Source organism: Streptomyces sp. NBC_00490 (assembly GCF_036013645.1).
In the GTDB taxonomy this organism is placed as follows: Bacteria; Actinomycetota; Actinomycetes; order Streptomycetales; family Streptomycetaceae; genus Streptomyces; species Streptomyces canus_F.
Genome location: NZ_CP107869.1, coordinates 5,913,811 through 6,026,821 on the forward strand (window position 1 = coordinate 5,913,811; position 113,011 = coordinate 6,026,821).

General features: G+C 69.6%; 109 protein-coding genes, 2 pseudogenes and 1 riboswitch (2 of these 112 running past the window's edge). Of the genes and pseudogenes, 60 read left to right on the forward strand and 51 right to left on the reverse strand.

The window, feature by feature from the left end; translation table 11 throughout:
- Positions 1–862: the 3' portion of a 3-oxosteroid 1-dehydrogenase gene (gene kstD / locus OG381_RS26945; RefSeq protein ID WP_327718653.1), read on the forward strand. 893 nt of this gene lie to the left of the window's left edge; the window shows 862 of its 1,755 coding nt (coding positions 894–1,755); its start codon lies beyond the left edge, outside the window; it ends in the stop codon at positions 860–862.
- On the opposite strand, the gene OG381_RS26950 is transcribed toward kstD, so the two are convergent.
- The 4 genes from OG381_RS26950 to OG381_RS26965 form a co-directional block, all read right to left on the reverse strand.
- Positions 859–1,503 carry a class I SAM-dependent methyltransferase gene (locus OG381_RS26950; protein ID WP_327718654.1) on the reverse strand — a complete coding sequence of 215 codons (645 nt, stop codon included), beginning with the start codon at positions 1,501–1,503 and terminating at the stop codon, positions 859–861. The two genes, kstD and OG381_RS26950, sit on opposite strands and share 4 nt — an antisense overlap.
- Before the next feature lie 67 nt (positions 1,504–1,570).
- Positions 1,571–1,789, reverse strand: a complete 219-nt coding sequence (locus OG381_RS26955; RefSeq protein ID WP_327718655.1) for a hypothetical protein — start codon at positions 1,787–1,789, stop codon at positions 1,571–1,573.
- A 22-nt stretch (positions 1,790–1,811) separates the two neighbouring features.
- On the reverse strand, positions 1,812–2,126 hold the full coding sequence (locus OG381_RS26960) for an AzlD domain-containing protein (RefSeq protein ID WP_327718656.1): 315 nt from the start codon (positions 2,124–2,126) through the stop codon (positions 1,812–1,814).
- The gene (locus OG381_RS26965) at positions 2,123–2,812 is read right to left on the reverse strand and encodes an AzlC family ABC transporter permease (RefSeq protein ID WP_327718657.1); all 690 of its coding nucleotides are present in this window, start codon (positions 2,810–2,812) and stop codon (positions 2,123–2,125) included. The genes OG381_RS26960 and OG381_RS26965 overlap by 4 nt, the downstream gene beginning before the upstream one ends.
- 68 nt (positions 2,813–2,880) lie before the next feature.
- Here OG381_RS26965 and OG381_RS26970 point away from each other — a divergent pair, with 68 nt between their 5' ends.
- Positions 2,881–3,450: a helix-turn-helix domain-containing protein gene (locus OG381_RS26970; RefSeq protein WP_307027369.1), complete on the forward strand. Its 570-nt coding sequence runs from the start codon at positions 2,881–2,883 to the stop codon at positions 3,448–3,450.
- Between the two features lie 81 nt (positions 3,451–3,531).
- Here the strand turns inward: OG381_RS26970 and OG381_RS26975 are convergent, their stop codons facing one another.
- Entirely contained in the window at positions 3,532–3,735 is a 204-nt protein-coding gene (locus OG381_RS26975) for a cold-shock protein (RefSeq protein ID WP_003992177.1), read from the reverse strand.
- 285 nt (positions 3,736–4,020) lie between these two features.
- Between OG381_RS26975 and OG381_RS26980 the strand changes: the two genes are divergently transcribed.
- From OG381_RS26980 to OG381_RS26990, 3 genes and pseudogenes are all read left to right on the forward strand, one after another.
- Complete coding sequence (locus tag OG381_RS26980; protein WP_327718658.1) at positions 4,021–4,869, forward strand: menaquinone biosynthetic enzyme MqnA/MqnD family protein; 849 nt, start codon at positions 4,021–4,023, stop codon at positions 4,867–4,869.
- An 84-nt stretch (positions 4,870–4,953) separates the two neighbouring features.
- A complete protein-coding gene (locus OG381_RS26985) occupies positions 4,954–5,382 on the forward strand; it encodes a hypothetical protein (RefSeq protein ID WP_046261393.1) in 429 nt (142 codons plus the stop codon).
- A 71-nt stretch (positions 5,383–5,453) separates the two neighbouring features.
- A pseudogene (locus tag OG381_RS26990) lies at positions 5,454–5,875 on the forward strand (protein kinase domain-containing protein); the annotation flags it as partial.
- Positions 5,876–6,040: 165 nt separating this feature from the next.
- Here the strand turns inward: OG381_RS26990 and OG381_RS26995 are convergent.
- Complete coding sequence (locus OG381_RS26995; RefSeq protein WP_327718659.1) at positions 6,041–10,648, reverse strand: FtsK/SpoIIIE domain-containing protein; 4,608 nt, start codon at positions 10,646–10,648, stop codon at positions 6,041–6,043.
- A gap of 307 nt (positions 10,649–10,955) precedes the next feature.
- Here OG381_RS26995 and OG381_RS27000 point away from each other — a divergent pair, with 307 nt between their 5' ends.
- From OG381_RS27000 to OG381_RS27025, 6 genes are all read left to right on the forward strand, one after another.
- Positions 10,956–11,255: a WXG100 family type VII secretion target gene (locus OG381_RS27000; protein ID WP_095046767.1), complete on the forward strand. Its 300-nt coding sequence runs from the start codon at positions 10,956–10,958 to the stop codon at positions 11,253–11,255.
- A 127-nt stretch (positions 11,256–11,382) separates the two neighbouring features.
- Positions 11,383–11,697, forward strand: a complete 315-nt coding sequence (locus tag OG381_RS27005; protein ID WP_046261397.1) for a hypothetical protein — start codon at positions 11,383–11,385, stop codon at positions 11,695–11,697.
- 72 nt (positions 11,698–11,769) lie between these two features.
- Positions 11,770–13,095, forward strand: coding sequence for a hypothetical protein (locus tag OG381_RS27010; protein WP_327718661.1), 1,326 nt, complete (start codon positions 11,770–11,772; stop codon positions 13,093–13,095).
- A gap of 45 nt (positions 13,096–13,140) precedes the next feature.
- Entirely contained in the window at positions 13,141–13,791 is a 651-nt protein-coding gene (locus tag OG381_RS27015; RefSeq protein ID WP_327718662.1) for a hypothetical protein, read from the forward strand.
- Positions 13,788–14,399, forward strand: a complete 612-nt coding sequence (locus tag OG381_RS27020; protein ID WP_327718664.1) for a hypothetical protein — start codon at positions 13,788–13,790, stop codon at positions 14,397–14,399. Before OG381_RS27015 ends, OG381_RS27020 begins: the two co-directional genes overlap by 4 nt.
- Before the next feature lie 6 nt (positions 14,400–14,405).
- Positions 14,406–14,963 (forward strand): hypothetical protein, encoded by a 558-nt coding sequence (locus tag OG381_RS27025; RefSeq protein ID WP_327718666.1) that lies wholly within the window; start codon positions 14,406–14,408, stop codon positions 14,961–14,963.
- A 22-nt stretch (positions 14,964–14,985) separates the two neighbouring features.
- Here OG381_RS27025 and OG381_RS27030 read toward each other — a convergent pair whose 3' ends face one another.
- The 9 genes from OG381_RS27030 to OG381_RS27070 all read right to left on the reverse strand — a co-directional run bounded on the left by OG381_RS27030 (position 14,986) and on the right by OG381_RS27070 (position 21,238).
- The gene (locus OG381_RS27030; protein ID WP_327718667.1) at positions 14,986–15,564 is read right to left on the reverse strand and encodes a hypothetical protein; all 579 of its coding nucleotides are present in this window, start codon (positions 15,562–15,564) and stop codon (positions 14,986–14,988) included.
- Positions 15,565–15,583: 19 nt separating this feature from the next.
- Positions 15,584–16,243 carry a hypothetical protein gene (locus OG381_RS27035; RefSeq protein ID WP_327718668.1) on the reverse strand — a complete coding sequence of 220 codons (660 nt, stop codon included), beginning with the start codon at positions 16,241–16,243 and terminating at the stop codon, positions 15,584–15,586.
- Positions 16,244–16,274: 31 nt separating this feature from the next.
- Positions 16,275–16,940, reverse strand: a complete 666-nt coding sequence (locus OG381_RS27040; RefSeq protein ID WP_327718669.1) for a hypothetical protein — start codon at positions 16,938–16,940, stop codon at positions 16,275–16,277.
- A gap of 24 nt (positions 16,941–16,964) precedes the next feature.
- Entirely contained in the window at positions 16,965–18,323 is a 1,359-nt protein-coding gene (locus OG381_RS27045; RefSeq protein ID WP_327718670.1) for a hypothetical protein, read from the reverse strand.
- Positions 18,320–18,637, reverse strand: coding sequence for a hypothetical protein (locus OG381_RS27050; protein WP_327718671.1), 318 nt, complete (start codon positions 18,635–18,637; stop codon positions 18,320–18,322). The genes OG381_RS27045 and OG381_RS27050 overlap by 4 nt, the downstream gene beginning before the upstream one ends.
- 58 nt (positions 18,638–18,695) lie before the next feature.
- Positions 18,696–19,757, reverse strand: a complete 1,062-nt coding sequence (locus tag OG381_RS27055) for a hypothetical protein (RefSeq protein WP_327718672.1) — start codon at positions 19,755–19,757, stop codon at positions 18,696–18,698.
- 14 nt (positions 19,758–19,771) lie between these two features.
- Positions 19,772–20,449, reverse strand: a complete 678-nt coding sequence (locus OG381_RS27060; protein WP_327718673.1) for a hypothetical protein — start codon at positions 20,447–20,449, stop codon at positions 19,772–19,774.
- Between the two features lie 223 nt (positions 20,450–20,672).
- The gene (locus OG381_RS27065) at positions 20,673–21,014 is read right to left on the reverse strand and encodes a hypothetical protein (protein ID WP_327718674.1); all 342 of its coding nucleotides are present in this window, start codon (positions 21,012–21,014) and stop codon (positions 20,673–20,675) included.
- Positions 21,011–21,238, reverse strand: coding sequence for a hypothetical protein (locus OG381_RS27070; protein ID WP_327718675.1), 228 nt, complete (start codon positions 21,236–21,238; stop codon positions 21,011–21,013). The genes OG381_RS27065 and OG381_RS27070 overlap by 4 nt, the downstream gene beginning before the upstream one ends.
- Positions 21,239–21,401: 163 nt before the next feature.
- On the opposite strand from OG381_RS27070, the gene OG381_RS27075 reads away from it, so the two are divergent.
- Positions 21,402–21,695 carry a GntR family transcriptional regulator gene (locus tag OG381_RS27075; RefSeq protein WP_327718677.1) on the forward strand — a complete coding sequence of 98 codons (294 nt, stop codon included), beginning with the start codon at positions 21,402–21,404 and terminating at the stop codon, positions 21,693–21,695.
- The gene (locus tag OG381_RS27080) at positions 21,695–22,222 is read left to right on the forward strand and encodes a hypothetical protein (RefSeq protein ID WP_327718678.1); all 528 of its coding nucleotides are present in this window, start codon (positions 21,695–21,697) and stop codon (positions 22,220–22,222) included. Before OG381_RS27075 ends, OG381_RS27080 begins: the two co-directional genes overlap by 1 nt.
- 47 nt (positions 22,223–22,269) lie before the next feature.
- Here OG381_RS27080 and OG381_RS27085 read toward each other — a convergent pair whose 3' ends face one another.
- The 3 genes from OG381_RS27085 to OG381_RS27095 form a co-directional block, all read right to left on the reverse strand.
- Positions 22,270–23,079, reverse strand: a complete 810-nt coding sequence (locus OG381_RS27085) for a hypothetical protein (protein ID WP_327718679.1) — start codon at positions 23,077–23,079, stop codon at positions 22,270–22,272.
- Positions 23,080–23,293: 214 nt separating this feature from the next.
- A complete protein-coding gene (locus tag OG381_RS27090; protein WP_327718680.1) occupies positions 23,294–23,791 on the reverse strand; it encodes a hypothetical protein in 498 nt (165 codons plus the stop codon).
- 307 nt (positions 23,792–24,098) lie between these two features.
- Positions 24,099–26,480 carry a lamin tail domain-containing protein gene (locus OG381_RS27095; RefSeq protein WP_327722565.1) on the reverse strand — a complete coding sequence of 794 codons (2,382 nt, stop codon included), beginning with the start codon at positions 26,478–26,480 and terminating at the stop codon, positions 24,099–24,101.
- 316 nt (positions 26,481–26,796) lie between these two features.
- On the opposite strand from OG381_RS27095, the gene OG381_RS27100 reads away from it, so the two are divergent.
- A complete protein-coding gene (locus OG381_RS27100) occupies positions 26,797–27,348 on the forward strand; it encodes a hypothetical protein (protein ID WP_327718681.1) in 552 nt (183 codons plus the stop codon).
- Between the two features lie 218 nt (positions 27,349–27,566).
- Here OG381_RS27100 and OG381_RS27105 read toward each other — a convergent pair whose 3' ends face one another.
- The 6 genes from OG381_RS27105 to OG381_RS27130 form a co-directional block, all read right to left on the reverse strand.
- A complete protein-coding gene (locus OG381_RS27105) occupies positions 27,567–29,669 on the reverse strand; it encodes a hypothetical protein (RefSeq protein ID WP_327718682.1) in 2,103 nt (700 codons plus the stop codon).
- A 59-nt stretch (positions 29,670–29,728) separates the two neighbouring features.
- Complete coding sequence (locus tag OG381_RS27110) at positions 29,729–30,445, reverse strand: hypothetical protein (RefSeq protein ID WP_327718683.1); 717 nt, start codon at positions 30,443–30,445, stop codon at positions 29,729–29,731.
- Positions 30,446–30,592: 147 nt separating this feature from the next.
- The gene (locus tag OG381_RS27115; RefSeq protein WP_327722566.1) at positions 30,593–31,069 is read right to left on the reverse strand and encodes an SMI1/KNR4 family protein; all 477 of its coding nucleotides are present in this window, start codon (positions 31,067–31,069) and stop codon (positions 30,593–30,595) included.
- Between the two features lie 35 nt (positions 31,070–31,104).
- Positions 31,105–31,329, reverse strand: coding sequence for a hypothetical protein (locus tag OG381_RS27120; RefSeq protein ID WP_327718684.1), 225 nt, complete (start codon positions 31,327–31,329; stop codon positions 31,105–31,107).
- A gap of 118 nt (positions 31,330–31,447) precedes the next feature.
- On the reverse strand, positions 31,448–32,179 hold the full coding sequence (locus tag OG381_RS27125) for a hypothetical protein (protein WP_327718685.1): 732 nt from the start codon (positions 32,177–32,179) through the stop codon (positions 31,448–31,450).
- A gap of 78 nt (positions 32,180–32,257) precedes the next feature.
- Entirely contained in the window at positions 32,258–33,148 is an 891-nt protein-coding gene (locus OG381_RS27130) for a hypothetical protein (protein WP_327718686.1), read from the reverse strand.
- 410 nt (positions 33,149–33,558) lie between these two features.
- On the opposite strand from OG381_RS27130, the gene OG381_RS27135 reads away from it, so the two are divergent.
- The 9 genes from OG381_RS27135 (at position 33,559) to OG381_RS27175 (ending at position 40,113) form a co-directional block, all read left to right on the forward strand.
- Positions 33,559–34,278: a hypothetical protein gene (locus tag OG381_RS27135; RefSeq protein ID WP_327718687.1), complete on the forward strand. Its 720-nt coding sequence runs from the start codon at positions 33,559–33,561 to the stop codon at positions 34,276–34,278.
- 17 nt (positions 34,279–34,295) lie between these two features.
- Entirely contained in the window at positions 34,296–35,165 is an 870-nt protein-coding gene (locus OG381_RS27140; RefSeq protein ID WP_266823508.1) for a hypothetical protein, read from the forward strand.
- Complete coding sequence (locus OG381_RS27145) at positions 35,162–36,469, forward strand: CpaF family protein (protein WP_327718688.1); 1,308 nt, start codon at positions 35,162–35,164, stop codon at positions 36,467–36,469. The genes OG381_RS27140 and OG381_RS27145 overlap by 4 nt, the downstream gene beginning before the upstream one ends.
- A gap of 110 nt (positions 36,470–36,579) precedes the next feature.
- Positions 36,580–37,530 (forward strand): type II secretion system F family protein, encoded by a 951-nt coding sequence (locus OG381_RS27150; RefSeq protein ID WP_327722567.1) that lies wholly within the window; start codon positions 36,580–36,582, stop codon positions 37,528–37,530.
- Complete coding sequence (locus tag OG381_RS27155; protein WP_327718689.1) at positions 37,527–38,450, forward strand: type II secretion system F family protein; 924 nt, start codon at positions 37,527–37,529, stop codon at positions 38,448–38,450. Before OG381_RS27150 ends, OG381_RS27155 begins: the two co-directional genes overlap by 4 nt.
- Positions 38,451–38,492: 42 nt before the next feature.
- On the forward strand, positions 38,493–38,744 hold the full coding sequence (locus tag OG381_RS27160) for a hypothetical protein (RefSeq protein WP_046263660.1): 252 nt from the start codon (positions 38,493–38,495) through the stop codon (positions 38,742–38,744).
- 41 nt (positions 38,745–38,785) lie between these two features.
- Positions 38,786–39,220 carry a TadE family protein gene (locus OG381_RS27165; RefSeq protein WP_307027303.1) on the forward strand — a complete coding sequence of 145 codons (435 nt, stop codon included), beginning with the start codon at positions 38,786–38,788 and terminating at the stop codon, positions 39,218–39,220.
- Positions 39,221–39,640 carry a TadE/TadG family type IV pilus assembly protein gene (locus OG381_RS27170; RefSeq protein ID WP_327718690.1) on the forward strand — a complete coding sequence of 140 codons (420 nt, stop codon included), beginning with the start codon at positions 39,221–39,223 and terminating at the stop codon, positions 39,638–39,640.
- On the forward strand, positions 39,637–40,113 hold the full coding sequence (locus OG381_RS27175) for a TadE/TadG family type IV pilus assembly protein (protein WP_307027299.1): 477 nt from the start codon (positions 39,637–39,639) through the stop codon (positions 40,111–40,113). The genes OG381_RS27170 and OG381_RS27175 overlap by 4 nt, the downstream gene beginning before the upstream one ends.
- A gap of 179 nt (positions 40,114–40,292) precedes the next feature.
- Here OG381_RS27175 and OG381_RS27180 read toward each other — a convergent pair whose 3' ends face one another.
- Together OG381_RS27180 and OG381_RS27185 are read right to left on the reverse strand one after the other, a co-directional pair.
- Complete coding sequence (locus tag OG381_RS27180; protein ID WP_327718691.1) at positions 40,293–40,499, reverse strand: hypothetical protein; 207 nt, start codon at positions 40,497–40,499, stop codon at positions 40,293–40,295.
- A gap of 14 nt (positions 40,500–40,513) precedes the next feature.
- Positions 40,514–40,927 (reverse strand): SsgA family sporulation/cell division regulator, encoded by a 414-nt coding sequence (locus OG381_RS27185; protein WP_327718692.1) that lies wholly within the window; start codon positions 40,925–40,927, stop codon positions 40,514–40,516.
- Between the two features lie 186 nt (positions 40,928–41,113).
- Between OG381_RS27185 and OG381_RS27190 the strand changes: the two genes are divergently transcribed.
- A complete protein-coding gene (locus OG381_RS27190) occupies positions 41,114–42,955 on the forward strand; it encodes a sigma factor (RefSeq protein ID WP_327718693.1) in 1,842 nt (613 codons plus the stop codon).
- Between the two features lie 48 nt (positions 42,956–43,003).
- On the opposite strand, the gene OG381_RS27195 is transcribed toward OG381_RS27190, so the two are convergent.
- Positions 43,004–43,336 (reverse strand): hypothetical protein, encoded by a 333-nt coding sequence (locus OG381_RS27195; protein ID WP_327718694.1) that lies wholly within the window; start codon positions 43,334–43,336, stop codon positions 43,004–43,006.
- A gap of 95 nt (positions 43,337–43,431) precedes the next feature.
- On the opposite strand from OG381_RS27195, the gene OG381_RS27200 reads away from it, so the two are divergent.
- From OG381_RS27200 to OG381_RS27220, 5 genes are all read left to right on the forward strand, one after another.
- Positions 43,432–44,079: a hypothetical protein gene (locus OG381_RS27200; protein ID WP_327718696.1), complete on the forward strand. Its 648-nt coding sequence runs from the start codon at positions 43,432–43,434 to the stop codon at positions 44,077–44,079.
- A 163-nt stretch (positions 44,080–44,242) separates the two neighbouring features.
- Positions 44,243–44,590: a contact-dependent growth inhibition system immunity protein gene (locus OG381_RS27205; RefSeq protein WP_327718697.1), complete on the forward strand. Its 348-nt coding sequence runs from the start codon at positions 44,243–44,245 to the stop codon at positions 44,588–44,590.
- Positions 44,591–44,612: 22 nt separating this feature from the next.
- Positions 44,613–45,095 (forward strand): hypothetical protein, encoded by a 483-nt coding sequence (locus OG381_RS27210; protein ID WP_327718698.1) that lies wholly within the window; start codon positions 44,613–44,615, stop codon positions 45,093–45,095.
- Between the two features lie 84 nt (positions 45,096–45,179).
- A complete protein-coding gene (locus tag OG381_RS27215) occupies positions 45,180–49,751 on the forward strand; it encodes an RHS repeat-associated core domain-containing protein (protein ID WP_443061938.1) in 4,572 nt (1,523 codons plus the stop codon).
- A gap of 7 nt (positions 49,752–49,758) precedes the next feature.
- Entirely contained in the window at positions 49,759–50,301 is a 543-nt protein-coding gene (locus OG381_RS27220; RefSeq protein ID WP_327718700.1) for a barstar family protein, read from the forward strand.
- Positions 50,302–50,434: 133 nt separating this feature from the next.
- Here OG381_RS27220 and OG381_RS27225 read toward each other — a convergent pair whose 3' ends face one another.
- Both OG381_RS27225 and OG381_RS27230 read right to left on the reverse strand, forming a co-directional pair.
- The gene (locus OG381_RS27225; RefSeq protein ID WP_327718701.1) at positions 50,435–51,466 is read right to left on the reverse strand and encodes a hypothetical protein; all 1,032 of its coding nucleotides are present in this window, start codon (positions 51,464–51,466) and stop codon (positions 50,435–50,437) included.
- A gap of 35 nt (positions 51,467–51,501) precedes the next feature.
- Complete coding sequence (locus OG381_RS27230) at positions 51,502–52,158, reverse strand: hypothetical protein (protein ID WP_327718702.1); 657 nt, start codon at positions 52,156–52,158, stop codon at positions 51,502–51,504.
- A 317-nt stretch (positions 52,159–52,475) separates the two neighbouring features.
- Here OG381_RS27230 and OG381_RS27235 point away from each other — a divergent pair, with 317 nt between their 5' ends.
- From OG381_RS27235 to OG381_RS27250, 4 genes are all read left to right on the forward strand, one after another.
- On the forward strand, positions 52,476–55,481 hold the full coding sequence (locus tag OG381_RS27235; RefSeq protein ID WP_327718703.1) for a BTAD domain-containing putative transcriptional regulator: 3,006 nt from the start codon (positions 52,476–52,478) through the stop codon (positions 55,479–55,481).
- Positions 55,478–56,209, forward strand: coding sequence for a prepilin peptidase (locus OG381_RS27240; RefSeq protein ID WP_327718704.1), 732 nt, complete (start codon positions 55,478–55,480; stop codon positions 56,207–56,209). The genes OG381_RS27235 and OG381_RS27240 overlap by 4 nt, the downstream gene beginning before the upstream one ends.
- A 91-nt stretch (positions 56,210–56,300) precedes the next feature.
- On the forward strand, positions 56,301–57,500 hold the full coding sequence (gene mqnC, locus OG381_RS27245) for a cyclic dehypoxanthinyl futalosine synthase (RefSeq protein ID WP_327718706.1): 1,200 nt from the start codon (positions 56,301–56,303) through the stop codon (positions 57,498–57,500).
- Positions 57,501–57,506: 6 nt separating this feature from the next.
- Entirely contained in the window at positions 57,507–57,956 is a 450-nt protein-coding gene (locus tag OG381_RS27250) for an imidazolonepropionase-like domain-containing protein (protein ID WP_327718708.1), read from the forward strand.
- Positions 57,957–57,980: 24 nt separating this feature from the next.
- On the opposite strand, the gene OG381_RS27255 is transcribed toward OG381_RS27250, so the two are convergent.
- Positions 57,981–58,985 (reverse strand): chitinase, encoded by a 1,005-nt coding sequence (locus tag OG381_RS27255; RefSeq protein ID WP_327718709.1) that lies wholly within the window; start codon positions 58,983–58,985, stop codon positions 57,981–57,983.
- Between the two features lie 307 nt (positions 58,986–59,292).
- Between OG381_RS27255 and OG381_RS27260 the strand changes: the two genes are divergently transcribed.
- The 4 genes from OG381_RS27260 to OG381_RS27275 are packed head-to-tail and all read left to right on the forward strand — an operon-like array spanning position 59,293 to position 64,048.
- Positions 59,293–59,694 (forward strand): hypothetical protein, encoded by a 402-nt coding sequence (locus tag OG381_RS27260; protein WP_327718710.1) that lies wholly within the window; start codon positions 59,293–59,295, stop codon positions 59,692–59,694.
- 19 nt (positions 59,695–59,713) lie between these two features.
- A complete protein-coding gene (locus tag OG381_RS27265) occupies positions 59,714–61,984 on the forward strand; it encodes a bifunctional polysaccharide deacetylase/glycosyltransferase family 2 protein (RefSeq protein ID WP_327718711.1) in 2,271 nt (756 codons plus the stop codon).
- Positions 61,984–63,306: an acyltransferase family protein gene (locus tag OG381_RS27270; RefSeq protein ID WP_327718712.1), complete on the forward strand. Its 1,323-nt coding sequence runs from the start codon at positions 61,984–61,986 to the stop codon at positions 63,304–63,306. Before OG381_RS27265 ends, OG381_RS27270 begins: the two co-directional genes overlap by 1 nt.
- Before the next feature lie 46 nt (positions 63,307–63,352).
- The gene (locus tag OG381_RS27275; RefSeq protein WP_327718713.1) at positions 63,353–64,048 is read left to right on the forward strand and encodes a demethylmenaquinone methyltransferase; all 696 of its coding nucleotides are present in this window, start codon (positions 63,353–63,355) and stop codon (positions 64,046–64,048) included.
- Positions 64,049–64,052: 4 nt separating this feature from the next.
- Here the strand turns inward: OG381_RS27275 and OG381_RS27280 are convergent, their stop codons facing one another.
- Both OG381_RS27280 and OG381_RS49670 read right to left on the reverse strand, forming a co-directional pair.
- Entirely contained in the window at positions 64,053–64,367 is a 315-nt protein-coding gene (locus OG381_RS27280) for a PASTA domain-containing protein (protein ID WP_327718714.1), read from the reverse strand.
- Between the two features lie 120 nt (positions 64,368–64,487).
- Complete coding sequence (locus OG381_RS49670; protein WP_443061939.1) at positions 64,488–64,754, reverse strand: GNAT family N-acetyltransferase; 267 nt, start codon at positions 64,752–64,754, stop codon at positions 64,488–64,490.
- Between the two features lie 368 nt (positions 64,755–65,122).
- Between OG381_RS49670 and OG381_RS27290 the strand changes: the two genes are divergently transcribed.
- Positions 65,123–66,421, forward strand: coding sequence for a geranylgeranyl reductase family protein (locus OG381_RS27290; RefSeq protein ID WP_327718716.1), 1,299 nt, complete (start codon positions 65,123–65,125; stop codon positions 66,419–66,421).
- Between the two features lie 367 nt (positions 66,422–66,788).
- Here the strand turns inward: OG381_RS27290 and OG381_RS27295 are convergent, their stop codons facing one another.
- Positions 66,789–67,610 (reverse strand): C40 family peptidase, encoded by an 822-nt coding sequence (locus OG381_RS27295; RefSeq protein ID WP_327718717.1) that lies wholly within the window; start codon positions 67,608–67,610, stop codon positions 66,789–66,791.
- 714 nt (positions 67,611–68,324) lie between these two features.
- Here OG381_RS27295 and OG381_RS27300 point away from each other — a divergent pair.
- Genes OG381_RS27300 through nuoN form a run of 14 tightly spaced genes read left to right on the forward strand, consistent with a single transcriptional unit; the run spans position 68,325 to position 84,315 of the window.
- Positions 68,325–68,684, forward strand: a complete 360-nt coding sequence (locus OG381_RS27300) for an NADH-quinone oxidoreductase subunit A (RefSeq protein ID WP_046261007.1) — start codon at positions 68,325–68,327, stop codon at positions 68,682–68,684.
- Positions 68,685–68,698: 14 nt separating this feature from the next.
- Positions 68,699–69,253 (forward strand): NuoB/complex I 20 kDa subunit family protein, encoded by a 555-nt coding sequence (locus tag OG381_RS27305; RefSeq protein WP_266823447.1) that lies wholly within the window; start codon positions 68,699–68,701, stop codon positions 69,251–69,253.
- Positions 69,250–69,996: an NADH-quinone oxidoreductase subunit C gene (locus tag OG381_RS27310; RefSeq protein WP_327718719.1), complete on the forward strand. Its 747-nt coding sequence runs from the start codon at positions 69,250–69,252 to the stop codon at positions 69,994–69,996. The genes OG381_RS27305 and OG381_RS27310 overlap by 4 nt, the downstream gene beginning before the upstream one ends.
- Positions 69,993–71,315 (forward strand): NADH-quinone oxidoreductase subunit D, encoded by a 1,323-nt coding sequence (locus tag OG381_RS27315; protein WP_327718720.1) that lies wholly within the window; start codon positions 69,993–69,995, stop codon positions 71,313–71,315. Before OG381_RS27310 ends, OG381_RS27315 begins: the two co-directional genes overlap by 4 nt.
- Complete coding sequence (gene nuoE, locus OG381_RS27320) at positions 71,312–72,184, forward strand: NADH-quinone oxidoreductase subunit NuoE (protein ID WP_327718722.1); 873 nt, start codon at positions 71,312–71,314, stop codon at positions 72,182–72,184. Before OG381_RS27315 ends, nuoE begins: the two co-directional genes overlap by 4 nt.
- Positions 72,184–73,533: an NADH-quinone oxidoreductase subunit NuoF gene (nuoF, locus tag OG381_RS27325; RefSeq protein WP_327718724.1), complete on the forward strand. Its 1,350-nt coding sequence runs from the start codon at positions 72,184–72,186 to the stop codon at positions 73,531–73,533. Before nuoE ends, nuoF begins: the two co-directional genes overlap by 1 nt.
- A complete protein-coding gene (locus OG381_RS27330) occupies positions 73,530–76,034 on the forward strand; it encodes an NADH-quinone oxidoreductase subunit G (protein ID WP_327718725.1) in 2,505 nt (834 codons plus the stop codon). The genes nuoF and OG381_RS27330 overlap by 4 nt, the downstream gene beginning before the upstream one ends.
- Complete coding sequence (gene nuoH, locus OG381_RS27335) at positions 76,031–77,383, forward strand: NADH-quinone oxidoreductase subunit NuoH (RefSeq protein WP_327718726.1); 1,353 nt, start codon at positions 76,031–76,033, stop codon at positions 77,381–77,383. The genes OG381_RS27330 and nuoH overlap by 4 nt, the downstream gene beginning before the upstream one ends.
- The gene (gene nuoI / locus OG381_RS27340; RefSeq protein ID WP_327718728.1) at positions 77,376–77,978 is read left to right on the forward strand and encodes an NADH-quinone oxidoreductase subunit NuoI; all 603 of its coding nucleotides are present in this window, start codon (positions 77,376–77,378) and stop codon (positions 77,976–77,978) included. The genes nuoH and nuoI overlap by 8 nt, the downstream gene beginning before the upstream one ends.
- Positions 77,975–78,817, forward strand: a complete 843-nt coding sequence (locus OG381_RS27345; protein WP_327718729.1) for an NADH-quinone oxidoreductase subunit J — start codon at positions 77,975–77,977, stop codon at positions 78,815–78,817. Before nuoI ends, OG381_RS27345 begins: the two co-directional genes overlap by 4 nt.
- Positions 78,814–79,113, forward strand: a complete 300-nt coding sequence (nuoK, locus tag OG381_RS27350) for an NADH-quinone oxidoreductase subunit NuoK (RefSeq protein ID WP_003974374.1) — start codon at positions 78,814–78,816, stop codon at positions 79,111–79,113. Before OG381_RS27345 ends, nuoK begins: the two co-directional genes overlap by 4 nt.
- A 14-nt stretch (positions 79,114–79,127) precedes the next feature.
- Positions 79,128–81,092: an NADH-quinone oxidoreductase subunit L gene (gene nuoL, locus OG381_RS27355; protein ID WP_327718730.1), complete on the forward strand. Its 1,965-nt coding sequence runs from the start codon at positions 79,128–79,130 to the stop codon at positions 81,090–81,092.
- Between the two features lie 5 nt (positions 81,093–81,097).
- A complete protein-coding gene (locus OG381_RS27360) occupies positions 81,098–82,669 on the forward strand; it encodes an NADH-quinone oxidoreductase subunit M (RefSeq protein ID WP_327718731.1) in 1,572 nt (523 codons plus the stop codon).
- Positions 82,666–84,315: an NADH-quinone oxidoreductase subunit NuoN gene (nuoN, locus tag OG381_RS27365; RefSeq protein ID WP_327718732.1), complete on the forward strand. Its 1,650-nt coding sequence runs from the start codon at positions 82,666–82,668 to the stop codon at positions 84,313–84,315. The genes OG381_RS27360 and nuoN overlap by 4 nt, the downstream gene beginning before the upstream one ends.
- A 76-nt stretch (positions 84,316–84,391) precedes the next feature.
- Here nuoN and OG381_RS27370 read toward each other — a convergent pair whose 3' ends face one another.
- Entirely contained in the window at positions 84,392–84,964 is a 573-nt protein-coding gene (locus tag OG381_RS27370) for a hypothetical protein (RefSeq protein ID WP_327718733.1), read from the reverse strand.
- 243 nt (positions 84,965–85,207) lie between these two features.
- Here OG381_RS27370 and recQ point away from each other — a divergent pair, with 243 nt between their 5' ends.
- Entirely contained in the window at positions 85,208–87,211 is a 2,004-nt protein-coding gene (gene recQ, locus OG381_RS27375) for a DNA helicase RecQ (protein WP_327718734.1), read from the forward strand.
- 68 nt (positions 87,212–87,279) lie between these two features.
- On the opposite strand, the gene OG381_RS27380 is transcribed toward recQ, so the two are convergent.
- From OG381_RS27380 to OG381_RS27425, 10 genes are all read right to left on the reverse strand, one after another.
- The gene (locus OG381_RS27380) at positions 87,280–90,111 is read right to left on the reverse strand and encodes a fumarate reductase/succinate dehydrogenase flavoprotein subunit (protein ID WP_327718735.1); all 2,832 of its coding nucleotides are present in this window, start codon (positions 90,109–90,111) and stop codon (positions 87,280–87,282) included.
- A gap of 11 nt (positions 90,112–90,122) precedes the next feature.
- Positions 90,123–91,049, reverse strand: a complete 927-nt coding sequence (locus OG381_RS27385) for an ABC transporter ATP-binding protein (RefSeq protein ID WP_443062046.1) — start codon at positions 91,047–91,049, stop codon at positions 90,123–90,125.
- 292 nt (positions 91,050–91,341) lie between these two features.
- Entirely contained in the window at positions 91,342–92,325 is a 984-nt protein-coding gene (locus OG381_RS27390; protein WP_327718736.1) for an ABC transporter permease, read from the reverse strand.
- Positions 92,322–93,665, reverse strand: a complete 1,344-nt coding sequence (locus tag OG381_RS27395; protein ID WP_327718737.1) for an ABC transporter substrate-binding protein — start codon at positions 93,663–93,665, stop codon at positions 92,322–92,324. The genes OG381_RS27390 and OG381_RS27395 overlap by 4 nt, the downstream gene beginning before the upstream one ends.
- 16 nt (positions 93,666–93,681) lie before the next feature.
- The gene (locus tag OG381_RS27400; RefSeq protein ID WP_016437651.1) at positions 93,682–93,909 is read right to left on the reverse strand and encodes a 4Fe-4S dicluster domain-containing protein; all 228 of its coding nucleotides are present in this window, start codon (positions 93,907–93,909) and stop codon (positions 93,682–93,684) included.
- A gap of 88 nt (positions 93,910–93,997) precedes the next feature.
- Complete coding sequence (locus tag OG381_RS27405) at positions 93,998–94,786, reverse strand: GntR family transcriptional regulator (protein WP_327718738.1); 789 nt, start codon at positions 94,784–94,786, stop codon at positions 93,998–94,000.
- Between the two features lie 121 nt (positions 94,787–94,907).
- A complete protein-coding gene (locus OG381_RS27410) occupies positions 94,908–95,849 on the reverse strand; it encodes a M56 family metallopeptidase (protein WP_327718740.1) in 942 nt (313 codons plus the stop codon).
- A gap of 157 nt (positions 95,850–96,006) precedes the next feature.
- Positions 96,007–97,224 carry a fumarylacetoacetase gene (gene fahA / locus OG381_RS27415; RefSeq protein WP_327718741.1) on the reverse strand — a complete coding sequence of 406 codons (1,218 nt, stop codon included), beginning with the start codon at positions 97,222–97,224 and terminating at the stop codon, positions 96,007–96,009.
- Positions 97,225–97,392: 168 nt separating this feature from the next.
- Positions 97,393–98,013, reverse strand: coding sequence for a hypothetical protein (locus OG381_RS27420; RefSeq protein ID WP_327718742.1), 621 nt, complete (start codon positions 98,011–98,013; stop codon positions 97,393–97,395).
- A 71-nt stretch (positions 98,014–98,084) separates the two neighbouring features.
- Entirely contained in the window at positions 98,085–99,233 is a 1,149-nt protein-coding gene (locus OG381_RS27425; protein ID WP_327718743.1) for a glycoside hydrolase family 53 protein, read from the reverse strand.
- Between the two features lie 341 nt (positions 99,234–99,574).
- On the opposite strand from OG381_RS27425, the gene OG381_RS27430 reads away from it, so the two are divergent.
- Entirely contained in the window at positions 99,575–100,387 is an 813-nt protein-coding gene (locus OG381_RS27430; protein ID WP_327718744.1) for an HAD family hydrolase, read from the forward strand.
- A 12-nt stretch (positions 100,388–100,399) separates the two neighbouring features.
- Here the strand turns inward: OG381_RS27430 and OG381_RS27435 are convergent, their stop codons facing one another.
- Positions 100,400–100,882 carry a transglycosylase SLT domain-containing protein gene (locus tag OG381_RS27435; protein ID WP_327718745.1) on the reverse strand — a complete coding sequence of 161 codons (483 nt, stop codon included), beginning with the start codon at positions 100,880–100,882 and terminating at the stop codon, positions 100,400–100,402.
- A 4-nt stretch (positions 100,883–100,886) separates the two neighbouring features.
- Positions 100,887–101,042: riboswitch (cyclic di-AMP (ydaO/yuaA leader) on the reverse strand.
- A 323-nt stretch (positions 101,043–101,365) separates the two neighbouring features.
- Positions 101,366–101,628, reverse strand: a pseudogene (locus tag OG381_RS27440) (CocE/NonD family hydrolase C-terminal non-catalytic domain-containing protein); the annotation flags it as partial.
- Positions 101,629–101,992: 364 nt separating this feature from the next.
- On the opposite strand from OG381_RS27440, the gene OG381_RS27445 reads away from it, so the two are divergent.
- The 5 genes from OG381_RS27445 to OG381_RS27465 all read left to right on the forward strand — a co-directional run bounded on the left by OG381_RS27445 (position 101,993) and on the right by OG381_RS27465 (position 107,506).
- Positions 101,993–103,003, forward strand: coding sequence for a polyprenyl synthetase family protein (locus tag OG381_RS27445; RefSeq protein WP_327718746.1), 1,011 nt, complete (start codon positions 101,993–101,995; stop codon positions 103,001–103,003).
- Positions 103,004–103,135: 132 nt separating this feature from the next.
- The gene (locus OG381_RS27450; protein WP_327718747.1) at positions 103,136–104,137 is read left to right on the forward strand and encodes a CHRD domain-containing protein; all 1,002 of its coding nucleotides are present in this window, start codon (positions 103,136–103,138) and stop codon (positions 104,135–104,137) included.
- Positions 104,138–104,385: 248 nt separating this feature from the next.
- Positions 104,386–105,627: a LolA family protein gene (locus OG381_RS27455; protein WP_327718749.1), complete on the forward strand. Its 1,242-nt coding sequence runs from the start codon at positions 104,386–104,388 to the stop codon at positions 105,625–105,627.
- A gap of 33 nt (positions 105,628–105,660) precedes the next feature.
- Positions 105,661–106,653 carry an ABC transporter ATP-binding protein gene (locus OG381_RS27460; protein ID WP_307027192.1) on the forward strand — a complete coding sequence of 331 codons (993 nt, stop codon included), beginning with the start codon at positions 105,661–105,663 and terminating at the stop codon, positions 106,651–106,653.
- The gene (locus tag OG381_RS27465; protein WP_327718750.1) at positions 106,640–107,506 is read left to right on the forward strand and encodes an ABC transporter permease; all 867 of its coding nucleotides are present in this window, start codon (positions 106,640–106,642) and stop codon (positions 107,504–107,506) included. Before OG381_RS27460 ends, OG381_RS27465 begins: the two co-directional genes overlap by 14 nt.
- 7 nt (positions 107,507–107,513) lie before the next feature.
- Here the strand turns inward: OG381_RS27465 and OG381_RS27470 are convergent, their stop codons facing one another.
- Complete coding sequence (locus tag OG381_RS27470; protein WP_327718751.1) at positions 107,514–108,098, reverse strand: flavodoxin family protein; 585 nt, start codon at positions 108,096–108,098, stop codon at positions 107,514–107,516.
- Positions 108,099–108,179: 81 nt separating this feature from the next.
- Positions 108,180–108,677, reverse strand: a complete 498-nt coding sequence (locus OG381_RS27475; RefSeq protein ID WP_327718752.1) for a DUF6668 family protein — start codon at positions 108,675–108,677, stop codon at positions 108,180–108,182.
- 1,520 nt (positions 108,678–110,197) lie between these two features.
- Between OG381_RS27475 and OG381_RS27480 the strand changes: the two genes are divergently transcribed.
- On the forward strand, positions 110,198–111,160 hold the full coding sequence (locus OG381_RS27480; protein ID WP_327718753.1) for a hypothetical protein: 963 nt from the start codon (positions 110,198–110,200) through the stop codon (positions 111,158–111,160).
- Here OG381_RS27480 and OG381_RS27485 read toward each other — a convergent pair.
- From OG381_RS27485 to OG381_RS27495, 3 genes are all read right to left on the reverse strand, one after another.
- Positions 111,157–112,107, reverse strand: a complete 951-nt coding sequence (locus tag OG381_RS27485; protein ID WP_327718754.1) for a M28 family metallopeptidase — start codon at positions 112,105–112,107, stop codon at positions 111,157–111,159. The two genes, OG381_RS27480 and OG381_RS27485, sit on opposite strands and share 4 nt — an antisense overlap.
- A gap of 170 nt (positions 112,108–112,277) precedes the next feature.
- Positions 112,278–112,730 (reverse strand): VOC family protein, encoded by a 453-nt coding sequence (locus tag OG381_RS27490; protein ID WP_307027183.1) that lies wholly within the window; start codon positions 112,728–112,730, stop codon positions 112,278–112,280.
- 39 nt (positions 112,731–112,769) lie between these two features.
- Positions 112,770–113,011 carry the 3' portion of a winged helix-turn-helix transcriptional regulator gene (locus tag OG381_RS27495; protein ID WP_327718755.1) on the reverse strand. Its footprint extends 202 nt past the window's final position, so 242 of the gene's 444 nt are visible here — the last part of the coding sequence; its start codon lies beyond the right edge, outside the window; the stop codon is at positions 112,770–112,772.

Sequence of the window (113,011 nt, forward strand, 5' to 3'; positions counted from 1 at the left end):
CGTCGGTTCCGGCGGTTTCGAGCACAACCTCGCCATGCGCACCCAGTACCAGCAGCAGCCCATCGGCGTCGACTGGACCGTCGGAGCCAAGGAGAACACCGGGGACGGCATACGGGCGGGGCAGCGCGTCGGCGCGGGCGTCGCCCTCATGGACGACGCCTGGTGGGGGCCCGCCATCCCGCTCCCGGGCCAACCGTACTTCTGTCTCGCCGAACGCACCCTCCCGGGCACGCTCCTCGTCAACGCCGCCGGCCGTCGCTTCGTCAACGAGGCCGGTCCCTACAGCGACGTCGTCCACACCATGTACGAGCGCAACCCCACCGACCCCGACATCCCGGCCTGGCTGATCGCCGACCAGAACTACCGCAACCGGTACCTCTTCAAGGACGTCGCGCCGACCTTCGTCCTGCCCGACGACTGGTACAGCTCGGGCGCCGCCAAGAAGGCCTGGAGTCTCGATGCCCTCGCCACCGCCATCGGCGTCCCGCCGGCCGCGCTGCGCACGACCGTCGACCGCTTCAACTCCCTTGCCCGGCAAGGCACGGACACCGACTTCCACCGCGGCGACAGCGCCTACGACCACTACTACACCGACCCCTCCGTCCTCCCCAACTCCTGCCTCGCCCCCCTCTGGCTGCCTCCCTACTACGCCTTCCGCATCGTCCCCGGCGACCTCGGCACGAAGGGCGGTCTGCGCACGGACGCCCGGGCGCGGGTGCTGAGGGAGGACGGCTCGGTCATCCCCGGCCTGTACGCCGCCGGGAACGCCAGCGCGGCGGTCATGGGCCGCAGTTACGCCGGCGCCGGCTCGACGATCGGCCCGGCGATGACCTTCGGCTACATCGCGGCCAGGGATCTCTAGGCGGGTCTGCGGGCGATCAGGAACGCCTGCTGCGTGGACTCCCACTCGTGGCCGGGCTCGCGCACCGTCCTCGAGACCATCGCGAACCCGGCCGCCTCCAGCAGGTCCACGATCGCCTCCGGCCGCCGCCGCTGGAAGTCGAGGATCACGTCATGGCCGAAGGGCCGGTCGTGCCGCTTCGGCTCGTCGCCGACCTGGAAGGCGAGGAGCAGATGGCCGCCCGGGGCCAGGACCCGCCAGAACTCGGCGAAGAGGGCGGGAAGTTTTTCCACAGGGGTGTGGATGGACGAGTACCAGGACACGACCCCCGCGAGCGACCCGTCGGCCGCGTCCAGGTCCAGCATCGACCCCTGCTCGAACCGCAGCCCCGGGTTCTCCCGCCGGGCGATCGCCACCATCGACGCCGACAGGTCGAGCCCGTGGACCGACAGCCCGAGGGAGTCCAGGTACGCGGTCACCCGCCCCGGCCCGCACCCGAGGTCGGCCACCGCGGCGCCCTTGCCCACGAGCTCGGCGAAGGCGTTGATCAGCCCCCGCTCGATCGGCGTCACCGTCAACTCGCCGCGGAAGCGCTCGGCGTAGTCCTCGGCGACGGTGTCGTAGAACGCCCGGGTACTGGTCAGGAAATCGGAGTCGGTCATGCTCCGGGACCCTAGCCACCCCCACTGACAACGGCCTCCCGGCGGAGGCTTGTTGCCCGGCGGACGCCTACTCGCCCTGCCGTCGCGTCAGCCCCATGCCGACTCCCGCCCCCACGGCCGTACCCAGCCCGATCCCCAGGGCCAGCCCGAGTCCGAGGTCGTCGAAGACGTCCATCCCCAGCAGCAGGCCGACAGCCGTGCCGAGCGACAGCCCGACAGATACACAGAGCGCCCAGCGGCTGTCGGCCGTGGATCCGCCGCCCTCTTCGTGTTCATGCTTCCGCACTGATCGTCCCCCTGAAGATCCGTTACGCCATTCCGAACGCTCGCAACACCGCCGCGGTTCCCGCCGCCCCCAGCACCACCACCACGAACGGTGCCCTGCGCCACGCCAGCACACCCCCGACCAGCACCCCGATCGGCCGCGCCCATCCGGCGAAGCCGCCGCCCTCGGTCAGCGCGCCCGTCGCGAGCAGGGCGGTCAGCAGCACGACGGCACCGGCGGAGAGCAGCTCCTGCACGCGTGCGGGCAGCTCCACGCGTCCGTGCAGGGCGGGGCCGACCAGCCGGAAGGCGTACGTCCCGACCGCCAGCGCCAGGATCATGGCGACCGTCGCGCTCATGCCGACCGCCTCCGGCCGAAGACCAACAGTCCCGCCAGGGCCAGCAGCACGGGGACGCCCGCCGGGGCGACGGGAGCCAGGGCCAGCGCCACGCAGGCGCCGAGCACCGCGGATCGTCGTACGGCCGCGTCCCTGCGCAGCGCGGGCAGCACCAGGGCGACGAGGACGGCGGGGAAGGCCGCGTCCAGGCCGTAGCGGGCCGTGTCGCCGAGGGCGTCGCCGGCGAGGGCGCCGGCCAGGACACCGATGTTCCACACGGCGAACAGGCCGAGCCCCGAGACCCAGAACGCCGTACGGCGTCGTACCGGATCGCTCTGGGCGAGGGCGAAGGCGACCGTCTCGTCGGTGACGAGGTGCGCCCCGACGAGCCGGGCCAGCCGGCCCTCGCCGAGGGTGTCGGCCACGGCGAGGCTGAAGGCCGCCGTGCGGGTGTTCAGGAGCAGACCGGTCGCCGCCGCGGCGAGCGGGCCGCCACCGGCGAGCAGCACACCGACCGCGCTGAACTGGGCGGAGCCCGCGTAGACGACGAGGGACATCACCACCGGCACCCACACCGGCAACCCGCCGGCGACGGCGATCGCGCCGAAGGAGACGCCGACGACGCCGCTGGCGAGCCAGACGAGGGAGGCGTCCCGGACCAGATCCGGGGCGAAGGGGAAGCGCGGTGTTCGCTCTGCCGTACGCATGTTCTCTACAGTGGACAGGAGAGGCCTCGTTCGTCAAGGCGAACGTTCGTACCGATGGAGCGAACAGCATGTCCGACAGCCAGCCGCCCGCCCGACTGCCCCTGGAGTGGATCGCCGCCTCGCTGCGGCGGGAACGCGCCCGCGTCGGGCTCTCGCTGTCCGAGCTCGCCAAACGGGCCGGGATCGCGAAGTCGACCTTGTCGCAGCTGGAGGGGGGCGGCGGGAACCCGAGCGTGGAGACGCTGTGGGCGCTGGCGGTGGCGCTGGGGGTCCCGTTCAGTGCCCTGGTGGAGCCGCCGGCGCCGTCGGTGCAGGTCATCCGGGCGGGGCAGGGACCGTCGGTGGCGTCCGAGCAGGCGAACTACGTCGGCGCGCTGCTCTCCTCCAGTCCGCCCGGAGCGCGGCGGGACATCTACCGGATCACCGCGGAGCCCGGCGCGGCCCGTGACTCGGAGCCGCACATCCCCGGTTCGGTCGAACACCTGATCGTGAGCACCGGTCGGGTCAAGGCGGGGCCGAAGGGCGAGGAGGTCGAGCTGGAGCCCGGGGACTACATGGCGTATCGCGGGGATGTGGCGCACTCCTATGAGGCGCTGCTGCCCGGGACGACGTTCGTGCTGGTCATGCAGCACATGTAGGAAAAGGCAGGAGCCCCGTTACCTTGCGGCACGGGGCTCCTTGGGTACTGCACTCAGGTCCGGATCAGAGACTCAGGAGTCTCAGACGGGGGTGACGTTCTCCGCCTGCGGGCCCTTCGGGCCCTGGGTCACGTCGAAGGAGACCTGCTGGTTCTCCTCCAGCGAACGGAAACCGCTCGCGTTGATGGCGGAGTAGTGGACGAAGACGTCCGGGCCGCCGCCCTCCTGGGCGATAAAGCCAAAGCCCTTTTCGGCGTTGAACCACTTCACGGTTCCGGTAGCCATAAGCCCTCCTTGGGCCCAAAGGGTTGCCCTGCTCCAGAACCTGCAAGTGTGAAACGGTGCTGCACAACTGCATACTTCTGAATACGACTAGAGCCCGCGGTCACATGCTCCGCAGGCTCTGTACTGCAAGGGAAACCAAACTGCAACTTGCGGCGAGCCTAGCATGTGACCAGCCGAAAGCAACAGAGGCCAAGATCACGTCACCCGGACGTTTGATCTCGCTCGTGTCGGGTTGACGGTGGGGGTGCCCATCGTACGGCAGCCAACAGGGTCTAGCCTCACGATGTGGACAATTCACGCACCCGGCCGCGCGTCGGCCACATCCAGTTCCTGAACTGCCTGCCCCTGTACTGGGGGCTCGCGAGAACGGGCACACTCCTCGATTTCGAGCTGACGAAGGACACCCCGGAGAAGCTCAGCGAGAAGCTGGTGCGAGGCGATCTCGACATCGGTCCCATCACCCTCGTCGAGTTCCTGCGCAACGCCGACGACCTCGTCGCCTTCCCCGACATCGCCGTCGGCTGCGACGGCCCGGTGATGTCCTGTGTGATCGTCTCGAAGGTCCCGCTGGACGAGTTGGACGGCGCGAGGGTGGCCCTCGGGTCCACCTCCCGTACGTCGGTCCGCCTCGCCCAGCTCCTCCTGGCCGACCGCTACGGCGTACGCCCCGACTACTACACCTGCCCGCCCGACCTCAGCCTGATGATGCAGGAGGCCGAGGCGGCGGTCCTGATCGGCGACGCCGCACTGCGGGCGAACCTGCTCGACGGCCCGAAGTACGGCCTCGAGGTGCATGACCTCGGCGCGCTCTGGAAGCAGTGGACCGGCCTGCCGTTCGTCTTCGCGGTCTGGGCGGCCCGCAAGGACTACCTGGAACGCGAACCGGCGATCACCCGCAAGGTCCACCAGGCCTTCCTCGCCTCCCGGAACCTGTCGCTCGACGAGGTCGGCAAGGTCGCCGAACAGGCGGCACGCTGGGAGGAGTTCGACGAGCAGGTCCTGGAGCGGTACTTCACCACCCTCGACTTCCGCTTCGGGGGACCGCAGCTGGAGGCGGTCGCGGAGTTCGCGCGGCGGGTGGGACCGACGACGGGTTTCGCCGCGGACGTGAAGGTGGAACTGCTCCAGCCGTAGATCGTCGGCGGTGGCCAAAAACCGTGCGTCGAACGCCAGTTGGGATACAGTCCCCGCTGACCGATCTACCACGGGGAGGAACACGTGCGCCGTCACATCGTCGCGCTCCTGGCCGCCACCGCCACCGCCGCCGCACTCGGCGTCGCAGGGGCGCCCTCGGCTTCGGCCGCCGCACTGGTGAAGAGCTGCTCCACATCGGACGGCGGAGCCAGCGGTGGCATGCAGTGGGACTGGAACAGCAAGAAGAGCATGGATGTCGCGCTGATCCTGGCCGACACCGAGGCGGACAGCAACTGGGTCCGCATCCGCCTCGACATCACCACCGGCGAGGGCAACCGCTACACCTACAAGTGGCGCGAACTCCGCGACGGCAACGGCTCCAACAAGACCTGGACGACCACCGCCACGCACGACGACGGCATCGTCAGTGCGCGTGTCCAGGTCGAGGACGTGCACGGGACGAGCCCGCAGTCGACGTGTTACAGCGGCAAGGCGTACAACTCGTACTACTAGGGCACGGATTGCGTGAGGACGGGCCTCGGCGTGATGCCGGGGCCCGTCCGCTTTCCACTGCCCTCGGGCGTTTGGAGACATTGCAGCCGGACGACCCGCGGGGGCTGGGGAGTTACCGCAGGCTGCGGCGGCTCGGGGCCGGTGGCATGGGGCGGGTCCACCTCGCCCGTACGCCCGGTGGCCGGACCGTCGCCGTGAAGGACGTCCGCCCGGATCTGGCGGCGGACGCCGACTTCCGGAGCCGGTTCCGTCATGGGTCGAGATAGCGAAGGCCGTCTCCGGCCGCTACACCGCTCCCGTCGTGGACGCCGACCCCGAGGCGCGACTGCCGTGGCTGGCGACGTCGTACGTGCTCGGCCCGGACCTCACGGACGTGGTCGCCGCGCACGGAGCGCTGCCCGAGCGGACCGTGCGCGCGCTGGCCGCGGGGCTCGCCGCGGCCCTTCAGGAGATCCACGCGGCGGGTCTGATCCACCGCGACCTCAAGCCTTCTGGGGCGAGCCGTGGCAGGTAGCCCTCGCCGGCAACCGACTGCTGGTGTCGAACGGACCGGAGTTCTACGCGCTGGCGGCAGTCTGAGAAACCGAAAGGGCCGCGGGACGGGGATGCATCCCGAGGTCCTTTCGCGTTTCCGGTTTCCGGTCCGCTACATCTACCTCTACATCGGCGTCGTGACGGTCAGGTGCTCCCCGGTGCCCAGGTGCAGCATGCCCTTGCCCGGGGTGATCTGGCCGCCGACCATGCTCCGGTTCGTGCGGATGCCGATCAGCTCGCCCGCCGAACTGTCCTGCGGGGACAGCAGGATGCCGCGGCGGGCCTTCTTCATGTCGACCTGCCAGCCGGAGAAGCCGTCACAGATCTCCTCCTCGTCACCGGCGATGACGACGGCGAGGCCCTCCTCGACACCGCGCTCCACGATGCGCTTGAAGATGTCCTCGGCGTCGCAGTCGTCGTGCACCTCCGCGTCGTCGACGAGGGTGACGATCGGCTGCTCGGGGCTGGCCGAGCCGATGAGCTCCTCCATCTCGTCCTCGTCGATGTCCCGGCCCGTGAAGACCTTCAGGACACCTTCCTGCCCCTCCAGTTCACGCAGCGGGGACGGACGCGGGGCGGCGAGGATCAGCCGTACGCCCTGGGCGAGACAGGACCGCGCGATGTTCAGCAGCACCGTGCTGCGTCCGGACTTCGCGGGGCCGCCGATCACGAACGCCGGGACGCCCTGGGAGAGATCGGGGCCGAAGGCGGTCAGCTCGTCGCCGCCGACACCCACCAGGGACCAGAGCGGCGAGGCGCTCGTCGCCGGGTCGCGCATCGCCCAGGCGTCGGCGAAGGAGATCCGGCTGGGCAGCACGTCCACCCGGAACGGGCGGCGCGAGCGCGGCAGTTCGGCGTCCCGCGCGGCCGCGGCCTCGCCGATCGCGACGAGCGCCGCGGCCTGGCCCTGACCGGTGGTGTCCTCGGCCAGCAGCGCGAACTGGGTCTCCGTGGCCGTCTCGCTGGCGTACCCGCGGCCGGGCGGGATCTCCTCGGGGATCTTGCGGGCGTTGATGTCCAGCATCGAGAAGTCGCCGCGGTCCGCCAGCCGCAGACCGTACTTGTCCTCGGTCAGCGAGGAGATCCGCCCCGTCAGCAGCTGGCGGTCGCCGGTGATCACCAGATGCAGGCCGACGCTCGCGCCCTCCCGCATCAGCGCCATCACCTGGTCGGTGAGGTCACCGTGGTTGTACTCGCCGAGGGTGGGCAGCCAGCCCTCCCAGCGGTCGAGCAGCACCACGATGTGCGGCAGCCGCTCGTCCTCGGCGGCGAACGAACGCTGCTCGCCGATGTCGGCGTAACCCTTCTCCGCCAACAGCTCCTGGCGTCGGTTGAGTTCACCGGTCAGCCGGCTGAAGAGCCGGATGACGCGCTCCTGCTGGTTACGGCTGACCACCGCACCGCAGTGCGGCAGGCTGGTCAGCGCGTTCAGGGCGCCGTTTCCGCAGTCGATGCCGTACAGATGGACATCGGCGCTGGACAGCGTGCGGGCCAGGGAACCGGCGATCGTCCGCAGCACCTGCGAGCGGCCGCTGCGCGGGGCGCCGGCGACCAGCAGGTGCCCGAAGGTGGAGAAGTCGACGACGACCGGGCGGCGGGCCTGGTCGGACGGCAGGTCCTCGATACCGTACGGCGCCGCCGGCAGCGACCCCCGGCCCTGCACCGCGGGAATCTCGTCCAGCAGCAGCATCTCGTCCAGAGCGGGCAGCCACGGGGAGTGCTGGGCCGGGATGCCCAGCGCCTGGTTGGCCTCCCTTACGGCGTCCACCAGCACCTTGAGGTCGGTGATCTCGTCGTCCTCACGCGCCTCGGACTTGGGCTTGCTGAGCCCGGCCCGGCCCAGGTCCTGCCAGGCCAGCTGACCGGCCCACGGCGCGAGCGCGGCGGGATCGGCGGCACCCGGACGGCGGCCACCGACACGGCCCGACTGGAAGGGGACGAGGGAGGCGTGGCCGAGCCGGACGTACGCGCGACCGGGGGTGCTCTTGGCGATGTGCCCGGCGTCGGGCGCGTCGATGACGTCGGTCGACTCACCGGCGTCGGTCACGCGCAGCGCGATCCGCAGGTTGGTGTTGGCGCGGATCTCGGGCGACACGACACCGCTGGGCCGCTGGGTGGCCAGCAGGAGGTGGATGCCGAGAGAACGGCCTCGCTGGGCGATGTTGACCAGGCCGGTGACGAAGTCGGGCAGGTCACGGACCATGGACGCGAACTCGTCGATGACGATGAGCAGTCGGGGCACATGCGCGTGGGACGGGTCCCGGCGCACCAGGTCCTGGTAGTCCTCGATGTCCTTGGCGTCGGCGGCGGCGAGGATGTGCTCGCGCCGCTTCAGCTCCGCGCCCAGCGACTCCAGGGCACGCTCGACGAGATGGGCGTCGAGGTCGGTGACCATGCCGACGGTGTGCGGGAGCTTGACGCAGTCCTTGAACGCGGATCCGCCCTTGTAGTCGACGAGGACGAACGTCATGTTCTCGGGGGTGTTGGCGACCGCGAGCGCGGCCACGATCGTCTGCAGCAGCTCCGACTTACCGGAACCGGTCGTACCGGCGATGAGTCCGTGCGGGCCGTCGCGCCGCAGGTCGATGCCGAAGGGACCGTCGTACGACTCGCCGATGACCGCCATGGTGGACTGCCCGCCCATGCGCCAGCGCGCGGCGATGTCGTCACGCGTCGGCGGCTCCAGCTGGAGCACGTCGAGGAGCCGGCTGGAGGACGGGAGCGCGGAGTCCTCGGTCTCGCCGCTGATGTCCCGCAGCGGCGACAGCGACCGGGACAGCCGTGCGCACCAGGCGGCGGAGACGAAGTCGGGCCGGACGTCGGTCCTGCGGCGGGAGCCGGTCTGCTCGACCCGCAGCCGCAGTTCGAGAGCCTGCTCGGTGTCCTGCCGGTCCTGCCGGGCGCCCTGGTGCCAGGCCTGGAAGGAGGGGAAGCCGCCGGCCGCGGTCTGCGGCACGCCCATCACCGACGCGGCGGCGGTCTCCTCGAGGCGCCGCGGCTCGGCGACGACGTACGCCTGGCACTCGCCGGGCAGGAACCGCTCCTCCTCGTCCAGACAGATCGCGTAGATGGCCACGGCCGGGCCCTCCCGCAGCAGCCGTACGACACCCGGCATCGACCGCAGCCGCCGCGACCCGTCCCATACGACGACAATGTCGGGGTCGGAGAACGCGGGACCGCCGCCGCTGCTGTTGTTCTCCTTGAGGGCCTTCTGCCGGGCGTCGAGCAGCTGGGTCAGCTCGCCGACGCGCGCGCCGACGGTCTCGGCGTCCGTCCCGATCAGGACGTTGACGTCCTGGCCGCTCGCCGGGCGGGCGTGCGGCAGCCAGCGCACCCAGTCCCAGCGCGGGTGCGCCTCGTTCTCGGTGAGCACATAGAACTGCACGTCCATCGGGCTGTGCAGCACGGCGGTCTGGGCGACGGCCCACCGCCCGAGCGCCTGGGCGGAGTCACCGGGCCCGGCGATACCGACGACCCCGAGGTCCCGCAGCGGCAGCGCGACGGGCGAGTCCTGGATCTTCCAGGTGACCTGACGCTTGTGCTCGTCCTGCTCGGGGTCGTCGAGGACGACCTCGGAGCGGACCCGGCCGGTGCCCACGCGCAGGAGCAGATGGTCGGCGTCGGTGCGCCGCCGCTCCCACAGCCGGGTACGCGGCCCGGTGCCGAAGGCCAGCACGGCGGCCGGGTCGGGGATGTCCCTGCGCCGGTCGAGCCGCTCCAGACGCAGCGCGTCCTCGGCGTCCTTCTCGATCCGCTCCTTGGTCTCCTTGTACTCCTTGACCTGCTTCGCATGGGACTTGCGCCCGTGCTTCTTGTCCATGAAGTAGTTGCCGAAGAGCATCAGAGGGCTCATCAGCGCCATGATCATGTAGTACCAGCGGCCGAAGATCATGACCGAGACCACGGCACCGACCAGCGGGAACAGCGCCATCAGCCAGGGCAGCGGCCGAGCCTCGTACTCCCTGGGCGGAGAGGGCAGCCGGAACTGTGTCTTGCGCTCCGCCGGGCGCAGCCGAGGAGGCCGGTTGTAGTCGAGCCCGGCGCCGTCCTCCGACCACTTCAGGGCCGCGTTCGGCGGACTGTAGCCGTCGATCTCCAACAGGGTGTTGCCGAGGGCGAGTTGGGACCCGAGGGGCCAGGAGCCGCCGTCGAAGTCCTCCCCGTCGAGACGGGGACGGTCGCCGTCGTTGTCTTCGGCTTCGTCCTTCTTCTTGGACGCGTCCTTCTTGTCGACGCCGTGCAGGGTGACATCGCACGTGCCGTCGATGGCGATGGACAAGGTGGCCGCGCGCGCGGCGAGTTCGGGATCCTCGATCCGCAAGGTCGCGGCCGGACCGCTGCCGATGTCGTACCGCCCCACGCCGAGCCGGTGCACGGCGCCCGCGGCAGGGCCGCCGGCCACCCGGAACTCGACGATCCCCGTCGGCTCACCGAGCAGACAGCCGGCCGGGTCGTGCAGGCTGACGACGGCGCCCTCGCGCAGCGCGGAACCGACGATGTTCGCGGCGGGGTCGAGGGGGTAGCCGTCGACGTACGCCAGCGGTGCGCCCCCGGGGTTCGCCTGCCCGCCGACGTGTCCGCCGATGGGGATGATCTGCGCGCCGCCGTCGAGACCGACGTGTCGCGCCAGCTCCCGGGTGATGTCGCCGACCGACGACTCCGGATCGGCGTCGAGCACCACGTCGGCGCTGGCCCCGCCGATCGGGTCGACGACGGTCAGACTCAGGCGCACGTTCGTCCTCCTCGCTGGGCTGAGGCCGCCCCCGCAACGCTGAACACAAGGTGAGTGAACACAGTGGGAGTGACCTTAACCGGCGCTCCTTTCCCCTGCGCAACGGGCTGCACACGGGCTTCACAGGACTGGAACGCTCCCGGGATGTGCAGTGGTTCACGCTTCTGTTGCCGGACGTCCCTGTCATCCCAACAGCCCCACCCGTAAGATCTTTGCTCATGCGGACGGCCGGTGATGTCCGGCCCGATCGCATCAGTCAAGCCACGGGGATGGCCCTGCGGCGACCGCAACGGGAGGGAGAGCCGTCATGGCCAAGGACACAGACCTTACTTATTCCGAGATGGAGAAGAAGGCCAACGACCTCATCAAGGCGATGGGCGACATGGAAGACATGTTGAAGTCCATCGAAAAGGGTGTCGAGGAGCTCGTCGCCAACGGCTTCACCACCACGAAGGCCTCCGGCGCCTACGACGAGTCCATCAAGGACTTCACCAAGGGCGCGGCGAAGACCGTCAAGGGTCTGGAGGGTCTGTCCAAGTTCCTCACCAACGCGAAGAAGGCGTACGAGGACCTGGACGACCAGCTGGCGAAGAGCGCCAAGGGCTGAACCCGCCACGGGCGGCACACCCCGGTGCGACGGGACATGAACGTCCTGTCGCACCGGGCTGTCTGTCGCCGGGCAGTTTTCAACGGGGTGCCGGCTCGGGCCGGCGGATCGACATGATGGGGGCGCCGTGGCGGGCGAGAGCGATCAGCGGCTCGACCTTGAAGTGATCAAGGAAATGGGCAAAGGGCTCGGCAACATCAAGAAGGCGTTCGACGGCCTGGAGGATCTGGGCGGCAAGTACGAGGACGACTTCGGGAACGGCGATCTCGCCGACAAGTTCGGGGACTTCGCCGACAACTGGAAGCTCAGCCGCAAGAGGCTGACGGAGGAGATCGACGTGCTGGCCCAGATAGCCAAGGCCGCGGGGCAGGCGTACGAGGACATCGACCATCAGTTGGCCCAGGCACTTCGTGATGCCCAGGATCCGAAGAAGGGGAACTGACCGATGGCTGGACGCCCACGCGACTGGCACCCGGTCGCGGACAGTGACCCCATACCCGGAGACGCCGACCGCATGGCGTCCCTGGGCAAGACGCTGCGCAAGACGGCCGACGAGGTCGAACGGCAGATCCGCAATCTGAAGGCCGTGGCCGAGGTCGACGCCTGGGACAGCAAGGCCGGCAGGGAATTCCGCGAAAAGGCCTCGGGGAACGTCAAGAAGCTCGAGGCGGTTTTCAAGAGGTACGACACCGCCGCCACGGCGATCGGCAGCCGGGTCGACGAAGTGGGCGGTGGATACCAGGACAAGGTGACCGCCGGCGCGAAGAACTACGCCTCCGACCTCAACCGCGCCCAGGAGATCGCCGACGCCGCCCTCAAGGACGCGAAGGAAGCCGACGAACGCAAGAGCGCGTCGCAGAAGAGCCTCGACGGCCTGTCCGGCAAGGACCGCAAGAAAGAGGACGTCGACAAGGACCGCAAGGACCTGGAGGCGAAGCACAAAGCGGCCGGTGACGAGATCGAGGCCGCACGGGAGAAGATCAACGAGGCCAAGAAGATCCGTGACGCCGCCGCCAAGCGCGCACGGGAGTCCCTGGACGCGGTCATCAACCATGACTCCCTGAAGGACGGGTTCTGGGAGACCCTGACCGACAGCATCGCGGAGATCACCTCCTGGGTCGCCACGGTATGCGGCATCCTCTCGCTGATCGTCGGCTGGATCCCGGTGATCGGGCAGGCCCTGGCCGGGGTGCTGGGCGCCATCGCCATGATCGCGACCCTCATCAACTTCATCGCCACGCTCGTCCAGGTCGCCCAGGGCAACGCCGACTGGATGGATGTCGGAATGGCGGCCCTCGGATTCCTGATGATGGGTGTCGGAAAGGGCTTCTCAAAGATCGCGGGCAAGTTCGCGAAGGGGACGCTGGGAAGGCTCGGCAAGGCCGGAGTCGCGCGCACCGCACGTCAGGTCAGCCGGGCCAACAAGAATCTGCGGCGGGCCGCCGGGAAGGACTTGAAGCTCGGAAAGGGCGATATTCTGAAGTCGCTCAAGGAGCCCTTCACGGAGCCTTTCTCGAAGGCCGCGTGGGCGAAGAACCTGAAGACACTGAAGCCCGGCGGTGGAAACTGGGCCGCGGCCAAGAACGAATTGGGTCTGCGTGGTGGGGGAAGTGCGCTCAAGGGGCTCCCCAAGTCATTCTCCATGGCCGATCCCGGCGTCGCGTCCGACCTGAAATCGATCAAAATGGGAACCGCGGCCCTGGGCAGTCAATTCGATGCCAACGCCATCAATCAGATCTCCAAGTCGGCCAGCCGTCTGTCCATCGTCGGGGCCGGTATTACCCTGGGCGGGCTGGGCCTGGACGGAAACCTTCAGAAGATGGTCGGTATCGGTGGCTGAGCCCCTGCTCGACGGAGCGTCCACACCCGCACGAAAGGACCGAGCATGACCGCACCGGACGATCCGGCCCCGCTGGACGAGACTTTCGAGTGCACCTTCGAGTTCCAGCCCGGCTGGATCGATCTGACGCTGCGCGAAGGCACCAAGGCCGAGGCCAAGGCGCTGGCCACCGAGGTCGTGAACCGGCTGAACCCGCTCGGTCTGGAGATCGAGAAGAGCGCGGTCTTCGACGACATGGTCGAGCGGGCCGTCGACCTCAACGACGACGTGCCCACCCTCGCGGCGGCGTACTACTCCGAGGCGGGGGAGGCCCTGGCCAACCTCATGGTCGACTCCTACGGCGACGAGGGCGTGCCGCGTCCCGGCGCGGACGAGGTCATCCCGCTGCTCCTGGAGTGGGGAAACGCACAGGTCACAGGCACCCCCGAGATCACCCACCTCGAACTGGCCGCCGGACCCGCCGTACGCATCCAGGCCATGCTCCAGGCCAAGCGCATGCTCGGCTTCGGCCGGAAGCTGACCGAATTCATCAAGTACGCCGTCTTCCCGCCCGACATGCAGAGTCTCATCGTCGTCACGGTGACCTGGGAGAAGATCGCCGTCACCGAGCAGATCGCCGAGCTGGCCGACGAGGCGGTCCGCACGATGCGGATCACCCCGCTGCCGACGGGCCCCACCGACGGGGGTACGGCATGAGGACGGCCGACCAGTTCTCCTCGGCACCCACGGACTACAACGTCGTCGTCCCGGACGGCTGGTTCCAGCTCTCCCTCGACCCGGAGGAGCGCGACCGGGGCATCATCGCCCTCGCTGAGCTGACGTTCCGCGGCCAGGACAACGCCCCGCTGCTGAAGAAGCAGTTCATGCAGGACCTCCAGCGCAAGGCGAAGGACGCCTACCAGGTCGGCGGCACGGAGCTCTACCTCTCCACGATGGCCGTCGGCCCCGTCCCCCTCGCGTCCTCGCTGCTCATCAGCGTTCCGGGCCCCGACGAGTGGCCCGAGACCTCGGACGCCGAGGCACTGGCCGAGCACCTCGCCGACCGGAGCCGCGCGAACAACGGCGAGATCGGTGTGGTGGACCTGGCCGCCGCCGGCAAGGCGGTACGTCAACGCCGTCGCGAAGTGGCCGACCCCGCACGCCAGTTGGGCAACACCCTGCCGACCACCACCCTCACGTACTACGTGCCGATCCCGACCACCACACGCTGGCTGCTGCTGAACTTCTCCACGCCCATCGATCAGCTCGCCGACCAGATGGTGGAGCTGTTCGACACGGTCGCGGGGACGCTGCACTGGAAGTGAGCGGGGATGAGTGAGCCGGAGGCGGAGTTCCGTGTCCGGGACGGGTTCATGTTCGCCGCAGTGGCGCTGTCCCTGATCGCCCTCGGTTTCGTCTTCGTCGTGACCATGGGCGCTTGGAAGTGGTTCGTACGAACCTCGGCTCCGACAGTGCTCAACTGGCCCGGCGGAACATGGGGATTCGGCGTGGCTTGCGGCCTGCTCGTGGTCTTCGGCTCACTCGGCGCCTGGCGGTCCTTGGAGCGACCCCGAGGCGCGTCGCTGCCGGCGCGCGCGGGACGCGTGGCCGGCCTCATGGTGTGCGTCGGCGCGGCATTCGGCGCGGTGCTGTACATCGTCGCTTCCCTGCCCGGCAGGAACTGCCCTTCGTACCGTGACGGTTGCGAGTACATCCCGGGGACGGGCAGCGCGCTCGTCACCTGCCTGGGCACTGCGGCGCTTGTGGGCTACGCGGTGTATCGGGTCGGCAGCGCGCGCGCCGAGCGGCGCCAGGAGCGGGAGCGGGAGCGGCTGCGGAAGCTGCGTAAGAAGGGGAAGGGGAAGAGCCGGGCGGCGCGGCGGGGGTAGCGGGGCCGCGCTAGGCGACGACCTACGGTGTTCGCTGCCGACGGTTGTGGATGACCAGGGCGCAGGCGAGCGCTGCCATCGCCACGACAGTGCCGAGCAGCCCGACGGCCCAGAGCCAGGGAAAGTTCCGGAACACCCAACTGGGCGGTGTGTCACGTCTCTTGCCCCACTTTCCGGTGTTCTGGGCATTGAAGACGAGGGCCACGTAGGGCACGAGTGCAGCCAGGCTGACGATGGCTGCCCCGGTACTGAGCACGGTGCTCCCCGGATGCTCCCGCCAGGACCTCCACCGCATCCGGCTCAGACAGAACAGCGACAGGGCGAGCACACACGGCCCGGCCACGCCGACGCAGCCCGCGAAGCCGTACGCACCGCCAGGCCAGGACCTGGCGGCCCACTGCCATGTGCCGTCGCCCCAGAGCCGGTCAAGGACGGCCAACAGGACGATGATCGCCGCAAAGCCGAGAAACAGCAGACAGCCGAAAGCCCATTCGCCCTTCTTCTCAGCCCTGGCGACGGAGCCCGGTTTTCCGGGCCGCCGTTCGTAGTGCAGAGCGGGTGCGGATGCTCTGCGGCGTCGGGGCTTGGTGGACCCTGCCATGTCTGTGTCTCCGTGTGGCTTACGTCTTGAGCAACGGCGATTCGAAGCTGGTGAGTTCAGCAATCTGCCGAAGGATCTCGCGGTACTGCTCTCGTCGCCCCACCGCCGTGGTACTCAGCATCAGGACTGCTATCCGTTTGCAGTCAGGGTGAGGGAGGTATGCGTAGATCTGGAGCAGTGGGGTCGGCGGGAGGCCGGATTCAGGAGTCGGCGTGCGTACGGTCTCACTCATCGACGCGGGGCCGCTGGGCAAGTCCATGTACTCGATGTGAGCGTGCTCCTCAACTGTGGCAACTGCCCGTGCCGCGCTCACCGACCGCGGGGCCCAGGCGATGTCTCGCCAGGACACGGTGAACAGCGAGTGGAGAATTGCGCCGCTGTCCCCCTGTACGTCGTCGCGATGCACTCCGAGGGAGCAATGAACCGTGCCCACTTCGCGCAGCGCACGCAGGAGTTGCTGGCCCGATGCCAGCTGACCGATGAACTGTTGGCGGGTAATGCCGTCCGGAATGCTTTCGACCAATGGAGCGAGTGCTTCCCGGAGCCGTTCCGCCTCGGCGGAAGCAGGCGAGGCGAGGAGAACGTCGATGGGCAACTCGGTGAAACCGCCGGGTACGGCGAACCAGATGCCGGTACTGGGGTCAGTGACGGAATCGGCGACGATGACGCGAGAGGTCATGTTTTTTCCGGAAGATCGGGGAGTCGGTGGATCAGGAGCTAGCCGGGCGGACTCCTGCGCGGCGACCACGTTCGATGTCTTCGGCGGTGGCTCCCCACTCGGCGACGGAATGGCGCCCTCCGTTCGCCCCGGTCTGCTGGCTGAGAAAGCGGAAGCGGCGTGGCGCCGATCCATCGGGACTGGACGCAGCGATCACGCCGATGAAACGGGGATCTCCCGCGAGCCACACCACACGGATCTCGGTCTTCAGCTCAGGCGTTGCCCGAGGGGCCATACGGCGGTGCCACCAGCCCACACCCCAGTGCCGGGGGAACACCATGGGAAGCCGTTCTTCCGGACGGGCCGGGTTCGGGAACTCGAACCACCCGTATTGCCTGCCGACGACATCGGTCCGGTCTGTCAGCCCATGTGTGGTGTCGGCCAGAAGGAGCCACGGGTACTCCTCCAGGACATGCTTCATCCGGAAGATGGCAGGAAAGACAAACAGCTGGATGAATGCCCGGTAGAAGCTGTAGATCAGGAACGGCACGAACAGAATCGTGTAGCCGGGCGACAGATACACCACCAGTACTGCCAGCAAGGCGACCCACAGAGCGATCCAGCCGAGGAGAGCGACTGCGTTCGCTGCCAACTGCTTCGACCAAGCACGCCGGGTCGGCGGGTGCTCCCATGCGACGGAATGGTCTGTGGGGTTCATATGAATTCTCTCTAGTCCTCTGAATCAGAACACGTACTGCGCGAGGTCGATCAGGGCGCCGCCGTCCAAGATGCTCCGTGCGCCGTCGATGCCGGTGCTGGAGTCCTTCGCGCCGTCGTTGTCCAGTGCGTCCACTGCGCTGGAGACGAGACCGTACCCGGCAGTCACGACGCCGAGTGAAGCCGAGGTGATCTCGACGACTTCACCGACCTTGGCGGAATTGCTTGCCCCGCGTACGACGAGGTCCAAGGTGGTGTTACCGAGACCGGCGATGGCCTTGGCCTCGCTCATTGTCTTGGTGCCCAGCGTCGTCATGACTCGCCCGAGGGTCACTGCCTCTTCGCTGGCGCGGAGCGCACTCATCGTCCCCCGTACCCCGATGCCCACGGCAGCGACGCCCGGAACGGCTCCCAGGATGTCGCCACCGACGCTGACGAGGTTCCCCCAGAAGTCGGAGTCGAGCTCACCGTTGAGGAAGCCGTCTTTGAGGGAGGCCAGAACTTCGGAGTCAGACAGCCGCATGGTGAGTGCGGAGGCGCTCAGCGCGGCCGCAGCGAGGAGCAGGACGGCGGCGGCCGTGCCACCCGTGGCCACGAACAGCGCCACCAGCCCGATGACGCCGGCGGTGAAGCTCAGGATGTCGGGGAGGTTCTCGGTGAACCATTCGCCGAGTTCGTCGAGCCAGCCAGGCTCCTGAGGAGCTAGCTTGTCGGTGGCGCCCCGGATCTTCCGCGCGCGATATTGAGCCTTCTCCTCGTGCTCCTCGGCGAGTGACTTCGCCCGGCCGATGATCTTGTCAAGCTCGGCCTGGGCTTCCTCCATCGCGGTGTTCGCCTTGGTCAGGCTCTTCTTGGCCTCGTCCTGACGATTGCCCTTGCCGTCGAGGTCGGGGTTGCTCTTTGCTGTATCGGCGTGCCCCTTCGCGGCGTCAACGGCATCCTGCGCGGCCTTGGCTTCTTCCTCCAGCTTCTTGGCTCGGCGCTGGAAGTCGTCGAGTTCGCCCTCCCAGCGGGCCAGCTGTCGGGCGGCTTTGCGGATGGAGCGAGCGGCGTTCTTCAGATTGAGCTGAAGCGGCCCGCCCTCAAGCTGCTCGCGGAAGGCGACAGCGGCGTCGCCCTTCCAGTAGCTGCCTTCCATAAGCTTGGTGACGAGCTCATGAGTGTCTTCCAAAGTCTTGGCACACGTCGACAGCTTCTTGTGCAAGTCGCGCACGGTATCGGTTGTGCCAGGGGTCGGGTTGAAGCCGAGGTGGGGGTAGTTGGGATTCGGAATGGACGGAGAGGACTTGAGGCCTTGGGGCAGCTTGGCGTTTCGTGCGGCATCCGAGTTGGCATAGGGAGACTGGTCCAGGCTTGGTTGCTCCAGGCCGGGCGTTTCCGTCACTTCGTGCCCTCCGAATTGCCTTTCTTGGCCTTCTCCAGAGCCGCTTCCAACGCCTTGTCCACTTCTTCGTAGCTGGCCTTGTTCTGGCCGATGATCTTTGCAAGATCCTCGGTCTGCGAGCCAATCTCCTCGGTGCCGTACTTCCAGTCCTCCTGGAATTCCTCACACGCTGAGTCCAGATCATCCGTGCCCAGACCTGTGACGGTGGCGTCGCTCAGTGCTTTGCGTAGCCCCTTCAAGGAGTCACTTGATTTATTCAAGAGCTTCATGAAGTGGGCGAGTTCGCCATGGTTCACGGCGAGCTGCTCAGCCATGTGCGGGTGTCCTTTTCCGTTCAGAGTTGGGTCCGTGAGGTGGCGACGCTATCCAGACCTATCGGTTGACGGCCTGGATCTCCTGGACGGTGACGGCCTGTTCGTTGCCGAACGTGCCGTTGGGGAGGTCGCCGCCAGCGCCGCCCGTGCCGGTCCAGGCGATTTCCCAGGTGATGGTCGCGCGGAGCTTGTAGGTGCCGTCGCCCGAGGAGCGGAGGTACTTGAGGCCGCAGGGCGGAGTCTCGTCGGACTTGCCCTTGGCGTAGGGCTCGCCGATGGAACCGTCGGCGTTGATGGTGCACTCACCGGAGGCCGGGTAGGTCTGGGCGTCCTTGGTGCCCGGCTCCAGCTTCAGGGACACCGGCTTCGCGGTGGTCGTGGCCTGGACGTTGAAGCCGGGGACGTTGAGGGCCGCCGTCGCCTGGACCTCGTCGAAGACGGCCTTGTCGAGCCACGCCCAGGTCGGCAGGTTCACCTTGGTGATGGCCTCGGGCGCGAGGGTGACCTTGGTGTCGGGCAACTCCATGTGCTGGTACGCGAGCGCCGCGAGGATCTCCGGGGTGATCGCCTCCTCGTACTGGGGCGGCGGGGCTTCGCCGTTGTCGACCCAGAAGGGGATGTCGTTGCACGAGCCCCGTTTGAGGATGTCCGGCTCGTCGGGGTTCTCGACCGCGGCCCAGAACATCCCCTCGCCGTCCTTGTCGACGTTGTAGTCCTTGTAACCAGGGGTGTCGGTCCAGCCGAAGTCGTCCTCGTAGTGGCGCCGCACATCATTCAGCGCCGCGCCTGCGTGGCCGCCCATGCCAGGGGTGTTCATCTGGCTTTCGATGTTTTCGGACATCTTCTTCTTGAAGTCCTTGGCACCGAGGTAGGGGGCGTACCAGCAGGGCGGGGGCGTCCAGTTGACGTCGGAGGACGTCACGTTGCCGGTGCCGCCGCCCTTGGCGACGGAACCGGAGTATTGGATTTTTGCGGCGGAGTAGATGGTTTTGCCGTTGCCGCCGCCCGACTGTTCTGTGGACGCGCCCTCGTCCTTGCCTGTCGGCCCTGCCGCGTAGGCAGGTTCCGTGAGGACGAGGATGCCGAGAGCCAGGAACAGGGCCGCGGTACCGAGCCGCATGGGTCGCGATTCGCTCACTGGCACTTCGCCGCCTTGGTCTGGACGTACACCTTCGATGCTCGCCACAGACCGTCGGCCGTGGGCGCCTTGGACATGATGATCTTGAAGTGGTCGAAGTCCGCGAGACTGGGCTTGGTTTTCAGCACCTTCCCCGTCTTGATCTCTTTGCCGTAGAACTTGCTCGAGTCCACGCAGAACGCCACCTCTACAGCCTGGCTGTTCGTGGTGGACCGGGTGTTGACGTCGTAGTGGCGCTCCGTGCCGGTTGCCGTCCAGCCGCCCTTGATCCAGGAGTTGATCTGGGTCTCCGCATAGTGAAGCCCGTCACCTGTGGCGTACGTGACGACGGCTGCGTCCTTGGTCGTGCGTTCGCCGATGCCCCGGTAAATGGCGCGGAGGAAGTTCGCGGCATCTTCCATCGCCTCCGCCTCGTTCTTGTCTTTCGGCTTGTCCCAGTCAAAGACCATGGTCAGATCCATGTCCTTGGGCAGCGACACATCCACGCCGTCCGGCTTGTCCTCCGCCGGTGCCCCCGAGGCCGATGCCGAGGCCTTCGGTGACTCCGATCCCTGGCCGGCGCCTGCGATCTTGTCGTTGTCGCTGGCGTCGTCGTCCCCGCTACCGCAGGCGGTCAACAGCAGTGCCGCCGTCGCCGCCAGCGCGGCAGCAACGGGCAAAGAGCGGCGCTTCACAGTGAACTCCCCGTGAGAAATAAGTTCAGTCAAGAGGTCTGACGGTATCGGTGGGGTTCCGGGTTTCGCCACAGCGAACTTGCCTGTGAACGGGGGCAATTCCGGTCGTATGGGGGCGCTTGTGGATGTGACCTGTGTCCTGATCGTGCCCGAACGGGCGACGCCCTCGGACGCGTTGAAGAGGGCGTCCGAGGGTGTCGGGGTGGCGATGCGTTTCGCTTTGCTATCGCCGGGCTCTGCATCTCGGGCACGCGCACGGGGGATACGCCGACGTGCGTGGCAGTGGCTCCGCCCGTCCGCCGGCCAGGATCTCGAGCTTGCCCCGGTCCTCGGTCACCGTGCCTTCGGCGTCGAGTTTGTAGACGCGCAGGGTGAGGCGGGAGCGGCGGCGCGTGCTGTCGATGAGATCGAGTACGTCCGTCTGGGGCGGGTAGTACACGGCGCACTCCGGGCACGCGTACACGTTGAAGCCGGGGCCCGTCGGGGCGTGGACCTCGTGGATCAGGACCGGTTGCTCCGTGGTGCGTTCGCAGCGGGCGCACATGCGGAGCGCTGGGCGGGTCATCGGGTGGCCGCCGGGAGTCGTACGCCGTGGATATGGGTCGGGCCTACGTCGATGCCGAGGGTGGCCAGGTAGGCGGCGCGGCGGCGTGCGCGTTGGAGGCGGGGAGCCGGCGGGGTGGGGATGTAGCGCAGGGGTGGCGGGGTGCCGAGGCGGTGGCGGCCTCGCGGGCGTGGGGTGCAGAGGGTCAGGATCCAGGCGAGGGTCCGGACGGTAAGGTCCAGCATGTTGACGCTCCTTCGAAGCGTTGGCCATGCCCCGGGACGGCTCCACCCGTCGCCGGGGTCTCTTTCTGTAATAAGCACGGTACAGGGTGCAGCTGGGTGGCGTATAGCAGTTAGGCGCACTCCATGGAGACGTGCAGCTGAGCTCTGTCGTACGTTGTTCGATATGACGCCAGAGCCCGGTCAATCGCCGATCGATCCCAACAAGATCGCGTACGTCTACATGCAGATGGCTGACCACATCGCCGACCGGATCGCCAAGGGAGAGCTCCGGCCTGGTGCGCGACTCCCTGGAGAGCGTGATTTGGCCGTGGAGTACGGCGTGGCCCACCTCACTGCTCGCCGCGCCACCCGTGAACTCCGCGAACGCGGCCTCGTCGTCACCCTCCCCGCCAAGGGCACGTTCGTCGCGTACCCCGCTGAGCCGGACGGCCCCGCAGACAACGAAGGTGGTCAGTGATGGTCGTGTGTCCGGGGTGCGGCAGCACCGAGGTGGCGACGGTTTCGCAGGCCCGCAGCGGTAAGGGCGCGATGCGTGACGATCTGTTCGGTCGGCTGGCGCCAGGGCCGGACAAGACCGGCGACGGATGGGTGCACTTCCTGGAGGGCATGGTGCTGACCGGGATCGGTATCGCCCTCGCGTACACGGGAGTTCAGCAGGACAAGCCCCTGTACATGGGCGGCGGTGCGCTGCTCGCTCTCGTCTGCTTCCTGGGGACCTTCGTGGTCGTTCGCGACGACCGGCGGGAGAAGGCCGCTGCCGAGGCCGGGATTCCACGCGCGGAGCGGCTGTGGCGGCCCGCCCACTACTGCTACGGCTGCACCTCGGTGTTCTGCCCGGGCGGCACCCCGTGGCAGGGGCTGCTCACCCCGGAGCAGTTCAAGAAGCTGGTGTGGACCGAGGCGGGTTACGCCGACCAGCTCGTGGTGGGGGACAAGGCGAAGGACGCGGAAATCCCGGCCGGTGTGTTGCCGGCGCGGAACTGACTCGGCGCGGCTTCCTCGGGGGCGGGGCGCGCCACAGCGCGTCAGTGCTACTGGAGGCTGACCTTGTGCTCATGCATGGGATTCGCAGGGCAGCTGAAGATGTTCAGTGATCCGCCCCTGCCCACCGTCACTTGCGTGGGGGCGTTCGCTCCATGCGCGCAGATGAGTTTCCGATCCTCCAACGGAACCCAACTGTTCGTACCACTCCACTCGGTGGAGCCGATGGTCAGTAGAAGTGCCATGGGTGTCCCGCACGAGCAGAGTGTCGGATGCGGGCCGGTCACACCCCAGGTTGCGTAGCCTCCCACTTTCCACCCCGGCGCGATGGAATGGTCTCCGTCGTAGGTGAGGAAGTGCCCCTTTTTCGCGGACTCTTCGTCGGTCTGTTCCTCGGCTTCCTCTTCCCATTCCTCGATACGCACCCGCAGGTCTTCGGGCAGAAGCTCGCTGAATTCGTGCTCCAACACCTGCTCCGGGTCAAGGGTGCACGGTTCGGGCACATAATCGGCATCGCCAACCACTTGTGGGAGCGGCGGGTGCAGCAGAGGAGTGCACTCGGATGCCGTGCGCCACAAAAGGGTGAGGCCGGGAGTGGCTTGTTGGCCGTGGGCGCTGAACGGGCACCACAAGACGTGAAGAAGGTCCCGCCCATCGGGAGCGATGAGGTCGGGAATGTCTTTGGCGAAGAGTTGGGCCACAGCCAGAAGGGGAACGGCGTCGGTCTCGCCGAGGCCGGGCGCCGTGTGCTCGGTCTCAAGAGACGCCAGTAGCTCCAGCTCCTCGGCCGAGGGGCCGACGTCGGGGGCGCGGCTCCATGCTTCGTCGAGGATTCGGCGGTGGCGATGGATGTCGGCCACACGTCGGCCCACGTCTCGTTTGTGTGCTGTTCGGCACGTCGGCCAAGGCTCGTCCGTCGGCCACAGGAACGGGCCACCGACCGAGCTCTCGAACGGTCCCGGCGTCCCGGGGCGCGGGTGCAGCCGCGTGCACGTGCTGCGGTAGCCGGACAACTCGGGGAACTGGGCTTCGATGTCGATCGGCCTGGGCGAGGTGGTACGAGTCAAGGCGGTATCACTTCCTGAGCAGGGCCGCCGCATCCTCCTGGGAGATCTCCATCAGCGCCTCGTGCACGTACGACTCCACGTCATCCACGTAGGGCGGCACATCGGGGCGGCGGGAGCAGAAGGTGACGTGTGCGGTGAGGAGATCGTCGTTCGAGCCTCCCTCGGACAGGGAGATGTACGCGAGTACCGGCCACTGACTGCTCGGCGGCACGGCCAGCAGGGCGGTGCAGGCGTAGCCGAGGGAACGACGCAGCAGTGTTCCGAGCCGCTCGGAGCCGGAGTCCGGAAGGTCGTAATCCATCATGCCGCGGCCGTTCACCGTAGCCTCGTAGTGGACGGCATCCTCGAACTCCGTGCGACCGGCCCCGGAGTAGCCGGACTTCAAGGCGGTCAGAAGTTGTGCGCCGTCCTCCACGGTCCAGCCCTCTTGAGCGACGGCGCGAAACTGGTTCGGCACGTCTTCCTCGCGGGCGTGGGTCTCCACCGTTCTGAGGAGCTCGGGCATTCTGCTGTTGGTTCTCACGGCTTTCCTCTCCCAGCATTCGTAGACCCTTGTCGATTCCGGCCTGGAATCCAGGGTTCTTGCCGACTTCCTTCTCGATCGAACGCGGGAGCCCCTCGAATTTTCCGGTGTCGAAATTGTACTGATACTTGGCAGTGAGGTTGCTCGATGCGGTCGAGCTGCTGAAGGCGGCGCCTCACGCCAACCGCCCCGTCCCCGAACGGACATCAGCCCATCCAGGAACGGGGCGGTGGCCCGAACCCTCAGTCGGTCACCTCGGTAGGTCACCTCGGTCCGTCACATCACCCGGTCAGTGCCCCCGGCACCGGCTCACGTCGATCCGTACGATCTGCGGATCGTGATCGCTCGCCTGGTCCGCGAACTCCGCGTTGATGTGGACCACGTCGTAGTCGAAGTGGGTGATCGCGGGGGTCGTCAGGGTGTGGTCCAGGGTCTGGGAGTTGCCGTCGTAGACGTAGGTGTAGCGCTCGGCGGGCGGGAGGGTGGTGATCAAGGGGCGGAGGACGCCGCCGGAGGTCAGCGTCGTCACGGTCCGGGAGAACTCGAAGTCGTTCAGGTCGCCGAGGACCACCGCCTTGGCGTCCTTGTCGGCGGCCAGCAGGGACTTGACGAAGGTGTTCACCTCCGCCGCCTGGGCCGCGCGTTGGGTTTCCGAGCTGCGGGCGGGCTGCTGGTAGCGGCCGTGGAGGGGCTGGTCGCCGCCCTTGGAGGTGAAGTGGTTGGCGATGACGAAGACCGGTTCGCCGTGGAAGACGAACTCGCCCACCAGCGGCTTGCGGCTGCTGTCCCACGCATCGCTCGTCGGGTTGATACGGCCCGGGGAGTACGTCAGGTGAGCGCCCTTCCTCGTCTTCACCACGCTCGTCGCCGTCGTCGCGTCGCCGCCCGCGCGGTCCGTGAAGGAGACCCGCTTGGGGTTGAAGAGGAACACCTGGCGGATGTTGCCGCCGGGCTCGCCGCCGTCCTGGTTGTTCTCGGGGGCGAGGTAACGCCAGGAGTAGCGGGGGCCGCCGGCCGCGCGGATCGCGGTGGTGAACTTCGTCAGCGTCGCCTCGGACGTCAATGTGCCGTCGTTCGTAGCTCCGTTGTCGTCCTGGATCTCCTCCAGGGCCACGACGTCGGGGGAGTTGAGGTTGACTGCCACGCCTGCCGCCAGGCGGTCGAACTTCTCCTGGGGGTCCAACGCGTCCAGGTTCTCGACGTTGTACGTCGCCACCGCCAGCTCGTCGCCCTTCTGGCGGCGGGTCACCTCCTGCTTCAGGCCCTTGGAGGCCAGCGTGCCGAGCTGCGTGGCCTGGAGGATGTAGCCGCCGTACGTGGAGTAGTCGAGCGGGCCGGTCGTCGTGCCGGACAGCTCGTCGCCGACGTTCGCCACCGGGCCCGTCGTGTCCAGCGAAGCAACCTTCATCCGGCCCGAGTTGGGCTCGTCGTAGGCCGTGTAGAGGGTGCCGCCGCGCTTCGTCGGGTGTTCGTCGGGCTTGACCGTCACCCACAGCTCGTCGTACGCGTCCGTCGCGCCGACCACGCGCGCGTCCGTGAACGTCGTACGCATGCCTTCAAGGGACTCGTAGAAGTCCAGGGCGTACGACCCCGGTTCGAGAGCCAGCGCTTCGATGCTGCCTCCGTCCGCGTCGGGCGTGTACGCGTCCGGGACCGTCGTCCCGTCCAGCTTCACCGGCTCGGGGAGGGCGTTGCCGGACGAGACGACCGTCGCCGTCGGGCCCGTGATCTCCGTGACCGACTGGCTGGTGCTGCTCGGGTGGTACTCGGTGACCCGGCCGGTGACCAGGACCGAGTCGCCGACCGCGACCGTCGGGGTGGTCGAACCCGTGTAGACGAAGACGCCCTCGCTGGTACGGGCGTCGGTGTCCGCCTGCGGGTCCTGGATCCAGTAGCCCTTCGAGCCGCTCGTGCGGACGCCGGTCACGATGCCGGGGACACGGGTGACCGCCTTGCCGGCGTACGGCGAGAGGCGCGTGGTGCCCTGGATGTCGTGGACGCGGACGGTGCCCGGGTCCGTCGTACCGCCACCGCCACCGCCTTCGCCGCCGCCCGAATCCGGGGTCTGGCCCGCCGAGTTGACCGGGGTCGGCGTACCGGCGGTGAGGTCCGTGGCGTTGTCGTCCGTGTCGGAAAGGGAGTCGGCGCGGGCGACCGAGGCGGTGTTGGAGGCGCCGGACGCGGGGCCGTTGCCCTCGCGGACGACCGCGGTGCCGTAGCCCACGACGTCGAGGACCCGGCTGTCGGCCGTGCAGTCCGCGGCGGTCTTGCAGGTCAGCGCGGTGGTGCCGGAGACGAGGGCGATGGTGCCGGTGGTGGCGCTCATCGCGATGGAGCCGGTGGCGTCGGGGGCGGGCAGGGCCGTCGTACCGCCGCTGCCGGCGCCTTCGCCGACCAGGTAGTGGCCACCGGCGGCGAGCGAACCGCTGAGGGCGGTGACCTGCCACTGCGAGCTCGCGGAGGCGGCGCCCGGCAGGTACTGCACGCTGTAGGCCGACAGGTCGAAGACCTCGGAGCCCGCGTTGGCGAGCTCGACGAAGTCCCGGGTCAGCGTGGCTCCCGAGTTGCCTCCGCCGCCGTACACCTCCGAGATCACCGCGGTGGCCGACGGGGCGGCGACGGCGGTCCAGGCGGGGAGGGCGGTCAGGGCGAGGGCGCCCACCGCGCCCACGGCTATCAGCGGGTAGGCGGCGTGGCGGGCGCGGGGGCCTCGTTCCGCGTGCGGGCTGCTTCCCCCGCGCGAGCTGCTTTCCTCGTGGGGTCTTCCTTCGGGGCTGGACACGCTGGCGGTCTCCTCGGATCGGGCGTCGGACGGCGGGTGCGGCAACGCGCCTTCGGTCGGCGGTACGTGTGGCGGGGGCGTGGGGGACCGTGGGGAGTCGGCTCAAGTTACGCGCGTAGAAGTGGGGGCGCCAAGAGGGCGGAGGTTAAATCCTGGGAACAGGTGGGTGCGGCGCAGCCGTTGGGATCGGGAGTACGGGGCTGAGATGGCAGGCAGTCGGTTTCGGGTGCGGGACGGGTTCGGGATCGCCGGGGGTGTCGTCTTCCTGGCGGCCCTCCTGGCCGTACTCCTGCTTGTTCTCGGAGTCGGGCGGGGGCTCGCACGGGAGGCGATTCCGGTGCTGGTGGGCGTACCCGGTGGGGCGTGGGTGGCCGGGGGCGCGTTGGGGGTCCTGAGCGTGCTCGGCTGGATCGGCGGGGCCCTGGTCTTCGGGCTCGGGGCCGCGAACAAGGCGGGCGCGGGACGGCCGTTGCGGGTCGCCCGGGCCGTCGGGAGTGCCGTCTGCTGGGCCGCGGCGCTCGGGCCGGCCTTGTTGCTGTTCAGCGGGTTGCCCAGCAGGAACTGCCGCTCGTACACGTGCGAATACCTCCCGGGGACCGGCACCGCCTTCCTCGCCTACGCCGTCACCGCGGGCCTCCTCGGCCTGCTCTGCCACCGCCGGCGCCGGGCCCTGGTCGAGGCCGGGGAGGCGGAGCGGCGGGAGCGGCGGCGCGCGCTGCGCAAGAAGGGCAGGGGGAAGAGCCGGGCGGCGCGGTAGCGGTAGCGGGCCGTGGGTGTTGGTACCGGGCGCCCAGGGGGTCGTGGGGGGCTGTTGTGTGGCGGGTGCGGGTTCGTCGTGGCTTGTCGCGCAGTTCCCCGCGCCCCTGAAGGCAAAGGCGGCTGCGCCGGCCTTTGCCTTCAGGGGTCAGGCTCCCCTGCTGGCCGGCCCCGACGGCGAGATCCTCGCCGAGCCTCCGGGGGGCGGCACGTCTCGCGTCAGTGGGCGAGTGTCGACTCCCGCACCTTGCGGCCGAGCTTGGTGTAGCCCTCGGGGGCTGCGGACAGCAGGTCGTCCTCGTAGTACGGGGTGCGTCGCGAGTCGTCGTCCGGGGCCGGCAGGGTCAGGAGCAGGGCGGGATAGTCGTTCGGGGCCGTGTCGTTGAGGCAGCGGTCGCAGAGGGGGAGCATCCTGCGGCGGTTGTCCTCCGTCGACACCCGTATGTGGCGGCTGGACTTCGCCGGGCCGTGCAGGGGGTTCACGCCGCAGCAGCGGGTGGTTTCTTCGTCCGCGAGGGCGGCGCGGGTGGCCCGGGCGAGGACGATGATCACGACGAGGGCGGCGGGCCGAAGGACGTCGAGGTCCTCGCCCGAGCCGCCCGCCGCGGAGGCTTCGTCGACCAGCACCATCGTCGCCTCGTAGCGGTCGCGGGACCGGGCGTCCGCGGTCTCGCCGGTACCGAAGGCGGTGGTCATGGCGCGGATCTCGGTCGTCGCCGTCTCGCGCAGATACGACAACGACGGCGTCGCCGGGGAGACTTGCGGCAGTTCCGAGGTCGGGAGGGGCTCCGGATTGCGGCGCCGCAGCAGCACACGGACGATGCCCAGGACGGCCGCCGCGAGGCCGAAGAACAGGAGCGCGGCGAGGACGCCCAGGAACAGGCCCGACCAGAAGTCGCCGTAGTACAACGGGCGCAGTTCGTCCTCGGCGATCGGGTCCGCGGCCGGGTACGGGTCGCCGGGGGTGGTCGGCTCGTCGGTGCGGGCGGTCTTGTCGAGGATGACCATCAGGTCGTCGAGACGTTCGCCCAGGAGGTGGTCGTCGGCCTCGTTCGCCTTCGAGTCCCCGTACGAGATGGACTCCGGGAGATCGAAGAGGGCGCTGTAAGTGTCCAGTGCCAGGCCGTAGTTGAAGACGTTGATGTAGCCGTCCAACGGGTCGGCGACGATGTAGACGCCGTCCTTGCCGCCGAGCTTGTCGCGGACCGCCGCCGTGAACGCCTCTTCGTCGCCCTGGGACTCGTCCTCGTAGATCTGCGGGACCAGCGCGACGAAGACCGGGCCGCCGCCCTTGGAGGAGCTGAACTTCTCGATGCGGTCGTGAAGCTGGGCCAGCTGGGCCGTGTTCAGTACCCGGGGGCTCTCCGGGTCCGCGTACACCGGGCCCTCGGCCAGGCCCTTCGCGACGCGGTCGAGGCGGGCGTTGAGGTCGATCGCCCGGGGCGGGGGAGAAGCGCTGGACCTGGTCTGGTCGAAGACGAGGGGGGCGGTGAGGGTGATCGCGACAGCGGTGCCCAGGGCGAGTGCGGCGAGGATCCAGTTTCCGGGGGACGTCGACTTCCTCTTCGCCTTCCCCTTCGCCGGCTCGCCCTGCTGGCCCGGCTTGCGGGGGGCCGCTCCGGGGCGGCGGCGCCACCACCGCCGTACATAAGGAACCAGCAGCAGCATCAGCAGGGGTACGCCCGTGATCGCCACCCCCGTGAGGGTCGACTGGTTCTCGCGGTCGGACGGGCCGATGTACAGGTCGGCCGGTTCGTCGCCCGAGTTGTACTTCTCGCGTGCCGACTCGGCGCGGGCCTCGGCCTTCTCGGCGCCCTGCGCGATGGCGTCGGTGAAGCGCTCGAAGCTGCGCAACGGGCCCGCGTCGTAAGGGAGTTCGTAGAAGGCGACGGCCGCCGCGTCCTCCGCCGGGGCCTGCACCCCGTACGCCTTGGCCTCCTTGACCGTCGACTCGTCGATCAGTACGTACAGGCCGTCCTTGCCGAGACGGTCGTGCACCGCGTCAAGGAGGCCCACGCCGGTGGTGGCCCGGGCCGGGAGGACGAGGACGTAGGTCGGTGCGCCGGTGCGCTGGGCGACTTTCGCGAAGTCGGGGGCGGTGGACTGCGGGATCTCGCGGGGGAGTTGGTCGGTGACGTAGACCGGGTCGGTGCGGAGCTGGGCGGCGAGGTAGGCGGCCTGGGTGTCCGTGGAGGTGGCGGACGGGGTGGCCGGGGCGGCGGAGGCGAATGCCGTGAGGAGCAAGGGGAGGAGGGCGAGGAGAGCAAGGAGGGTGAGAAGCCGGGCTCTGATCGCGCCGCTCGTCTTCGCTGCCGCCCTCATTGCAGTGCGCCCCCGTTCCCCGCCTGTTGTCACGCGCGGCACTCTACTGGGGGGCTTCGCTAGTGCGAAACGGTGTCCTGCGGTGGCGAGAGGTGGGTGGGCGAAAGGCTGTTGAGGGAAAGGCGGTTGAGCAGTTGTTCGCCGTCGGGGGAGGTGAGCCGGCACCAGGAGCCGTCCGTGAACTCGATCCGGAAGTCGCGTCGCGCGGTGCTGAACCTTCTGCGCTCCACGGTGGCGATGCCGCTCAACTCGGTTTCCCACAGCACCTCTTCCCAAGGGTCCGTCGGATCGTCGAGGGCGCCCAGGATTAGGAGGCGGCGGTCGGTCAGTACGGCGTGAGTGACGTCGGTGTCCGGGCGGCGGGCGGGGTCGAGCTGCCAGGGGAGGGTGCGGGCGAGGGTGCCGGGGGCGGCCCACAGGACGGGGAAGTCCCGGGTCTCGTTCTCGGGCTCGTCCGGTTCGCCGAGGGGCTCGGAGGCGCTGGGGCCGACTCCGGTGCCGCCGAGCACCGCGGCGAGGGCGATGAGCGCGAGCGCGAAGACGACCTGTGCGGTCGCGCCCAGCGCGATGATCACCCTTGAGTGGAGCCGGTACGTCGGTCCTGCCGGCCAGCCGGGCAACTCCGTCTGGATGTCCCGGCGTTCGGTGTCGCGGAACCAACGTCGTCCTGCCACCCGGTCGGCGGCGCCGGTGGCGAAGGAGACGGGGACGCGGGCGAGTTCGTGTTCGCCGGGAGCGGGTTGCCAGCGGTGGCCGGCGGGGGGAGGTGCGGTCATCGGGACTCCTCGTCAGTCCTTGGGTACGGGGCTGGGACCGGCGCCCCGGAGCCAGCCGCGCCACCGCCGGATCCCCGGGCGGCTCGGCGTTCCGGCGCCCCGGTGCCAATCACTCATCAGGGCGTGCGGGGGCGGCGGGGGCTGTGGTCAGCGGCACAGGTCCTCGATGTCCTCGCTGAACGTCGGGAACTCCGTCCCGGCCTCGGTGATGATCGTGCGCGCGGGGCGGCGGGGAGTGGTGGCGTGGGCCTCGGCGAGCGCGGTCAGCGGTGCGTTCGGGCGGGAAGGGCGATCGTCGTACTCGACGGCCTCCATGGGGCCCAGGCCGTCCGCCAGGACCCACAGGAAGTCGGAGAGACAGCCCGCCACCACACCGGTCGCGCCCTCCGAGCCCAGGAACACGATCGGCTGATCGACAAGAGGACGGTCCACGCGCACACACCACACGGCTGCCGTACCGCCGGTCCCATCCTGCCCGAACGGCAAATAGGCCCCCGCGTCGAACTCCTTGTTGCCGGTCCAGCTACGAAGCCAGTCCGCGGTGTCCTCCGCCGTGAGGAACGCGTCGTACGGCTCGAAGTCGATGCCGTCGCCGTCGGCGTAGTCGAACTCGGTCCGGGACATGGCGGCCAGGGCGGGCGGGAAGGGTCTGTGCTCGATCACGTGTGCAGCGTAGTTGTGCCGCGCCGTACGTGATCAGGCCCCGGCTTCCGTGAACAGGTGCGGAGGGTGTCCAGATCCGCGTAGGTCGTGATCCGCTCGCGTGCGGTGTCCGGGATGTCGAGGCCGCGTTCGGTGAGGATCAGGAGGATGTCCTCGGCGCGGCTCTCCGTACGCAGTCGTTGTGAGGTCTCGTAGCGGAAGAAGGAGAGGTCGGCGGCCATCAGACGCCTCCAGGTCTCGGCGGCCGGGGCTTTGCCGAGGCCGTTGTCGGACGGTAGGCGGATGCGCCCACCGGGTGGTCCGGCATGTCGGTGGATCACCCGGTGGGGTGAAGCGTGATCAGCTCAGCTTCTTGTTCTGGGCCTTGACCAGATCGGTGGGGACCTTGGCGGAGCCGGAGCGGCCCTGCATGAAGCCGCTGGTGTCGATCGAGAAGTAGTTGACGATCGTGTCGCCGAAGCGGAAGGTCTGGGTGCGCATGGTCTGCGTGCCCTTGTAGCTGACGGTGGACGCGGTGGCGATCGACTCGTCGGCGGCCGTGTCCGGGAACGGCGTCTCCTTCTTCACCGAGGTGTAGGGGGTGCTCGCCTTGTCGGACTTGGCGGTGTAGCCCGCCGTACAGGAGGAGACCGCCTCGGCCAGGCCCTTCATCGCGGCCTCGGCCTTGCCCTCGGTGTAGGTGGCGAGGGTGATGTAGTTGTACGCGAAGGTTCCGTCGCTGGCGAGGCGGACCATCGAGGCCTCCGGGTCGCCGAGGGGAAGGTAGTTGGTCGCGTACGCCAGCGGGGCACAGGCCGGCTTGTCGACGCGCATGTCCCCCTGGGTCTCGGCCATGGCATCACCCTTGGCGGGTTCGTCGACGTTGTAGTCGGCGACCTCCGCCTTCGTGACGAACCGCTTCGTCAGCTCCTTCACCGGGTCCACCGCGGGCTTCGCCTGCGAGGCCGTCGTCTTCGGCCCGGCGGTCGCCTTCGCGTCCGAGCCGCCGTCGCCGTCACCTCCGCCGCACGCCGTCAGCGTGGTGAGGGACAGCACGGTCAGCAGGGGCAGGGCGAGTGCGGCTCGCTGCATGGTGGGGGGCTCCTTGGTGGGAGGCTTGGTCTTCGGTGGGGTGGGGTGGGGAGGGGCGGGGAAGGCGCGCTGTCGTGACTAGTCGTGCAGCAACTTCCTTAGCGCCGGTGACAGTTCGGGCACCCGCGCCCCGGCCGCCTGCGCCGCGATGACCGTCCGGACGTACTGCACCGCCTCCCCGCGCAGCCGCGTCTCCTCGCTGCCGTGGTGGCTGCCCGCCAGCCAGACGCCGATCGCCACGGGGATCAGCACGAGGGCGGCGTAACCGATCGGCTCGGTCTGTGACCAGGCCCAGGCCGCCCCACCCGCGCCTGCGAAGAGCAGCAGCCAGCCCGTCTCGTCGTGCCAGCCGCCGGAGGATGCGAGGCGTTCGTACTCGGTGACCGCGGCCGGCTTCGGAGGCACCGCGGCCCCGGTGACACCCTGCGGGGCAGAAACAGAAGCAGGCGCAGAAGCAGAAGCAGGGGCAGCGGCCTCCGGGTACGACGGAATCGGCGTCGCCCCCTTCCCGCTCCCGCCCTCCGCCTTGCCCTCCAGCCACGCCGGCACATGCGCCGGCGGCATCCCGTGGGCCCGGGCCACGCCCAGGACCTCGCGGTAACCGGTGAGGGCGGGGTGCAGGAGTTCGCGCTTCCAGTTCGCGCGGACGCGGGTGAGCGCGGCCACGGCCAGGACCAGGAGGGGGCCCGCCGCCACTGCGGCCTTCGGGCCGAGCGAGGGCACCGACACCGCCACGAACGGCCACACCACGCACGCCAGCAGGGCGATACCGCCCACCCACGCCAACGACCCGTGCTGTGCCGCCGTCGCCGCCCGGCGCCGTTCCGCGAGCAACGCCGTCACCTGCCGGTCGTCCGTGTAGTCCACGCCGGTCCGCGCCCCGATCGCGCGCACCGCCTCCGCCACCCGGGGGTCCGACGCGAGCGCCGCCCCTCCGATCGGAAGAAGGACCGCTTCCGTGCTCGCCATCGCCGTTATCCCGCCCCGTGTCCGTGAATCGAGCAAAGATCATGGCATGCCGGTTTCCCGGCCTCGTGAGCGAATCGTGCAGGCCTCATGGGCGGACCGTGACGAAAACCTCCGCGCGGGCGGGATGAGGTGGCTGTAATCGATTCACTCCCGCACAGCTCGCGGCCCTCCTCCGGCTCCCGCACAACTGGGCAACACGCGCCCGAAGTTGCAGATGAATAACGAGGAGCAGGGTGAGAAGCGTGACTCCGGACGCGCCTTGAGGGGCTTATGTGCGGCTGATACGGTGCCATGGCTTGACACTCACCCCAGCGATGGCTATCCGCGCAGATCGAGCAGCGGCGGGTGAAGTGTCCTAATTTGCAGAGAATTTGGCAGACAATTTTCTTGGGTGTACGGGGAGCGGTTGCGTGAAGATCCAAGAGCGTACGGGGGCGGGTCAGGGTCGTTCCGCCGCTCCTGCTCAGGCGTCGGTCGGCGACCGGCTTCCCACGCCGCCTCGCGAGCGCAAACCGGCGCTGGCGGCGCTGGCGGTACTGCTGATCCTGGTCGGTGCGCTGGGGGCGACGATGCTCGTGCTCCAGGCCGGTGACCGGATCGAGGTCGTCAAGGTGACCCAGGAGATCCCGGCGGGCGGAAAGGTCACCGACGGCAACGTGACGTCCGTCATGGTCGCCGAGGACGCCGCCATCAACTACGTCAAGTGGAACCAGCTCAGCGCCCTGAAGTCCCTCAAGGCCAAGTCCACGATCTACAAGGACACGGTCGTCATGGGGCAGATGTTCTCCGAGGAGGTCGGCGCCACCCAGGGCAAGACCCTCGTCGGCGTCTCCCTCAAGGCGGGTCAGTTCCCGGCTGACATCAAGGTCGGGGACACCGTCGCCGCCTACCGCGTCACCGAGGGCGGGTCCGGCTCCGGCGGCAACAGCTCCGCGTCCGCGACCGGCGGCAACTCGCTGATCGTCGACAACGCCGTGGTGAGCACCGTTCCGGCCGCGAGCGGTGACGAACTCGTCGGCAGCACGAACTCGTCGTACACCCTGGCCGTCGACAACGACGACGCCGGTGCCCTCGCCCAGGCCGCCGCCAACAACGAAGTCGTCCTCGTCCTCGTCCCCAGCAGCAACTAGAAGGCGGCTCCCGACCCATGGCGCTCATCGCTCTCGCCGCCGACAAGGGTTCCCCCGGCGTCACCACCGCGGCCGTCGCCCTCGCGGCGGTCTGGCCGCGGCGGGTGCTGCTCGCCGAGACCGACCCGGCGGGCGGCGACCTCGTCTACCGCAGTGCCGCCGCGCACGGCGGGCCGCTCAACCCGAACACCGGCATGCTGTCCATCGCCGCCACCGCGCGCCGCGGCCTCGTCCCCGACCAACTCTGGGACCACGTACAGCCGTTGAGCGGCGGGCTCGAAGTGCTCGTCGGACTCGGGAACGCCGAGCAGGCCGCCGGTCTCGCCGGACTGTGGCCGACCCTCGGGCACTCCTTCGCCTCGCTCGCCGAGTCCCCGCACGCCGCCGCCGACGTCATCGCCGACTGCGGCCGGATCGCCGGGGACACTCCCGCGGTGGACCTGTTCCCGCACGCCGCCCTCGTCCTGCTGATCAGCCGTACCGAGCCGGAGGCCATCGCCCGCGTGCGCGACCGTGCCGCCGCCCTCGGTAACAAGCTGCACGGCGGCGCGCGCGGTGCCGCGAGCCTGGGCACGCCGATGATCGGGGTCGTGCTGATCGCCGACACCAACAGCGCGGCGAAGATCGCGGGCCAGGTCAACGACATGCTCGTGCACGCCCAGACCGGCGCCCGCGTCGTCGGCACCATCGCCGACGACCCCACCGGCGCCGACCAGTTGGCCGGCCGCAAGCGCGGGCGGCTCGACAAGTCGCTGCTCATCCGCTCGGCCCGCAAGGTCACCGCGGACCTCTACCAGCAGTACGGCGCCGCCTGGACCGTACCCACGCAGGCCCAGCACGGTCAGATGCACGGCGAGATGAACGGCCATGCCGGAGCCGGCCGATGACCGCTGTCGACCATCAACTGGTCAAGCGGTTCCGTCAGGAGGCCGGCGACCGGATCTCGGAGCAGCGGCGCCAGGACCAGGTGTCCGGCGTCACCCCGATGTCCCCCGAGGACGAGCGGCACTACGCCCGCGCGGTCATAGCCCAGATCCTGGAGGACCACGCCCGCACCGAGATCAACGCCGGGCGCACCCCTCTCGACGCGGAGACCGAGGAGCAGTACGCCGCCGCGGTGCACGCCGCGCTCTTCGGCGTCGGACGGCTCCAGCCGCTCCTGGACAACCCGGACGTCGAGAACATCGACATCAACGGCTACGACCAGGTCTTCGTCGGCTACTCCGACGGCCGTGAGGTCACCGGCGATCCCGTCGCCGAGTCCGACGAGGAGCTCATCGAGCTCATCCAGGTGCTCGGCGCGTACTCGGGTCTGTCGTCCCGCCCCTTCGACTCCGCCAACCCCCAGCTCGACCTGCGGCTCCCGGACGGTTCGCGTCTGTCGGCCGTCATGGACGTCACCCGGCGCCCGGCGCTCTCCATCCGTCGCGCCCGTATGGGCAAGGTCTTCATCTCCGACCTCGTCGGCAACGGCACGCTGAGCCCGGAGGCCGCGCACTTCCTCGCCTGCGCGGTACGGGCCCGCAAGAACATCATGATCGCGGGCGCGACCAACGCCGGAAAGACCACCCTGCTGAGGGCCCTCGCCAACGAGATCCCGCCGCACGAGCGACTGATCACCGTCGAACGCGCCCTGGAGCTCGGGCTCGACACCTTCGCCGACCTCCACCCCAACGTCGTCGCCTTCGAGGAACGCCTGCCCAACTCCGAGGGCCAGGGCATGATCTCGATGGCGGAACTCGTCCGCCGTTCCCTGCGTATGAACCCCTCCCGCGTCATCGTCGGTGAGGTCCTCGGCGACGAGATCGTGACCATGCTCAACGCGATGTCGCAGGGCAACGACGGTTCGCTGTCCACGATCCACGCCAACAGCTCCAGCGAGGTCTTCAACCGTATTTCCACGTACGCGTTGCAGGCCTCCGAGCGACTGCCCATCGAGGCCAGCCAGATGCTGATCGCGGGCGCCGTGAACTTCGTCGTCTTCATCCAGCGGCGCAACAACTTCCAGTCGGGCGGCCGCCTCCAGCGCTCGGTCACCTCCATCCGCGAGGTCAACGGCGTGGACGGCCGGGTGCTGTCCAGCGAGGTGTTCGCCGAGGCGCACGACGGCCGGGTCGTGCCGCACGCGCCCATCGCGTGCGTGGAGGACCTGATCGCACAGGGCTACCGGCCCACCGGAGCGTGGGGGTGACCATGACGACTCAGATCATGACGGCTCAGGCCGTGACGGCTCAGGCCGTGACGGCTCAGGCCATGACGGCCCGGACGCAGACTCTTGCCGCACTCGACTCGCTCGGTTCCATGGGCGGGCTGTTCTCCACCGAGGTCCTCTTCTCGATCGCGTCCGGTGTCGCCGTCGGCGGTGGCATCGCGCTGTTCGCCATCGCCGTACGGGGGCTTCCGGCCAAGCCGGACCACGAGAAGCAGAAGGCCGCAGAGCGGGCGAGCGAGCTGATCCGGTTCGCCGGGCAGCGCGGTTCGCTCGCCGCCATCGTCGGCATCGTCGTCCTGCTGCTCACCCAGTGGGCGGTGGCCGGTATCGCGGCCGGTGTGCTCGTCTTCTTCTGGGACCGGCTGTTCGGCGGTGCCGGCGAGGAGCGCGCCGCGATGAAACGCGTGGAGGCGCTGGCGGGCTGGACGGAGTCGCTGCGCGACACCATCGCCGGCGCGGTCGGCCTGGAGCAGGCCATCCCGGCGTCCGCGCGCGCCGCGGCGCCCGTGCTGCGCCCGCACCTGGACGCGCTCGTCGACCGGCTGCGGGCCCGCACGCCGCTGCCCGACGCGCTCCAGCACCTCGCCGACGAGATCGACGACGCCTCCGCCGACATCATCGTCGCGGCCCTCATCCTCAACGCCCGCCTCCGCGGCCCCGGTCTGCGCCAGGTGCTCGGCGCGCTCGCCAAGTCGGCGCGCGAAGAGGTCGACATGCGCAACCGCGTGATGGCCCAACGCGCCTCCACCCGGCGCTCGGTACAGATCGTCGTCGCGGTGTCGGTCGCCTTCGTCCTCGGACTGTCCGTGTTCAACCGGGAGTTCGTGGAGCCGTACGGCACCGCGATCGGCCAGGTCGTCCTCGCCATCGTCTGCGGGCTGTTCGCCCTCGGCTTCTGGTGGCTGCGCAAGCTGTCGACGATCGAGACGCCCGAACGCTTCCTGGTCAAGGGCGACCCGTCGGTCCAGTTCGTCCGTCCGCGCACGCCGTCCGCGCAGCAGCCGGTCCAGCCGTCGCAGGAAGAGGGGGTACGCCGATGAGTGACGTCACCATGCCGGTCGTCGTCGGCGCGATCATCGGCCTCGGCATCTACGTCCTGGTCCGCGCCCTCATGCCGTCGAAGCGCAGCGCGGTCTCGCAGGTCGCGCGGATCGACGCGATGCGGGCCCGGGGTACGGCGTACGAGTCCGCGCGCGGCGCCTCCGACTCGGGCCGTCTCGGCTCGGTGCGGGCCGAAGTCGGCCAGCGTGTCGCCGAGTTCTACCTCCAGCAGGGCTGGGAGCAGCGCTCGCTGCGGGCGGACCTCGCGGTCCTGGACCGCAGCTGGGAGAAGTTCCTGGCGACGAAGGTGCTGCTGGCCACGGCGGGGCTGTTCTTCGGCCCGCTCATGTTCGCGATCGTGTGGACGCTGGCCATCGCCGACAGCCCGATCATCCCGGTCTGGCTGGCGCTGCTGTTCGCGGCCGTCTTCTTCTTCCTCCCCGACCTCGAGGTACGCCGGGACGCCGCCGAGAAGCGGCGCGACCTGCGACGCGTGATCGGCGCCTATCTGGACCTGGTCTCGATGAGCCTCGCCGGTGGGCGCGGTCTGCCGGAGGCGCTGATGGCGGCGGCCGAGGTGTCGGACGGCTGGGCCACCCAGCGCATCCGCAACGCCCTCGCCGACGCCCGTATCACCGGCACCAGCCAGTGGCAGGCGCTGGGCCAGCTCGGTGAGGAACTGGGCGTGGAGGAGCTGAAGGACCTCTCGGCCTCCCTCGCCCTGGTCGCGGACGACGGCGCGAAGGTGCGTGAGTCGCTCGCCTCCCGCGCCGAGACCATGCGACACCGCGAGATGGCCGAGATCGAGGGCAGCGCGGGCGAGAAGTCACAGTCGATGCTCGTCGCCCAGCTGCTGCTGTGCGCCGGCTTCCTGGTGTTCCTGATCTACCCGGCCGCCATGCGGGTCTTCCAAGTCTGACACCGCCTCAACCCTCGCAAGCCTCTGAAAGGACAACTGACCATGAACGAGCGGAACTTCAGCACGGGGATCCCGGCGGTGGACTTCCTCGTCACTTTCCTCCAGGGCCGCGTGCAGCGTGCCCGCTCCGGCGAACTCGACCGCGGTGCCTCCGCCGTCGAGTGGGTCATCATCTCCGCGGTCGTCGTGGCGATCGTCGGCGTGGTCGCCGCGATCATCAACCGGGCCCTGGAAGGCGGCGCAGAGAAGGTCGAGAACTGCATCAACGGCGCCAACCAGAGCGGCACCTGCTGAAGCAGCGGAATCGAAGAAGGTACGGGGGTCTGGTGCAGCGCATGCGGGCATGGGTACGCCGTCGGCGGGAAGCCGCGTCACGCGGCGACTCCGGCATGACCGCGATCGAGTTCGTGCTGCTCACCCCCGTCCTGTTCTTCATGATCTTCGCCACCGTGCAGTTCGCGCTGTACTTCTTCGCCGACCACGTGGCCCAGGCGGCCGCCCAGGCCGGTGCCCGCAAGGCGCGTGCCACGGCGCACGACGAGCCGGGCGCGTGGCGGGGCAAGGCGCGGGACGTGGTGGACGACTACATCAGCCAACTGGGCCCGAGCCTGGTGCTGTCACCGGACGTGGAAATGGTGCAGCCGGAGCAGAACACGGTGGGTGTGGAGATCACGGCACGGGTCCCGTCGGTCTTCCCCGGCCTGGATCTCACCGTGCACGCCCAGTCGGTCGGCCCGGTGGAGCGGTTCGTGACGGAGGACGGCAACTAGATGTCCTCTCTCAAGCGCCGCCTGCACGACGACCGGGGCCTGTCCGCCATCGAGGTCGTCATCCTGGCCCCGGTGATGATCCTCTTCATCCTCGTCCTGGTTGCCTTCGGGCAGATGGTGGAGGGCCGGGGTGCCATCGACGGCGCCGCCCGCGACGCGGCCCGGGCGGGCTCCCTCCAGTGGGACGTCGGCAACGCCATGGCGGAGGCGCGCAAGGCGGCCGAGGCCGACCTGACCGACGTCTGCGTCGGCCCGGTGACGGTGGACAAGACCAGCGCCGGCTTCGAGGACGCCGAACTCTTCACGGTCGAGGTCAGCTGCCGGGTGAAGGGTCTGGCCATCGTCGGCCTGGACATCAAGACCACGATGTCGGGTTCCTTCACGGCCCCGCTCGACCCGTTCAAGAGGAAGGCGGGATGAGGAACTTGAGCGTTCCTGCCGCTGTCCGCACCTGGCTGGACTCCCGCCGCGCCCACCTCGACGACCGCGGCTCAGGCGCCGGCGCGGTCATCATCTTCGCCCTGGTCTTCATCTCGCTGTCCGCCTTCGTGATCGACGGCGGCCTCTCCATCTCCAAGCGGGAACGCGCGGCGGACATCGCCGAACAGGCGGCCCGCTACGCCGCCCAGGACATCGACACCGACGCCCTCTACGAGAACGAGGGCGGCGAAGCACCGATCAACTACGAGAACTGCGACGCCCGCGTCAAGGCCTTCGCCCGCGAGATGGACATGTCCGGCGCGGACATCGCCGCGACCCACTGCGTGGCGGCGGACGTCGACCAGGTCCAGGTCGAGGTGCAGCTGACGTACTCGCCGGTTTTCGTCGGCATGTTCTACAGCGGCGACGTGGTCGTCCACGGCCAGGCGGTGGCGGAGAACGAGGTCGGCTGACGCCGTCCACCCGCCTCACCGACCGACAGGCTCGTGATCACGCCGGACCCTCCCAGATCTTCTCCGGACCCGAGTACGTCATCCTCCAAAGCGGCGTCTGCGATCGGTGGATGGTCGTGAAGCGGACGGGGCCCTGGTTCCGCTGGCCTTCCGCAAACCCTCGGTCGCGTAAGTGGCGCTCAGCCACTGCGTCTCCAACTTGTCCTGTACTCGCAGCCGTACCCGCATCCGCTGACGATCCGCGGCGACGCCTCCTCCAGCGAGCAGTTGAAGGCCGGCGCGATCACGGCCGTACCGAGCGGCCACTCACCGCGCTCGAACGCGGCGTCCACCTCGGCGGGGTCGGCGATGCCCGACACCCCCTCGCCGGTCTTCCAGTCGACCATCCCGCGAACCTGGCTCACACCCCGCCCAGCAAAGACGCCAACCCACGCTCCAGGGCCGGTTCCAGGGGCTCGCCGCCCGGTTCCATGACGGCGTACGAGCGGAGCAGGAACCGGTGCAGCGCCGGCGTCTCGAAGACGACGAGCGCGACGCCCTCCAGGGAGCGGAACTCCACGGCGGTGCGGGACGGGCCGTATGGGTGGACGTGGACGTTGCCGACGCCGGCCGGGCAGCCGAGGCCCTCTTCCAGCAGGCCGCGGGCGAAGGTCCAGGTGACCTCCTCGCCGTCGAGGGAGATCCAGGGCGGGAAGACGAAGTGGACGGCCAGGGGGTCGTCCGAGGTGTAGCGGAGGGTCACGGGGACCGCCAGCTCCTCGTCGTCCTCGGTGAGCAGACGCGCGCCGGTGGGCTGTTCCAGGGCGAAGTACATGGACGGGCTCCGATGTGGGGCTGGTTGGGCCGATACGTGTGTACGAGCGACTGGAGGGGTCTCTGATTACGTCGTTGCGGGAGTGACGTGCATCACTTTCTGCGATGGCTGAAACTTTGTTTGAATATTTTGCCATCTAGCCTTACAAATCCTCAGCCCTAGAGCAGGTCCCTGGAGCGTTTCGCCATGTCCGACGTTTCCACCGCCGTTTCCACCGCCGACTACGCCCGGATCTACGAGGAGCAGCAGCCGCGTCTCGTCGCGTATGCCCGCTCCCTCACCCGGAACGCCCACACCGCCGAAGACCTCGTCGCCGAGGCGCACTTCCGGGTCTGGCGACGGCTGGCCGCGGGGCACCGGATCGGCAACGTGCCGGCGTATCTGATGACGACCCTGCGGCATCTGGCGAGCGCCGCGGGGAGTGCCGTACGGGAGACCCCGCTGGATCCGCAGGCCGGCGAGCAGGCCGAGGCCGGGCGGCACGGGGACGATCCGGCGGAGCACGTGTCCTCCGTCGACATGGTGGTGCGGGTGCTGGGGCAACTGCCCGAACGGTGGGTCAAGGCACTGTGGTTGGCCGAGGCGGAGGGGCAGCCGCTCGCGGCGATCGGGCCGCAGCTCGGGACCAAGGAGGGCGCCACCGCCGTACTGCTGCACCGGGCGCGGGAAGGGATGCGGCTGGCGTTTCTGCGGACGCAGACCGGTGCGCCCGACGATCCCGCGTGCCAGGTGCACTGGGCTCGTATGCCTGCCTATGTACGGGGTTCCGCCACCGCCCGGCAGTCCGAGCGGCTGCTCGGGCATGTGGACGCGTGCGACGACTGCCGGGCGCGGCTGGCGGCGCTGATGAGCGCCAACAACCGGCTGCCGGCGCTGGTCGGGCCCGCGCTGCTGGTGTTCGCGGTGGGCGGGACCGGCAAGTTCCTGCTGGGGTTCGCGGGTACGGCGACCGCCTTCGGCGGGTCCGGTGGCGGGCTGCTGGACGGAGTGCGGCACGGCTCGGTCGGGGTGTCCAAGGCCGCTGCCGCCGCAGGGGCCGTGGTGGTGGGGGCCGCCGCGGTGTTCCTCGCCCTCGGGCCTGTCGAGTCCGGTTCGATTCCGGCTCAGCGGCAGCCGGTTGCCGAGGCGCCGGTGGCCCAGGTTCCGGTCGCGGAGGCGCCGACGCCGGCAACGGGTGACGGGGTGGAGGGCGGTGGTACGGCGGAGGGGGCGGCCGAAGTTCAGCGCGGGGTGCGGGTTCGGGCCGAGGGCGCGAGTGGGGGCGTACCCGGTGTGACGGAGGCGAAGGAGGGGCCGGTGGACATTACGCCGTCGCCCGCCGGGACCGCGCCGCCGGAGGAGCCTGGGGGCGCGACGCCGGGGGATACGGATCCGGCACCGCCGACGCCAGGAGGGGAGGCTGAGGACCCGGAGCCTCCGGCACCGCCGGTCGAAGACTCCCCCAGGACGCCGGAACCTCCCGTCGAGGAACCCCCGAAAGCACCGGAGCCGCCCGCCGAGGACCCTCCGAAGACACCGGAGCCTCCCGTCGCGGAACCTCCGAAGACACCGATACCGCCCACCGAGCAGCCACCCACCGCACCGGCCCCGCCTACCGAGGAGCCCGGCCACGACTCCCCCGAGGCACCGACGCCTCCCGCCGAGGGCACCCCCGAACCGGGGACCCCGACCACACCGGCGCCCGACCCCGCGCCGGACCCGGCACCCTCGACCCCGGTGGATCCACAGCCGGTTGAGGACCCGAGCCCGGCACCGGCCGATCCGAGCCCGGCACCGGCCGATCCGAGCCCGGCACCGACCGACCCGAGCCCCGCACCGGCCGACCCAGACCCCACGCCGGTCGCCCCGCCGGTCGAGGACCCGACGCCGGTCGCACCGCCCGTTCAGGACCCGGGCCCGGTCGCCCCGCCGACCGAGGACCCGGTGCCGACCGCCCCCGGCCCCGCGGACCCGCCCATCACGACCGACCCGGGCCCCGCCCCCGTATCGCCCGGGGGCGACTGCGCGGAGCCCACGCCGGGCGGCTAGCCGCCGACGGCCTGACTTCGCCCCGCGGATCGTCAGGCCGTTACCGTCCTAGCTGCTCTTGGAGTCCTTCTCCTCGGTCTTCATCCCCTCGTCGGCCTGCTTCGCGAGCTCGTCGTCGAGCTTCTTGAACTCGCGGACGACGGCGTCCGACATCTTCGCGAGCGCGTCCAACTGCTGCGTGATGTCCTCGCGGCCGTCCTCCCAGTTGGACTCGAAGTCGTCGAGGGAGTCGTTGACGCTGCCGTCGCCGATGTCGTCCCTGTACTGCTCGAAAAGCTTCTTGGTGTGGTTGAGCCGGGTCTTGATCGACCGCAGCTGGCGGCCGTAGTCCTCCAGCTGGCTCAGCGGAATGGCGAGGTCGCTCTTGCCGCCCTGTCCCATTCTGGACTCCCCCGATCTCGTAGTCTGACGTGCACGGTACAACGGAAAGATTCCGGCGAGAGTGAACGAGCAAACGGGGAAGGTCGGTCGGCAACATGGCCCGCTACATGGAGGCGCTCACGGTCGAACGCGGGGGTTTCCGTATCAAGGTCCCCGAGTCGTGGTGGGAGTTCGACGTACGACCGGAGTCCCGGGACGACTCGATCCGCCGCATGGTGAACGAACGCGTCCAGCAGCACCCGGAGCTCGCCCAGTACCGCGACACCTACGTGGACTTCCTCCGCAAGGCCGCGGCGGACGCGTGGAAGTCGGGCGCGCTGTACTGCGGCTGCATGGCGGAGAGCTTCGGCGGTGATACGCCCATCACGGGCTCGGTGACGGTGTCGATGGTCGGCGGTCGCAACGAGCGGGGCGAACCCCTGTCGAACGACCCCTCCGTCATCGCCGGCCAGCTTGCCGTCAAGGAAGCCAAGAAGGAGGGCGACTCCTGGCGGAAGGTGACGACCGTCGACATCCCGGGGGTCGGGCCGGCGGCACGGACGTACGGCGTCGAGGACATCGTCGTACCCGACGACGCGCTCAACCGGACCATCCGGGCCGTACTGATGCAGACGTACATTCCCGTGCCGGGGCAGGAGGGCAAGGTCGCGCTGGTGGCGGGGAGCAGCCAGGTGCTGGACCTGGCTGACTCCTTCTTCGACATCTTCGACGCGATCACGTCGACGTTCCGGTTCAGCGGCTGACAGCGGCGGTGGCGCGGGTTCCGAGAAGGGGTTGGCGTACGACGTGTTCGGCCCGCTGTGGGCGGTGCCTCCCTGGGGCTGAGCCGGGCACCTGTCTCGTCGTATCCGCCGTTCAGCTTGCGCAGGCTGTGGCCGGGATGAAGGCGTGGGTGACCGTCGGACCATGGCCATCACTGGTGAGTGGGGCGGTGAGCAAGTGCATGAAAAGATCCCGCTCGTGCCTCAGACGATCGTCCGCAGCCGCTCCCTGGAACAGCTCGGCGGGCATAGCTGGCCGGACCCGCCCCCGGACACGACCGCCATGGTCATGAACATTCATGAGCTGCGCCGCCGTCCGGCCGGCCTGCTCGAACCGCATGAGCTCGCTCGCCTGATCGGCCAGGACATTGGCCTGCCCTGGCTGCTTCCACTGGCTGTGGAGTTCCTCCGGGACACCGCCCCCCGTCAGGCGGCCGGCGACGTGAAGCGTGAATTGGAAGCCTTTCTCTCCACCCGTCCAGAAGAGACGTGAAGATGCCGAACAAATCCGACAAGTGGTGGTTGCGATAACACCCGCCTGGAACTGGGAGACCGGCAAGGGCCTGCTCGGCATGGACGACCCCGCCGAGGTGGACGCCGCGCTCGACCGTGCCGACCGGTACCTCGGCGCGGCGGTGATCGGCCTCGCCCTCAACTGCCCGCCGGAGGTGGTGTCACCGCGGATCATCCGGGCACTGGAACTGCTGCCCGGCCCGGGGCGGGACTTCCCCTTCACGGCGACCGCCCACCTGGCCCGGCTCGACGGCCGACTGACTCCGGAGCTGTACGCCGCCCTCCGCGCGGAGGGCCTCGGCGGAGCCGCCGATCACGCGATCGACGACACGCTGTCGTTCGTGCCGTTCCGGGACCTGCCGCTGTGGCTGAAGCGGCGGCGGGTGTACGTGACGGTGCGGGAGACGTTGCTGCGCTGGTGGCTGCGCCCGGTGGAGGCGGTCGGCGAAGCGTGGCGGGCCGTGCGAGGCTCTCGGTCCGGCTGAGCTTCACGTCGAACGGGAGTGCCCTGTAAGTTCGCGTGTGCACATAGCTGTTGTTCGTGATGCGCAGGTGACGGGGGTCGCACTATGGCGGGGCATCGGCCGGCGGATTGGCACGTCCTCGACTTGGACAAGGATCCGACGCCGGGGGATCCGGACCGGGTCCGGAGTCTGGCCAGGACGCTGCATGATTTCGCCGACGACGTCTCCGACGCGCTCCGCCTCGTGAAGGGCATGTCGGACGAGGACACCCTGCTGCAGTGGGCCGGCAAGTCGGCGGAGGTCTTCAAGGACGAGTTCGGCGGGGTTCCGAAGAACCTGAAGAAGCTGAAGAAGTCCTACGAGTTGTGCGGGAACGCGCTGGCGGATTTCTGGCCGAAGCTGGAGCGTGCCCAGGCGCTGGCTGACAAGGCGCTCGCCAAGGCGCGTGAGGCGCAGGCGAATCTGTCCTCGGCCAAATCCCGTCTTTCCTCGGCTGATTCGTGGGTGACCCGGGCGAGCAAGGAAGCCGACAAGTACAAGGACGATCCCACCGGCAGCAAGTCCGACGCGGACAAGCCCGACGAGTCCAAGGTCAGGGCCGCCACCCGGGATGCCCAGCACGCCAAGTCCGCGCAGAGCAGCGCCCAGTCGGATGTCGACAGTGCGCAGGATGCCCTGGACGCGGCGAAGAAGATGGCCGCCGACGCCCGCAAGATGCGTGAGGACGCCGCCCGCGAGGCCAAGACGAAGATCGACGAGGCTTCCGACGCCGGGATCCAGAACCGGTCCTGGTGGGAAGAGGTCGGGGACTGGTTCACCGACAACTGGGACAACATCGTCACCGTCTGCAAGGTCGTCGTCGCGGTCGTCGGTATCGTCGCGATGATCATCGGTGGTCCGATCCTCGGCGCGATCGTCCTCATCGCCGCGCTCGTCGTGCTCGCGGACACGCTCTACAAATACTCAAAAGGCCAGGCGTCCCTATGGGATGTGGGCCTGGCCGCGCTGGACTGCATACCCGGCATGAAGGGCCTGACCACGCTCGGCGGCCTTGCCAAGGGCCTCAAGGGCGGCATGGCCGCGATGAAGGGGCTCAAGGGCGGCCTGAAGGGCATGGGGCTGGCCGTTCGGGGCCTGGGCAAGAATGCCCGGACCATGGTCACCGACGGCGCCAAAGGCGCGTACGACCGAGCCAAGAACCTTGTGAAGTCCAAGGGCAGTGACCCGGTCGACATGGCCTCGGGCGCAATGTATCTGCCGCAGACCGACGTGGATCTGCCTGGCCTGCTGCCCCTGGCGTTCACCCGCCGGGTCGCCTCCGACTACCGCTGTGGATGGTGGTTCGGCCCCACGTGGGCCTCCACCGTCGACCAGCGCCTCGAAGTCGATGACGCCGGCATCGTCCTCGTCACCGAGGACGGTCTGCTCCTCACCTACCCCCACCCCTCGAACTCGCACGTGTCGGTCCTGCCCGAGACCGGCCCTCGCCGGCCCTTGACCCGACTGGACGACGGCGGATACCGCGTCGACAGCCCGCTCACCGGCCACGCACACCACTTCTCCCGCCCCACCGCCGACGGCAGCGCCCTGTTGGCACGCGTCAGCGACCGCAACCAGCACACGATCACCTTCGACTACGACGAGAACGGCACGCCTCTCGCGATCCGTCACTCCGGCGGCTATCACCTCAAGATCACCACCGACGACGGCCGCGTCACCTCCCTGAGCCTGGCCGGGGCGGCCGAGGACGGCTCGGACGTCGTGGTCAAGCGCTATGGCTACACCGACGGCAACCTCACCTCGGTCACCAACTCCTCCGGTCTGCCGCTCCGGTTCACCTACGACGAGCGACTGCGCATCACCTCGTGGGAGGACACGAACAACAGACGCTACCTCTACGCATACGACGACCAGGACCGCTGCCTCGCCGAGGGCGGCGAGGCTGGGCACATCGCGATCACCCTCGCCTACGACGGGACCGATCCGTCCTGGCCCGACTGCCGTGTCACCACCCTCACCACCGCCGACGGTGCCGTCTCCCGCTTCGTTGTCGACGATCGTTGCCTGGTTGTCGCCGAGATCGACGCGCTGGGTGGCACAGTCACCACCACCTACGACGCTCATCAGCACGTCATTGCGACGTCGGATCAACTCGGCCACCGCACGGGCTTCGTGAACAACGATGCGGGGCAGCCGGTCGAGGTTGTTCGGCCCGACGGATCGGTCGTGCGCGCGGTCTACGACGACCGGTATCTCCTCACGGCCGTCACGCTGCCGGACGGTGCCCACTGGCAGTACACCAACGACGAACGTGGAAACGTCACCGCCATCACGGATCCTCTCGGTGCGACCTCCCACTTCATTCGCGGAGCGGACGGCAGCCTCATCGAGGCCCGGGACGCATCTGGCCGTGCCTCCGCTTATACGAACAACGCCGCTGGTCTCCCGCTCACGGTCACGGACGGTCTTGGTAACACCACGAGCTACAGGTACAGCGCCTTCGGCCTGGCCATCGCCGTGACTGACGCGCTCGGCCACGAGACCTGCTTCGAACGGACCGTCGAGGGCCTGCCCACCAGGCGTGTCCAACCCGATGGGTCGTGCGAGACGTGGGAGTACGACGGCGAGGGCAACTGCGTCCGTCATGTGGACGCCGTCGGCCATGCGACCACCTTCGAGTACACCCACTTCGACCGGCTCAGTACCCGCACCGGCCCAGGAGGTGAGCTCCACACATTCACCCACGACGCGGAACTCCGCCTCACCTCGGTGACCAACCCTCAGGGTCTGACCTGGAACTACAGCTATGACACGGCTGGGCAACTCCTGTCAGAATCCGACTTCGACGGGCGCACCACCCGCTACGCCTACGACGCCGCGGGCCGCCTGGTCGCCCGGACCAATGCCCTTGGGCAGAGCATCCGTTACCAGCGGGACGCGCTGGGGCGGATCACCGCGAAGGATGTCGATGGCACGACCACCGTGTACGCCTACACGGCGAACGGTTCGCTGACCGAGGCCGTCGGTCCCGACAGCAGCCTTCGGGTGGAACTCGACGCGCTCGGCCGTCGTGTCAAGGAGGTCGTCGACGGCCGGACCATGAGCTTCGCCTACGACGCCGCCGGGAACCGGACACTGCGCACCACCCCTTCGGGCGCCCGCAGCACCTGGGAATACGACGACGCGGGACGCGCCGCCCGGCTGGCCACAGCGGGTCACGTCATCGACTTCGTGCACGATGCGGCAGACCGGGAAATCACCCGCCGGATAGACAGCGCACTCACCCTCAGTCACGGCTACGACAGCCTCGATCGCCTGGTCAGGCAGGCGAGCACGGCCCCGGGAGAGCATCGGGTCGCCGAGCGTTCCTACACCTATCGACCCGACGGTTACCTCACAGCGATTCAGGATTCCCGCACGGGCAGCCGGCGCTTCGATCTCGACGCTCAAGGCCGTGTGACAGCGGTGCACGCCGAGGGGTGGAACGAGCGCTATGCGTACGACTCCGCGGGCAACCAGACCGAGGCCGACTGGCCGGCGAAGCATCCTGGCCACGAGGCTGCCGGACCGCGCGAGTACTCGGGAACGCGACTGACGCGAGCGGGCCGAGTTCACCACGAGCACGATGCCCAGGGACGTGTGGTGGTACGACGCAAGACCCGGCTCTCCCGCAAGCCCGACGTCTGGCGTTACGAGTGGGATGCCGACGACCGGCTCACTGCCGTCACCACACCGGACGGCAGCCGCTGGCGCTACACCTACGATCCCCTGGGACGGCGGACCGCGAAGCTCCGGCTCGGCGCCGACATGGAGACCGTCCTGGAGCGCACCGTCTTCACGTGGGACGGCAACACCCTCTGCGAACAGACCACCGAGCACGGCGACACGGGCGGCCACACCACGCTCACCTGGGACCACGACGGTCTCTCTCCCCTGAGCCAGGCCGAGCGGATCTGGGCAGCGGAAGCTCCGCAGGAGACGATCGACGAGCGCTTCTTCGCCATCGTCACCGACCTCGTCGGCACCCCGACCGAACTGGTTTCCCCGGATGGCGAGATCGCCTGGCACACACGGTCCACCCTGTGGGGAAACACTGCCTGGAACAGGGGCGCGAGCGCGTACACACCGCTGCGATTCCCCGGCCAGTACCACGATCCGGAGACCGGCCTCCACTACAACCATCACCGTCACTACGATCCCGAGACGGCCCGCTACACCAGCCCCGACCCCCTCGGCCTGCTCCCGGCGCCGAACCCCGTCACGTATGTCCACAACCCCCACACATGGTCGGACCCGATGGGCCTCGCGCCCTTGTGCCATCAGCACGGTGGCGACACCGGCAGTCCCGACGGCCCCGGCCTTCTCCCCGGCCCTGCCCCTCAGAGCGCCACGGACATGCTGAACAAGGTCAACGCCCGCCCCGGAGGCATCGGGAAGGTCGACGGTTACCATGGCAACGCGAACTGGGGTAACAACAAGTCTCAACTGCCCGGGGGTAAGTACAAGGAATGGGACGTCAACGCCAAGGTCGACCTCCCGCAGTGCAGCGCGCCCGGCTGTGGCAAGGAAATCAGAGGCCCTGAACGCCTGCTGACGCCGAAGGACGGTCCCGGTCCCGCGTATTACACGCCAGACCACTATGGAACTTTCTACTACGTTGGTGAATTCACAGGGTGATTCAGAAATGACCGATTTCGATATCACAGGGACTTCGGAGCCTTGGGTCCTCTTCGTTCCCCAGGGAGATGTTGAGGTCCGTCGGCAGCTGGCACATCTGGAGGCGAAGGGCGGGCATGTCCATCGCTTCGATTCCCGCGATCTGGTGACTGAGCGCGGGATCTATGCCGCCTTCGCCGAAGTGTTGCAGTTCCACGGCTACTTCGGCTGGAACTGGGACGCGATGGTGGACTGCCTGGACGACCTGTGCGGCGCGGTGACCGGCGGAGTAGGGATCGCCGCCGTCATCGATGAGGCGGACCGGCTGCTGGAGGTGGAACACTTCCCACTGTTCGTATCGGTCCTCTGCCAAGGAGCCGACCGCGCGAACTCAGCGGTCGACCTGGATGGATTCCCCTTGGACAGACCCGCCATCGCCGAACATTTCGTTCTCGAGTTCCGCGAGTTCGATGCGGAGAAGATCGCCCGCCTGGTGAGCCAGCCGGACCTGACAGTCACCACGGGAGACGGATTTGTGGGGGCGGCACTCAACCCCGACGAATGGCATTGAGCCGGTATCTCCCTGCGGGAGCAAAGAGAAAAAAGGGAATCCGGGGGTATAGCCATGCATTGTCAGGGTGACGTGCTTGCCGGATACGGACAGACGTGTCGACTGTGTGGAACAGTCCTCAAGGGACGGCGCGTCAGCGGTTGATCGACTGGATCTCCTGGACGTTCATGTCCTGCGTCGTCTCGAAGGTCCCGTCCGGCAGGTCGCCGCCGGTGCCGTTCGCGCCCTGCCAGGTGATCTGCCAGGTCACCGAGGCGGACAGGCGGTACGGCGTGCCGTCCGTGGCCTTGAGGTAGCGGATGCCGCAGGGCGGGGTCCGGTCGGAGTCGCCTCTTTGGTAGGGCGTGCCGATCGATCCGTCCTCGTTGATCTCGCAGTTGCCCGAGGCGGGGATGGCCTGCGCGTACTCCGTGCCCGGGTTCAGGTGCAGGGCGACCGGCTTCGCGGTGGTCTCCGCCCACAGGCCTGTGTTCGGGAGCTCCGCGCGAACCTTGATCTCCCTGAAGGTCCCCTTGTCCAGCCAGACCCAAGTCGGGGCGTTGACCGTGGACTTGGTCGCCGGCTTCAGCTCGATCTCGGTGCCCGGGACCTTGACCTTGTCGTACGCGTACTCGGCGAGGGTCTTCGGGGTGGGGGCGTTCGGTACGTCGGGGATCTCGCCGGCGTTCTGCCAGAACATGACGCGCTCACAGCCGAACGAGTCCGGGTCGGAGGGGTCCCGGGCCACACCGCGCCAGAAGTAGCCCTTCTTGCCGATGTTGTAGTTGTCGTAACCCCCGCGGGACACCAGCGCGTTGTCCTCGTAGTTGTACGCGACCTTGCTGTCCCGGTAGTGGTCCGTCCACAGCTTCTGGCCGCCCCACATTTCGTGGGGGCTGACATATCCGAGCGGATTGTTCCCCTCCGAGAACGCCTTGAGCTGTTCCGGTGTGTAGACGGGCTCGTACCAGCAGGGCGGCGGCTCCCAGTTCACGTCCGTCGAGGAGATGCTGCCGGTCTTGCCGCCGGTGGGGCCGCTGACCTGGGTGACCTTGATCCGGGATACGGCGGCGGACAAGTCACCGTTGCTGTCGGCGTTGCCCGACGCCGGGGGAGGAGTCGTGTTGTCGGCGGGCCCGTTCGCGTGGGCCGTGCCGCCGGTCCACAGCACCGCTGCCGCTCCCATGAGACCGCACCGTCGCAGCAATCGTCGCGAGGGCGTCACGGCCGGCACTCCTTCGCCTTGCCGATCACCTCGATGGTGAAGGCTCTCCACACTTCCGAGGAGCCGGACGGGGGGATCATGCGCAGCCGGAACGTCTGGTAACTCGCCAGGTTCTCCTCCGAGGAGAGGACCTTCCCGCTCTTGATCTCCTTGCCGTAGAACTTGGCCTGGTTCCGGCAGAACGTGACCAGGACGCCCTGGCCACCGCTCAGGGTGCTGACCTCTTCGTCGTAGTACTTGTCCGTCCCGGTGACGGTCCAGCCGCCCTTCTTCCAGGTCTCGATCTGGGACTTGGCGTACTGCGCGGCCTGGTTGAGCGAGTAGTACCGGTACGCCGGGTCGTTCGGGTCCTGCTGGTCGATGCCGTGGTCCAGCGCACGGATGTAGTTCTGCGCGCCGACGAGCGCCGCCGCGTGCTTCGCGTCGGACGGCTCATCGAAGTCGAAGACCAGATCGAGGTCCTTCGGAACGCTGATGTCGGGTGCGCCTACCGGCGTCGACGGGGATGCCGAAACCGACGGACCCCCCGACTCCCTGTCCGCCCCCTTGATGTCATCCGAAGGCCCCCCGTCACCCCCACCGCACGCGGTGAGCAGAAGGGTCGCCGTCATGGCGAACGCGGCGGCGGTGACGGGCAGGGCGCGGCGGGCCACGGTGGATCTCCCCCGGAGGTCGGCGTGTGCAACGGGGAACGAAGCTATCAGGGGCGAGTGAGGGTTCCTTAACTGCCTGCGGGGGATTGTGCAGAGAGCGTGAGGGTGTGGCGTGGCGATTGCGAACGGCAGCACAGGCCAGAGGTCAAAGAGGTGCCAACTCGGGCATGTCCGGCAGGTCGTGAGGAAGTGATCCGAGAGGTTGTCCACAGGGCCCTGCCCGACCTTCGACGCCGTACATAAGATCTCTGTAGGCTCAGTACACCCCTCAGCACACCCACACCCACTCCCTTCACACACCACCCAGGACACCCGCCATGCCGCGACGCCGCACTTCCAGCTCGTCAAGCTCGACGGGAAGCTCGACGGGCAGCCCGAGTACCCCGAGGAACCGGACCCCGCAGGCCGTGCGGATCCGGCGGCGTTCGTTCGGGGACTTCGTCAAGGCGTTCTTCGCGTTCGTCGCGCTGCTGGTGCTGGTCGTGGGAGTGCCGGGCGCGCTGGCCGTGTCCGTCGGGTGGCCGCTGCCTCACGGGGTGCCTGAGCTGGAGTGGCTCCAGAAGCCCATCACCACCGGCACCTTCCTGAACATCCTCACGGTCATCGTGTGGCTCGCCTGGGCCCAGTTCACCGCCTGTGTGCTCGTCGAGATAAAGGCCGCCGTCTCCGGCATCGGCGTCCCCGGCCGCGTTCCCGGCTCCGGCCCCAGCCAGCTCCTCGCCCGGCAGCTCGTCGCCGCCCTCCTGCTCGTCGGCGCCACCGCCGCCAGCCTCACCCCGGGGCTGTCCCAGCTCGGGCACGACATGGAGGGGAACCAGCGGGGCACCGTCGCCGCCGCACAGCAGACCCCCGGCGGCGGCCTCTTCGCCCAGCAGCAGGAGCAGGCCGCGAGCACTGCCGCCGCCCTCGCCGAGCAGGCCGCCGGCGCCGCCGCGCACGCCGACGCCGGGGGCAGCGCGTCCAAGGCCGACGACACGAAGTACTACCGGATCCAGCCGCCCGAGGGCCGTCACCACGACTCCCTCTGGGAGATCGCCGAACGGCACCTCGGTGACGGACGCCGGTACAAGGAGATCTTCGATCTCAACAAGGACCGGGTGCAGCCGGACGGTTCCAAGCTGTCCGAGGCCAGCCTCATCAGGCCCGGCTGGATCATGGAGATGCCGGGCGACGCCCGGGGCGGGGACCTCGTCGAGATGCCCGAGGCGTCCGGAGGCTCCGCCGCCCAGCAGCAGATCCACGACTACGGCAAGAGCGGCGACCACGCCCAGGGCGGCGGCGCACAGCAAGGCGGCGGAGCCCAGCAGGGCGGCGGCACCGGCCACGCCTCCCTCCCGGAGCAGCGCCCCGCCCCCGACCAGCAGACCGACCGGCAGACCGGCCACCAGGAGCAGCACCAGCAGCACGCCACCTCCACGAACGCCGCCTCCGACGCCTTCGGCCTCCCGCAGGCCCTCGTCGGCGCCCCCCTCCTCGCCGCCGGACTCCTCGGCGCCCTCGGGCGTCGCCGCCGGCAGGCCCTGTGGCAGTCGGCCTTCGGTGCCGTCGGCGGCCGGCGCGGCATGGAGCCGCCCACGCCGACCGGGGACGCCGCCGACGCGCAGGACGCCCTGCTCGTGGGCGCCGACCCCGAAGGCGTACGACTGCTGGACCGCTCCCTGCGCGGGCTCGCCGCCTCCCTCGCCGCCGAATCGCGCCCCCTGCCCACCGTCTACGCGACCTGGCTCAGCGGCAACGGCGACCTCCACCTCCAGCTCGCCCAGCCGTCCGGAAACCCGCCGGCCCCCTGGCAGCTCGGCCAGGACCAGACGTTCTGGATGCTCGCGCGCGCCGACGCCGAGCGGTACGAGGACCTCGACGCGGCCGCCCCCTACCCCGGCCTCGTCAGCCTCGGCACCCTGGACGACTCCCGGCTGCTGCTCAACCTGGAGTCGGTGCCCGGCATCGTGTCGCTGAGCGGCAGCGAGGCCGACCGTGCCGCCGTCTTCGCCTCCGTCGCCGCCGAACTGGCCACCAACGGCTGGTCGGACCGCATGACCATCACCCTCGTCGGCTTCGGCGAGGACCTCACGCCCCTCGCGCCCAACCGGCTGCGGCACCTCGAAGGCATCGCCGACCTCGTCGAGACCATGGAGGCCGAGACCCGGCAGCGGCGCGGCGCGCTGGGCGCCGCCGGACACGACTCGGTCCTCACCGGGCGTACCGGCCCCGCCCAGCACACCCGTTGGGCCCCGCACCTCGTCCTCCTCGCCGCCGAGCCCTCCGCCGACGACGCGATGAAGCTCGCCGAACTCGCCGCGGACGCCGGCCGGCTCGGCATCGGCTACCTCGTCGGCACCGAGAGCGGCGATCTGCCCGGCGCCGCCTGGGAGATGGAGATCACCGGCGAGGGCAAGCTCCTCGCCCCGCTGCTCGGCCTCGAACTCGACGCCCAGCTCCTGCCCGTCCCCCTCCAGCGCGCGGTCGTCGAACTGTTCATCGAGTCCGACCCGGAGCGCGAACCGCAGGGACCGGCCACCGCACCCCCGTTCCTCGTCGACGTCAGCGAGCAGGGACGGCCCGCGGTGTACGCGCGGCTCGTCGGACCGTACGAGATCATCGGCCTCGACACCCCCGACGGCGACCGCAGTGCCCTGCTCCACGAGGCGCTCGCCCTGCTGCTCCTGCACCGCGAGGGTGTCCACCCGCGCGTGCTGTCCTCCGCGCTGTGGCCGCGCGGCGTCACGGACGACGTACGAGAAGCCCTCCTCGAACGGCTCCGGGCCTGGCTCGGCACCGACCCCGACGGCTCGCCGCGTCTCAGGACCGACAGCACCGGGCGGCTCACGCTCGCCAAGACCGTCGTCTCCGACCTCGACGTCCTGCGCTCCCTCTACCACGAGGCCACGCAGGGCCGCGGCGTCGACAGCCGCGTCGTGCGCGGCCGGCTGCTCACCGACGCGCTCGTCCTGGTGCGCGGCCCGCTCCTCGCCGACCGGCCCGAGGGGCGCTACCGCTGGCTCACCCACGAGATCATCGACGCCCAACTCCCGCTCCTCGTCGCGGACATCGGCCTCGCGCTGTCCGAGTTCCACCTGGTCAAGGACCGCGCGGAGAAGGCCATCGAGGCGCTCGGCGCCGCCCTCAACTCCGCGCCCGGCGACGAGCGCCTCTGGCACGAACTGCTCCGCGCCACCCACGCCACCGGTGACACCGACCGGCTCCAGGCCCTCGCCGCCGACCTCATCACCCGCAGCGGCGCCCGTGGCCTGCCGCCGCGCACCGAGGCCCTGCTCGACGAGCTCCTGCCGACGTGGCGCGATGGCGTCGCGGCCGTGGGATGACGACCTTCCTCGTGATCGCCGCCGCGCTGTGGGGCGCGGCGGCGGGTGCGTTTCTGCCGAAACCCGCCTATCGGTTCTCCGTCCCGTCGGAGGAGGAGTGGCGGACCACCTGCCCGCGTGAGCATCCCCTCGGGGGGTGGATCGGATGGGCGCGCTGCCAGCAGTGCGAACAGCGTGAACAGTCCTACGGCCCTCCCGTGGCCCTGCTCTCCGCCCTCACCGCCCTCGGCTGCGCCGCCCTCGCCGCCGCGACCGGCACCCGGCCCGAGATCGCCGTCTGGCTGCTGCTCGCCCCGGTCGGCGTACTGCTGGCCGTGGTCGACCTGCGGGTGCAGCGGCTGCCCGACGTCCTGACCCTGCCGCTCGCGGGCGCCGCCCTCGCGCTGCTGGGCGCGGTGTCGTTCGTGCCCGAGCACACCGGGGACTGGCTGACAGCGCTCCTGGCCGCCCTCGCGCTCGGCGGCGGCTACTTCGTGCTGTTCCTGATCAACCCCGCCGGCATGGGCTTCGGCGATGTGAAGCTCGCGCTCGGGGCAGGGGCGGTGCTGGGCTGGTACGGCTGGCCGACGGTCATGCTGGGGACCTTCGCCGGGTTCCTGCTGGGGGCGCTGTACAGCGGCGCGCTGGTCGTCGCGCGGAAGGCGGGGCGCAAGACGTCGATCCCGTTCGGACCGTTCCTGATCATGGGGGCGTTCGTCGGGGTGCTGATCGGCGCGTACGCGGCCTGACGTGTGCCTCGCAAAACCGCTGGCGTAGGCTGGCGCAGTCCGTCCATTACGGATGGTTCCGTCCACAACCCTTGACGAAAGGGACGCTCCGGTGACCGAGAAGGCCGACCTTCAGTCCGTCCTCGACCGCGCCGCATCCGGTGGGCGGATCACTCCGGAGGAGGCGCTCGACCTCTACCGCGACGCCCCGCTGCACGCGCTCGGCGCGGCCGCCGACGCGGCCCGACGCCGTCGGTACGCCGGGACCGAGCACATCGCGACGTACATCATCGAGCGGAACATCAACTACACCAACGTCTGCGTGACGGCGTGCAAGTTCTGCGCGTTCTACGCCCCGCCCACGGCCAAGGACAAGGGCTGGACCCGCGACCTCGAGGACATCCTGCGCCGCTGCGCGGAGACCGTCGAGCTGGGCGGCACGCAGATCATGTTCCAGGGCGGGCACCACCCGGACTACGGCGTGGAGTACTACGAGAAGCACTTCGCGGCGATCAAGAAGGAATTCCCGCAGCTGGTCATCCACTCCCTCGGCGCGTCCGAGGTCGAGCACATGGCCCGCATCTCCAAGGTGAGCGTGGAGGAGGCGATCCAGCGCATCCACGCCGCCGGTCTCGACTCCTTCGCCGGCGCCGGCGCCGAGCTGCTGCCCGAGCGCCCCCGCAAGGCCATCGCCCCTCTCAAGGAGTCCGGCGAGCGCTGGCTGGAGATCATGGAGACCGCGCACAACCTGGGCGTGGAGTCCACCTCCACGATGCTCATGGGCACCGGCGAGACCAACGCCGAGCGCATCGAGCACCTGCGGATGATCCGTGACGTACAGGACCGCACCGGCGGCTTCCGGGCCTTCATCCCGTACCTCTACCAGCCGATGAACAACCACCTGAAGGGCCGCACGCAGGCCACGATCTTCGAGTACCTGCGGATGATCGCGATCGCCCGGCTCTTCATGGACAACATCGCCCACATCCAGGGCTCCTGGCTGACCACCGGCCAGGACGCGGGCCAGCTCACGCTGCACTACGGCGCGGACGACCTCGGCTCGATCATGCTGGAGGAGAACGTCGTCTCGGCGGCCGGTGCCAAGCACCGCTCCAACCTCCAGGAAATGATCGACATGATCCGTACGGCGGGACGGGTCCCGGCCCAGCGCTCCACGACGTACGAGCACCTCGTCGTCCACGACGACCCGGCGAACGACCCCGTCGACGCGCGGATCGTGTCCCACATCTCCTCGACGGCGATCGAGGGCGGCACGGCACATCCCGAGCTGAAGATCCTCACGTCCAACTGACGTACCGTGCTGACGATTCACGCCGCGGACGAGGTCCGCTTCACCTGGGACGACCCGGACCCGATCAAAGACGGTGCTGTGGCCGTCGAGGGCATCCGGGTCGCCGCGGTGGGGCCGCTGGCGGAGGTGCAGGAGCAGTTTCCCGGTGCCAGGGTGCGGCGGTGGCCGGGCGTGCTGGGACCGGGTCGCATTCACGAGGGCCCGCTCCCGGCGGCTCCGAGCCCGCGCGAGCGCGTCCACGCGGTGCTGAAGCTGGGAGCGGTGGCGGTGATCGCGGAGCACGCCGATACGCCCGAACTCCGCGCGGCGGCAGAGCGGAACGACGTCGTCGTGCTGCGCCGCACACAGCCGACGGCGATCATCCCGACGGGCCGCGCGGACCTGGCCGTCTTCGACGAGACCGGCGAGTGCATCGCGACGGTGTGCGCGGGCCGCCTGGTCCACAGACGCCGCTAGTCGGAGCATCCCGCAGCCGACCCCCTACTCCGCGAACGCCTCCGCGAACGCACCCGAACTCTGCTTCACCCCGCTGCAGTTGGTCAGCTCGTCACCCTCGTCGTCACACTGCTGGTCCCGGAACGTCGACCACATCGACACCCACCCGATCTCCTTCTCCTCGGCGAAGGACCGCACTTGGGCCGCGTCCGACAGCGTGAACGTCTCGTTGTCGACGTCGTTGACCCCGATCATCGACGTCAGCGCGATCGCCCGCCACGCGACCGCGTCCGACGTCCCGAAGACATCCTTCAGCTGGGTGTGCGCGGCCTTCGCCGAGGTGATCGCGTAGTCGCCCATGTCCTCGTCGTACGTCTCGCCGTAGTTCATGGTCATGAGGTTGATCGTCGAGACCTGTACGGCACTGTTGTTGGCGGACTCCAGCAGCGCGAGGCTGTCGTCGTCGAGCCCCGACGGCATCACGGGCAGCGTGAACGACACGGTGAGGTCGCCGCGCGACTTCTGCAGCAGCGCGATCGCCTCCGACCGCAGCTCCACCGACGCGGAGTCCGTCAGCGCGTCCCCCTCGACGTCGAAGTCGGCCTGGGTGGAGCCGGCCGCGTCGAGGGCCTCGCCGTACGCCTGCGCGAGCGCCGTCGCACTGCCGCAGCTCTCGGCCAGCTCCTTGCCGGACGCCCCGCCGAAGGAGACCCGCACACTCGCGCCGTTCTCCTTGAGCTCCGAGATCCGGGTGGCCACCGAGGAGTCGCCGATGGCGTGCGAGTCGTTCCACGTCGGGGCGCAGTCGCCGCCGTCCGCGATCACGAAGGCCAGGTTGTACGTCGTCGGAGCGCCGGCGGAGTCGTTGCCGGAGGCTTCCGTGGCGCTGACGTAGGGGGCGTACGACGTGCTCGCCGAGGTCTCCTCGGAAGCCTCGGCGGACTGGGCCGGCGTCGCTTCCGAGGTGGTGTCGGTGTCCGCGGAACAACCCGCCGTGGCCAGGGCAAACAGGCAACTCAGCCCGGCCGTCGGCCTCAGGAAACGCCGCATTCGGCATGCACCCGCTCTCGTGATTTCTGTCTCAGGGTGGAAACAAACTGTGTTGGGCGAGTGGAAATGTCTCACACGGGACTGAGCTTCATGAGGACAGGATTCACCCAGCGGGCGCATGGGCACGCACGAACAAAACGGGTGATCCGGGCACCCAGAGCGGGCATTCAACCCCTTTCCTCTCCACGGGAGTTACGCAGCCGTTCCAGCGAACTCTCAGAGAAGAGACAGGTTAAGACGTTTCTCATACGCGCCTCACATGAATTCCTGAGTTTCGGACACATAAAGACTCTCTAACGTCCGGGGAATGCATTCCGAGCCTGCCATCGAAAACCGCGCCGAACGTGGTCGCCGCCGCAAACGCCGTGGCGACGGAGCCGCCGACGGGCCCGTGTTCGTTGACAACTCCGGACGCCGCTCCAAGCTGCTGCGCCGGATCGGTCTTCTCGTCGGTGTCCTGTGTGTGGGGTACGCCGTCGTCCTGGGCCTCGCCTTCATGGGCATCGGCACCTCGAACCCGTCCTCGCTGCTGCCCTTCGGGAGCGGCCAGGGCCAGGGCGGTCCGGGCGCCCGGAACGGCAACGGACCCGGCACCCAGCCACAGGGCGGCATCGGCAACAGCGTGCGGCCCAGCGGCTCTCCGCCCGCGCTGCCGTCGGGCGTGCCCACCCCGTCCGTCTCCCCGTCCGCCTCCGCGACCGCCGACTGACCGGAGCGCAGCCACCCTCATGACTACGACGACTCCCTCCCGCGGCCGTCGCCGCGCCCCCTCGCGCCTGGGACGGGCGGCGGGCAAGGCCGCGGCGCTCCAGAAGCCGCGCGTCCTCCTCGCCGGCCTGCTCCTGCTCGCGCTGACCAGCGTGATGCTGCTCGACGGCTATCTGCGCGCCGAGGTCGGCGGTGACGAGCGGGTCCGCGACGGGGCCAGCTCCAGCAAGGTGCCGGACACGATCCTCGACGGCGGCCCGATCGTCAGCTTCCGCGGCGGCTCGGCGACGAGCGTCTCCGTCCCGGACAAGACGATCGCGCTGACCTTCGACGACGGCCCCAACCCGACGTACACGCCAAAGGTGCTGGAGATCCTGGAGAAGTACGACGTCCCCGCCACGTTCTTCGTGGTCGGCTCGATGGTCTCGCGCTACCCGGGCATCGTGAAGGACATGGTCGAGCAGGGCAACGAGGTGGGCATCCACACCTTCACCCACGTCGACCTCTCCTACCAGAGCGACGCCCGGGTCAACCGCGAGATGCAGCAGACCCAGTTGGCCCTCGCGGGCGCGGCGGGCATCACGACCACGCTGTTCCGGGCGCCGTACTCCTCGGAGACGGACGCCATCGACAACTACAGCTGGCCCGTCTACGAGAAGCTCGGCGCGGACGGCTACACCAGCGTCTTCGTCGACACCGACAGCGACGACTGGAAGAAGCCGGGCGTCTCGAAGATCGTCAAGTGGGCGACACCGGACGGCGACGACGGGGCGTCCGTGCTCTTCCACGACGCCGGTGGCGAGCGCTCGCAGACGATCAAGGCGCTGCCCGAGTACATCGTGAAGATGAAGGCGAAGGGGTACACCTTCACCACCATCAGCGGGGTCATCGAGAAGGAGCAGTCGGCGAACGGCCAGCAGGCGGCCGGCGGACCGGCGGCTGCGAACAGTCAGCAGCCCGGCGGAGGCACGGGTAACGGCAACCTCCAGGCCGCCCACCGCGAGGCGGGCGGAGCGACCCTCTACGAGGGCAAGGCACTGCTCGCGGCCGTCGCCGTCGCCGAGTACGCCGTACCCACGCTGTCGGTCGGCCTCATGGTCGTCGGCGTCGCCGTCATGGGGCGGTTCGGGATGATGCTGATCCTCGCCCGCCGCCACTACAGACAGCGCAACAAACGCCGCTTCGGCTGGGGACCGACGGTCACCCGGCCGGTGAGCGTGATCGTCCCGGCGTACAACGAGAAGGAGTGCATCGCCAACACCCTCAGGTCGCTGGCGCGGAGCACCCATCCGATCGAGATCATCGTCGTCGACGACGGTTCGACGGACGGCACCTCCGAGATCTCGCTCAACGCGGCCCACGAGCTGGGCATGACGAACGTCCGGGTCATCCGGCAGGAGAACGCGGGCAAGCCGGCCGCCCTCAACAACGGGGTGCGCAACGCCACTTACGACATCGTCATCATGATGGACGGCGACACCGTCTTCGAGCCGGACGCCGTGCACCAGCTGGTGCAGCCCTTCGCCGACCCGGACGTCGGCGCGGTCGCCGGCAACGCCAAGGTCGGCAACCGGGACACGATCATCGGCGCCTGGCAGCACATCGAGTACGTGATGGGCTTCAACCTCGACCGCCGTATGTACGACCTGCTGCGCTGCATGCCGACGATCCCCGGCGCGATCGGTGCCTTCCGCCGTGAGGCGGTCCTCCAGGTCGGCGGCATGAGCGAGGACACGCTCGCCGAGGACACCGACATCACCATCGCCATGCACCGCGCGGGCTGGCGGGTCGTCTACCAGGAGCACGCCAAGGCCTGGACGGAGGCGCCGGGTTCGCTCAAGCAGCTGTGGTCGCAGCGCTACCGCTGGTCGTACGGCACCATGCAGGCGCTGTGGAAGCACCGCAAGTCCCTGACCGACAAGGGGCCTTCGGGCCGCTTCGGCCGGGTCGGGATGCCGCTGGTGGTGATCTTCCAGATCGTCACGCCGGTCTTCGCGCCGCTGATCGACGTCTTCACCGCGTACTCGATGATCTTCATCGACTTCCGGGCGGCGCTGCTGGCCTGGCTCGCGGTGCTGGCGGTGCAGCTGGTCTGTGCCGCGTACGCCTTCCGGCTGGACAGGGAGAAGTACCGCTATCTGCTGATGATGCCGCTCCAGCAGCTGGCCTACCGGCAGATGATGTACCTCGTCCTCATCCACTCCTGCATCACGGCCCTCACGGGCGGCCGGCTGCGCTGGCAGAAGCTGAAGCGGACCGGCGAGGTCGGGACGCCGGCGGGGGCGAGCTGATGAGCTGGGAGCAGCAGGGGTACCGGCAGCAGGGGTACGGATACGGGTACGGGGACGGGCAGGGGTACGGCGGCTCTCAGCAGCCGCAGTACGCACAGCCACAGTACGTCCAGCCGGCGTATCCGCAACCGACCTATCCGCAGCAGCCGTACGTGGACTACGGGCAGCCCGTGGCGGTGGAGGAGACGGCTCCGCTGCCGGCGGTCGAGCCGGAACCAGAGCCCGAAGTAGCGGTCGTAGGGGAAAGGCCCGCGGGGGAGGCGGCGGAGGAGAAGCCGCCGCCGAAGCCCGCTGGCCGCGACCGCTACTTCGACACCCTCCGGGCCGTCGCGCTCATCCGGGTCGTCACCTATCACACCTTCGGGTGGGCCTGGTGCGGGATGGTCTTCCCCTCCATGGGGATCATGTTCGGCCTGGCCGGGACCCTGATGGCGAAGTCGCTGGAGCGGCCCGCGCCGAAGGTCGTGCGGAGCAGGCTCCGCCGGCTGCTGCCCCCGTTCTGGTTCTGGGGCTTCTTCGTGGTCCTCGCGATGCTGGTCCACGGCTGGATGCCGCACTGGGAGATCGTCTACTGGATCGTGCCGTTCGGTGATCCGCCGGGGAGCCGGTGGGGCGTACAGGCCTGGGAGATCCTCTGGTACCTGCGGACGTATCTGTGGTTCGTGCTGCTGTCCCCGCTTCTGCTGAAGGTGTTCCGGGCGGCGCCGGTCCCGGTGCTCTTCCTGTCCCTGGCGCCGATCCTGGTCCTCACCTTCGTGTGGTCCGGGCCGCAGGGGCGGCTCGGCAACGAGATGTGGGACTTCTCGACGTACCTCTTCTGCTGGATCCTCGGCTTCGCGCACCGCGACGGTGTGCTGCGGAGGATGAAACCGGCGCTCGTGGTCGTCCTGGCGCTCGCCGCGATCGGCTACGGCGGCTGGTACGCCTTCTCCCACCAGGGCGAGGTCGGCACCTACGACCTCGACGAGATCCCGCTCGCGCAGGCCTTCTGGTCGGCCGGGTTCGTGATGCTGCTGATGTGGGCCAAGGCGTACTTCGCGATCGACTTCGCGTGGCTCACCCGCTTCCGGCGGCTCGACCGGGTCGTGACGGTCTTCAACGCGCGCGCGGTGACGATCTACCTCTGGCACGAGATCGCCTTGATACTCGCCGTGCCGCTGATCGACCAGTTCTGGAACGTGCCGGCCTTCGAGAGGTATCTGCCGCTGGAGAGCCAGTGGTTCATGTTCGGGGTCGGGTGGGTGCTGATCGCGGTGTCCGTCCTGGCCTGCGGCTGGGTGGAGGACGTGGCGGCGCGGAAGAAGCCGAAGCTGCTGCCGTGAGCGGGGCCTCGGCCGTTTCCCCGGGGGCGGCTGCAAGAATGGGCCCGTGACCCGCGCTTCCCTGAACAAGCAGCCGCACGAAGTCGCCTCGATGTTCGACGACGTGGCGGAACGGTACGACCTGACGAACGACGTGCTGTCGCTCGGCCAGGACCGGGCGTGGCGCAAGGAGGTCGCCAAAGCGGTCGACGCCCGGCCCGCGCAGAAGATCCTGGACCTGGCGGCAGGGACGGCCACCTCGTCCCTGCCCTTCGCGCGGACCGGCGCCTACGTCGTCCCCTGCGACTTCTCGCTGGGCATGCTCAAGGTCGGCAAGAAGAACCATCCGTGGCTGCCGCTGACGGCGGGCGACGCGACGAAGCTGCCCTTCAGGGACGACACCTTCGACGCGGTCACGATCTCCTTCGGGCTGCGCAATGTGCAGGACTTCGACGCCGGGCTGCGGGAGATGTACCGGGTGACCAAGCCCGGCGGCCGGGTCGTGATCTGCGAGTTCTCGCACCCGACCTGGGCGCCCTTCCGCACGGTCTACACCGAGTACCTGATGCGCGCCCTGCCGCCGGTGGCCCGCGCGGTGTCCTCCAACCCCGACGCGTACGTCTACCTCGCCGAGTCCATCCGCGCCTGGCCGGACCAGTCCGCGCTGGCCGAGCGTCTGCAGAAGGCCGGCTGGTCGAAGGTGGCGTGGCGGAACCTGACCGGCGGGATCGTGGCCCTGCACCGCGGGTTCAAGGCGGGCTGAGGGTTCAGGGCGGGCCGATCCCGACCGTGCAGGGGTCGCCGGGTTCGTCCAGCTCGCGCTGGAGCCCGCCGCCCGACGGGTTCGGCACGCGCGGCTCGCGCATGCCTCCGCCGCCGTCACCCGGACCGAAGTCGAACCACACGTAGACCATCGACTCCCGCGGCACCTCGGCGCCGGGCTGCGGGTACTGGCGTACGACGTAGTCGACGACGGCGAGGTGGAAGTCCTGGCGGTCCGGCGCATTGATGAACAGGCCCTGTGCCCTGGCCGTCTCGCGCGCGTCGACGGCCATCAGACCGACCAGACGAGGGACGCGCACTTCGGGCGTTTTGGGTGTTATTCGCACAGATGTCACCCCCAGCGGTATGGGCAGGGTAACCGCACTGGGGCGCTACCTGGAAGCGCTGAGTGTTTTTCTGTAGCCGATTATCACTCTGCGTCACAGATCAAGGCGGAAGCACAGCGCGTCCTCCGGCAGCCGCGGATGCGGGAACCTCTCCGCGAGCTTCATGCCGAGCCGCCGGGTGACCGCGACGGACCGTTCGTTGCCGGGTCTGACCAGCGCCACGACATGGGAGACGCCCGCCGCCCGCAGCCGTTCCAGCGTCATCTGCGCGGCGGCGGTGGCGTACCCCTTGCCCCAGTGCGCCCGCCCGAGCCGCCAGCCGATCTCGATCTCCCCCTTGGGCCCCAGTCCTGCGGCCACGGCTGGGCGCCGGTGCTGTGCCTTCTGGGGGGATACCCCCCAGACCCCCCGCGATGACCTGCCCGTTCTCATCGACCATGGTCCACAGACAGAACCCCCGCTCGGCGTCGTGCCGACGCTGGCGGGCGGTGAGTTCCTCGTAGACGGACAGCTCCGCCGACCTGCCTCCGTGGAACTCCATGACGTCCCGGTCGTCGAAGATCCGGTGCCAGGCGACGGCGTCCTCGTCGGTGGGGACGCGCAGCCTTACTACGGGGAGAGCTCGGTTCACGGGGCAGCCCTTCAGCCGGGTGATCAATCGTGCTGAATAGACTGCCCATGTCCAGTGCCGGTCGGCACGCAGATTGCGAACCAGGGGAGATCCCGCCGTGACAGCCGTGACTGAGCCCCTCTCCGAAAACACCGCCGATGTCATCGTCGTCGGCGCGGGGCCGGCCGGCTCCACGACCGCGTACTACCTCGCCAAGGCCGGACTCGACGTGCTTCTCCTGGAGAAGACGGCGTTCCCGCGCGAGAAGGTCTGCGGCGACGGCCTCACCCCGCGAGCCACCAAACAGCTGGTGGCCATGGGCATCGACATCTCCGAGGAAGCGGGCTGGCTGCGCAACAAGGGCCTGCGCATCATCGGCGGCGGCGTCCGCCTCCAGCTGGACTGGCCGGAACTCGCGTCCTTCCCGGACTACGGCCTCGTCCGCAAACGCGACGACTTCGACGAGCAACTCGCCCGCCAGGCGCAGAAGGCGGGCGCCCGGCTCTACGAGCGCTGCAACGTCGGCGCCCCGATCATCGACGACCGCACCGGCCGCATCACCGGCGTGCACGCCAAGCTCGGCGACACCGGCGAGAAGCGGGAAGTCACCTTCCACGCGCCGCTCGTGGTCGCGGCCGACGGCAACTCCACCCGGCTGTCCCTGGCGATGGGCCTGCACCGCCGCGAGGACCGTCCGATGGGCGTCGCCGTCCGCACGTACTTCGAGTCGCCGCGCCACGAGGACGACTACCTGGAGTCCTGGCTGGAGCTGTGGGACCGCCGTGGTCCCGAGCCCCGGCTGCTGCCGGGCTACGGCTGGATCTTCGGCATGGGTGACGGCACCTCCAACGTCGGCCTCGGCGTGCTCAACACCTCCGACTCCTTCAAGGAGCTCGACTGGCGCGAGGTGCTGAAGGCCTGGTGCGCGTCGATGCCGGAGGAGTGGGGCTACACGCCGGAGAACATGACGGGCCCGATCCGCGGCGCCGCCCTGCCGATGGCCTTCAACCGCCAGCCGCACTACACCAAGGGCCTGCTTCTGGTCGGCGACGCCGGCGGCATGGTGAACCCCTTCAACGGCGAGGGCATCGCCTACGCCATGGAGTCCGGCAACATCGCCGCCGACGTCATCGTCCAGGCCCACGCCCGGGCGACGCCGGCCCAGCGGGAGATCGCGCTCCAGCGCTACCCGCAGGTCCTCAAGGACACCTACGGCGGCTACTACACGCTGGGCCGTGCCTTCGTGAAGCTCATCGGCAACCCGAAGGTCATGAAGATCGCGGCCCAGCGCGGCCTGACCCACCCCCTGTTGATGAAGTTCACCCTGAAGATGCTGGCCAACCTCACCGACCCCTCGGGCGGCGACGCGATGGACCGCATCATCAACGGGCTGAGCAAGGTGGCCCCCAAGGCGTGAACCAGGCGGTGCGCCTCGACGGTGGCGGCCCGGCGTGCGGAGTCCTCCTCGCGCTGGGCCGCCACCTGTCGTAGGGCGCGGATGACCGCGACTCGGCCCGGCCGGGCGGCTCGGCCGGTCCTCGGACCCGGCTGTGACGGGTCTGGGCGGCCCTGAGCCGGGGGACCGCGGGCAACTCCTCATCCACCCCGCGGGCGCGCTCCGCAGCCGCCCCACGGCCCGCACAAAGGCGTCGGCGAGTCAGCGCGGCGGCCGGCCGGCCGTCAACGCGCTGCCCAATGTGGACAATCCGGGGGAAAAGGCGGAAGGGCCGCTGCCCCCGAGCGGCTGCGGCCCTTCCGACGTTCGTGACGCGTGTGCGTGCTCGTCAGAGTACGCGCACCGCGCCCGACGCCGGATATCCGGACAGGTCCTGAATGACGACACCCTTGGAGGGGTTGGCCGCGTCCAGGTACTGGCCGTTACCGATGTAGACGCCCACGTGGTAGGCGGAACCCTTGCCGCCCCAGTAGAGGATGTCGCCGACCTGGATCTGCGACAGCGGGATGTCGGTGCCCTGCATCGACTGGTCCTGCGAGACCCGCGGCAGCTCGACGCCGACCTGGTTGAACGCGGCCTGGACCAGGCTGGAGCAGTCCCACGCGTTGGGCCCGGTGGCGCCCATGACGTAGGCGTCGCCCACCTGTGCCTTGAGGAAGGCGATGACGGTCGCGACGCTGCCGCTGGCGGGCGCCGAGGCGGTCGTGGTGGTGGAGAGGGTGGTCCGCTCCGAGGAACGCGAGACGGCGGCCTCCGCGGCGGCCTTGCGGGCCTCCTCCGCCTTCTTCTTGGCCTCGGCCTTCTTCTTCGCCTCGGCGAGATCCTTCTTGGCCTCCTTGGCGGCAGCGGCGGCGGCCGCGTCGCGCTCGGCCTGGAGCTCGTAGTTCGCGGCCGCCTGCTGCGTGGCGTCCGCGGACTCGGCGACCTGGACGGCCAGGTCGGCCGTGAGGGTGGGCAGTTCGAGGGTCTGCGTCACCGGCTCGGCGGCGCTCGCCGAAGCCGACGCGCCCGCCGCTGCCATGCTGAGGACGCCACCGGCGACGCCGGCGCGCATCGCCATGGATGTCGTCGCGCTGCGGCGCGGCTTCCGGTGGCTACGTATGTGAGCGGTGTGGGACATGAGACCAAGCGGTATCAGGGGCTCCTCCATACCTTCAAGAAACGTGTGCTGCGCCACAGTTGTTCAATGGGTGCCCAGAATTCCCGGTGCACCGCCCTTTATTGACGCCGTAACGGACATTGCGGACGCGACCCAACACGGCCTTGATCACGTACTTTCATGTTTACGTCCGAATTGCCCCGCGCCTACCACCGGTTGGGACAAGTGGCCAAGCCCGGTTCTCGGAGGCCTCTCGCCGATGTGGCGGAGGTCACGCAACGGTTACAGCGGCGGCTGCGTCTCGCGCACACATCACGCCCTCATCCGCTCGTGAATGTGTGCACGCGTCCACACGGCGCCTCGCGACTCCTCCTGATGTGTGAACGCGGCTCACTATCAAGCGGTCGAGTCCAGCGCCAATTTGCATGCAAGAGAACTCTCTTGATATGGAGACGCCTACTCTCAGCTGCGCCGACGAGCCAGAATGTCACCTCTGGTGATCACTCGGACGCTTCGCGTACGAAGATCACCGCTCATCCGACTTCATGATCCTTCGTCAGGTGGTGGAGATCACAAAGCTTGTGCAATACCCCGTGTCGCAGATCACAGACCGGCGGGCATAAGATGCGGGTCAGTTGGGCTTGTGACCTGCTTCACATGTTCGCGATCTTCGCCGGGACGGGCGGGACTTGCGGGACGGGTGGGGCGGCAGCGAACTCAACGCCATCGCCAGCAGTCAGTGCCGACTGAGAGGAGCGAGGAGCGGTGAACGCGTATGCGCCCATCCTCGTACTGGGAGCCCTCGGGGCAGGCTTTGCGATCTTCTCCGTGGTCATGGCCACGCTGATCGGTCCGAAGCGGTACAACCGGGCCAGGCTCGACGCCTACGAATGCGGGGTCGAGCCGACCCCCACGCCGGCCGGCGGCGGGCGCTTCCCCATCAAGTACTACCTGACGGCGATGCTCTTCATCGTCTTCGACATCGAGATCGTCTTCCTCTACCCCTGGGCCGTCACCTTCGACGCCCTGGGTGTTTTCGGGCTCGTGGAGATGCTGCTCTTCGTGCTCACCGTCTTCGTTGCGTACGCGTACGTGTGGCGGCGCGGCGGCCTGGAATGGGACTGAGAGGCCTCTAACTCATGGGACTCGAAGAAAAGCTGCCGAGCGGCTTCCTGCTGACCACCGTCGAGCAGGCCGCGGGCTGGGTGCGCAAGGCGTCCGTCTTCCCCGCCACCTTCGGCCTCGCCTGCTGTGCCATCGAGATGATGACCACCGGCGCCGGACGCTACGACCTGGCCCGCTTCGGTATGGAGGTCTTCCGCGGCTCACCCCGCCAGGCCGACCTCATGATCGTCGCCGGCCGGGTCAGCCAGAAGATGGCCCCGGTCGTCCGGCAGGTCTACGACCAGATGGCGAACCCGAAGTGGGTCATCTCCATGGGGGTCTGCGCGTCCTCGGGCGGCATGTTCAACAACTACGCGGTCGTCCAGGGCGTCGACCACATCCTCCCCGTCGACATCTACCTCCCGGGCTGCCCGCCACGGCCCGAGATGCTGCTGGACGCCATCCTCAAGCTCCACGAGAAGATCCAGGGCTCCAAGCTCGGCGTGAACGCCGAGGAGGCGGCCCGCGAGGCGGAGGAAGCGGCGCTCAAGGCCCTGCCCACCATCGAGATGAAGGGGCTGCTGCGGTGAGCGACGCGAACGGCGCTGGCGACGGCGCGAACCCCGAGAAGGACCTCAGCGGCCAGAACCTCCCCGGCCAGCGCGGCCAGGGCGGCGAGGAGATCCGCGTCCAGCGCGGCATGTTCGGCGCCGACAGCGGCGGCGACACCTCCGGCTACGGCGGCCTGGTGCGCTCGGTCCGGCTGCCGGGCCCCGCGGCCCGCCCCTACGGCGGCTGGTTCGACGAGGTCGCCGACGAACTCGAGGGAGCACTGGAGGAGCAGGGACTCCTGCCCGACAACGCCATCGAGAAGACGGTCGTCGACCGCGACGAGCTCACCTTCCACATCGAGCGCGAGCACCTGCTGCGCGTCGCCCGCACCCTGCGCGACGACCCGGCCCTGCGCTTCGAGCTCTGTACCGGCGTCAGCGGGGTGCACTACCCGCACGACAAGGGCCGCGAGCTGCACGCGGTGTACCACCTGCGCTCGCTCACCCACAACCGGCTGATCCGCCTCGAGGTCAGCGCCCCGGACGCCGATCCGAAGATCCCGTCCCTGGTCTCCGTCTATCCGACCAACGACTGGCACGAGCGTGAGACCTACGACTTCTTCGGGATCGTCTTCGACGGTCACCCGGCCCTGACGCGGATCATGATGCCGGACGACTGGCAGGGCCACCCGCAGCGCAAGGACTACCCCCTCGGCGGCATCCCCGTCGAGTACAAGGGCGCCCAGATCCCGGCTCCGGACCAGCGGAGGTCGTACTCGTGAGCACGCAGTCAGCATCAGCCCGGGAGACCACCGAGGGCACCGTCTACACGGTCACCGGTGGCGACTGGGACGAGGTCGTCCAGTCCGCGGCCCGCGCCGACGACGAGCGCATCGTCGTCAACATGGGCCCCCAGCACCCGTCCACGCACGGAGTGCTCCGCCTGATCCTGGAGATCGACGGCGAGACGGTCACCGAGGCCCGCTGCGGCATCGGCTACCTCCACACCGGCATCGAGAAGAACCTCGAGTACCGCACGTGGACGCAGGGCACCACGTTCGTGACGCGCATGGACTACCTGACGTCCTTCTTCAACGAGGCCGCCTACTGTCTCGCCGTCGAGAAACTCCTCGGCATCGAGGACCAGATCACCGAGCGGGCCAAGATCATCCGGGTGCTCCTGATGGAGCTGAACCGGCTCTCCTCGCACCTGGTGTGCATCGCCACCGGCGGCATGGAACTCGGCGCCACCACGATCATGATCTACGGATTCCGTGATCGTGAAATGATTCTCGACATCTACGAGCTCATCACGGGCCTGCGGATGAACCACGCGTTCATCCGCCCCGGCGGACTCGCGCAGGACCTGCCGCCCGGCGCGGTGGACCACATCCGCGAGTTCGTGAAGAAGATGAGGAAGAACCTCCCGGAGTACGACAAGCTCGCCACCGGGAACCCCATCTTCAAGGCCCGTATGCAGGACATCGGCTATCTCGACCTGGCCGGCTGCATGGCCCTCGGCATCACCGGCCCGATCCTGCGCTCCACCGGTCTGCCGTTCGACCTGCGCAAGGCACAGCCGTACTCCGGTTACGAGACCTACGACTTCGACGTCGCGACCGCCGACACCTGCGACTCCTACGGCCGCTTCCTGATCCGCCTCGAGGAGATGCGCCAGTCCCTCAGGATCATCGAGCAGTGCCTGGACCGGCTCCAGCCCGGCCCGGTCATGGTCGCCGACAAGAAGATCGCCTGGCCCGCCCAGCTCGCCCTGGGCCCCGACGGGCTCGGCAACTCCCTCGACCACATCAAGAAGATCATGGGCACCTCCATGGAGGCCCTGATCCACCACTTCAAGCTGGTCACCGAGGGCTTCCGGGTCCCGCCGGGGCAGGCGTACGTGGCCGTCGAGTCGCCCAAGGGCGAACTCGGGGTGCACGCCGTGTCCGACGGCGGCACCCGCCCCTACCGGGTCCACTTCCGCGAGCCGTCCTTCACCAACCTTCAGTCCATGGCGGCGATGTGTGAGGGCGGCCAGGTCGCCGACGTCATCGTCGCCGTCGCGTCCATCGACCCCGTGATGGGAGGCGTCGACCGGTGACCACCTCTTCTTCCGAGCAGGGCGTCAGCCTGGGCATGCCCGAACTGCCCGCGCCCGCCTACCCGGACGACGTTCGAGCCCGGCTGGAGGCGGACGCGCGCGAGGTCATCGCCCGCTACCCCGACTCCCGGTCCGCGCTCCTGCCGCTGCTGCATCTCGTGCAGTCGGAGGAGGGCCATGTCACGCGCACCGGGATGCGGTTCTGCGCGGACGTGCTGGGCCTGACCACCGCCGAGGTCACCGCGGTCGCCACCTTCTACACCATGTACCGGCGCAGGCCGAGCGGTGACTACCAGGTGGGCGTCTGCACCAACACCCTGTGCGCGGTGATGGGCGGTGACGCGATCTTCGAGGAGCTCCAGGAGCACCTCGGCGTCGGCAACGGCGAGACCACCGAGGACGGCAAGGTCACGCTGGAGCACATCGAGTGCAACGCGGCCTGCGACTTCGCGCCCGTCGTGATGGTCAACTGGGAGTTCTTCGACAACCAGACCCCCTCCAGCGCCAAACGCCTCGTCGACGACCTGCGCGCGGGCCGGACCGTCGAGCCCACGCGCGGGGCGCCGCTGTGCACCTTCAAGGAGACCGCGCGGATCCTCGCCGGCTTCCCCGACGAGCGGCCAGGAGCCGTCGAGGCGAGCGGCGGCGCGGGACCCGCGTCACTGGTGGGCCTCCGCCTGGCCAGAGGAGAGGCCGCACCCGCGCGCGTGGTCCACCCGCGTGACGGCGGCCCGCACGACGAACCGCACGACAGGGCCGTACACGACCCGTCACCGACACAGCACCTGAGCTCGCACGACGCGCCTCAGGACACGTCGGCCTCCGACCCGGCCCACCCGGCAGGGCCTACCGCCGAGGAGGGGGAGTGATGACCTTGGCACCCGAACTGAAAGACACCAGCCCCGAGAAGCTGCTCGCACCCGTGCTGTCGGCCTTCTGGGACGAGGACAAGTCCTGGTCTCTGGACGTCTACCGAAGGCACGAAGGATACGAGGGGCTCCGCAAGGCGCTCGCCATGTCACCGGACGACCTGATCGCGTACGTCAAGGACTCCGGTCTGCGCGGCCGCGGCGGCGCCGGATTCCCCACCGGAATGAAATGGCAGTTCATTCCCCAGGGTGATGGAAAGCCGCACTATCTGGTTGTCAACGCCGACGAATCGGAGCCGGGAACCTGCAAGGACATCCCGCTCCTGTTCGCGAACCCGCACAGCCTCATCGAGGGCATCGTCATCGCGTGTTATGCCATCAGGTCGTCGCATGCCTTCATCTATCTGCGGGGTGAAGTCGTCCCCGTCCTGCGGCGGTTGCACGAGGCCGTGCGCGAGGCCTACGAGGCGGGCTTCCTCGGCGAGAACATCCTGGGCAGCGGGCTCGACCTGGAACTCACCGTGCACGCGGGCGCGGGCGCGTACATCTGCGGTGAAGAGACCGCACTGCTCGACTCGCTCGAAGGCCGCCGGGGTCAACCGCGGCTCCGTCCCCCTTTCCCCGCCGTCGCGGGCCTCTACGCATGCCCGACTGTGGTGAACAACGTCGAGTCGATCGCGTCGGTTCCCGCGATTCTGCAAAAGGGCAAGGACTGGTTCAGGTCGATGGGCAGCGAGAAGTCCCCGGGCTTCACGCTCTACTCGCTCAGCGGCCATGTCACCAGCCCCGGCCAGTACGAGGCCCCGCTCGGCATCACCCTGCGCCAGCTCCTGGAGATGAGCGGCGGAATGCGGGCCGGACACCGGCTGAAGTTCTGGACGCCGGGCGGCTCCTCCACGCCCATGTTCACCGACGAGCACCTCGACGTCCCCCTCGACTACGAGGGAGTCGGTGCCGCCGGTTCCATGCTCGGCACCAAAGCCCTCCAGTGCTTCGACGAGACGACCTGCGTCGTCCGCGCCGTCACCCGCTGGACCGAGTTCTACGCCCACGAGTCCTGCGGCAAGTGCACACCCTGCCGCGAAGGCACCTACTGGCTCGTGCAGTTGCTGCGCGACATCGAGGCCGGCAAGGGCGTCATGTCCGACCTCGACAAGCTCAACGACATCGCCGACAACATCAACGGCAAGTCGTTCTGCGCCCTCGGCGACGGTGCCGCCTCGCCGATCTTCTCCTCGCTCAAGTACTTCCGCGAGGAGTACGAGCAGCACATCACGGGCCGCGGCTGCCCCTTCGACCCGGCCAAGTCGACGGTCTGGGCCGACTCCCGCACGGAGGTGAACGCATGACGGTGACCACGAGCGCTCCCTCCGGTGGGGGAGAGGCGGCGGTCCCGCCGGAAGATCTCGTCTCGCTGACCATCGACGGCGTGGAGATCAGCGTGCCCAAGGGCACCCTGGTCATCCGCGCCGCCGAACAACTCGGCATCGAGATCCCCCGCTTCTGCGACCACCCCCTCCTCGACCCGGCCGGCGCCTGCCGCCAGTGCATCGTCGACGTCGAGGGCCAGCGCAAGCCGATGGCGTCCTGCACCATCACCTGCACCGACGGAATGGTGGTGAAGACCCACCTCACCTCGCCGGCCGCGGAGAAGGCCCAGCACGGTGTGATGGAACTCCTCCTCATCAACCACCCGCTGGACTGCCCGGTCTGCGACAAGGGCGGCGAGTGCCCCCTGCAGAACCAGGCCATGTCGCACGGCCAGTCCGAGTCCCGCTTCGAGGGCAAGAAGCGGACCTACGAGAAGCCCGTACCGATCTCCACACAGGTGCTCCTCGACCGCGAGCGGTGCGTGCTGTGCGCCCGCTGCACCCGCTTCTCCAACCAGATCGCGGGCGACCCGATGATCGAACTGGTCGAGCGGGGCGCACTGCAACAGGTCGGCACCGGCGAGGGCGACCCCTTCGAGTCGTACTTCTCCGGCAACACCATCCAGATCTGCCCCGTCGGCGCGCTCACCTCGGCGGCGTACCGCTTCCGCTCGCGCCCCTTCGACCTGGTCTCCACCCCGAGCGTCTGCGAGCACTGCTCCGGCGGCTGCGCCACGCGCACCGACCACCGGCGCGGCAAGGTCATGCGCAAGCTCGCGGCCAACGACCCCGAGGTCAACGAGGAGTGGATCTGCGACAAGGGGCGGTTCGGATTCCGCTACGCGCAGCAGCGCGACCGCCTGGAGACGCCCCTGGTGCGCAACGCCGAAGGCGTCCTCGAGCCCGCCTCCTGGCCCGAGGCCCTGGAGGCGGCCGCCCAGGGGCTCGCCGCGGCCCGCTCCCGGACCGGAGTCCTCACCGGCGGCCGGCTCACCATCGAGGACGCCTACGCGTACAGCAAGTTCGCGCGCGTGGCGCTCGACACCAACGACATCGACTTCCGCGCACGCGTGCACAGCGGTGAGGAGACCGACTTCCTCGCCGCGCGGATCGCCGGACGCGGCCGCGACCTCGACGGTACGGGCGTCACCTACACCGCACTGGAGAAGGCGCCCGCCGTCCTGCTGGTCGGGTTCGAGGCCGAGGAGGAGGCGCCCGGCGTCTTCCTGAGGCTGCGCAAGGCCTGGCGCAAGCACGGGCAGCAGGTGTTCGCGCTGGCCACGCACGCGACGCGCGGTCTGGAGAAGGCCGGCGGCACGCTGCTGCCCGCCGCTCCCGGCACCGAGACCGAGTGGCTGGACGCCCTCGCGGGCGGGGTCGGCCTGGACGGCGACGGGGCCCGGGCCGCCGAGGCGCTGCGCTCCGAGGGCGCGGTACTCGTCGTCGGTGAGCGGCTGGCCGCCGTGGCGGGCGGACTGACCGCCGCCGTACGGGCCGCGTCCGCGACCGGCGCGCGGCTGGTGTGGATCCCGCGCAGGGCGGGAGAACGCGGGGCGGTCGAGGCGGGCGCGCTGCCGTCGCTGCTGCCGGGCGGACGTCCGGCGACCGACCCACGCGCGCGTGAGGAGGTCGCCACCGCCTGGGGCGTCGCCGAACTCCCGCACCGCTACGGCCGCGACACCGGCCAGATCGTCGAGGCCGCCGCCACCGGAGAACTCCGGGCGCTGGTCGTCGCGGGCGTCGAGGTCGCCGACCTCCCGGACCCGGCACGCGCACGTGAAGCACTTCACGAGGTCGGCTTCCTGGTCTCGCTGGAGCTGCGGCCCAGCGAGGTCACCGAGCACGCGGACGTGGTCCTGCCGGTTGCCGCGGTCGTCGAGAAGGCCGGCACCTTCCTCAACTGGGAAGGCCGGGTGCGCTTCTTCGAGGCCGCGCTCAAGCCGGAGCAGATGACCCGCCGCCTCGCGCCCACCGACGCGCGCGTGCTGCAGATGCTGGCCGACGCCATGGACGTCCACCTGGGTCTTCCGGACCTCAGGACCGTGCGCGCCGAGATCGACCGGCTCGGCGCCTGGGACGGACCCCGGGCCACCGAACCGCTGGAGACCGGCGCCCAGTTGCCGCGGCCGGCCGCCGGAGAGGCCGTGCTGGCCGGGCACCGGCTGCTGCTCGACCAGGGCCGTCTCCAGGACGGCGACGAGGCGCTCGCCGGGACGCGGCACGCGGCCCACGCGCGCGTGTCGGCCGCCACCGCCGCCGAGGCCGGGGTGAAGGACGGCGACCTCCTCGCCGTGACCGGTTCCGCCGGCGTGGTCGAACTCCCGCTGCAGATCACCGAGATGCCCGACCGCGTGGTCTGGCTCCCCCTGAACTCCGCGGGCAGGGGAGTCGCCTCCGACGCCGGCGCGGTGCCCGGCTCACTCGTCCGCATCGGCCCGGCGACGCTCGCCGCCGAAGCCCCCAAGGAGGTGGAGGCATGAGCCCGTACCTCGCCGCTGAAGACCTCTCGCTGTTCGGCACCGACCCCTGGTGGCTGGTCGTCCTCAAGGCGGTCTTCTGCTTCGCCTTCGTGGTGCTGTCCGTGCTGCTCGCCATCGTCTGGGAACGCAAGGTCGTCGCCTGGATGCAGCTGCGCATCGGCCCCAACCGGAACGGCCCCTGGGGCATGCTCCAGTCGCTCGCTGACGGCGTGAAACTGATGCTCAAGGAAGACCTCGTCGTCAAGCGCGCCGACAAGGTCGTCTACATCCTCGCGCCGATCATCATGACCGTGCCGGCCTTCATGGCGATTGCGGTGATCCCCTTCGGCCCGGCCGGCAACGAGATCTCGATCTTCGGCCACCGCACCACCATGCAGCTCACCGACCTGCCGATTGCGATGCTCTACATCCTCGCGACCGCCTCCGTGGGCATCTACGGCCTCGTCCTCGCCGGCTGGAGCTCCGGATCGACGTATCCGCTGCTCGGCGGCCTGCGCTCGTGCGCGCAGATGATCTCCTACGAGATCGCCATGGGTGCGGCGTTCGCCTCCGTGTTCCTCTACTCGGGCTCGATGTCGACGTCCACGATCGTCGAGCAGCAGCAGGACCGCTGGTACATCCTGTTGCTGCCGGTCTCCTTCGTCCTCTACATCATCACGATGATCGGCGAGACCAACCGCGCCCCCTTCGACATGCCGGAGTCCGAGGGCGACCTGGTCGGCGGCTTCAACACCGAGTACACGTCCATCAAGTTCGCGCTGTTCATGCTCGCCGAGTACGCGAACATGATCACCGTCTCGGCCGTGGCGACCACGCTGTTCCTCGGCGGCTGGCGGGCTCCCTGGCCGGTCAGCACCTTCTGGGAGGGCGCGAACCACGGCTGGTGGCCGATGCTCTGGTTCGTCCTCAAGGTCCAGGCGTTCCTGTTCATGTTCATCTGGGTGCGCGCCTCGCTCCCACGGGTGCGCTACGACCAGCTGATGAAGCTCGGCTGGAAGGTCCTCATCCCGGTCTCCGTGGTGTGGCTGATGCTCGTCGCGACCGTGCGGACCCTGCGCAACGAGAACTACGACTTCGCCGACATCGCCCTCTACGTCGCCGGCGGTGTCCTGGCGCTCCTGCTGCTGTCCTTCGTCGCGGACATGTTCCGCAAGCCGAAGGAGGAGCCCGCCCCGCCCGTCGGCTTCGACCCGATGGCCGGCGGATTCCCCGTACCGCCGCTGCCCGGACAGGAGTTGCCACCCGTGCCCAGGCGCCGCCCGCGCCGGGAGCGGGAGCTGATTGTCAGTGGCGGGCCCGATACTCAGAGTGACGGATCTCTGGATGGAAAGGAGGCGTCCGATGGCTGAGGAGCCCAAGGAGACCGATCCCGGTTTCCAGAATCCGGTAGCCGGCTTCGGCGTGACCTTCAAGGCCATGTTCAAGAAGCGGCTGACCGAGCAGTACCCCGAGCAGCAGAAGACCACCGCTCCCCGTTTCCATGGACGGCATCAGCTCAACCGCCATCCGGACGGCCTGGAGAAGTGCGTCGGCTGCGAGCTGTGCGCCTGGGCCTGCCCCGCCGACGCGATCTACGTCGAGGGCGCGGACAACACGGAAGAGGAGCGCTACTCGCCGGGCGAGCGGTACGGGCGCGTCTACCAGATCAACTACGCCCGCTGCATCCTGTGCGGCCTGTGCATCGAGGCGTGCCCCACGCGCGCGCTGACGATGACCAACGAGTTCGAGCTCGCCGACTCCAGCCGCGCCAACCTCATCTACACCAAGGAGCAGCTGCTCGCCGGGCTCGAAGAGGGCATGGTCGACTCGCCCCACTCGATCTTCCCGGGGACGGACGAGCAGGACTACTACCGGGGCCTGGTGACCGAGGCCGCGCCCGGCACGGTCCAGCAGGTCGCCGTCTCCAAGGGAGAGCGCCCGGAAGAAGAGGAGGTCGGCGCATGAGCATGCAGCTCGCCGCCTACTCCACCTCCACCGGCGAGGCCTTCCAGTTCTGGGTGCTCGGCACCGTCGCCGTGATCGGCGCCCTGTGCACCGTCCTCATGAAGAAGGCCGTGCACAGCGCGCTCTGTCTCGCCGGCACCATGATCATCCTGGCGGTGTTCTACCTCGCCAACGGCGCCTACTTCCTGGGCGTCGTACAGATCATCGTCTACACCGGCGCGATCATGATGCTGTTCCTCTTCGTGGTGATGCTCGTCGGCGTCACCGCCGCGGACTCCCTGAAGGAGACCATCAAGGGCCAGCGCTGGCTGGCCCTGCTCTGCGGCCTCGGCTTCGGCATCCTGCTCATCGCCGGCATCGGCAACGCCTCCCTGACCGAGTTCAACGGGACGGCGCAGGCCAACGCCAACGGCAACGTGGAGGGACTCGCCACCCTCATCTTCACCACGTACGTGTTCGCCTTCGAGATCACCGGCGCCCTGCTGATCACGGCCACCATCGGCGCCATGCTGCTCACCCACCGCGAGCGCACCGAGCGGGCCAAGACCCAGCGCGAGCTGGCCGAGCAGCGCGTCCGCGAGGGCAAGCACCTTCCGCCGCTGCCCGCACCCGGTGTGTACGCCCGGCACAACGCCGTGGACATCGCGGGCCTGCTGCCCGACGGCACCCCCTCCGAGCTCACCGTCAACAAGACGCTGCGCGAGCGCGGCCAGATCCGTGACGTCTCGACCGAGGCGCTCAACGATCTGCGCGCACTGGAACAGCGCGCCGAGGAGCGCCTGGAGCGGACCGACACGGCACCGGCGAACCTCAAGCGGACCGAGGAGGCGTCGAAGTGAACCCCGTCAACTATCTCTACCTCGCGGCACTGCTGTTCACGATCGGCGCCACCGGCGTACTGATCAGGCGCAACGCCATCGTCGTGTTCATGTGCATCGAGCTCATGCTCAACGCCTGCAACCTGGCGTTCGTCGCCTTCTCCCGGATGCACGGCAACCTCGACGGCCAGATCATCGCCTTCTTCACGATGGTCGTCGCCGCCGCGGAGGTCGTGGTCGGGCTCGCGATCATCGTGTCCCTGTTCCGCTCCCGCCACTCGGCCTCGGTCGACGACGCCAGCCTGATGAAGCTCTGAGGGGTCGCTGAATCGTGGAGAACCTGATTGCGCTGCTGGTGGCGGCGCCCCTGCTCGGAGCGGCCGTACTGCTGTGCGGCGGCCGGCGGCTCGACGCCGTCGGCCACTGGATCGGCACCGCCCTCGCGGCCGCCTCCTTCGTGATCGGCGCCGTACTCTTCGCCGACCTGCTCGGCAAGAACGCCGAACACCGGACCCTGACGAGCCACCTGTACAGCTGGGTCCCGGTCGAGGGCTTCCAGGCGGACATCGCCTTCCGCCTCGACCAGCTGTCGATGACGTTCGTGCTGCTGATCACCGGCGTCGGCTCGCTGATCCACCTGTACTCCGTCGGGTACATGGAGCACGACGAGCGGCGCCGCCGCTTCTTCGGCTATCTGAACCTGTTCCTCGCGGCGATGCTGCTGCTCGTCCTCGCCGACAACTACCTTCTGCTGTACGTCGGCTGGGAGGGCGTCGGTCTCGCCTCCTACCTGCTGATCGGCTTCTGGCAGCACAAGCCCAGCGCCGCGACCGCCGCGAAGAAGGCCTTCCTGGTCAACCGCGTCGGCGACGTGGGCCTGTCGATCGCGATCATGCTGATGTTCACGACGTTCGGGACCTTCGCCTTCGGACCGCTCCTCGGCAGCCATGAGGAGCCCGGGCTGGTCACCGGCGCCTCCGAGGCCACCCTCACCGGCATCGCCCTGATGCTGCTGCTCGCCGCCTGCGGCAAGTCCGCCCAGGTGCCGCTGCAGTCCTGGCTCGGGGACGCGATGGAGGGCCCGACCCCGGTCTCGGCCCTCATCCACGCCGCGACCATGGTGACCGCGGGCGTCTACCTGATCGTCCGTTCCGCCAACATCTTCAACCTCGCTCCGGACGCCCAGCTGGTCGTCACCATCGTCGGTGCCGTCACGCTCCTGTTCGGTGCGATCGTCGGTTGCGCGAAGGACGACATCAAGAAGGCGCTGGCCGGCTCGACCATGTCGCAGATCGGCTACATGGTCCTCGCCGCGGGCCTCGGCCCCATCGGCTACGTCTTCGCGATCATGCACCTGGTGACGCACGGCTTCTTCAAGGCCGGGCTGTTCCTCGGCGCCGGTTCGGTCATGCACGGCATGAACGACGAGGTCGACATGAGGAAGTACGGCGGCCTGCGGAAGTACATGCCGATCACCTTCGTCACCTTCGGCCTCGGCTACCTCGCGATCATCGGCTTCCCGGGTCTGTCCGGCTTCTTCTCCAAGGACAAGATCATCGAGGCGGCCTTCGCCAAGGGCGGCACCGAGGGCTGGATCCTCGGCGGCGCGGCCCTGCTGGGCGCGGCCATCACGGCGTACTACATGACGCGCGTGATGCTGATGACGTTCTTCGGGGAGGAGCGCTGGAGGAACCAGCCCACCCGCTCTCCCGAGGCACCGAGCGCGGAGCCCGCCGCCGAGCACCACGGCGAGCACGCGGAGCCGCACCCGCACGAGTCGCCCAGGTCCATGACGATCCCCATGATCGTGCTGGCCTTCGGATCGGTCTTCGCGGGCGCCTTCTTCAGCATCGGTGACCGCTTCCTGCACTGGCTCGAGCCCATCACCGGGCACGACCACGGCGACTCGCCGCTCAGCGCGGCCACGGTCACCAGTGCCACGGTCGCCGTGATGGTCATCGGCGTCACCTTCGCCTACCTCCAGTACGGCCGACGCCCGGTCCCGGTCGTCGCCCCGCGCGGATCCCTGCTCACCCGGGCCGCCCGCCGCGACCTGCTCCAGGACGACTTCAACCACGTCGTCCTGGTCCGCGGCGGCGAGCACCTCACCCGGTCCCTGGTGTACGTCGACCACACCCTGGTCGACGGCGTGGTCAACGGTACGGCGGCCTCCATGGGCGGCCTCTCCGGACGGCTCCGCAAACTGCAGAACGGCTACGCGCGGTCGTACGCGGTCTCGATGTTCGGCGGTGCGGCAGTGCTGATCGCCGCGACCCTGCTGATGAGGGCGGTCTGATACCGATGTCCTTTCCTCTGCTGACAGCGACGGCGGCGCTCCCGGCGATCGGCGCGATCGCCACGGCCGCCGTACCGGCCGCGCAACGCACCGCAGCCAAGTGGCTCGCGCTGCTCGTCTCGCTGGCGACCCTCGTGCTCGCCGCGATCGTCCTGGTCCGCTTCGACCCGGACGGCGACCGTTACCAACTCACCGAATCCCACTGGTGGATCAAGGACTTCGGGGTCAAGTACGAGCTGGGCGTGGACGGCATCGGGGTGGCGCTCGTCGCGCTGACCGCGCTGCTGATCCCGTTCATCATCCTCGCGGGCTGGCACGACGCCGACCCGCTGGAGACCGGGAACACCCGGTGGCGGCCGACGCAGGGCTTCTTCGCCCTGATCCTGGCCGTCGAGGCGATGGTGATCATCTCCTTCGAGGCCACCGACGTCTTCCTCTTCTACATCTTCTTCGAAGCCATGCTCATCCCGATGTACTTCCTCATCGGCGGCTTCGGGGACCGGGCCCACGCGGGCACCGACGAGAAGGCGGCGGCCCAACGCTCGTACGCCGCGGTCAAGTTCCTCCTCTACAACCTGGTCGGCGGTCTGATCATGCTGGCCGCGGTGATCGGCCTGTACGTGGTCGCCGGGAACTTCAGCCTGCAGGAGATCGCCGAGGCGCGGGCCAACGGCTCGCTCGACATGGCGACGAACACCGAACGCTGGCTGTTCCTCGGCTTCTTCTTCGCCTTCGCGGTGAAGGCGCCGCTGTGGCCGCTGCACACCTGGCTGCCCAACGCGATGGGGGAGGCCACCGCTCCGGTCGCCGTCCTCATCACGGCGGTCGTCGACAAGGTCGGCACCTTCGCGATGCTCCGCTTCTGCCTCCAGCTCTTCCCGGAGGCCAGCAAGTGGGCGACGCCCGCGATCCTCGTCCTGGCGGTGATCAGCATCGTCTACGGGGCGCTGCTCGCGGTCGGCCAGCGGGACATCAAGCGGCTGGTGGCGTACGCGTCGATCTCGCACTTCGGCTTCATCATCATGGGCATCTTCGCGATGACCAGCCAGGGCCAGTCCGGCGCGACGCTCTACATGGTCAACCACGGTATCTCGACGGCCGCGTTGATGCTGGTCGCCGGGTTCCTGATCTCGCGGCGCGGCTCGCGGCTCATCGCCGACTACGGCGGGGTGCAGAAGGTCGCCCCGGTGCTCGCCGGCACCTTCCTGATCGGCGGACTGGCGACGCTGTCGCTGCCGGGGCTCGCACCCTTCGTGAGTGAGTTCCTGGTCCTGGTCGGCACGTTCTCGCGCTACCCGGCGATCGGGATCATCGCCACCTTCGGCATCGTCCTCGCCGCGCTCTACACCCTCGTCCTCTACCAGCGGACGATGACGGGCCCGGTGAAGCCCGCGGTCGCGACAATGCCCGACCTGCGGGTGCGGGAACTGGTGGTGGTCGCGCCGCTGGTCGTCCTGCTGATCTTCCTGGGCGTCTACCCGAAGCCCGTCACCGACATCGTCAACCCGGCGGTCAAGGCGACCATGTCCGACGTCCAGAAGAAGGACCCCCAGCCCGAGGTGGAGGCGGCCAAGTGAGCGCAACAGCCGTCCACAGCCTGTGGACAACCGCGGCCGATCCGATCTCGAAGATCGATACGCCGAAGATCGAATACGCACAATTGTCACCCACGCTGATCGTGCTCGGCGCGGCGATCATCGGGGTGCTCATCGAGGCGGCGGTACCGCGCAAGCAGCGGTACTACGCCCAGGTGTTCGTCTCCGCAGTAGCGCTGATCTCGGCCTTCGCCGCGGTCGTCGCGCTCGCGCAGGGCGGATACGCCACCACCAAGGCGGGCATCGTCGCCATGGGCGCGATCGCCGTCGACGGACCGGCACTCTTCCTCCAGGGCACGATCCTGCTGGCGGGACTGGTCGGCCTGTTCACCTTCGCCGAACGGCGCCTGGACCCGGTGGAGCACGGAAAACAGGTCGACTCCTTCGCCGCGCAGGCCGCCTCCGTACCGGGCAGCGACAGCGAGAAGGCCGCGGTGAAGGCCGGGTTCACCACCACCGAGGTGTTCCCGCTGCTGCTGTTCGCCGTCGCCGGCATGCTGATCTTCCCGGCGGCCAACGACCTGCTGACGCTGTTCGTCGCGCTGGAAGTCTTCTCCCTGCCGCTGTACCTGATGTGCGCCCTGGCCCGCCGCAAGCGGCTCATGTCGCAGGAGGCCGCGGTCAAGTACTTCCTCCTCGGCGCCTTCGCCTCCGCGTTCACCCTGTTCGGCATCGCACTGCTGTACGGGTACGCGGGCTCCGTGTCGTACGCGAAGATCGCCCAGGTCGTCGACGGCACGGTCACGAACGTCGACCCGGCCCTCGCGGACACCATGGGCAACGACGCGCTGCTGCTGATCGGCGCCGCGATGATCGTCATGGGCCTGCTGTTCAAGGTCGGCGCGGTCCCCTTCCACATGTGGACGCCGGACGTCTATCAGGGCGCTCCGACGCCGGTGACCGGGTTCATGGCGGCGGCGACCAAGGTGGCCGCGTTCGGCGCGCTGCTGCGGATCCTCTACGTCGTACTGCCGGGCCTGCGCTGGGACTGGCGGCCGGTCATGTGGGGCGTCGCGATCGTCACCATGCTCGGCGGTGCGATCGTCGCGATCACGCAGACCGACATCAAGCGACTGCTGGCGTACTCGTCGATCGCGCACGCGGGCTTCATCCTCGCGGGCGTCATCGCGACCACGCCGGACGGCGTCTCGTCCGTCCTCTTCTACCTGGCGGCGTACTCGTTCGTCACGATCGGCGCGTTCGCCGTGGTGACGCTGGTACGCGATGCCGGAGGTGAGGCGACGCACCTGTCCAAGTGGGCCGGCCTCGGACGCCGTTCGCCCCTCGTGGCCGCCGTGTTCGCGGTGTTCCTGCTGGCCTTCGCCGGCATTCCGCTGACCTCCGGGTTCGCCGGGAAGTTCGCCGTGTTCAAGGCGGCGGCGGAAGGCGGCGCGGCGCCGCTGGTCGTGGTCGGCGTGATCTCGTCGGCCATCGCGGCGTTCTTCTACATCCGCGTCATCGTGCTGATGTTCTTCAGCGAGCCGCGGCCCGAGGGCCCGACGGTCGCCGTGCCGTCGCCGCTGACGATGGCGGCGATCGGGATCGGCGTGGCGGTCACGCTGGTGCTCGGTGTGGCGCCGCAGTACTTCCTGGACCTGGCGAACCAGGCGGGAGTGTTCGTGCGCTGACCCGGGGTGCCCGTACCCCGGAGCCTGTACGGCGGCCCCGGTTCCCTTCGAGGGAACCGGGGCCGCCGCGTTGCGCTCAGGACGTCCCGTCGAGGTCGTCGAGGCTGGCCACCCAGTCAGGCAGGGTGGCCGTGGTGGTCGTGGTCGCCGGTGTCGGCGCGCCCGGACACGTCACGGTGGGGTTGAAGGGTTCGAAGAACCCGTCGGGGTTGTCCTCGTAGATCCACGCGTGAAGCGTGTAGTAGCCGGGCACCTCGGTGCTGCGGAACGTCTCGCCGAACAGCGTCGGCGCGGCCTGTCCCGTGTTCTTGACGGCCCATGCCACTCCGACCAGATCACGGTCGCTCGTGTCGGAGCCGCCTTGGTACAGCAGGACCTCCGGCTTGCCGGCATCGACGACGTCGTCGGCGAGGTACTCCGCGTTGACGTACCGGTAGCCCATCTCGGGCACACAGGTGTCGGTGCGGGCCCAGCCGTCCGGCGGGGCGAGCGGCTCGTAGGCGGATGTGGCGGTGTTCGTGTACGTCGGGACCAGGTCCACCCAGACGAACGGGTCGGGCTCGGGCGCCGCCTGCGCGGGGGCGGCGGTCAGGGAGAGAGCGCCGGCTATCGCCATGGTGATGGCGGCCTTGAGGGGCCGAGAGGACATGATGGGGCTCCTTGAAGCGGAAGAGGCGCGCGTTCCTGTGAGACACGCCGTCCGGTGAGGGGCGGGTCTCCCCTGACCCGCCCGAGCAGCATGTCCCGGCGACCACGACGGCGCCATGTGACGGAGGCCATTCGCATGACCGCGGAGAGTCACGGGACGAGCCTGTGGATAACTCCGGCGTTGTCGGTGCGGACCCCTATCGTGGACGCAGTGGTCGAGGGACCACGTACGGGGGACAGGGCTATGCGCGGGATGGGTGGGATCAGCGAGATGCCAAGGACGACCGAGGTGGCAGACACGGCCGAGAGTGAGGCGCTGGCCACGCTGCACCGGGTCTTCGGGTACGAGGCCTTCCGCGGCGAGCAGGGCGCGGTCATCGAGCATGTGATCGCGGGCGGCGACGCCGTGGTCCTCATGCCGACAGGTGGCGGCAAGTCACTGTGCTACCAGATCCCGTCCCTGGTCAGACCCGGTACCGGCATCGTGGTCTCACCGCTCATCGCCCTGATGCAGGACCAGGTGGACGCGCTCAGGGCGCTCGGCGTGAACGCCGGGTTCATGAACTCCACGCAGGACTTCGACGAGCGGCGGGTGGTGGAGGCGGAGTTCCTTGCGGGCGAGCTGGACCTGCTCTATCTGGCACCGGAGCGGCTGCGGCTCGACTCCACGCTGGACCTCCTCTCGCGCGGCAAGATCTCGGTCTTCGCGATCGACGAGGCGCACTGCGTGTCCCAGTGGGGCCACGACTTCCGCCCCGACTACCTGTCCCTCTCCCTGCTCGGTGAGCGCTGGCCCGACGTCCCCCGGATCGCGCTGACCGCGACGGCCACGCACGCGACCCACCAGGAGATCACCCAGCGGCTGAACATGCCGACGGCCCGGCACTTCGTGGCGAGCTTCGACCGGCCCAACATCCAGTACCGGGTCGTACCCAAGGCCGACCCGAAGAAGCAGCTGCTGACCTTCCTGCGGCAGGAGCACGAAGGCGACGCGGGCATCGTGTACTGCCTCTCGCGCAACTCGGTCGACAAGACGGCGGAGTTCCTGAGCAAGAACGGCATCGAGGCCGTGCCCTACCACGCGGGGCTCGACGCGGGCACCCGCGCGGCGCACCAGTCGCGGTTCCTGCGCGAGGAGGGCCTGGTCGTGTGCGCGACCATCGCCTTCGGCATGGGCATCGACAAGCCGGACGTCCGCTTCGTCGCCCACCTCGACCTGCCCAAGTCGGTCGAGGGCTACTACCAGGAGACCGGCCGCGCCGGACGCGACGGACTGCCGTCGACGGCCTGGATGGCCTACGGACTCAACGACGTCATACAACAGCGCAAGCTGATCCAGTCCGGCGAGGGCGACGAGGCGTTCCGCCGCCGGGCCGCCTCCCACCTGGACGCGATGCTGGCGCTGTGCGAGACGGCCCAGTGCCGGCGCGGCCAGTTGCTGAACTACTTCGGCCAGGAGCCGGACCCGTCAGGTTGCGGCAACTGCGACACCTGCCTCACCCCGCCGGAGACCATCGACGGCACGGTCGCCGCGCAGAAGGTGCTGTCGACGGTGGTGCGACTGCAGCGCGAGCGCGGCCAGAAGTTCGGCGCGGTGCAGATCGTCGACATCCTGCTGGGCAAGCGCACCGCCAAGGTCATCCAGTTCGACCACGATCAGCTGTCCGTGTTCGGCATCGGCGAGGAACTCTCCGAGGGCGAATGGCGCGGCGTCGTCCGCCAGCTGCTGGCACAGGGACTGCTCGCGGTCGAGGGGGAGTACGGCACGCTGGTGCTGACCGAGGCGAGCGGCGCGGTGCTGCGGCGCGAACGCGACGTACCGCTGCGCAAGGAGCCGAAGAAGCCGGTCACCGCGAAGACCGCCGGATCCTCTTCCGGACGGGGCGAACGCAAGGCGAAGGCCGCGGCGGTGGAGCTGCCCGAATCGCTGATGCCGGCCTTCGAGGCGCTGCGGGCGTGGCGGGGCGAGCAGGCGCGCGAGCAGGGCGTCCCGGCGTACGTCATCTTCCACGACGCCACGCTCAGGGAGATCGTGACCGTGTGGCCGACATCGGTGGCACAGCTCGGGACGGTCGGCGGCGTCGGCGAGAAGAAGCTGGTGACATACGGCGAGGGTGTGCTGGCGGTTCTGGCCGGACTCGGCGACAGCCCTCCGGCCGCGGGGGCGCCGAGTCCGGAGAGCCATGCGGATCCGGGTGCCGACCACTGGCCCGAGATGGACGAGGAACCGGAGCCCGACTGGACCTAGGAACGGGCCGCGGGCGCCGATTCCGCCTCCGGCGCCGGAGACGGACAGGGGCTCCGGCGCCGGCCTGGTCACAGTGCTCGGGTCGCGTACGCCCTGACGTCCGCGTCCGAGTCCGTCGTCGCCGTGGCCAGGGCCGCGCGGGCGTCCCCGGTGGCCGTGTGGCGGGTCAGGGCCAGGACCGCCGCCTTGCGGACGTCGGCGTTCGGGTCGGCGAGGGTCTTGGCGAGGGCGGGGACGGCGACATCCGGGTCGGCCGCGGACAGGGCGGTCGCCGCTCCGGACCGTACCTGCCAGGCCGGGTCGTCGAGGGCGGTCACCGCACGGGCGGCGAGGGGTCCGTGGCAGCCCGTGGTGCCCAGTGCGGCGTAGGCGGCGGCACGGACCAGGGCGTCGGCGTCCGCGGTGAGGTCGGCGAGAGCGGTGAGAACGGCAGCGACGGGATGTTCCGTCGACACCGTCGCCAGGCTCTTGGCGATCGCGACCCGGACCTCGCGGGACGGCTCGGACGGTGCCGCGTGGGCGAGTTGCTCCGCGGCGTCGACCGAGACGAGGGCGCGTACCGCCTCGATGCGGACGGCGATGTCGGGGTCGGTCAGCGAGCCGGCGAACAGCTCCGTGTCGCCCAGCCGCAGGGCGCGCAGCACGTCGAGGGCGGCTGCGCGGACGACCGGGTCGGGCTCGGCGAGGGCGGCGGCGAGGCCGTCGCGGAGGGCGGGTTCGGGCGGCAGCGTCTCGACGAGCTCGCGCAGTGAGGCCGCGGCGGCGGCGCGTACCTCGGCGGCGGAGTCGCGGAGGGCCTCGGCCAGGGCGGGGCCCGTCCCCAGCGGCAGCGCCTCCGTCAGCACGGCGACGGCCTCGCGTCGCACGGCGGGCACCGGGTCGCTCAAGTACGGCCGCAGGGCGCCGAGTTCGGGCTCCTGCTCGGCGAGGGCGACGAGTTCGAGGAGGCGGGCGGAGGAAGTCTCGGGGGTGGGGTGGGTGGGGAGGGGGAGGGGCCCCCTCCCCGACAGCGACGCTGGCTCCGACACCGACACCGACTCCGCCGCCCCCACCGACTCCGCCCCACCCGCCCCCACTGGCACCCCCGCCGCCATCGGCGCTCGGTCCCGGGAACCGGCCGTCGCCACGTCCTCCGGATGCACCTCGCCCAGCTGCCGGGAGGGACCGCCAGTGGGGGCGAACTCGTCGACGGGGACCAGGTAAGGGGCCACGGGACGGGCCGTGAACTCCATCGTGCCGGAGGGGGACTTGTGCAGGTCGAGGTGGTGGAACCAGGAGGCGTCGTCGCGCTGGGGGTGGTCGAGGCGGTCGTGGTAGAGGCCCCAGCGGGACTCCGTGCGGGCCAGGGAGGCGCGCGCGGCCATTTCCGCGCAGTCGCGGATGAAGGAGACCTCGGCGCAGCGCATCAGTTCGTGCGGGGTGCGGGCGCCCATCTCCGCGATGTCGGTGTGCATCCGCTCGAAGGCTTCCAGGGCGAGCGAGAGACGGGCGCCGGACTTCGGCGGGGCGACGTAGTCGTTCACGAAGCGGCGCAGCTTGTACTCGACCTGGGGCTGCGGCGGGCCGTCCGGGTTGCGCAGCGGGCGGTAGATCAGCTCGTGGGCCTCGCGGAGTTGGTGAAGAGGCAACTCGCCCTCGTAGGGCCGGAACCGGGCGGCGTCCGCGCCCGCCAGGTCGCCGAAGACGAAGGCGCCGATCATGTAGTTGTGGGGGACGCAGGCGAGGTCACCGGCGGCGTAGAGGCGGGGGACGGTCGTACGGGCGTGGTCGTCCACCCGTACTCCCGAGGCCGAATGCCCGCCGCACAGGCCGATCTCGGAGATGTGCATCTCGATGTCGTGGGTGCGGTAGTCGTGGCCGCGGCCGGAGTGGAAGGTGCCGCGGGAGGGACGTTCCGTGGAGTGCAGGATCGACTCCAGGGCCGATATCGACTCCTCCGGCAGATGGCTCAGCTTCAGGTACACCGGGCCCCGGTCCGAGGCGACCTCCGCCGCGAATTCCGCCATCATCTGGCCCGACCAGTAGTCGGAGTCGACGAAGCGTTCGCCGTGCCGGTTGACCTGGTAGCCGCCGAAGGGGTTGGCGACGTAGGCGCAGGCGGGGCCGTTGTAGTCCTTGATCAGCGGGTTGATCTGGAAGCACTCGATGCCGGTGAGCTCGGCGCCCGCGTGGTACGCCATGGCGTAGCCGTCGCCCGCGTTCGTGGGGTTCTCGTAGGTGCCGTACAGGTAGCCGGAGGCCGGAAGGCCCAGGCGGCCGCAGGGGCCGGTGGCGAGGATGACGGCGCCCGCGCGGACCGTCACGAAGGCGCCGGTGCGGGTGTTGAAGCCGACCGCGCCCACGGCCCGCCCGTCCTCGGGAGCGGTGAGCACCCGGACCGGCATCACCCGGTTCTCGATGCGGATCCGCTCCCGCATCTCGCGTCGGCGCAGCTGCCGGTACAGGACCTTCTTGACGTCCTTGCCCTCCGGCATGGGCAGCACGTAGGAGCCGGAGCGGTGGACCTGGCGGACCGCGTACTCGCCGTGCTCGTCCTTCTCGAACTTCACACCGTAGGACTCCAGTCGCTGCACCATGGCGAAGCCGCGGGTGGCGGTCTGGCGGACGGTGGACTGGTCGACGATGCCGTCGTTGGCGCGGGTGATCTCGGCGACGTAGTCGTCGGGCTCGGCGCGGCCCGGGACGACCGCGTTGTTGACGCCGTCCATGCCCATGGCGAGGGCGCCGGAGTGCCGGACGTGGGCCTTCTCCAGGAGGATCACGTCGGCGCCGTGCTCGGCGGCGGTCAGGGCGGCCATGGTGCCGGCGGTGCCGCCGCCGATGACGAGGACGTCGCAGCTCAGCTCCTCGGCGTCGGTGAGTGCGGGAATCTCCAAGGGGGTGTTCACGGAGGCGGTCACCAGGGGGCCTTTCAGGTACCGAGCGAGGTGAGGACTTCGCGCCGCAGGGCCAGGCGCGCGGGATCTTCGTGGGCCGTACGGTCACGCGGGTGGGGTATGTCGCGTACGGCGGTGAGGCGGCCGGCGCCGAGGAGGGCCACGCGGTCGCCGAGGAACAGGGCCTCGTCCACGTCGTGGGTGACGAAGACGACGGTCGCGCCCGTGCCCCGCAGCACCTCCACGAGCAGGTCCTGCATGCCGGCGCGGGTCTGGGCGTCGAGCGCGCCGAAGGGTTCGTCCATCAGGACGGCGCGGGGCGCTCCCGCGAGGGCCCGGGCCAGCTGGGCGCGTTGGCGTTGCCCGCCGGAGACACGGTGCGGCAGGTGCCGGGCCCGGTCGGCGAGTCCTACGCGGTCCAGCCAGGATTCGGCCTGGGCGCGGCGTTCGGTGCGGGGGACCCTCTTGACGGCGAGGGGGAGTTCGACGTTGGCCCGCAGGGTGCGCCAGGGCAGGAGGGCGTCCTCCTGGAAGACCAGGGCGCGGTCCGCGGCCGGGGCGGTGATCGGGTGGCCGTCCTGCTCCACGGTTCCGTCGAGCGGGGGCAGCAGCCCGGCGAGGGTGCGCAGCAGCGTCGACTTGCCGCAGCCGGAGGAGCCGACGACGGTCAGGATCTCGCCGGGCGCGATGTCCAGGTCGACACCGGACACGGCGGGGGCGCCGGGGCGTCCGAGACCGGCGCCGGTGAGGGTGAGGCGGGTGCCGCGGACCGGGGCGGCGGCCGGAGCCTCGCCCCCGGAGGCGGGCCGCTCGGGGGTGGCGCCCGTCCTGGTGCCGGACGCGTGCGCGGTGGTGCCGGTGACGCCGGTCGGCCCGGAAGTCTTCGAGGTCGCGCCGGTCGTGCCGGGTGTCGTGGATGCCTCCGAGGTTGCGTCCGTCGTCCTGGTTGTCCTGGACGTCAGCGAGGCCGCGCCGGTCTGCCCGGAAGCCTCCGAGGTCGTCGCGGTCGCCGCGGTCGCCGCGGTCGTACCGATCGCCCTGGACGCCTCCGAGGCCGGGTCCGTTGTGCCGGTTGTTCCGGACGTCGGCGAGGTCGCGTCGGTGGACGTGGTTGTGCCGGAAGCCTTCGAGGTCGTGGCGGTCGTGCCGGTTGCCCCGGAAGCCGCCGAGGTCGTGCCCTTCGTGCCCCTCACCGTGGGCGCCTCCGAGCCCGTGCCCGCCGCGGCCGACCCTTCACCGATCGTGCCGGTCGTCTCAGACGAGGTGCTCATCGCGTGCCTCCTCGGTCCTGGGGTGGGGGCCCTTGTCCTTGGGCCTGTCGTGCACGGCTCCCTCGTCCGGGGCCCCGGTGTCCATGAACCCCGGGGCCGGCGGAGCCGGCGGCACCGTTCTCGCGGACCCCGCAGCTCTCGGTCGAGGGGTCGTCCCCACGTCGTACGACGTCCGTGGCAGCCACCGTGTGAGTCGGCGGCCCAGTGCCTCGACCGCCGTGGAGGTGAGCCAGCCGAGGATGCCGATCGTGACCATGCCGACGAAGACGCCGGGGTAGTCGACGACCGTGTAGTCCTGCCAGGTGCGGTAGCCGACGCCGTACTGGCCGGAGATCATCTCGGCGGAGATCACGCAGATCCATGAGACGCCGATGCCGACCGAGAGACCGCCGAAGATGCCGGGAAGCGCGCCCGGCAGGACGACCGAGGCGAGGATTCGTGACCGTCCGCCGCCCATTGTCAGCACCGCCTCCTCCCAGGCGGGGGTGAGTGCGCGGACCGCGTGCCGGGTGGAGACGAGGACCGGGAAGAACGCGGCGGTGAAGGTGATGAAGACGATGCCCTGTTCGTTGGAGGGGAACAGGAGGATCGCTACGGGGACCAGGGCGATCGCCGGGATGGGGCGGATCACCTCGAGGACCGGTCCGAGCAGGTCCTCGGCGAGGCGGGAGCGTGCCACGAGCACGCCCGTCGCCACACCGAGCACCGCGGCGAGCAGGAAGCCGCTCAGGATGCGGGTGAGGCTGTCGGTGAGGTCGGTCCAGTAGTCGGGGCCGGCGAGCCGGTCGGCGAAGGTGCGGGCGACGTCGGTGACGGTGGGGAACTGCGAGAAGCGCAGCCACAGGTCGATGTCGAAGCTGGTCAGCAGCTGCCACACGCCGAGGGCGACCGCGAGCGAGGCGGCCCGCAGGGTGAGGCGGCCGGCCCGGCGTGGATACCGGGGCGCCCGCCGCGCGTACCGGCTCACGACGCCTGCTCCAGCGCGGCGGCGTACGGGACGACGCGGGCGCCCTCGTGTGCGCCGATGTACGCCTGTGCGGTGGCCGGGGCGACGAAGGGCAGCAGATCCTTGCCGTCGCTCACCCAGAGCGCCTTGTCGGCGAACCACAGGGTGCCGGTGGTGGCGTCGGGGACGTACGCGGCGCGGATGCCGGACCTGTGCTCGGCGACGTAGGCCAGCAGTTCGGCCGGGGTGCTGAAGGCGCGGGTCCTGGAGGCGCCCTTGGGCCAGACCTCGCCGGCGGAGGCCGGGGGAGCGGTGGCGAGCCGCTTCGCGTAGTCGGCGCCCAGGGCCTTCTTGACGTACTGGTCGTCGACGAAGGCGTCCACGTCCACGTCGCCGGTCAGTTTGGCCGACTTCAGGACCGAGACGTCCTCCTTCAGGGCGGAGATCAGCTGGGGCTTGATCGCCGGGTCGAAGGTGGAGATGCCGTGGGCGCCGTTGTAGAGGTAGACGACCTCGGCGGGCAGGCCGGTGGCATCGGCGACCTTCTCGGCGGCGGCCACGGGGTGCTCGTCGAGGTAGTCCGTGGCCTCGGCCTGGGCCTTGAGGAAGGCCTCCAGGACGGCGGGGCGCTCCTTGGCGAAGTCCTCGCGGGCGGTGACGCCGTGGAAGGTGGGGAGGTTCAGCTGGGCCCCGTCGTAGAGGGCTTTCGCCTTGCCCTGGTAGGCGAGCAGGCCGGGCCAGGCGACGAACTGGGAGAGCGCGTCCGTGCTGCCGGCGGAGAGGGCGGAGGCGCCCACCGCGGGCTGCTGGTTGAGCTTCTCGATGCCCTGGTCGGGGTCGATGCCGGCGCGTTGCAGGGCGCGGACGAGGGTGCCGTCGGCGGCGGAGCCGACGCTGGTGGACACCTTCTTGCCCTTGAGGTCCGCGAGGGAGGCCAGCTTGGAGTCGGGGGCGGTGACGATGGTGTTGAGGCCGCCGCGGAGGTTGTAGCCGGTGACCGAGACGAGGTGGGTCGGCTTGCCGAGCTGTTTGCCGCGGGCCGCGTTGATGAGGAGCGGGAAGTCGCCCATCGAGCCGATGTCGATCTTCCCGGCGGTCATCTGGGCGGTGATGGGGGCGCCGGTGGCGTAGTCCTGCCAGTCGACCTTGTAGGTCTTGCCGTCGCCCAGCGAGTTGAGCTGCTTCTCGAAGGAGCCGAGGGAGCGCAGCAGGGTGCCGGCGGTGACGGTGTTGATGGTCTTGGACTGGTAGCCGACGGTGACGGTGACCGTGGAGCCGTCGCCGGCCCGGGCGCTGCCGCCGCAGGCCGTCAGGGGAGCGAGCAGCAGCACCAGGGAGGCGGCGATTGCCTTGTGTTTCATGGGAGTCGGGGGCCTTTCACCGGAGCAGATAGGGCATGTTGACCGTGACGGCTCCGGTGGGACAGCGGGCCGCGCAGGGGCCGCAGTACCAGCATTCGTCGACGTGCATGTAGGCCTTGCCGCTGCTGTCGTCGATGGCGAGGGAGTCCAGCGGGCACATGTCCACGCAGAGCGTGCAGCCGTCGATGCACTTCGACTCGTCGATGGTCACGGGCACGTCGGCCCGCTGGGGCGCCAAGGGCATGGCTGTCTCCAGAGATGTCCTGAGATTTTCCGCGCGGTGGTGAACCGGGCGGGATCTGCCGAACGATGAAGAGGTGGGAGGGGGGTGGTCACAGGGAGCGGTGCAGCAGGCCGCTCATGGTGATGCGGTCGCCGCGGAAGCGGATGAACTCCAGGTCGACCGGGCGGCCGTCGGCGAGGTGGGTGAGGCGTTCCAGCATGAGGACGGCCGCGCCGCGCGGGGCCTCCAGTACGGCGGCGGAGTGGGTGTCCGCGTTCACCGCCTCCAGGGTGATCTCGGCGTGGCCGAGGCGCTGACCGGTGATCGTCTCCAGGAGGCGGAAGACGTCGGTGTTCTCCAGGTCGGCGCCGAGCAGGGCGGTGCCGATGTCGAGCGGGATGTAGGTGAGGTCCAGGGAGAGGGGAAGGCCGTTCAGGCGGCGCAGGCGTTCGATGTAGAGGACGTCGGTGCCGGGTGTGACCTGGAGGCGTTCGGCCACCGGGGCGGGTGCGGGGGCGGGGCCCATCGTGCGGACCTCGTTGGTGACGGTGCCGTGTTCGTGGAGGGTTTCCGCGAGGCCCATCAGTCGGTCCAGGCCGTGGGGGTACTTCTGCGCGACGACCACGGTGCCCACTCCGGGCAGGCGGTCGACGAGACCTTCGGCGCGCAGCAGGTCCAGGGCCAGGCGGACCGTGTTGCGTGAGGCCCGGTAGTCGGTGGCCAGGGTCGACTCGTGGGGGAAGGTGTCGTCCGTGAAGCCGCCGGTGAGGATCTGGTGGCGCAGGAGGTCGGCGAGTTGCCGGGCCTGGTCCGCGCGCAGCCGGCGGCGCGCACGGTGGGCGGCGACGGTGGTCGCGCCCTGGCCGGCGTGGTCGCGGATGCGGTCGGAGGGAGGCATGCCAGGAACCATAGCGAGGAGGTAGGAAAAGGGGTGTTGCGGCAGTGTTGCGCCACCTGCCGGGGTGTCAGGCGCGCGGCTGACCTGCGTAAACGGCTGCCGTTGAGCAAGATCTGCCAGGTCAGGCCAGTGCTGTCAGCCCTGGGCCGAACGCGATCAGGAGGGGCAGCAGGGGGACCAGGGCCGCCACTGCCGCCGTGAGTGCCCGGTGTCGGCGCAGCAGGCGCGGCCGGGGTTCCAGCAGCCGGTCGACCCGTTCGCCCAGCAGGCGGTGGCTGGAGGAGCAGGACAGGACGCCCCGGTGCTGGTTCAGCTCGATCAAGGCCAGGGCGGTGGTGAGGTGGCCGCAGCGGCGGGAGGCCGTGTCGTCGGCGGCCAGTTCGACCAGGCGGTGGGTCTCGTCGCAGAAGTGGGCGAACACGGGCACGCGGGGGAAGCCGGTGGCGAGGGCGGTCGAGAGGTGGAGCAGCCAGTCGTGGTGGGAGCGGGCGTGGTCGCGCTCATGGGTGAGGACGGCGTCCAGCTGGTGGTCGGTCAGGCGGTGCAGGGCGCCGGTCGTCACCACGAGCTGGGGCGGGCTGCCCGGCATCCACCAGGCGTCGGGGTATTCGTCCTCCAGTACCAGCAGGGGGCCGCGCGCGGCCTTCTCCAGGCCGCCGGGCAGTTCGGGGGCGCGTTCGCGCAGCTGCGCCCTGGTCACGCCGCGGTGGCGGCGCGCCTCCACGAGCTCGCGGGCCAGCATCGCGGTCGTCCAGGCGGCCCCGCAGGCCAGCAGGAGGGTCAGCAGGGCCGCCCAGACGGGGGCGGCGGACAGGTCGTAGGCCGCGGTCACCGCCGGTGGCGCGGGGGCGAAGACATGGTCGCGGACCGTGTGGAAGACGGCGGCGGCGCCGAGCACCAGGGCCGTCAGACAGCACATCAGGACGGTGGCGACCAGGCACTGCCACACCCAGAGCCCCACCACGGGTTCCCGTTCGGGCCAGGCGGCCCGGGTCAGCGCACGGGGGGCGGGCACGGCGGCGGCCAGCGCGACGGCGCTCAGCAGGAGCAGGCAGAACGTCATTCCACGGGCTCCGGATCCGGTCGGTGGAGGAGGCGGCTACAGGTGGGCCGACGTGTTCGTCAGCTGTGTCGCCCGCCGCCAGTATGACGGCGGCGGGCGGTGCATGGCATACCTCGGGAGGCCTCCCGTTCCGTACTTCAACCCGCCGTCGGCCACGTCACCGCGACACCACCTGCCCCACGACCTCACCCAGCCCCACCCGCACCCCGTCCGGCCCCGGTGCCCACGCCGACAGGGTCACCACGTCCCCGTCCTCCAGGAAGGTCCGTTTGCCGTCGGGGAGTTCGAGGGTGTCGCGGCCGTTCCAGGTCAGTTCCAGCAGGGAGCCGCGTTGGTGCTCGGAGGGTCCGCTGACGGTTCCGGAGCCGTAGAGGTCGCCGGTCCGCAGGGAGGCGCCGTTCACCGTCATGTGGGCCAGTTGCTGCGCGGCGGTCCAGTACATGGTGGAGAAGGGGGGCTCGGAGACCAGGTGCCCGTTGATCGACACGGAGATACGGAGGTCGTAGCCGCCCGGACCGTCCCCGGGGGCCGAGTCGTCGAGGTACGGCAGCAGTTCGTGGGTCCGCTCCGGTGGCGCCACCCGCGCCTCCTCCAGCGCGTCCAGCGGGGTGATCCACGCGGAGACCGAGGTGGCGAAGGACTTGCCGAGGAACGGGCCGAGGGGGACGTACTCCCAGGCCTGGATGTCGCGCGCGGACCAGTCGTTGAGGAGGCACAAGCCGAAGACGTGCTCGCGGAAGTCGCCCAGCGCCACGGGCGAGCCCATGGCCGAGGGCACGCCGACCACGAAGCCGACCTCCGCCTCGATGTCCAGGCGGACCGACGGGCCGAAGACGGGTTCCGTGTCCGAGGGGGCCTTGCGCTGGCCGGACGGTCGTACGACGTCCGTCCCCGACACCACGACCGTGCCCGAGCGGCCGTGGTAGCCGATCGGCAGGTGTTTCCAGTTGGGGGTCAGGGAGTCCGCGGCGTCGGGGCGGAAGATCTGGCCGACGTTGCGGGCGTGGTTCTCGGAGGCGTAGAAGTCGACGTAGTCCGCGACCTCGAAGGGCAGGTGCAGGGTCACCGAGGAGAGCGGGTGCAGGAACTCCTGGACGACCGACTGGTGCGAGGGCACGGTCACCCATGCCGTCAGGGCCCGCCGTACGTCCGACCACGTGGTGCGGCCCGCCGCGAGCAGCGGGTTCAGGGACGGCCGGGCGAGCAGGGTGGCGTACGGGGAGCCCAGGGCGTGGGCCGCCGCGCCGGCGTCGAGTACGTGGTCGCCGAGCCGGACGCCGACGGTCCGGTCGCCCTGCTCTCCCACGGAGAAGACGCCGTACGGAAGGTTGTGCGGGCCGAAGGGGTCGCCCTCGGGGAGATCGAAGGGGGGCATGGGGTGCTGCCTCGCTCTCAATCGCTGCGTGTGCCATGTGGTCGCGCCACACGTTACGGCCGAGTCGCTGGTCTTGGCAGGGCCTGAAGAATCCTTAATGTCCGGATAGGGCGGCGGCATGGAGTTCGCGGCACCGCGGCCGGTGAGGCGTACGGCGGCTGCGCGCGGTCAGGAGTCGGGCAGCTGGGCCCGCTGCCACGCCATGAACTCCTCGATCAGTTCAGGCGGGTTGGCGGCCTCGGTGGCATGGAGCTCCCAGCCGGGGCAGTCCATGTCGAACACGACCACGGGTATCGGACGGCCGAAGGTCTTCTCGATCACTCCGTCGGCGTGCAGATGGCGGGCGAGGTCGATGACGGCGTCGTAGAAGTGCAGACGGAGAAGGTCCGACCTGGCCTCGACCTCGCCCTCGTCGACCTCTCCCTCGTCCCCCTCGTCCCCCTCGTCCCCGGAGTCGAACCAGGCGCCGAGTCGCCGGACCTCCGCCTCGTGGACCCGGGCGCCGACCGGGTCCACGGGGACGTTCCCGAGTTTCTCGAAACCCTCGAGGATCCAGCAGGCGTAGTTCCAGCGGGCCTCGCCGGGGTCTTCCGGTCGCCGCTCCCGTTCGTACTGGCTCTCCGTGTTGTAGCCGATGTCGACGTAGGGGTGACGCTCGTCGTAGTCGACGCGCCAGATGTTGAAGGCCAGGGTGTAGATCTCGGCCTTCAGCTCATCGGGTATGCGCTCCAGCACGCCGACCGCGGCCGTCCGCAGATGGTTCAGAAAGGTCTCCGGCTGATCCGTCACCCCGCGAGCATCCCACCCGCGCTGGCACGGCTCCACCGGGTAAAGCCCGGTCAGCGCCCCGCCGAGGAGAGTTACGACCGGTAGCGGCCCAGCGTCCGCAGCCCCGGCAGTGCCCTGTCGTCGAAGTCGAACAGCGCCAGGTTCTCCCAGGCGTTGCCCGATCCCGGGTCCTGCGGGTTCCAGCCGCTGCCTGCGCGGTAGGTCCACGCGCCTTCCCAGTAGCAGTAGCCGAGGCCCTGTCCGCCGGGGACGGCGGCGGCGAGGTCGGCGACCGCGCGCAGCCAGGCGGCCTGGCCCTCGGGGGTCGCGGGGAAGCCGGGGGTGAGCTGCGAGGGGCTGTTGAGGATGTCGTTGATGTCGTCCTCGCTGCCCAGCGTGAACGGGTACGCGGTCTCGGCGATCACGACCGGCTTGCCGTAACGGGCGGTGAGGTCCGCGAAGTTGGCGGCGGCGGTCTCCAGGGTGCCGTGCCAGAACGGGTAGTACGACTGGGCGATGATGTCGAAGTCGAGGCCGTAGGACACCGCGGTGTCGAACCACCAGCGGGACGTGCCGTTGTCGCCGCCCGCGGCGATGTGCAGCATCGTGCGGATACGCGGCGAGGTGTCGCGGGCGGCGCGCAGGCCGGACTTCAGGAGGGCGGCCAGGTTGCCCCAACCCCCGCTGTCGCTGCCCCAGTTCTTGCCCTCGGGCCAGAGCATGCCGCCGTTGATCTCGTTGCCGACCTGCACGAGGTCGGCCGGGGTGCCCTGCCGCTTCAGGGCGCCGAGCACATCGGCCGTGTGGTCGTAGACGGCGCGCGTCAGACCCGTGATGTCCAGGTCCGCCCACGCGGCCGGCTTCGTCTGGTGCGCCGGGTCGGCCCAGGTGTCGGAGTAGTGGAAGTCGATCCAGATGCCGATGCCGGCCCGTCTCAGACGGCGGGCGAGCGGCAGGACGCGGGCCTTGTCGTTGTAGCCGTCGACCGGGTTCACCCAGACCTTCAACCGGGCGTGGGTGATGCCCGCGTGGGCGAGGAGGCGGACCGGGTCCTCGCGGCGGCCGTCGGCCGTGCGGTACACGGCGCCGTGGTCCTCGTTCTTGGGCAGCGAGGAGATGTCCATGGCCCGGATGTCCAGCCCACGGCGACCGCCCGCGGAGGCGGCCGCGGGTGCCGCCCCCAGCACGGGAACGGCCAGCGCGGCGGCTCCCGCAGCGGTGAGAACACTGCGTCTGCGCATGTTCTGTTCCTCTCAAAGCGCTCAGGTCGACGTAGCCAAAGGATCAGCACGGCTCGCGTATCTGTGAGCGTGCACAGAATCAGGAGTCCCGGCAATCCGCGAGCAACATGTAGGTAACCCGACGTCCCCTTCCTTGACAAGGGGTTGAAACGCTTCTCTGCTGTGCACGCTCACAGCGACAGCGGGCTCGCTCGCGCGCTCGGCCGGTTCGCCTTCGATCGTGACTGCTGACGAGAGGCTCGACCTGGGCGTCGAACCGGAGCCGACGTCAACGGATGTGAAGGGTGCAGCCGTCCGGTTCGCGTCGAGTCGCTGGGGGTTTCCATCCGTATTCTCTGATCATGGCCGCACCCACCGCATATTCACTCGTCGCCACTGACCTGGACGGAACCCTGCTCCGGGGCGACGACACGCTCTCCGACCGTTCGCTCGCCGCGCTCGCGCGAGTGGCGGAGGCCGGGGCCCGGCATCTGGTGGTGACCGGCCGGCCGGCCCCGAGAGTGCGGCCGCTCCTCGACGACCTGGGCAGCACGGGGCTCGCGGTGTGCGGGCAGGGCGCGCAGGTGTACGACGCCGGCGCGGACCGTCTGCTGTGGTCGGTGACCCTGGACCGGGAGTTGGCCGAGACCGCGCTCGGCAAGATCGAGGCCGAGGTCGGTCAGGTGTACGCAGCCGTCGACCAGGACGGCGTCGACGGCCTCACGCTCATCGAGCCGGGCTATCTGATGCCGCACCCCACCCTCCCCGCCGTACGGGTCGACCGCCGCGACGACCTGTGGTGCGCGCCCATCAGCAAGGTCCTGCTCCGCCACCCCGCCCTGTCCGACGACGAGTTGGCGGCGACGGCCCGTGGAGTCGTCGGTTCCCTCGCGACGGTGACGATGTCGGGCCCCGGCACCGTCGAACTCCAGCCATGCGGCATCACCAAGGCGACGGGCCTCGCCCTGGCCGCCGATCACCTGGGCCTCGGCCCCCAACACACCATCGCCTTCGGCGACATGCCCAACGACATCCCCATGTTCGACTGGGCGGCTCACGGGGTCGCGATGGCCAACGCCCACCCCGAACTCAAGGCCGTGGCCGACGAGGTGACGATGTCGAACGAGGACGACGGCATCGCCGTCGTCCTCGAAAGACTCTTCCGACAGGCTTAGGCCCCTGTCGGCCTAGTACGCGCCCCACACGTTGTCGATCGACCCGTACCGCTGCGCCGCGTAGTTGCAGGCGGCGGTGATGTTGGCGACCGGGTCGTAGGGGTCCCACGAGGTGCCGGACACGTGGTACGCCTGGAAGGTGGGGTCGATCACCTGGAGCAGGCCCTTGGAGGGGGTGCCGGCGGCCGCGTTGGAGTCCCAGTTGTTGATGGCGAAGGGGTTGCCGGACGACTCGCGGATGATGTTGCGGTAGATGCTGTCGTACGACCCGGGGATGCCGTTCTGGGCCATGACCTGGAGCGACGCCCGGATCCAGCCGTCGAGGGTGTCGGTGTAGCCCAGCGAGGTCGCCGTGGCCACGGTCGGGGTGGCGGCGGAGGCGCTGGTCGCGCCGATGACCGGGAGCGCGAGCACCGCGATGCCGGTACCGGCGACGGCGAGCTTGCGGGCGAGGCGGGACGTTCTGGTGCGACGGTGCTGAGCGGCAGCAGGCATGACGGTTTCCTCTCCTGCGCCTGCGAGGTGAGCTGTCGGGTTCGGGCGGGAGCTGCCCGGCCGGGCCGCCGTACGGCGACACGACTTCACCCCAAGCCGGTCCGTTATGTCCGGCGACTTACCTGGTTCCCCCGCTCCTGCCGTGAGTTCTCGTAGGTGAGCGGTCTCCGGGCGGCGGCAGGATTCGGCGTTCCGCCCGGCCGGGAACGTATGCGAGAGCACATGTCCGGAACAAGTACCGGATTCACACAACAGGCCCATTGACCTCGGTCTGAGGCGTATGGGGTGCTTGATCCTTTGCGACCGCCAATCACCAACTGGCTTTCGGGCAAAGCGGATCGGCGGAGGTGATCTCACAGGCCGTCCACAGGATGAAGTGACTCAAGTCACTGAAGATGAAGTCCGGCCGCAAATCGGGCAATTAGCCTTAACCGGCCGTTCTCGGAATGTCCCAGGGGAGTTGACGCCGAGCGGCTCGGACTACTCGGGCTCGTCGAAGGTGATGCCGTCCGCCGACTCACGGGATCGCACCGAAAGTTCGAGAAAACTGCCCGGCGAACCGGATGCGGTGCCCGGGCGGGAAAGCGTGCCCGATGCCGTTCAGCTCGAACGCCACCTCCTCGGACGTCCCCGGCTCCCACGACACCGCCCGGTCCCGCCCGTGCCGCGCCGACAGCTCAGCGCACCCCGGGGGCCAGCGTCGACGAACCGTCCGGCGCCACATCGCGGAGCCGGTCCTGCCCTCTGTGACCCTGCCCGGCCGGCGACGCGGGAAGCCCGCTCGTCCACCGCGCGGGCGGAGCCACGCCCAGGCCCACCCGGGTCATCCGCTCGGCGAGCCGGCCCCGCCCGAGGGCGACACCGCCTTCTTCGGTCGGCCGAAAGGCCTGCTCGCCCTGGTATCCACGTCTGCTTCCGGGGAAGTCGGAAGATATCCGTTCTTTTCAGGTGATCAAAAACATACCGGTCGTGATCCGATACCACCCGTGCTGCACGGGTGGGCGGCAGCGGTGATCGAAACGTGACCGGATACGCTGACTTGAGTGAGGGCAGCGACCTATCGACAAACCGTGTAATCGCCAGTAGACACCAGCAGACAGGAGACCCCTCGTGACCGTCGTCGGGCCGTTCGGGCTGAGCGTGCGGGACCAGGCTCTGGAAGCCGATGTCCAGGCCGGATTGGCGGCCGTCGAGGAGGGTTTGCTCGAAGCCACCAAGAGTGAGGTCCCGTTCATCACGGAGGCCGCGCAGCACCTCGTACGGGCGGGCGGAAAGCGCTTCCGTCCGCTGCTCGTGATGCTCGCCGCCCAGTTCGGCGACCCCGACGCCCCCGGAGTCGTGCCGTCGGCCGTGGTGGTGGAGCTGACCCACCTGGCGACGCTCTACCACGACGACGTGATGGACGAGGCGTCCGTGCGGCGCGGGGTCGACAGCGCGAACACCCGGTGGGGCAACTCGGTCGCGGTCCTCACCGGCGACTTCCTCTTCGCCCGCGCCTCCCACATCCTGGCCGACCTCGGTCCGGAGGCGGTCCGGGTGCAGGCCGAGGCGTTCGAGCGGTTGGTCACGGGCCAGATCCTGGAGACCGCGGGGCCGGTGGACGGCCGGGACCCGGTCGAGCACTACCTGGACGTGCTCGGCGGCAAGACCGGCTCGCTGGTCGCGGTGTCCTGCCGGTTCGGCGCGATGATGTCGGGCGCCGACGAGACGGTGGTCGACGTGCTGACGCAGTACGGCGAGCGGCTGGGCGTCGCCTTCCAGCTCGCGGACGACGTCCTGGACATCGCCTCGGACTCCCGTGAGTCCGGCAAGACCCCGGGGACGGATCTGCGCGAGGGCATCCCGACCATGCCGGTGCTGCGACTGCGGGAGCGGGCGGCGCGGCTGGGCCTCGCGGAGGACATCGCGCTGTGTGAGCTGCTGGACTCCGACCTGGCCGACGACGCGCGGCACGCCGAGGCGCTGACCAAGCTGCGGGCGCATCCCGCGCTGGAGCAGGCGCGGCGGGACACGGTGCGGTTCGCGGAGGAGGCCCGGGCGGCGCTCGCTCCGCTGCCGGAAGGCGATGTGAAGGCAGCGCTCATGGAGATGTGCGACGCGGTGGTGCACCGGGCGGGCTGACCCACCCGCGGTGCATGTGACGTACGTCACCAACCTGGACTGAGTCCAATCTAAGATCAACCCCGTATTCATGCCCAGAAGCTGACGCAGGGGGCGTCAGCTGCAATACGGGGAGAAATCAGAATCATGGGCATGAACGCGACGTTCTCCAAGCGCCGTAAGAGCCTCGTCGTCGCCGCCGTAGCGGTGGCCGCCGCCGGTGGTGTCGCCGCCTCGGTGATTCCCGCCTTCGCCGCCGGAGGTGACCGCGCCGACCACGCGGGCCACTCGGGCGGCGAGAGCGTCGTCAGTCAGAGCGGAGCCCTCGGCGGCAGCGGCGGCACGATCCTCGCCGCGAGCCTCCGGGGCGCCAGCGAGGTGCCCGTCCAGGGCGGCCCCGCCGTGAACGACGAGGACGGCGCCGCACTGGAGTTCATCAAGGTCAAGGGCGACAAGGTGTCCGTCGCCGTGACCTGGCGCGGCACCGGCAGGCCCACCCTGCTCCACATCCACCAGGGCGCCAAGGGCACCAACGGTGGCGTCAGGGTCGACTTCACCAAGCTGCTCGACAAGGCCAAGGGCCACAGCGTCACCGGCACCGTGAAGGTGAAGGACGGCGCACTGCTCGACGCCCTGAAGTCCGACCCCGGCGCGTTCTACGCCAACCTGCACACCGCCGAATTCCCCGGCGGAGCCGTCCGCGGCCAGCTCCACCAGGTCACCGTCGCGGGCTTCGACTTCCGGGACGCGCTGCACAATTTCCAGGCGTCCGTCGTCAAGGGCCGGCAGATCTACGAGTGCAAGCCGGTCGAGGGCGGCGGGTACGCCTTCGCCCAGCGGGACGTCAGCGCCGCGCTCGCCGGCCACATCGCGCACTCCTTCGTCGAGCCCAACTCCGGTACCCCGCAATGGATCGCGCGGGACGGCAGCGCGGTCACCGGCTCGGTCGTCTCCCGCACGCCGAACGGCGACGGGAACATCCCCGAGCTGGACCTCAAGGCCACGCAGTCCGGCAAGCACCACGGCCTGCTCGCCGACACCACCGAGATCCTGCGCCTGAACACCGTCGGCGGCGTCGCCCCGGCCGGCTCCTGCACACCCGGCGCGATCGTCGGCGTGCCGTACCAGGCGGACTACGTGTTCCTGCGCGGCTGATCCACCGACGTAAAAGGCGGCGTCTCCCCTCGCGACCCCTACGGGTCGGGGGAGGCGCCGCCTCCATGTGTCATACCGCAGGTGTACGTGGAGTTGAGCCCGGGGGCTGACGTATCGCCCGGTCGGATTTGGTCAGATGGGAACCACGGGAAAACACCACTCCTCACCGATTCGGGTGAGAATGGCGGCTACGGGGTGGACGAGTGGAGCAGTTGAAAGCCGCCGCCGATCACGGAGGTAGGGCACACATGGCACCGTACGGATCCGACGACAGCACGACGCCGGACGAGACCGACGACCTGCGCGCCGGAAGGCGCAGGGCCGCGCGGTACGTCGTCCCGGTCGCGGTCGTGGGAGTGGCTGCGGCGACCATCGGGCTGGTCCCGGCGCTCGCCGATTCCGGCGACCCCGATCTGCCGAAGATCAGCGCACAGCAACTCATCGAGAAGATCGCCGCGTCGGACGTGGAGCAGCTGTCCGGCACCGTGAAGATCACCACGGATCTGGGGCTGCCGGACTTCGGCGGGCTGGAGAACAGCCTGACCGGCGCAGGCGGCGGTTCGGGATCGGGTGACGGTTCGTCGGCCGATCCGACGTCCAAGCTCACCGAACTCGCCACCGGCACGCACACCCTGCGCGTCGCGGCCGACGGCGAGGACAAGCAGAAGCTCTCGCTCCTGGAGAACGCGGCGGAGTACAGCCTCATCCACAACGGCAAGGACGTGTGGGGCTACGACAGCGGGACCAACGAGGTCTTCCACGGCACCGCCGACGACAGCGACGGCAAGGGCAAGAACGACAAGGGCGAAGAGGTCCCGGCCACGCCCAAGGACCTCACCGAGGACGCCCTCAAGGCGGTCGACGACACGACCTCGGTGACCGTCGAGGGCACCGCGCACGTCGCGGGCCGCGACGCCTACCGGCTCGTCATCAAGCCCAAGGACTCCGGGTCCACCGTCGGACAGGTCACCGTGGCCGTGGACGCGAAGACCGGGCTGCCGCTGAAGTTCACGCTGACCCCGGCGAGCGGCGGCGCGGCCGTCGTCGACGCCGGCTTCACCCAGATCAGCTACGCCAAGCCGGCCGCGTCCACCTTCGACTTCACGCCTCCCAAGGGCGCGAAGGTCACCGAGGAGGACGCCGCCGCGGCACCTGAGCGCCACTCCGGCGACTCCGGCCGCTCCGGTGGCTTCTCCGGCGACGAGGGCTTCGCCCCGGGCGGCCCCGACGGGCTGGACGTCATCGGCGAGGGCTGGACCTCCATCGCCACCTTCGACACCGGCGGCGAGGGCATCCCGTCCGGCTCCGAGGCCGGCGGCGCCTTCGGCGGCTTCCTCGACTCGCTCGGCGACAAGGCGAGCGGCAAGTTCGGCGAGGGCACGGTGTTCAAGACCCGGCTGATCAACGCCCTGATCACCGACGACGGCAAGGTCTACGTCGGCGCGGTGACCAAGGACGCGCTGGTGAAGGCAGCCAACGAGGCCAAGTAACCACCGCACGCGCACGACGGATCGAGGGAGCCGATGGACCAGCCGCCCGCCACGGAGCCGCAACCGGAGGGCGACGGTGACAGCGCGGACGTGGGTGACACCGTCATCCACACCCGCGCCCTCACCAAGCGCTACCGCGGCGGGCAGCTCGCCGTCGACGGTCTCGACCTGACCGTCCCGGCCGGCAGCGTCTTCGGCTTCCTCGGCCCGAACGGCTCGGGCAAGACCACCACCATCCGCATGCTGATGGGCCTCATCGAACCGACCTCCGGGTCGGCCCGGGTGCTGGACCGCCCCATGCCGCGCTCCTCGCGCGCCGTACTGCCGCACGTGGGCGCGCTCATCGAGGGCCCGGCCCTCTACGGCTTCCTCTCCGGCCGCGACAACCTCATCCGCTACGACGCCGCCGACCCGACCGCCGACCCCCGCACCCGGCGCGCACGCGTCGCGACGGCACTGGACCGGGTGGGCCTGGCGGCCGCGGCCGGCAAGAAGGCCAAGGCGTACTCGCTCGGCATGAAACAGCGCCTGGGCCTCGCGGCGGCCCTCCTGCAACCCCGCAAGCTCCTCGTCCTCGACGAGCCGACCAACGGCCTCGACCCGCAGGGGATGCGTGAAATCCGTTCCCTGGTGAGGGAGTTGGCCTCGGACGGCACGACGGTCTTCCTGTCCTCGCATCTGCTGGACGAGATCGAGCAGGTGTGTACCCACGCGGCCGTGATGGCCCAGGGCCGCCTGATCACCCAGGGCCCGGTGGCCGACCTGGCGGCGGGGACGCGGGGACGGCTGGTGGTCACGACCCCGGACACGGGGGACGCGGCGCGGGTGCTGAAGGAACAGGGCGTCGCGGATGTCGTGGTCGCCGAGGACCGGGTGACCGCGGATCCCCCGGACGGCGAACTGGCCGACATCAACGCCGCGTTGGTGGGAGCGGGCGTGCGCGTACGGGCCTTCGGAGTGGAACGGGCCTCGCTGGAGGACGCCTTCGTGGCGCTGACGGGAGAGGGCTTCGATGTCGCGGGCTGAGGTCCCGGTCAAGCCGAGTCCGTTGTGGACCTTCGGGTTGTTCCGCAGTGAGCTGATCACCACCTTCCGCCGCTGGCGCACCCTCGCGCTCCTCGGCGTCCTCGCGGCCGTACCGATTCTCGTCGGCATCGCCGTGAAGATCGAGACGGGCGACGGCGGCCCCCGAGGAGGCGGCGGTGGCGGCCCCGCCTTCGTCTCGCAGATCACCAACAACGGCCTGTTCCTGGTCTTCACCGCACTCGCCGCCACCCTTCCCTTCTTCCTCCCCATGGCCATCGGCGTCATCGCGGGCGACGCGATAGCCGGTGAGTCGAACGCCGGCACCCTGCGCTACCTCCTGGTCGCCCCGGCCGGCCGCACCCGCCTCCTCCTCACCAAGTACGCGACGGTGATGACCTTCTGTCTCGTGGCCACCCTGGTGGTCGCGGCCTCGGCGCTCACGGTCGGCGCCCTGCTCTTCCCGCTGGGGGACCTGACCACCATCTCCGGCACGGAGATCAGCTTCGGCGAAGGCCTCGGCCGGGCCTTCCTGATCGCCCTGGTGGTCGCCGCGTCACTGACCGGCGTGGCGGCCCTCGGTCTGTTCGTGTCGACGCTGACGGGCAGCGGCATCGCCGCGATGGCGACGACCGTGGGTCTGCTCATCACGGTCCAGATCCTCGACCAGATCCCCCAACTGCACGCGCTCCAGCCGTACTTCTTCTCCCACTACTGGCTGTCCTTCGCCGACCTCATGCGCGAACCCGTCTACTGGGACGACCTGGTGAAGAACCTCGGCCTCCAGGCCCTGTACGCGGCGGTCTTCGGCTCGGCGGCATGGGCGAGGTTCACGACGAAGGACATCACGGCCTGAGCACCGGTCACGGGGTCTCGTACGGGAAGCGCGCGAGCGGTGCCTCCTGGGCGAAGAACGTCTTCGCCCGGGCCAGCGCATCGGTGTCGCCGAGTACGTCGCCCGGCTTGCTGCCGTTGCCGAGCAGGACCCCGCCGAACCGCATCCCCATGTACGCGGCCGAGTGGTGAAGGGTCCCGATCAACGGATCGGCCACCTCGAACTCCTCGTGCGCGAGCGCGGTGACACCCCACAGGGTGCGGCCCGCGAGCGTGCCCTTGAAGTCGGCGCCGGGGGTGCGCAGCCAGCCCGACCAGTAGTCGAGGTAGCGCTTGGCCTGCCCGGAGAGCGAGTACCAGTACAGCGGGGACGCGATCACGATGTCCGTCGCCGCGAGGGTGGCGTCGAACAGCAGCCCGACGTTCCCCTCCGTCGGTCGCACATGGTCGCTGTCGTGGCGCAGGTCCTCGAAGTCGGGCAGCGGGTGGTCGTTGAGGTCGATCCACTCCTGCTCGACGTCATCGGCCAGCTGCTCGGCCGCCGCGCGTGCCAGCAGCTCGGTGTTGCCGTCGTCGCGGCTGCTGCCGAGCACGAACAGGAAACGGCGCGTCATGGAATCCCCCAGGTGATGGACGTCGTACGCCGATTATATGCGCATGCAAGTATCTGTCGAGGGGGTTTGTGCCCGGAGCCGTCAGCGCGACCGGCCGGTGAGGCGGGCCAGGGGCGCCGTCTCGCGCGGGGGATGGCCGCCGAGATCGCCGAGGCGCCAGGCGGGCACCCACGGCACGCGGTAGACGTCGATCAGCGACTCGATCACCTTGACATGCTGGGCCAGCGGCTTCGGCAGCCGGCCGGGGGCGTCCGCGACGAGCACCACGGCGTCGAGGTCGAGGCCGTGCGGGGCCGTTCCGCGCCGGAAGGCGTCCAGGGTGTGCAGCGCCGCGGACAGCCCGCTCGCATGGGTGCGGGCGACGAGCAGCACGGACGGGGGAGCGTCGGGGCCGGGCCAGTCACGTCCGCAGTCGTACCCGCCGTAGACGGCGGCCAGCGTGGAGACACCGGCCCCGCCATGGGTGCCGACGAAGGAGAAACGCCGGGCGGAGGCATGGGCGGCGACGGCCCCCGGAGGTCCCTCCGGTACGGTCACCGGACCACGGATCCAGATCTCCGGTCCCTGCGCCTGCTGCACGTACGGTCTCCTCTCCGGGGCCGTCCCTCCGCCGGGCTGGGACGAGCCTGTGACGCCACGGTGACGTGAGAACCGTGAGCGAGCGGAGAGACTACTCAACAGTACGGGTACGACCGGCTCTTGACGCCGGGGGAGCGGGAGGGCGGCGGCCGATGGAGGCACCATGGAGTTCGAACACGCCGTCCGCCCACTCCCCGACGGATCCGAGTGAGGGAACGATGTCGCGACTCAGCCGTGAGAAGCGGGACCAGCAGGGCACCGCACAGCCGGCCGTCCTCGCGGCGGCACCGATCGATGTCCTGGTCGGCCCGGCCGGCGCGGCGGTGGGCGGCGTACCGGTGACGCCGGTCCCCGGCGAGGAACTCCACCAGACCGTCCTCAACCACCTCCACCGCATCGCCCTCGCCACCGGCCACCCCGTCCACACCACGGTCCACGACCACCGCATCGGCTACGTACTCGCCCTGCGCATCGACACGGACGGCTCAAGCCGCTTCACAGCAGAACCGACACCGACGGCTCCGCCGGGGACGCCGGTGGCGAGCTTCGGACCGGAGGGCTCGGGCCGGGTGTCGTACGCGGGGGAGTCGGGGCGGCTGCCGGGGTCTGGAGAGCCGGGGGAGGCTTTCGGGTCGGAGGGCTTGGGCCGGGTGTCGTACGCGGGGGAGTCGGGTCAGGTGTCGCCCTCGCGGGAGCAGCGGCTGCTGTCCGGGGCCGGGGAACCGCGGGACGCTCTTCGGCTGGGTAAGCCGGGCGGGGCGCCTTACCCGGGGGAGCAGGGCCAGGTGCCGTATTCGGCGGAGCCGAGTGAGGCGTCGCGACAGACTGCACCGCCCGCGCCACCCACCGCCTTTGCGCCGGGTCCCGCTGAGTCCGCCCAGCCTGCGTCACCGTCCGAGTCCGCGCCGCCGTCCGGGTCCGGTGCTTTTGCGCGGGGGGTTGCTGAATCGCCCCGGGCGTCTGCCTGGCCCACGCCGCCGTCCGAGCCTGCCGACTTCGTGCCGGGGGCGGCTGAATCGCCTCGGGCGTCTGCTGAGTCTGACGTGCCGTCCGGGTCTGGCGCCCTTGCGCCGGGGGCTGCCGAGTCCGCTGAGCCTGCGTCGCCGTCCGAGTCTGCCGACTTCGTGCTGGGGGCAGCCGAACCGCTCCGGGGGGCTGCCGAGTCCGCGCCGCCGTCCGGGTCCGGTGCTTTTGCGCGGGGGGTTGCTGAATCGCCCCGGGCGTCTGCCTGGCCCACGCCGCCGTCCGAGCCTGTCGACTTCGTGCCGGGGGCGGTTGAATCGCCTCGGGCGTCTGGTGAGTCTGACGTGCCGTCCGGGTCTGGTGCCCTTGCGCCGGGGGCTGCCGAGTCCGCTCAGCCTGCGTCGCCGTCCGTACCCGCCGGTCCGGGCGGCTCTGCCGAACCCGCTGACCAGCCCCCTCGGGACAAGCCCACCCATCTCTTCCGCCAGACCCCCGAGCCCCCGACCTTCCCCCTCCGTGCCCTGCCGGACCCGGAGGGTCAGTCGCCTCGGGACGCCGTGCCGACGTTCCGGCTGCGGGCCGTGCCCGAGTGGGTGGCGGAAGCGGCGCCCGGTACGGTCGCGCCCCCGACGGGCCAGTTCGGTCCGCCGCCCGTGATGGACGCGCCGGTGACGGACGTACCCCCGGCGGACGCACCACCGACGGACGCCACGCCGGAAACGGCCCCGCACCCCACACCGACCACGCACCCCGAGCCCAGCTCCGGCCCTGTGCCGACCTCCGAACCCACCCCGACGCCCGGTCCCGCGCCCACTTCCGGTCCCGCACCGATCTCTGGTCCCGCGCCCACTTCCGGCCTCACACCCGCCCCTGGCCCCGCGCCCACCTCCGGCCTCGCCCCCGCCTCCGGCCCCGCCCCCGCCCGCAAGCCCATCCTCGGCTTCACCGCCTCCGCTCCCGTCGACGAGCCCGACCCCAAGCCCACCCCGCCCCGTGGCTTCGATGCCGTGGCCGAGGCGGTGCTCGGGGATGATCCGGCGACGGCGTACGACGGTGGTGGGACCGTGTTTCTCGCCGGGCCGATGGCGCGGATCAACGAGGCCGTGAAGGCGGGACGGGTGACGGAGGCCGCGCAGCTCGCCGAGCAGACGGTCGGTGAGGCCTCCCGCACGCTCGGAACGGACCACCCCGAGGTGCTGCGGCTGCTCGAACTCACCGCGTACATCGCCTACTTGGCAGGCGACCCGGCCCGCGCCTTCGATCTCTCCCTGGACCTGGCCCGCACCCGCCACCAGGCGAGGGACACGGAGGCCGCGTACGGCAACATCCAGAGCGCGGCGACCGCCTGGCGTGCCGTACGCGACCCCGAGCAGGGCCTGCGGATGGGAGCAGACCTGATCGGCCTGTGGACCGAGCTGACCAAGGAGGGCGGTGCGGCCGCCGAGGACATCGAGCAACTCGAGTCGGCCCGGAACCGGATGGGCCGTCTCACCGAGCGCGCCCGCAAGCTCAACTCCTAGGAGGACAGCTCCCACACGGCGTACGCCACCGCGTCACTGTTCCGGTTCAGGGCCGTGTCGCTGATGTTCGACGTCGTGTCGCAGGACGAGTGGTAGCACCGGTCGAACGCCTGCCCGGACGTCCCGCCCCACTTGGCCACCTGCGCCGCCGTCTTCGTACGGCTCGCGCCCGTGAACAGCCCGCCCACCGGCACCCCCGCGCTCTTGAACGGCGCGTGGTCCGAGCGGCCGTCGCCCTCGGTCTCGATCTCGGTGGGGACGCCGAGGCCGGTGAAGTAGTCCTTGAAGGTCTTCTCGATCGCCGGGTCGTCGTCGTAGACGAAGTAGCCGGGGTTGGGCGAGCCGATCATGTCGAAGTTCAGATACCCGCTGATCTTCGCCCGGTTCGTCGAGGACAGGTTGTTGACGTAGTAGCGCGAGCCCACCAGCCCCAGCTCCTCCGCGCCCCACCAGGCGAACCGCAGATGTTTGGTGGGCTGGTACCCGGCTCTCGACACGGCCAGCGCGGTCTCCAGGACCGCCGCCGAACCGGACCCGTTGTCGTTGATGCCCGCCCCGGACGTGACGCTGTCCAGGTGCGAGCCGGCCATGACGACCTGGTTGGTGTCGCCGCCCGGCCAGTCGGCGATCAGGTTGTAGCCGACACGGCTGGAGGACGTGAACTGCTGGATGGTCGTGGTGTATCCGGCGGCGTCCAGCTTGGCCTTCACGTAGTCGAGCGAGGCCTTGTAACCGGCGCGGCCGTGCGCCCGGTTGCCGCCGTTGGCGGTGGCGATGGACTGGAGCTGGGTGAGGTGGGCCTTGACGTTGGCCACGGGGATGTCGGGCGCGGCGGCGGCGGTCACCTCGGGCGCGGGCGCCGCGCCGGCTATGGATCCGCCGGTCAGCAGCATGACGGCCGTGACGAGACCAGCCGTCGACGCACGCCCGGAAACGGAGAGCTTCATGGTGGGGGGCTCCGGATTCCTCGGGAATCACAGGGATTCCACAGCGAATGGGGTGCCTGGATGGTGAAGCTGTGACTAACTCTCCGTCAAGAGCGGTATCAGGACACGGAGTTCGGATTCCGGAGCCCGGTGACGCGACCGGCCGTGCAGGGGGCCGAAGGCCCCGGAGCTCACTGCACGCAGAACTCGTTCCCCTCCGGATCCGCCATCACCACCCACTCGCTCCCCGCCTCCTTCACCTCCCGCAGCACGCTCGCGCCGAGCCCCGTCAGCCGTTCCACCTCGGACGCCCGCTTCCCCTCACCCGGGTGCAGGTCGAGATGGAGCCGGTTCTTGACCGACTTCTCCTCCGGAACCCGCTGGAACAGCAGCCGCCGGCCCAGACCGGTGCCGCTGTCCTCGTCGTACGGATCGTCGGGATGCCGTACGGCGACCAGGTCACGGAAGGCGAGCCGGGCGTGGAACTCGACGGTGGCCTCACGGGGGAGGGCGCCGAGCTCCAGCAGACGCTGGATCAGGGCGTCGTTGTCCTCGATCTCGTACCGCAGCGCGGCGGCCCAGAAGTCGGCCTGCGCTTGAGGGTTTCCGGCATCGATGACGAGCTTCCAGTGCACGGGAGTCATGCGTCCACTTATAGCGCCGCCCACTGACAAAGCCCGGCATCACGGCCGCTGGACCGCCTCCGCCGCCCGGTGGTCGTACGCCTCCCGCGCCGCCGCGATCTCCCCCTGGTGCACCTCCGTCCACGTCACCAGCGACTGGATGGTGGCGTGCAACGTCCCGCCCAGCGGCGTCAGTTCGTACTCCACCCGGGGCGGCACCACCGGATGCACGGTCCGTTTCACCAGCCCGTCCCGCTCCAGCTGCCGCAGTGTCACGGTCAGCATGCGCTGGCTGACGCCGT

What these genes read in the sequence shown, in the direction of transcription:
- OG381_RS27075 (WP_327718677.1), top strand. Translation starts at nt 21,402, where the DNA reads ATGACGCCAGAGCCCGGTCAATCGCCGATCGATCCCAACAAGATCGCG.
- OG381_RS27295 (WP_327718717.1), bottom strand. Translation starts at nt 67,610, where the DNA reads ATGGAGGAGCCCCTGATACCGCTTGGTCTCATGTCCCACACCGCTCAC.
- OG381_RS27460 (WP_307027192.1), top strand. Translation starts at nt 105,661, where the DNA reads ATGGACCAGCCGCCCGCCACGGAGCCGCAACCGGAGGGCGACGGTGAC.
- OG381_RS27130 (WP_327718686.1), bottom strand. Translation starts at nt 33,148, where the DNA reads ATGGCGAGCACGGAAGCGGTCCTTCTTCCGATCGGAGGGGCGGCGCTC.
- OG381_RS27465 (WP_327718750.1), top strand. Translation starts at nt 106,640, where the DNA reads ATGTCGCGGGCTGAGGTCCCGGTCAAGCCGAGTCCGTTGTGGACCTTC.
- OG381_RS27120 (WP_327718684.1), bottom strand. Translation starts at nt 31,329, where the DNA reads ATGGCCGCCGACCTCTCCTTCTTCCGCTACGAGACCTCACAACGACTG.
- OG381_RS27215 (WP_443061938.1), top strand. Translation starts at nt 45,180, where the DNA reads ATGGCGGGGCATCGGCCGGCGGATTGGCACGTCCTCGACTTGGACAAG.
- OG381_RS27170 (WP_327718690.1), top strand. Translation starts at nt 39,221, where the DNA reads ATGTCCTCTCTCAAGCGCCGCCTGCACGACGACCGGGGCCTGTCCGCC.
- OG381_RS27235 (WP_327718703.1), top strand. Translation starts at nt 52,476, where the DNA reads ATGCCGCGACGCCGCACTTCCAGCTCGTCAAGCTCGACGGGAAGCTCG.
- nuoI (WP_327718728.1), top strand. Translation starts at nt 77,376, where the DNA reads ATGGCTGAGGAGCCCAAGGAGACCGATCCCGGTTTCCAGAATCCGGTA.
- OG381_RS27125 (WP_327718685.1), bottom strand. Translation starts at nt 32,179, where the DNA reads ATGCAGCGAGCCGCACTCGCCCTGCCCCTGCTGACCGTGCTGTCCCTC.
- OG381_RS27370 (WP_327718733.1), bottom strand. Translation starts at nt 84,964, where the DNA reads ATGTCCTCTCGGCCCCTCAAGGCCGCCATCACCATGGCGATAGCCGGC.
- OG381_RS27030 (WP_327718667.1), bottom strand. Translation starts at nt 15,564, where the DNA reads ATGGCAGGGTCCACCAAGCCCCGACGCCGCAGAGCATCCGCACCCGCT.
- OG381_RS27055 (WP_327718672.1), bottom strand. Translation starts at nt 19,757, where the DNA reads ATGCGGCTCGGTACCGCGGCCCTGTTCCTGGCTCTCGGCATCCTCGTC.
- nuoF (WP_327718724.1), top strand. Translation starts at nt 72,184, where the DNA reads ATGACCTTGGCACCCGAACTGAAAGACACCAGCCCCGAGAAGCTGCTC.
- OG381_RS27020 (WP_327718664.1), top strand. Translation starts at nt 13,788, where the DNA reads ATGAGGACGGCCGACCAGTTCTCCTCGGCACCCACGGACTACAACGTC.
- OG381_RS27100 (WP_327718681.1), top strand. Translation starts at nt 26,797, where the DNA reads ATGGCAGGCAGTCGGTTTCGGGTGCGGGACGGGTTCGGGATCGCCGGG.
- OG381_RS26950 (WP_327718654.1), bottom strand. Translation starts at nt 1,503, where the DNA reads ATGACCGACTCCGATTTCCTGACCAGTACCCGGGCGTTCTACGACACC.
- OG381_RS26975 (WP_003992177.1), bottom strand. Translation starts at nt 3,735, where the DNA reads ATGGCTACCGGAACCGTGAAGTGGTTCAACGCCGAAAAGGGCTTTGGC.
- OG381_RS27455 (WP_327718749.1), top strand. Translation starts at nt 104,386, where the DNA reads ATGGCACCGTACGGATCCGACGACAGCACGACGCCGGACGAGACCGAC.
- OG381_RS27025 (WP_327718666.1), top strand. Translation starts at nt 14,406, where the DNA reads ATGAGTGAGCCGGAGGCGGAGTTCCGTGTCCGGGACGGGTTCATGTTC.
- OG381_RS27450 (WP_327718747.1), top strand. Translation starts at nt 103,136, where the DNA reads ATGAACGCGACGTTCTCCAAGCGCCGTAAGAGCCTCGTCGTCGCCGCC.
- OG381_RS27395 (WP_327718737.1), bottom strand. Translation starts at nt 93,665, where the DNA reads ATGAAACACAAGGCAATCGCCGCCTCCCTGGTGCTGCTGCTCGCTCCC.
- OG381_RS27000 (WP_095046767.1), top strand. Translation starts at nt 10,956, where the DNA reads ATGGCCAAGGACACAGACCTTACTTATTCCGAGATGGAGAAGAAGGCC.
- OG381_RS27305 (WP_266823447.1), top strand. Translation starts at nt 68,699, where the DNA reads ATGGGACTCGAAGAAAAGCTGCCGAGCGGCTTCCTGCTGACCACCGTC.
- OG381_RS27435 (WP_327718745.1), bottom strand. Translation starts at nt 100,882, where the DNA reads ATGCCTGCTGCCGCTCAGCACCGTCGCACCAGAACGTCCCGCCTCGCC.
- OG381_RS27185 (WP_327718692.1), bottom strand. Translation starts at nt 40,927, where the DNA reads ATGTACTTCGCCCTGGAACAGCCCACCGGCGCGCGTCTGCTCACCGAG.
- OG381_RS26960 (WP_327718656.1), bottom strand. Translation starts at nt 2,126, where the DNA reads ATGAGCGCGACGGTCGCCATGATCCTGGCGCTGGCGGTCGGGACGTAC.
- fahA (WP_327718741.1), bottom strand. Translation starts at nt 97,224, where the DNA reads ATGCCCCCCTTCGATCTCCCCGAGGGCGACCCCTTCGGCCCGCACAAC.
- OG381_RS26965 (WP_327718657.1), bottom strand. Translation starts at nt 2,812, where the DNA reads ATGCGTACGGCAGAGCGAACACCGCGCTTCCCCTTCGCCCCGGATCTG.
- OG381_RS27110 (WP_327718683.1), bottom strand. Translation starts at nt 30,445, where the DNA reads ATGACCGCACCTCCCCCCGCCGGCCACCGCTGGCAACCCGCTCCCGGC.
- OG381_RS27180 (WP_327718691.1), bottom strand. Translation starts at nt 40,499, where the DNA reads ATGGTCGACTGGAAGACCGGCGAGGGGGTGTCGGGCATCGCCGACCCC.
- OG381_RS27195 (WP_327718694.1), bottom strand. Translation starts at nt 43,336, where the DNA reads ATGGGACAGGGCGGCAAGAGCGACCTCGCCATTCCGCTGAGCCAGCTG.
- nuoH (WP_327718726.1), top strand. Translation starts at nt 76,031, where the DNA reads ATGAGCCCGTACCTCGCCGCTGAAGACCTCTCGCTGTTCGGCACCGAC.
- OG381_RS27010 (WP_327718661.1), top strand. Translation starts at nt 11,770, where the DNA reads ATGGCGTCCCTGGGCAAGACGCTGCGCAAGACGGCCGACGAGGTCGAA.
- recQ (WP_327718734.1), top strand. Translation starts at nt 85,208, where the DNA reads ATGCGCGGGATGGGTGGGATCAGCGAGATGCCAAGGACGACCGAGGTG.
- OG381_RS27200 (WP_327718696.1), top strand. Translation starts at nt 43,432, where the DNA reads ATGGCCCGCTACATGGAGGCGCTCACGGTCGAACGCGGGGGTTTCCGT.
- OG381_RS27065 (WP_327718674.1), bottom strand. Translation starts at nt 21,014, where the DNA reads ATGACCCGCCCAGCGCTCCGCATGTGCGCCCGCTGCGAACGCACCACG.
- OG381_RS27165 (WP_307027303.1), top strand. Translation starts at nt 38,786, where the DNA reads ATGCGGGCATGGGTACGCCGTCGGCGGGAAGCCGCGTCACGCGGCGAC.
- OG381_RS27145 (WP_327718688.1), top strand. Translation starts at nt 35,162, where the DNA reads ATGACCGCTGTCGACCATCAACTGGTCAAGCGGTTCCGTCAGGAGGCC.
- OG381_RS27345 (WP_327718729.1), top strand. Translation starts at nt 77,975, where the DNA reads ATGAGCATGCAGCTCGCCGCCTACTCCACCTCCACCGGCGAGGCCTTC.
- OG381_RS27050 (WP_327718671.1), bottom strand. Translation starts at nt 18,637, where the DNA reads ATGGCTGAGCAGCTCGCCGTGAACCATGGCGAACTCGCCCACTTCATG.
- OG381_RS27015 (WP_327718662.1), top strand. Translation starts at nt 13,141, where the DNA reads ATGACCGCACCGGACGATCCGGCCCCGCTGGACGAGACTTTCGAGTGC.
- OG381_RS27105 (WP_327718682.1), bottom strand. Translation starts at nt 29,669, where the DNA reads ATGAGGGCGGCAGCGAAGACGAGCGGCGCGATCAGAGCCCGGCTTCTC.
- OG381_RS27225 (WP_327718701.1), bottom strand. Translation starts at nt 51,466, where the DNA reads ATGGGAGCGGCAGCGGTGCTGTGGACCGGCGGCACGGCCCACGCGAAC.
- OG381_RS27260 (WP_327718710.1), top strand. Translation starts at nt 59,293, where the DNA reads ATGCATTCCGAGCCTGCCATCGAAAACCGCGCCGAACGTGGTCGCCGC.
- OG381_RS27400 (WP_016437651.1), bottom strand. Translation starts at nt 93,909, where the DNA reads ATGCCCTTGGCGCCCCAGCGGGCCGACGTGCCCGTGACCATCGACGAG.
- OG381_RS27160 (WP_046263660.1), top strand. Translation starts at nt 38,493, where the DNA reads ATGAACGAGCGGAACTTCAGCACGGGGATCCCGGCGGTGGACTTCCTC.
- OG381_RS27360 (WP_327718731.1), top strand. Translation starts at nt 81,098, where the DNA reads ATGTCCTTTCCTCTGCTGACAGCGACGGCGGCGCTCCCGGCGATCGGC.
- OG381_RS27220 (WP_327718700.1), top strand. Translation starts at nt 49,759, where the DNA reads ATGACCGATTTCGATATCACAGGGACTTCGGAGCCTTGGGTCCTCTTC.
- OG381_RS27430 (WP_327718744.1), top strand. Translation starts at nt 99,575, where the DNA reads ATGGCCGCACCCACCGCATATTCACTCGTCGCCACTGACCTGGACGGA.
- OG381_RS27090 (WP_327718680.1), bottom strand. Translation starts at nt 23,791, where the DNA reads ATGCCCGAGCTCCTCAGAACGGTGGAGACCCACGCCCGCGAGGAAGAC.
- OG381_RS27425 (WP_327718743.1), bottom strand. Translation starts at nt 99,233, where the DNA reads ATGCGCAGACGCAGTGTTCTCACCGCTGCGGGAGCCGCCGCGCTGGCC.
- OG381_RS27155 (WP_327718689.1), top strand. Translation starts at nt 37,527, where the DNA reads ATGAGTGACGTCACCATGCCGGTCGTCGTCGGCGCGATCATCGGCCTC.
- OG381_RS27035 (WP_327718668.1), bottom strand. Translation starts at nt 16,243, where the DNA reads ATGACCTCTCGCGTCATCGTCGCCGATTCCGTCACTGACCCCAGTACC.
- OG381_RS27040 (WP_327718669.1), bottom strand. Translation starts at nt 16,940, where the DNA reads ATGAACCCCACAGACCATTCCGTCGCATGGGAGCACCCGCCGACCCGG.
- OG381_RS27080 (WP_327718678.1), top strand. Translation starts at nt 21,695, where the DNA reads ATGGTCGTGTGTCCGGGGTGCGGCAGCACCGAGGTGGCGACGGTTTCG.
- OG381_RS27140 (WP_266823508.1), top strand. Translation starts at nt 34,296, where the DNA reads ATGGCGCTCATCGCTCTCGCCGCCGACAAGGGTTCCCCCGGCGTCACC.
- OG381_RS27190 (WP_327718693.1), top strand. Translation starts at nt 41,114, where the DNA reads ATGTCCGACGTTTCCACCGCCGTTTCCACCGCCGACTACGCCCGGATC.
- OG381_RS27205 (WP_327718697.1), top strand. Translation starts at nt 44,243, where the DNA reads ATGGCCATCACTGGTGAGTGGGGCGGTGAGCAAGTGCATGAAAAGATC.
- OG381_RS27115 (WP_327722566.1), bottom strand. Translation starts at nt 31,069, where the DNA reads ATGTCCCGGACCGAGTTCGACTACGCCGACGGCGACGGCATCGACTTC.
- OG381_RS27270 (WP_327718712.1), top strand. Translation starts at nt 61,984, where the DNA reads ATGAGCTGGGAGCAGCAGGGGTACCGGCAGCAGGGGTACGGATACGGG.
- OG381_RS27240 (WP_327718704.1), top strand. Translation starts at nt 55,478, where the DNA reads ATGACGACCTTCCTCGTGATCGCCGCCGCGCTGTGGGGCGCGGCGGCG.
- OG381_RS27410 (WP_327718740.1), bottom strand. Translation starts at nt 95,849, where the DNA reads ATGACGTTCTGCCTGCTCCTGCTGAGCGCCGTCGCGCTGGCCGCCGCC.
- OG381_RS26970 (WP_307027369.1), top strand. Translation starts at nt 2,881, where the DNA reads ATGTCCGACAGCCAGCCGCCCGCCCGACTGCCCCTGGAGTGGATCGCC.
- OG381_RS27490 (WP_307027183.1), bottom strand. Translation starts at nt 112,730, where the DNA reads ATGACTCCCGTGCACTGGAAGCTCGTCATCGATGCCGGAAACCCTCAA.
- OG381_RS27265 (WP_327718711.1), top strand. Translation starts at nt 59,714, where the DNA reads ATGACTACGACGACTCCCTCCCGCGGCCGTCGCCGCGCCCCCTCGCGC.
- OG381_RS27150 (WP_327722567.1), top strand. Translation starts at nt 36,580, where the DNA reads ATGGGCGGGCTGTTCTCCACCGAGGTCCTCTTCTCGATCGCGTCCGGT.
- OG381_RS27405 (WP_327718738.1), bottom strand. Translation starts at nt 94,786, where the DNA reads ATGCCTCCCTCCGACCGCATCCGCGACCACGCCGGCCAGGGCGCGACC.
- OG381_RS27485 (WP_327718754.1), bottom strand. Translation starts at nt 112,107, where the DNA reads ATGAAGCTCTCCGTTTCCGGGCGTGCGTCGACGGCTGGTCTCGTCACG.
- OG381_RS27175 (WP_307027299.1), top strand. Translation starts at nt 39,637, where the DNA reads ATGAGGAACTTGAGCGTTCCTGCCGCTGTCCGCACCTGGCTGGACTCC.
- OG381_RS27070 (WP_327718675.1), bottom strand. Translation starts at nt 21,238, where the DNA reads ATGCTGGACCTTACCGTCCGGACCCTCGCCTGGATCCTGACCCTCTGC.
- OG381_RS27470 (WP_327718751.1), bottom strand. Translation starts at nt 108,098, where the DNA reads ATGACGCGCCGTTTCCTGTTCGTGCTCGGCAGCAGCCGCGACGACGGC.
- OG381_RS27255 (WP_327718709.1), bottom strand. Translation starts at nt 58,985, where the DNA reads ATGCGGCGTTTCCTGAGGCCGACGGCCGGGCTGAGTTGCCTGTTTGCC.
- OG381_RS27330 (WP_327718725.1), top strand. Translation starts at nt 73,530, where the DNA reads ATGACGGTGACCACGAGCGCTCCCTCCGGTGGGGGAGAGGCGGCGGTC.